Consider the following 115343-nt stretch of genomic DNA (forward strand, 5'->3'; position numbering starts at 1 on the left):
AAGAGGCATTGGAATTCTCGATTTTTCCAACACTGTTATTGCTCACTACTTTGTTCAGATTAGGATTGAATGTATCGACGACCCGGTCAATCTTATCAAACCGGACTGGCGGCGAAGTTGTTGAGACATTCGGCCAGTTCGTAGTCGGCGGCAGCCCGGTTATCGGAATTCTTGTCTTCTTGATTTTGGTCATTATTCAGTTTTTGGTCATTACAAAAGGGTCTGAACGTGTTGCTGAAGTAGCGGCGCGCTTTACACTCGACTCAATGCCAGGGAAACAGATGAGCATTGACGCCGATCTCGGGGCAGGCATGATTTCCGATCAAGAGGCGAAAAAACGCCGGGAGAAAGTTGGCCAGGAAGCAGACTTCTACGGTGCCATGGATGGCGCCAGCAAATTCGTCAAAGGGGATGCGATAGCCGGAATCATTATCGTCCTTATTAATATCATTGGTGGTTTGATCATCGGTATGGTTGTCCACGGCATGTCCTTTGCAGAAGCAGGGCAGCTCTTTACGTTAATGTCGATCGGCGATGGCTTAGTAAGCCAGATTCCGGCGCTGTTGATTTCAACAGCTGCAGGAATTGTGGTCACGCGCGCGGCATCCGAAGGAAACTTGGGATCGGATATTACAAGACAACTCTTTGCCCATCCAAAACTGCTTTATATTGTTGCTGGAACCCTGACGCTATTCGCAGTTTTTACGCCTCTGAGCCCGTTCTTGGTTTTGCCGGTTGCCGGCATTGTCGCATTTGGCGGATTCAAGATGCAACAGAACTTGAAAGCGGAAGAAAAAGAAGACAAAGAGGTTTCGATAGAAGGAAAAGAGCTGGAAGAAATGAAAAGTCCGGAAAGCGTCATTGATCTATTGCACGTAGACGCTATCGAGTTTGAATTCGGCTATGGATTAATCCCGATTGCCGACAAAAACCAAGGCGGAGACTTGCTGGACCGGGTCATTATGATCCGACGGCAATGCGCCATTGAACTGGGTATCGTCGTTCCAGTTATCCGGATTCGCGATAATATCCAACTACAGCCAAATGAGTATGTAATCAAAATAAAAGGCAACCGTGTTGCTTCAGGAGAAATCTTGTTGGATCATTATTTGGCAATGAGCCCTGGATTCGATGATGAAACGATTGAAGGCATTGAGACCGTGGAACCGGCATTCGGCATGCCCGCTCTTTGGGTCAATGAAGAAATGAAGGAAGAAGCGGAAATGTCAGGTTATGCCATCGTAGACCCGCCATCAGTTGTTTCGACTCACTTGACGGAAGTCATCAAGCGCCATGCACATGAACTGATCGGACGACAAGAAGTGAAAGCCCTAATTGAAAATATCCGGGAAAATTCTCCAGCAGTTGTTGAAGAATTGATTCCGAATATGATGGCTATCGGTGAAGTGCAAAAAGTGCTGATGAAGTTGTTGAAGGAAAAGGTTTCCATTCGGAATATGCTAGTGATTTTAGAAACTTTGGCCGATTATTCAGTCCATACGAAAGATCCGGATGTTCTAACGGAATATGTACGCCAGGCGCTGTCAAGGCAGATTACGCTGCAATACGCGACAGCGAAAGAGCCGTTGCAAGTGATTACCGCGGGGGCAAGTCTTGAGAAAAAAATTGCGGATTCCGTGAACCGGACAGAACAAGGCAGTTACTTGTCGATTGATCCGGAATCGTCGCAACAAATATTCCAGCGCATTTCCGAGCAGGCCGCGCAGCTTCAGCAAACCGGCATTCAGCCGATCCTGTTGACGTCGCCAGCTATTCGCATGTATATGCGGCAGTTTATCGAGCGCTTTGCACCAGATCTTCCGGTGCTGTCTTACAATGAATTGGAGCCGGAAGTTGAGATTCAAAGCGTCGGGGTGGTTAATATTGGCGGGGTGGTTAGTACGTAATGAGATTAAAAACTTATATTGTCCAAAATATGACTGAAGCGATTCCTATGATTAAGCGTGATCTTGGATCTGATGCCTTGATCTTGAATACGAAAAAAATCAAGACAGGCGGTTTTCTCGGTTTTTTTAAAAAAGAAAAATTGGAAGTGATCGCGGCTGTCGAGACCAAACAGTTGGAGCAGAAAAAACAGGCGAAAGAAAGAAAATCGGAAATTCCGCCTTTGAAGAAACAAAAACCGGCAGAGGAAGCTGGACTGGCCGAAAAAGCAGGAAAGCATAGTAAAGAAGAGCCAAATGTGGACATGATGAATGAACTGAAGAACATCAAGCATGTCATGATGCAAGTAATAGGAGAGAATCGCTTGCCTGAAACATTAAAACCGCTCAACCGCCGTTTAACCCAGCAAGAAATCGCACCGGAAATCCAATCGGAACTTTACGCTAAATTAATGCTTGCACTGGATCGGCAGCCAGATCTTGCTGAGAAAGGCTTAAAAGGCCTTGCACGCAATGAAATCATGGCACTAGTAAAGAAACACCAAAAAAAGCTGGTCGACAAAGATCCGGATATCATTTGCTTTATTGGCCCAACAGGGGTTGGAAAGACCACAACAATTGCGAAAATAGCGGCAGACCTCATGCTGCGGGCAGATAAAAAAGTTGGATTGATCACTTCGGATACATACCGAATCGCGGCAGTGGAGCAGTTGAAAACATATGCCAGCATTTTGAACATTCCGGTTCAAGTTGCTGAATCGTCAGCCGATGTTCTCAAAGCAATTGACGAACTTGATGGGTGCGACATTATTTTGATGGACACAGCCGGACGCAACTACCAACAGAAGCAGTATATTGATGATTTGGAAGCGATGCTTCCGGATAAAAACAAAATTCAGATCAATTTAGTGTTAAGCCTTACTTCTAAATACGAGGATATGAGAAAAATCATAGATAATTTTCAAACTATACAAATGGACCAGCTGCTTTTGACAAAAAAAGATGAAACAAGTTCAGCGGGAGCCATTTTGAATTTGATTTATCATTATTCGATTCCGATACACCACATCGCCAACGGACAAAACGTTCCAGACGATATTTTAACAGTAACTCCTGAATTGATCGCAAACTTCGTATTAGGGGAAGATGAGAATGGTTGATCAAGCAAAACAGCTAAGAGATAAAGTCATGCAGAAAAAGGCGAAAAAAGAGCGAAGGCAAACTCGCATATTGGCGGTCACAAGCGGTAAAGGCGGAGTGGGAAAATCAAATTTCGCGTTGAATTTTGCACTAGGTTTAGTCGAACAAAACAAAAAAGTATTGATTTTTGATGTGGATTTAGGTTTTGCCAATATTGATGTATTGCTGGGACGCTCACCTGAAGAATCCATTGCCACAATGCTTGAGAAAGACTTGGCAATTTGGGACATCATCGAAGAAGGGCCGAATGGCCTGTTGTTTATCTCAGGGGGGACTGGATTTAATGATCTGTTCCAAATGGACGAGTCAAAATTGAACAAATTCTTCAAAGAACTCAGCCAAATTCAAGATATGGTGGATTATATTATTCTGGATACGGGCGCCGGGCTGTCATATGAAAATTTGCGTTTCATACTGGCAGCTGATGACGTGATTTTAGTAACAACGCCAGAACCGACATCAATTACCGATGCCTATTCTGTTGTAAAGATGGTCCATGCGAAAAATCGGAACGTCCACATGAAGCTGGTCGTCAATCAATGCACGAACGAAAAAGAAGGAATCCAGACTGCGGAAAACTTCAAAAAAGTGACGGAGCAGTTTTTGGGAAAACAAGTTGAGACATTAGGTTACATTCCAAGCGATGCCAACATTCCCGCGGCAGTAAAAAAACAAACTCCATTTTTGCTGGCATATCCAAGAACTCATGCGTCTAAGGCAATCCAAAAGCTGGCCAGTGAATACCTTGAAATTCCATTGCCTTATAAGTTGGGGCTCAAAGGATTTTTATTGAAAATGCTTTTTAAGTAACGACTGTGCATATTTAACGATTGGTGGTGGAAAAGGGATTGAACAGCAAATTGTTGGCACATGAAAAAAGTTACTGGGAAAGCTGGCAACAGGATCGAGACCCTGTTGCGGGAGATTATTTGGTCCACCGTTATTTGCCCTTGGTCGATTTTTTGATTGAGCGCTTCATGATCAGTCTTCCTAAATCAGTGGACAAAAACGATATACGAAGCTTAGCGTACGAAGGCTTGCTCGATGCGCTTGATAAATTCAACATCCAACGGGATTTGAAATTTGAAACTTACGCAACTTGGCGCATAAAAGGCGCGATTATTGATGGGCTTCGGCATAGCGACTGGCTGCCTCGGTCGGTCCGCGACAAAGTGAAGAAAATCGAAAAAGCGTATGTGGTTCTTGAACAACAAAACAATGCTTCCGTGACTGACGAAGAAGTCAGCGCATATCTTGGCATCACAAAAGCAGAGTTGAACAAAACCGTTTCCGATGCCGCGTTGTCAGCGATGATATCAATTGATGAAAATTCTCATGACGACAATGAACCGGCAGGAAAATACCATATGATAGAAGACACTAAGGCTGCTTCGCCAGAAAAGCATTTAACGGAACAAGCCATGAAGGCAGCGCTGGCGCAAGCGATCAAAGGCCTGCCTGAAAAAGAAAAGCTTGTGGTATCTCTTTGTTATTATGAAGAGCTGAAACTGACTGAAATAGCTGAGGTTTTAAGCGTTAGTGTATCACGGGTCTCGCAGCTGCATTCAAAAGCGATGCTAAGGTTGAACGCCTCATTGCAGGCGGTGAATGAACATAGTATATCCTGAATTAGGATTAGAAAAAGGCACGGGTGATTCTTATGGAATGGCTGTTAGTCACAGTTTTGCTTATACTGGCAATTTTTATCAACGTAAAATCATTTTTAGGGATTTCGGAAATCAGGCAACAGCGTCAGCAGATGATTGAAGAGTCCGAAGCAATTAGCCAAAGCATGGAAGAATTTGTTGATAGATTGGAAAAAGAGAACGACGAGCTCTATCAAAAGCTGGTGGATTATATTAAAGTGAAAGAAAGCGATATTGATGAGAAAATACGAGGACTGGAAGAAAAGTTAGGCGGCGTTTCAGTAGCGGCACCCGTTTTTGAATCGTTGCATGTGCAAAAAGAAGATGAAGGAAATGATCCTTCAATGCAGGAGCAGGAAAAAATTTCCCAGTTATACAAACAAGGATTTTCGGTAATGCAGATTGCCAAAGTTCTAAAGCTGGAACAGGGAAAAGTGGAACTTGCAGTCAACCTATTCAATAGGAAGAAAAGTTATCAAAATTAAAATGAGGTGCGCCTTTTGCGTATTGACAGACCAGTACCCATCCCGAATGATCGGATACAAAAAAATACGGTAGAAAGCAAGACAGCTGATTCATTTGCAAACGTCATTCGGAAATCCCAGGTTAAAATGCAGCATAACGCTTTGAGTCAGTTGATTTCCCGGATAGATATACATGGGGAGAAGTTAGCGAAACAAAAAACACTTGAAAATTTGAGGGATTATAAGAAACTGGTCAAGCAGTTTTTGACGGAAGCACTTAACTCTGGCTTGCAACTATCCGAAAAACAAAGTTTTCATACAGGCGGCATGAAGACCCATCAATTGTTAGAAGTGATAGATAGAAAACTTCTTGAGCTTCAGGACGAAGTCTTGGCTAATGAAAAAGAAGGCATTGAATTGCTTGAATTGATAGGGGAAATTAAAGGGCTGCTCATTAATTTGTATATGTAACTCCAGCGCAAACCAAATGGGGGGGAAGAGAAATGGATACCAATCAACGGGAATTCTTTAGAGTACGATTCAACAAGCCGATAGAAGGCGAACTTCGTATTAGTGAAAAAGACCCGTTTCAGATCGAAATTCATGATGTTAGCGTTAAAGGACTGCGTTTTGTTTCTGATATCGACTTCCCCTTGCATAAAAAACTGATATGCAATTTTTCAATATTGGACAGCTCATTTGAAGTGAAAGGTTCCATTGTCAGAAAGACTAAAGAGCGCAAAAGCATTAACTATGGAGTGATGCTTAACATAGAACCAGCTACTTTCACTGAATTATTTAGGCAATTGAATTACTATCAGATTCGAAAACGGAAAGGCACGTTAGAAGAAGTATAAAAAAGCCTTATTGGGATGTAGGGGGAATTTGAGTGAGTCAGAACCGTCGGGAATTTTTTCGGGTAAATTTTAATAATGCTTTAGAAGGAGAAATTTTAATTCCCGAACATGAATTTTTAATTGTGAAAATCCATGATTTAAGCGCAAAAGGATTAAAGTTTCTTTCTTCTTTTAGTATGCCATTGAAGACGAACTTAGAATGCCGATTCAAGTTTTTGAACAGTTCGTTCTTAGTGGATGGCATTATTGTCAGAAAAGGTGAAAATAATGGAGAAAATGAGTATGGTGTGGAGTTCGATATCGACCAAGATACGTACACAGAGTTGTTCCAAGAGTTGAATCATTACTTGATTCGACAACGGAAATCATATGTGGATTAAAAGAATATAGAGCAATAGTTACCATGCTCAGTTATCTTTTCTTAAAAAATTAAGAATAGAATTTTTTAGATAGCGACACAGCCAGCTTTTTTATATAGTGGGCTGTGTTTTTATTTTACTAGGCGAGATAATATGGAAGTAATAGTGAAAATGTTTAATCCTATAAACAGACGGAAAAGAAATAAAATAGTTTAGTAATTTTTATCGGTATGAAAGACCATTTTGAGTGGAGCTGCTAATTAGCTCAAAAGGCTACACTTCATCTAAAAGGACTTGTAAAGACTGTTGCAAGGGTTTAAAGAACGCAAAAAAAGGAATACACACGTTTACATGTTCTTTTAAGAGGGAAAAATCGAAAAATCAGCAAGAGAAAATATACAAAAGGAAGAAGGTTATCAATTTTGGGCTTGAATCCAATTCTATTAGTTGTAATCATTTTTATGATCAGTATAGTTTACGTAACATTATCGACTGTACGGATGATTCTGATGATGAAAGGCTACCGGTATTTTGCTGCGGCTTTATCGGTGCTGGAAGTTATCATTAACATTCTGGGATTAGGTCTGGTGCTTGAGAACATTTCTGAAATCCAGAACCTGATTTCGTATGCCGCAGGATTTGGGGCAGGAATCATTGTTGGATCGGTGATAGAAGATAAACTGACATTGGGATATGTGACAGCTACTGTTGTTTCCCCGCAAAATTCAGACCGCTTATCAAAGCAGCTGAGAGAAAAAGGTTATGGCGTAACAGATTGGGAAACGAATGGACATGAAGGAAAACGCCGTTCTCTCCAAATCTTGACGCCGAAAAAACATGAATTGAAATTGTATCAGACGATCAAAGAGTTAGAACCCCAAGCCTTTGTGGTAGCGAACGATTCAAAGACCATCCATGGCGGTTTCTGGATTCGGACAGTCAAACGGGGCCGATTGTTCAACTCATAATCATAATAGAAACCCGCAGCTGATTTCAGCGGCGGGTTTCTGTATGCCTTTTTCTTCCAGTAAAAACCATTGCAGCGTCTAACAAAGCAAAGTAATGGAATTTGGATTGGCATTTCTTATAAGAAGCGTATTTGGCGATGTCGAACATGGCTTCTTACTTGATTAATTTGAGCTTGTATTTGATATAATAGATTTACGTTCAAAGCTGTTAAAGGGGATTCAAACAATTGTTATTACCGTTAAATGTAGAAAGAATAAGGAATATGCTTATGTCTAAACGTAAAACACTATCGTGGGCTGCTGCTGTTTCCTGGATGGCTTTAATTTTCTTTTTATCGAGTCAGCCGGCAACCGATTCAAGTGAACTAAGTTCTGGAATAGTGGAAGTCATCTTAACAGCTGCAGAAAAAGTAATGCCTGAAGTGAAGGAGCATATAGATACGCTGCATCATATTGTCAGGAAAAATGCCCACTTCACAATATATTTGGTGCTCGGTATATTAATGATAAACGCATTGAAGCAGAGCTTTGTTTCCACCTGTAAATCCACTATTTATGCTCTTTCAATAAGTGCTGCCTTTGCAAGTTCAGATGAACTCCATCAGTTTTTTGTCCCGGGCAGAGGACCGGCTATGACGGATGTTTTGATTGATAGCGCGGGAGCGGCAGTTGGCATTGCAATATTTTTAACAATCAGGAAAAAAATAATTTAATAGCAATGCCATCAGTAAAAATCAAATCTTTTCCGGTCTCTAAAAAAGAGACCGGATTTATTTTTGAGAAATAAGAAAATCTTATTGTGTTTTTTGGAGGTTTTCACTTAATTTTGCTGGAAAAATAATAACAATTTATAAGTAACTAATTATAAATTGTTATTATATAGGATACCTCTATACGTTTTCTCTTTTCTTAAAGCATCCTATTCTTGAATTATAAGGAATTTTTCGGTTCTTTTAGAAAAGTGGTTATGAGTATGTCAAATGAAAAATACAATGTACATTTGCAAACATTTTTAAACCCTAGTCCGGATACAGTTGTTTTAAAAGATGTTGAAAGCCGTTTTTTCTATCGCTTGCTTTTGAGGAAATTGAATAATATCTATATTTTTCTAAATAGACAAACAAAGGTAAAATGTAAAAGAAACGCCAAACATTCCTGGAATGCTGGGGTTGATGGATGCTTTCAAGGGAGTTTCAAGGAACACAAAGGAGGAGAACTGTGGCTGAGTTAAGAGGTGTTTTGCCGGTATTGCGCAATATGAAAGAATTTGAACGGCTGCTGGACAGCGAGCACGACTATATTATCTTTCTGGAGATTCGGTTGGCTCAGTTGAAAGGATTCGTCAAAGCCGCTAAAAAAGCAAAAAAGAAAGTTATCTTGCATGTTGATTTGATCCAAGGCTTGAAGACTGATGCATATGGTTTTGAATTTTTGGTGCGGGAGATCAAACCAAATGGCATTGTTTCGACACGCAGCAATGTTATTGCACTTGCGAAGAAAAACCGGCTTTTGACGATTCAGCGTTTGTTCCTGCTCGACAGCCAAGCACTTGAGCACAACATCAATTTGATCAACCAGGTGAAGCCGGATTATATTGAGATTCTGCCGGGCATCATCCCGGGCGTCATTGAAGAAGTATATGAAAAGACGGGCATTCCGGTCATCGCTGGCGGCTTGATCCGGACAAAAGAAGACGTACAGCTTGCTTATGACGGTGGAGCTGTGGCTATTTCGACATCACAGCCGGAGTTGTGGATTTTATAGAATGAAACTCCTGGTTGACAGCGTTTTCATGCGCATGTTAAATTGGTTTTACAAGTTAAGAACTGTGCCGGAGAAAAGGAGGCCCACACTGCGATGATCGCTCTAAAGAAGAGGAGCGTGCCATTCAGCGTGGGTTTTTATTGATTTCAGCAAAGGGGCCGAAAACGAAAGCAAGAGAATAAAGTGCTCTGCAGAATTGATGGGGCTGTTTTTTCATTACGCGGTATTTCCTAGAGGCTGTTTCACTTTCCTCTCCAATAGGTATTATTTGGATAGGGAAATATGAAATGAAGAAGAGATAAACCAGTACACAATGGATCAGGAGGAAGCCAAGTGAGCAAAAAATACATTTTATCTATCGACCAAGGGACAACAAGTTCACGCGCTATGTTGTTCAATCACGGAGGGGAAATTGTGGAGACGGCGCAGCGGGAATTCCAGCAGTTTTTCCCGCATCCGGGCTGGGTGGAGCATGACGCGAATGAAATTTGGACATCGGTTCTTGCTTGTATCGCGGATGTGCTTCGGAAAGCCGATGTGGATCCCGATGAGATTGCCGGAATCGGCATCACGAATCAGCGGGAAACGGCGGTCGTTTGGGATCGGACAACCGGCAAGCCGGTGTATAAAGCCATCGTTTGGCAATCGCGCCAAACGGATGATATTTGCAGGGAATTGAAAGAGCAAGGGCACGAAGCAACGTTCAGGAGCAAGACCGGGTTGCTGATCGATGCTTATTTTTCAGGCACGAAAGTGAAGTGGATTCTGGACAACGTCGAAGGCGTGCGCGAAAAAGCGGACAACGGCGATTTGATGTTTGGAACCATCGATTCCTGGCTCGTCTATAAATTGTCAGGCGGCCAAAAACATATCACCGATTACAGCAACGCCTCCCGGACATTGATGTACAATATTTATGATTTGGCATGGGATGATGAATTGCTCGAAATTTTGACCGTGCCGAAAAGCATGCTGCCGGAAGTGAAACAGTCATCGGAAATCTATGCCCATACAATCAATTATCATTTCTTCGGCCATGAAGTGCCGATTTCCGGCATTGCGGGCGATCAGCAAGCTGCACTTTTCGGCCAAGCCTGCTTTGAGAAAGGCATGGCGAAAAACACGTACGGCACAGGCTGTTTTATGTTGATGAACACTGGCGAACAAAGCGTCCAGTCTGAACATGGCTTGCTGACGACGCTTGCTTGGGGAGTCGATGGCAAAGTGGAATATGCGCTTGAAGGCAGTATTTTTGTGGCTGGGTCTGCCATCCAATGGCTGCGCGACGGTCTACAGATCATCGGCAGTGCATCCGAGAGCGAAGCCTACGCCGCTTCTGTCGATTCAACGGAAGGAGTTTACATGGTGCCGGCGTTTGTCGGTCTTGGCACGCCGTACTGGGATACCGATGCAAGAGGCGCAGTATTCGGGCTGACGCGCGGGACGACAAAAGCGCATTTCGTCCGGGCGACGCTTGAATCGCTCGCTTACCAAACGAAAGATGTCGTCGATGTGATGATCGAAGATGCAGGAATCGAATTGAAGACGCTGCGTGTTGATGGCGGTGTGGTAGCGAACAACCTGCTTATGCAGTTCCAAAGCGATATTTTGGATGTTCCGGTGGAGCGCCCAAGCGTCCAGGAAACTACAGCGCTTGGGGCCGCATATTTAGCAGGGCTTGCAGTCGGCTTCTGGAAAGACAAAGAAGAAATTGCCCAGCAATGGAAAGTCGAAAAAACGTTCAACCGCCAAATGGAAACTGAAGCGAGCGAAGAGCTTTACGAAGGCTGGCAGCGTGCGGTACAATCAACAAGAAGCTTTAAAAAAGCAAAACCCAATCTATAAACTTAAAAGTCAATATTTGATGGCCGGAGAATTCGAGAGACCAAGCCAGTTTAGCAGAGAAATTCTGCAACTGTGCCTTGGTCTCTTTTGGTTTGTAAAAAAACAACAAGGGAGAGGTTGAATGATGAAATTTTCCAGTTTGAAACGCAAAGAAACCTATGGACAGATGAAGGAAAAGCAGCTTGATTTGTTGGTGGTCGGCGGCGGAATAACAGGGGCTGGTATTGCACTTGATGCAGCCACGCGCGGAATGCACACGGCTGTCATTGAAATGCAGGATTTTGCGGCGGGGACAAGCAGCCGCTCGACAAAGCTTATACATGGCGGCCTTCGATACTTGAAGCAGTTCGAAGTGAAAATTGTGGCCGAAGTCGGAAAAGAACGCGAAATTGTCTATGAAAACGGGCCGCATGTCACGACGCCGGAATGGATGCTGCTGCCTTTCTATAAAGGAGGCACATTCGGACCGTTCAGCACGAACATCGGGCTTCGCGTTTATGACTTTTTAGCGGGCGTAAAGCGAGAAGAACGCCGGAAAATGCTGAATAAAGAAGAAGCGTTAAAAAGGGAGCCTCTGCTGAAAAAAGAGGGCATCAAAGGCGCCGGTTATTACGTCGAGTATAAAACTGATGATGCACGACTGACAATTGAGGTAATGAAAAAGGCAGTGGAAAAAGGGGCGCTTGCACTGAATTATGCTAAAGTGCGTGAATTCATATATGACGGCGGAAATGTTGCAGGCATCCGTGCAGAAGACCAGATCGACGGCTCGATCCATGAAATTTACGCCAAAAAAATTGTCAATGCGGCAGGGCCGTGGGTCGATACACTTCGCGACAAGGACCATTCAAAACAAGGGAAAACGCTGCAGCTGACAAAAGGCATCCATTTGGTATTCGATGGCAAGCGATTCCCGCTGAAGCAGGCGATTTACTTTGACATGCCGGATGGCCGCATGGCTTTTGCCATCCCGCGCGCCAATAAGGTTTATGTCGGTACAACGGATACAGTGTACAAACAAGACATCGCCCATCCGACAATTACGAAAGAAGACCGTGACTATGTCTTAGGAGCGATCGATTTCATGTTCCCGGAAGTGCGGATTGCGGAACAAGATATTGAATCGAGCTGGGCAGGACTCCGCCCGCTTATTCACGAAGAAGGCAAGGATCCATCTGAAATTTCCCGGAAAGACGAAATTTTCGTATCGGATTCCGGGCTGATATCCATTGCTGGCGGGAAATTGACCGGCTACCGCAAAATGGGTGAAAACATCACTGATTTAGTGGCGGAGCAGCTGACGAATGAGGAAGGGCGCAAAGTTCCTGAAAGCTCGACGAAGAATATGCCAATTTCCGGAGGGGAAGTCGGAGGATCAAAAGGTTTCCGGAAGTTCCGAGCAGACCGGGAAAAACAAGCCCTTGCCCTCGGCTTGAATAAAGCGGCGGCTAGTATGCTGACAGGCCGTTACGGAGCGAACATAGACCATGTCCTGCACTTTTATGCGGCGGCAAAAGAAGCGGCAAAAGAAGCCGGGCTCGATCCGCTAGTGTACGCAATGCTCCGCTATGCCATCGAAAATGAAGCGGCATGCAAGCCTGCCGACTTTTTTGTACGCCGTACAGGCGCTGTATTATTTGAAATCGATTGGGTATACGCACAGAAAGATGCAGTAATCGCGCATATGGCGAATGTGTTTGGGTGGTCAAATGCTCAAATTTCCGCATATTCCGGAGAACTGGATAGCTTATTGTATGAAGCGACCCATCCGGTAGAGGTGGGCGGGCAATTGAAAACCATGAAAAAGGAGAAGAAGTTAGGGTAACTTCAGCAGATTGAATGGAAATATCAAGAAAAGGTGAATTTTCCCGCCTAAGCTGGGCCTGTTTGAATCGAAGTTGTAAAGTCCAGCTAGAATTCAATGGAAAAGGCATCGAATTCAACCTTTTTTCAGAGTTAAACGCAAAAAAAATCTTGAAAAGAGGAGTTTTCTGGGAAGCAGCGAATTCAACCATTTGAACAAAAGTATTTGGACAGCGAAGCTGTTACGACGAGTAAAGAAAGTGAGTGGGGACATGGGCGGCAAAGAGGAGCTAGTATTGGTGCTGGAGGAATATGAAAGTGCTTTTAGCGTGCGCCTGCTGGACGGGAACGGCACCGTCTATAGCCACAACCATTTTAGGGAAACACCGGATGTCGCGAAAGTTCGCTCTTTAGTCGGAACATTAACGCATATTTTCGGCAACTTCAATCGCGTGGCTTACAGCAAAAACTTCACAACAGTATGGGACCATGAAGCAAGGCCGGATGCATTCGGCAAATTCATGGCGGAGTTGTTCGCTTCCACAGAAACTATGGAGCCGCACGATGCCCCTGGATACAAATATCGCATGTGGGACCATTTCAGCGAATTTTTGGAAGAGCAGGAAAAGTTGGCGCATCAGGACCACACAAAAGATTTGCCTTTTTGAAATTCATGAATTAGATAGGATATTAAGTTCTTGTTACATATGATGATTTTAAGATTTCCTGTGTTATTCTTTTCCTTTAGGATAGATCAGTTTCAAACTGGAGGAGTGGGAAAGATGAAAAACAGAAAATGGATGGCTGCCTTATTGTTTGGCCTGCTATTAACGGTTCAATTGGCAGGTGGACAGACTTTGGCAGGTGCGGATACGATTCCGCCTGCTATGCCGGTTGTCGATGCAGTATCTGATACCGCTCTGTTCATTACGGGAAAAGCGGAATCAAAAGCGAAAGTTTACGCATTCTCTGGAAACAAAAAACTAGGAGAAGCCGAGGCACGAAATGGTCGATTCTCAATAGACATTTTGAAACAAAAAATTGGCACCAGCATAAAAGTCTATGCGGTGGATGCGGCAAAAAATAAGGGCAAAAGCAAAACGGTAAAAGTCTTGGCAACACCGTCTGCAGTAAAATTTGCGGCAACTGGAAACGTCAATATGCGCTCTGGGGCTTCCGTATCAACTCGAATCTTAACCGTCCTTCCGAAAGGGACAATCGTTAGCTATATTAACAAAACTGGAACTTGGTACAAGGTGAAAGCGGGCAAACATACTGGTTTTGTCAGCTCTGCATACTTGAAAAAATTTTCTTCCGGCAAACCAGTAAGCTTTCCGGCTCCATCTAAAAAAACACCAGGAACTTATGTCAATGGAGTATTGCTTGTTAATAAGGATTACGGGATTCCGTCCAGCTATAACCCAGGGGTCAGTGCAAGAGCACAAAAAGGCGCGGATGCATTAGTTGCTGCTGCGAAGCGGCAAGGAATTTCTTTGACTCCTTTCAGCGCTTTCCGCAGCTACTCACGTCAAGCGGCGCTTTATACCAATTATGCTTCACAGTATGGAGAAATGGAGGCGGATAAATTCAGTGCGCGTCCGGGCCATAGCGAACACCAGACAGGGCTCGCCTTTGACTTCGGCGGCTCTGATCAGTCCCATTGGCTTAAAGAATCGTTCGGCAAAACAAAAGAAGGGAAATGGCTTGCTGCCAACGCCCATAAGTATGGATTTGTCCTTCGCTATCCAAAGGGTAAAGAAGGTGTAACCGGGTATCAATACGAGCCTTGGCATTACCGCTATCTCGGATCTGAGCTTGCTGCTAAAGTGAAAGCGAGCGGGAAAACGTTAGAGGAATTTCTTAGGGTGAAAGCGAAATGAATTTTGTGGAGTAAATTTATTACATTCTAAACTTATGTTTTTAGCATATGCATTTTAGTTATATTTTGGTATGGCTGCAATTTCATTTGTTGTCCTGACTTTAAAAAAGCTGCAAGTGGATTCTCACTTGCAGCTTTTCCGTTTTTTAATATCAGAAAATCAAGCTTAAGTAGAAGGACAGCATGTATAGCCAGGTTTTTATAGAAGATTAACTGATCGTAGGATAGTATATGGAAATTAGCGCTATCTAGAAAAAAGTTATTCATATTAGTCAAAGATGAAAGATTGGGTGTCTTCAAAGAGATAAAAGATGGGAAATTTTTATTAAAAAAAGAATCCATATATATTTAAAATTATTTGAAAGCGAAAGACCGTATGTTATGGAATTCTGTTTCCGCCATGACGATGCTCGCATTCGGGATTGTTTTTTGACGGCGGTAAAACCAGGGTTTGCTGGAGCGCTAATTGTAATTGCCGCTTCAATACTTACAAGTTAATGATGGCTAAAGGTTTTCGAGGCGGGATGGATAGCCCTGGTTCTTCCAAATATGAAATATCTTAAATTTTTTGTGGAATTAGGTAGGAAAAGAAATCATCATTAATCGTGCTGTTAAAATGAAAGCGCCTAGAAAAGCGCTGGAAGAGCCCAAAGAATATAAAAAGAATATTGGTTGTAAATGACCCCTAAACTTTGAATAGATAAAGTTTAGGGGTTTGCTAGTGAAAATATTTTCCTATAAAGCAAAAGGTAGATCAGTAAAAATAATGTCATTAATTATTTTATTTTTCAATATAATAGGTAAAATTTACTTTTTTAATAGACATTTTATATAACTTTATATATATTATAAGTAATTATACTTTTATTCTTAATAATAAGAATATTTAGTTAGTTCATAGAAAAGGGGACTGCTATGAAACATGAGATTAAGGTTACTGTTGCCATACCTGTATATAATGCTGAAAAGTATTTGAGAGAGTGCCTAGATTCAGTAGTAAACCAAACAATGCCAAGCGAAGACTTTGAAATCATATGTGTAAATGATAAATCCAAAGATGATAGTTTAGCAGTTTTGCTGGAATATGAAAAAGCTCATTCGAATATGGTAGTCATTGATCGTGAAAAAAATTCCGGGGGCGCAAGCGCACCTCGCAATGATGCCATAGAAGCTGCACAAGGCGCTTATATCTTTTTCTTGGATTCGGATGATTATCTAGGTTTGGAGGCATTGGAACGGCTCTATAACTTTGCTTGTGAGCACGATTCAGATATAGCCTTTGGGAAGTATAAGGGAGTAAACGGGCGTGGTGTTCCTGTCTCTATGTTCAAAGGCAATGTTGCTGATGCGGATATTATCCGGAATAATCTTGTGTATACTCTATCTCCACAGAAATTATTCCGGACATCTTTGATTAAAAACAACAATCTTAAATTTATGACAGAAGCCAAAACGGCAGAAGACCAAGTATTTGTTATGGAATGTTATTGTTTAAGCAATCGGATTTCCATCTTATCAGACTATGATTACTACTACTTGACAAATAGGGAGGAAGGCCATCTATCGGCCAGTGTTGTCCCTCCAGAAGAGTATTTTAAGGTTATCGGCCGAGTTATCGATGGAATTGAAAATGGTGCCATCAAAAACGAAGTATATAAGGTGAAAGTGAAGGGGGCATTCCTCAACCGCTTTTTACGCCATGGAAGAAATTCAAGGTTCTATGAACTGAATCATTTAACGGAACAAGAAAAAAGAGAATGGATGTATTACTTTAGCAAGTTTATAAATGAGAAAATTGAAAAATCAGCAGATGCTTATGTAAATATTGAATTCAAAGACCGCTTACAGTGTATCCGGGAAAATAACTTTGAAAAAATTATTTTAATTGAAGAATTCAAGAAAAATGTGAATGCGGGCCATGTTAAAGCGGTTGAGAATGGGCATATCATAGCGGAAATAAACGTATCGAATAAAGAATATGAGCTGCATGAAATGGTGACGGTAAATGCCCATAATATTGCTGAATGTATATTGATCGATGCATACGTTATCGAAGACATGTTATATATTAGCGGTGAATTCTATAACAGCTTGTTGACGAACTTTGAATCAGAGCATTGTTTGATTTTCATTAATAGACAAACAAAAGCAAAGAGAGAGTTTGCTGAAATCAGTTTTGATAAAAAAGCCAAATCAGATTTCCAGTTTAGAGTTCATTTGAAGGATCTTGTCTTTGATCTAACGGACGAAGGCGTCTGGGATATTTCGGTTGTATCGAAAACGAAAGATGTTGTTTTCACTAAACGAATTGGATCAAATCGGCTTAAGAAACCCGAAATAGTCGATAAAAACTTCAAGTTCAGAAGCGGCAAACAGAAGTTTTCTATAAAGCCCTATATCACAAAGGGGGACAACAATTTCTCCTTGAATGTGAAGGCACTTTCATGATCGGATGGAAAGCACTGAGTGAAATTTCACTTAGTGCTTTATTTTTTGTGAAGTATGTAAAGGTATTGCTTTATCCGAAAGGTGGATGTGTTAGTTGCCTTATACAGTAAATGTAAAAGTATTATTAAAAGGGGAAGTGTTACATTGACTTTGTCATCACAATTAATTAACCTTGATTTATACATGTATTCTGTATATTCTATACATTTTTTAATTTGAAGACGGGAAGGAAAGGGTACAATGACCAATATTTTAATAAGAGCGGGTATGTCGCCGCTGGATACATTTGATGCATCACATATGATCGTCAACAATTCAATCGGCGGCAATGTCGGCAATCTGGTTTATCAATACAGCGTTTTCCGAACCTTAATGACAAAAGATACAACAATAACACCTGATTATTATGATTTTGATCCAAAATATGCTGATGAGATCAATGAAAAATACGATTATTTTGTTATTCCGTTAGCTGATGCGTTTCGTGAACAATTTGTCCCCTCTTTACGTAAGTACACAAAACTGATCAAAAAGCTAAAAATTCCTGTAATAGTAATCGGTGTAGGTTTGCGGGCCCCGTTTGAACCTAAGCTTAATGAGGGCTTTCCATTTGATGAAGATGTTAAAGCTTTTGTGAAAGCGGTGTTAGAAAAATCGAGTATCATTGGACTGCGCGGAGAAATTACGTCGGAATACTTGACAAAACTAGGTTTTCGAGAAGGTACGGACCACACTGTCATCGGATGCCCTTCTATGTATGCTTTTGGAAGAGATCTGCATATTCGAGATACCGTGATTACGAAAGATTCTTTAATCAGCGTAAATTCCTCGAGGCATTCTCCTAAAAATGTCTTGGACTTTATCACAAGAAGCATGGAAGAGTACCCGAACCATTATTTTATTCCGCAATGGCTAAAAGAGTTGAAATTGACCTATACAGGTACGCCATCTATCGCTAAATCGAGTACTAATTATCCGGTGAAGATGTCAGATCCTACGTACATGGATAACCGAGTACGTTATTTCTTAAACGTTCCGACTTGGCTTGATTTCTTACAGAAAGCGGATTTGAGTTTCGGTGCGAGGCTGCATGGCAATATCACCGCCACTATCGCCGGTACGCCGAGTATTCTAATACCGAAGGATGCACGTATGCGCGAACTGGCTGAGTACCATCAATTGACCCATGTAATGGCTGATAAAATCACTGCTAAAACAAAGTTGAGCGACTTGGTAAAAAAAGCTGATTTTCAACAGCCGGTCAAACCTCATGGCAAAAATTTTGATCACTATATCGACTTTTTGAATAAGAATGGCCTTGATCATATCTACAAAGAAACTCTTTATCCTGCCATCGTACCATTAGAAGAAAAGATAGCGAAAATCCGTCTTCAAGAACCGGTTTCACCAATCACTGGTGTCACTACGGAAGAAATTGTCAGGCGCTTGGAAACGTTTTATCCGCTAGAAGAAAAATATAAAAAACTGAGCAAAACTCCAAAAGAGAGAACGGTTTCAGATTACCAACAGGCGCTGAAAAAAAGAGCGGCCAATATTGCCACTAAAACCGCCAGCATCTTCAATTTGCGGTAAATTTAAAGAAAAAAAGAACTCGTCCCTTTGAGGACTGAGTTCTTTCGTGTCTTATGTGATGAAGCTAACTTCAGTTCTGAAATTCTTCACGAGTAGATCAAATCTAATATAGAAAAGGCATTTGTATAAATCGGGCTTTTCTATTTTTTAATGATGAAGTTATGTTTTTTTAGTTGTTTCAAATCAAATAGTCTTAAGGAAAAGAAAAGGATAAAACTTAGCCGTTATTTGATTTTTGCAGAAAACAAAGGGGAAACTTTTTGTAAATAAAAAAATGTCTATTGTTTTACGAGAAACTTGTTAGAATTTAACAAGAAAAATTGACTTTGAACACTTTTTTCTCTATGCTATTTTAGTATGTGTATTTAATAACAAATCTTTTTGTTTATAAGGTAACCTAAAAGGTCTTTAATGGCGGATTCAGCCCGTCAATTTTTTTGAAGATCAATGTATAGTGAATGCAAGTGTTTTAGTATTGTGAATTAAATCCAAAAGTTCAATTTATATAAATTGACATATAATCGAAAGGGGCAAACTTTTTAAAATGAAAAATATTTTAATGAGAGCGGGCATGACTCCGTTCGAAAAATTTGATGCACCACACATCATGATGAACAACTCAATCGGAGGCAATGTCGGCAACTTGGTCTATCAATATAGTGTATACCGTACATTGATGACTGAAAATACGACTATCACTCCAGATTACTATGATTACGATCCAAAGTATGCAGATGAAATCAATGAAAAATACGATGCTTACGTTATTCCATTGGCGGATGCTTTCCGTGAAGAGTTTGTACCGTCACTTCGTAAATATACAAAATTGATCAAAAAGCTTAAGATTCCGGTCTTTGTTATCGGTGTAGGCTTACGTGCACCGTTCGAGCCGAAGTTGAATGAAGGCTTCTCTTTTGATGAAGACGTAAAAGAATTTGTCAAAGCTGTGCTAGAAAAATCAAGCATCATTGGCTTACGAGGCGAAATCACTTCTAAATATTTAACACGCCTTGGCTTCCGTGAAGGGATTGACCATACGGTTATTGGATGTCCTTCAATGTACGCTTTTGGCAGGGAGTTGAACATTCGCGAAACCAATATCACAAAAGATTCCATTGTAAGCGTCAACTCATCACGGTTGTCTCCAAAAAATGTATTGGATTTCATTACAAGAGGCATGGAAGAATACCCGAATCATTATTTCATTCCACAATGGATGAAAGAAATGAAATTGGTTTATGCTGGAGCTCCGGCTATTGCACCATCGAGCTCAAATTATCCAGTTAAAATGTCAGACCCGACATATATGAACGATAGAGTTCGTTACTTCTTGAATGTTCCGACATGGTTGGATTTCCTTCGCACTGCTGATTTGAGCTTTGGGGCCCGCTTGCATGGTAATATCACTGCTACAATTGCAGGAACACCAAGCATCCTGATTCCGAAAGATGCCCGTATGCGCGAGTTGGCTGAATACCATCAATTGACACATGTTATGGCTCACGATATCACAGATCAGACTCGATTGAGTGATTTGGTGGAAACGGTCGATTTCCAAGCTCCGACCAAACGCCAAGGGAAAAATTTCGATCACTTTATCGATTTCTTAAACAAGAACGATATCGATCATATTTATAAAAACACTTTAACGCCATCGATCGTTCCAATGGATGAGAAATTATCCAAGATTGAACTGTTGGAGCCAATCAAAACAATCAGCGGCATCAGCTTAGCGGAAGCAGTAGAACGTTGGGAAACTCTTTATCCATTAGAAGAAGAGAAAGCTGCAAAGTCACAAAAAGAACTGAAAAATAAGCTGGCGGAAAAAGATAAATTGATTAAAAAGTATAAAGGCACGTTAAATAGAAAATCTGTCCGTATGGCATTAAAAACTGCTGATTTGTTCAGCACTTCTAAGTAATTAACAAAATCATAAAAAAAGCTGGGCCACCTGTTTAGGCGGTCCAGCTTTTTTTAATGTTCATTCAACAATACATCTTGCAAAGAAACCGCAAATGTAGCATAGATTACGGCATTCAATTCATGCAGGCGTTTTGCATGTCTCGGATGGATGCCCGTAATGGAAATAGTAATACCCATTATCGATAACGATTGGATCAAAGCATTCAATTGGGTTAAACCCTCATTATCAATATCGTCCATAGCGGTCAAATCAAAAATTACAATTTGGCCATCTTGGCGATAGACATTCTCTAAAATACGAGGCCTGACAGTTTCCATTTTTTGTTGATCAATCAAGCCGAATAAAGGAATGAGAAGCCGTTTCTGATCCAGTTTAATGCAGGGTGCCGATAATTCCCTGACATTTTGGAGCAATTCGTCAGCCCGTTCTTTTTCAAGCAGCAGATCGTAATTCGTCTCGTTCAAACGTTTTCTCAAGTGTGTCAATTGGTCAAACACCCGATTATAATGGCGGTCTTTCGGTACTGCAATGACATTTGCGATTCCATCACTTTCCCATTTGGTATGGACATCCATCACCGTTGGTTCGTCCAATGGCGATAAAAAAGTCAATTCAATAGGTTGGAAAGAACGTGCCGGATTCAAGAATTCCACGGCTTTCTGACGGCTTCCTTCTTCTAGAAGGCCGGTGAAAACAGCCGATTCCTTGAAAAGGCTGCTTGCTAGTTTGGAACTTGCTAGGATAGTGAGCTCCCGATCTAATTGGAAAATCGGCAATGGCCAATCTTCAAAGTGATGCGCTTGTTTCATGGTTCCGCTCCTTCCTAGACCGAATCCAGTTCTGAAGTGTTTCCAGACTTTCCAGCACGACAGCGCCTTCTGCTTTAGCGTCCGATAAATCAGCCAATGTGACAGCACGGCCCCCTATGAGGACAGCCGGCTTTGGATCGAGTATCCCAAAGGCATCCATATAACTTTTGACTAGAGGCAGGCGGGACACGAGGGCAGCGGACAATCCGATAACATCAGGTTTAAGTTGTTCCGCGGCATCCATAGCATGTACAAGCGGCAAATTAGGACCCATGTCGTAGACAACCCAGCCATGTTCACGGAAAACACACGCCACCATCTTTAACCCAAGATAATGGTCTTCGCCTTCAAACCCCATAATCATCACTTTACCGGCTGCCTCTTTTTCCGCCTGGCTTCGGTTATCGGTTGCAGAAATAACAAAATCGCAAATTGCAGTCGCCAAATGTTCATCAGCCACACTGATGACATTTTCTTGCCATAATTGTCCAATCCGGTACATGGCAGGCGTGAGCAATTCTTGAAAGAGTTCCTTCCTTGTATGTGTCTTCAAATAGTACCGGACTTTTCGCAAGGCATAGTAATCATCACCTGAAAGGAATATATCGGCGAGCTCGTCTGAAGTCATGGGGCGTCCTCCTTTCTAATTATCCAAAAGATTGATGGCGTCCCTAAGAGTAAGGATCATAAACTCTTCTTCGTCAGGTTCAACTTTTCCGGGAAGAATTGCGATCAAACGCTCAAAGTTGTCGACGATCAAGTGTGTCCCGACATTCCGGCTCGTTAAGACAGTCTGCAGCCATTTTGTGTAATCGAGAAACAGGGCTGGCTGGCTAAGTGAAAAAGCTGTTTCCAAATGGTCAAGATGGTGCATATTATCTTTTTCGGTATGGATAATGCCGTTCTCGCCAAACCGTTCAATAAGCTCAGGGTGGGCGGCATATATGCTTTCCCTCGCTTCTTTGGCGATTTGTTGTTTTGTTATGGTGTTCATTCAGCTACAACCTCATATTGCCGGACTTTCGGCACGATTCCTGCCAATTCTTGGTCCGGATAATTTTTTTCCATATCATGTATTTCCTTGAATTCTGCACTTTTCACCCAGGCTAGATAAGCGGCTTTGGTTTGCCACTCCAGGTGGACCGTCAATTCATTCGGTTTTTTTGTGTTTTGGAACAGCCGGAACGAATGGAACCCTTCTGCCGAATCTACACGTCTGGAACGTTTCCGGTAAATGCCAATGACTTCATCCACTTTTTCAGGCGGAACAATCACAGTTGACGTTACAATATACATGCCATTTCCCCTTCGCCTCTAAATTTCTGTGTTAATTATAACACTTCGGTCTTAGAAATAAAAAGAAAGCAGGAGGGCAAAGGGTAAGAGCTGCCCATCAAACGGATAGCCCTTAATATTTTTCCCGAGCTTTAACAGCCCAAGCTTGAATTTTACGATCGATTTTAATAATATACTTTTTCCCCAGCGTGATGCCAAAAAGGAACATCGATAACAGGAATATCGTAAAAGGGTCAAAGCTCTTGAATTCCAGAAAATTTAGGGCGCCTAGAATGATATGGGGCACATAGCCAAGCCCGGTACTTATCGAAAAGGATAGCAAAATCCGGATTTTCGACCTGAGCCAATAACGTGCATAAAACATATAGAAAGTTGCAGACCAAGCTATAAGGTCACATGTTATTAATATTGGCCATTTATGCAATAAAAGTATGTCAGCGATAGAGCATCACGCCTTAATTTTTTAAAATCCCATTTCCCTGCAACAAGACTATACCCGGTTTTTAAAAAAGCATTCAGTTTGGAAACGACGCTATTGGCTCACTTTCAAGTTCGTCCTGCTCTTTCCATAACCTTATAAAAAAATGGAAAGCAAATTAAAAATTGAAAAAATCAAATATCCAGTGTAATATGAGCGGAAATACTTGATAGCTGGAACCGTGAACTATAATTATACTTAAAAAACAACAACTAATTAGGATACCCATATCCTAAAATGTTATGAATCATTGGATAGACTAATAAAATGGCTATCACTGTATAGCCGGCGATATAGCTGAACAAAAGTGATTTCTCGGACTGTACAAAACAACACTACAGAATAGTAACGAATAACACAAAATATACTAACAGAAGAAGAGGGGGAGACAGAAGAATGTTGTTAAACATTAAATTTTTAGGGGTTATCTCATGGATTGCTTTAATAGTAATAGCCACTTGCACAACCGATGCCCGAGCTTTTTTGTTTGATCAGACTATAAATTATGATTTTGAACCCCATCCTGTTTTTTCAGAACTTCTCATAACGAATGATATAGACTTTTATGATGATTTCTATCTGCTTCAAAAAATTGGCCATTTCACTTCATTTGGAATCCTGTATGTCTTCATTCTTGTATGGTTAAAGAGAAAGCAGCCGGCTTTTATACTATGCGCAATTTTTGGTTTTTTTACTGAGGTTTTGCAACTGTATTTCAATCGAAATGGAAGGTTGTTTGATGCTTTTATAGATTTGTTAGGGGTTAGTTTTGCATTTGCTATTTGTCATCTCATAAAAAGCTTAAAAAGAACTGCTCCTTCAGTTGGGAATAATTAATTTTATAAAAGTTTTGAATCGGCTTGTCATCAAAGTCTTCATTGAAAGCATGATATCACACAATGGAACTTGTATAGGCCCAACCCCAACCGAATCATAATTCAAGACTGGTATCGATTGTTAACAGGCAACCGGCCTATCCGGATTGTAAGGAGGCTGACTACATGGCCTATTACAACGAAATGCGTAAGGAATGAAAGCAACAGAAAATGACCCCGGTATTAAATCGGAGTCATCTGTCCTCAGCTTAACTGCAAAACGCTTTTTTATGAATAGTCCATTAAATGTGATTGGATCATTTTGTAATGAACTTATTTTTTCTATATGCGAATACTTTAATTTCCCCTCAAAATTTTTTGATGATCTCGCCAAGAGCTACTCATATATGCTCTTCTTTCTTTATGTTTCCATAAAAGCTTTCCCCGCTAGAATTTCCTTCCACTTCCACTCCATCTCTTTGAAGCACCCTTAGAATTGTAATGAATATAATTTTCAAATCAATAAAAAAGTTATGGTTATCCACATACCAAACATCTAACTTGAAGCGATTTTCCCAAGCCAATTCATTTCGTCCATTCACTTGTGCCCAGCCTGTAATTCCCGGTTTGACATCGTGCCTTCTCATTTGTTCCGGTGAATACCGTTCCAAATACTCTACTTCTAGAGGTCTTGGCCCCACCAAACTCATATCCCCCTTTAATACGTTGATTAATTCAGGGAGCTCGTCTAAACTAGTGCTTCTTAAAAATCTTCCTAATTTAGTTAAACGAATATGATCAGGCAAAAGCTGGCCATTTTCATCTTTTTCATCTGTCATAGTTCTGAATTTATACATTACGAAAAGCTTTCCTTTTAATCCCGGGCGCTCATGTTTAAAAATAAAAGGGCTGCCCATATTTAGAAATACAATCAATGAAAGCACAATTAATAATGGAGAAAAAATAATCAGAGCTATCAAAGAACTGCTTATGTCAAATAGTTTTTTAATGAAAAATTTCATCAAGCACCTCCAAAAATACTTTTTTTATTGTCTTCCACTGGATCGAAGACTATTAGCTCTTCATCTTTTCCATATTTGCTATAGAAAGCTTTTATGACTTTCACAATTCTTTCCATGTCCTTTTCCGAATATCGTTGATCACAAGGAATCGTAAGAATCTTGCTGGATATGCTCAATGGGTTTACCATATTCAATTTTTTAACAACATTTGGAACTGGCCAGTGAATGGGAGGATATATCTTGTTTTTTATCAGTTCTTTTTTTAATTGATCTCTGTTTTCAACATAAATAACAAAGCCTAGAGGAGTATCCGCGGGTGTTAATTTTCCGCTAACAATATTACTGGGACCAAAGACGGTAGAAAGCGATTGATAGAGGAAATTATAGTTATCACGCCTTTTCTTCTTCATATCGGTAATATCATAAGTTTCAATGATTATTTTAGAAAGTGCATCAATGCTCTCCAACTCAATAGTTCGATTGCTCACTGCTTCGTCCGCTTCTTCAAACAAATTCAGATAGATTTCTTTCAGTGGTTCATTATTAGGTTCTTGAAGATATTTTTCTTTGAGAATAAAACCGTACAGACGCTTTCCTATAAGCGAATAGGAAGTAAATGGAACCGTAAGTTCTTCCAGTTTGGCTCTTTCCTTTTCATCTTCCACTTTGACGACTGCTCCTGACGGAATCCCCATCCATTTCCTTATGCTTGCTAACTTATAATGGCCTATTCCAGCGTCTTCGTTAAAGAAAGTATGTGTTCTATCTTCGATTAGCACTTTTTCACTTTTTAAGTTTCGTAAAAATTCTATTGTGGATTCCGGTTCTCTCACATTGAAAAAATCAACTAAATAGATAGCCTGGCAGCGTCTTAATTTCTTTTTTAAATCAATCAAATTGATTCTTAAATCTTTATCCACTTCGTAAAATTCCACCTTCAAGTCCAGCTCTGAAAAAGGTTTATAAATACTTCCGCATAAGTAATTCGGCAAGAGGAAAGAGTCTATTTCTTTTTCTTCAAGCAACGAAGTTAAAATTGCTTTTATTGCAGCTTGGCCCGAAGAAAAAAAGAGGTGATCTAAATAGGATGTTTTCCCCCTTTCCTTACCAGCAAGACTTATTTTCAATTCTCCGCCAATTTCCATTTGTCTTTTCCTCTCCTTAATACTAAAAAGTTTGTTTTACCCAATTGAGGTTTTTTATAGCTCAATCATAGGCAAAGAATATATTCATCATTTCGAGTACAACATTAAAGTTTTCAGGTTAAAAGGAGGTTAAATTCATAATTTTTAAAAAACTAAAAAGGACTTTTCTGTCTTAAGTGGATTCAGCCTGTAATAATGGTTCTTTTAATACAAGAATCCCATTTGAGATTTTTCTGTTTTAAGGCCCAAGTACATTGTATTTATCTCATTGAATAGGGAAAGTCATATGAGTCAGATCATTTTTAAGTATTGGGGGATGATTGGATCAGCTTTTGGAGAAGCCTTGTTGAGTGATGGAAACTGAATGGATCCTGTTATTCCGCAACTAGTTGCACTTTCCAATATTTTGTTCAATAGCCAAAGGTGAAATTGTTTGGAGAAAATAGGAAGCAAGCTCTGATTGGTTCGAGCCTCTCTGCCTTTCTTGTTAAAACCAAAACACCGAGTCTAGCCAGGTTAAATGGAGCGAACGCTGGAGTCTTTAAAGAAAAAGCAGGGCAGTTGAGGCCTGAAATGGAGCAGAAGGCGGCGACTCCAGCGAGAGCAGCGAAGCGACGCGAGCTGAAGCCCCTGGACAGAGCGAAGCGAATGTCTTGGTATTTGCGACCAGTAATCGCAGGAGCAAAGGAAGCGGCTGAGGCTGTGCCCGCGGAAATCGTCCGCCTGGAGCGAAATGAAAAAGCTGCCGAGAGTTTCTTGACAGTCTGAAATGACTCCGGTATTTTATCGGAGTCATCTGCGTGCAGCCTAGTTGCTCAGTACTTTTTTAACCACTAAAACTATTTAACCTACTCTTAACCTGACGACTTTAGCATAGGTTTCAGACAAAAATCTTTAGGAGGTGAAAAAGAAAATGCTTTAAAAAGGGGGAAGAGTTTGAACTTCTTATTTGTTCATTAATGATGCTTTAGAAGGAGAGATGGGAAAGCAGGCAAATGGAGTCGATTCCAATTATGGCAATTTCCCAATGGCTTATTCCGATAAGTGGAATTAGAAGTTTATAATGGCGGAGAGATTTTCATAATGTCCATATTCTTTTACTTAGTTTTCATTTATTGATACGGACACAATGAAAATTTATCTGTTAGTGGAATTTATGCAATTTTTTCTTCTTTCAATAAGCGGTGCTCTCTATTCGTATCGCTTGCTTGATGAAGGATGCCTAGTGCTGATCTTTGCGGGACTAGCAGTATAATTTCTTCTGCTTTTTTATGTGCTTTACATTATGGTGTTTCCAATTCTTAAAGTGGTACAGATATCGAATATTTTCATGGATTCTTATCAGCTATTCGGAGCGGGATGATTCCGCTGCTCATCGTAAATTTAGCTGCCGTGGATAGCAAGCAGGTGCTTAATCTAAATACTCAGCGTTGGAGGCCGGAAGAAAGGAAGAAATTCACATGATGATCGACAAGTTGAAAATAGCAGTAGTAGGAATGGGAGACGCCGGATTGCCAGTAGCTATTGAATTTGGCAAGAAATATTCGGTTATCGGTTTTGACTCGGAAGCGGACCGGATTGAATCATTGATTGATAGGTTTAGCTATATACCGGAAATGATGGCAGAGGATTTAAAGAAAGCGGAGATTGAATTTACCGACGATCCCTTAAAACTCAACGATGCCGGTTTTATCATCATTGCTGTTCCCACAATAGTAAATTCAAGTAACCACCCGGATTTCACTCAAGTTATGAAAGCCAGTAAAACCGTAGGCAAGTATATGAAAAAAGGGGCAGTTGTTGTTTACGAATCTACGTTTTATCCGGGGTTGACAGAAGAAAAATGCATCCCGGTCCTTGAAAAATATTCGGGGTTGGAAGCTGGAGAAGAGTTTTTTGTCGGGTACTCACAAGAGCAAATCACACCTTATGAAAATAAAGAGGTTTTTTCAAAAACCAAGAAAGTAGTAGCAGGCCAGAGTAAAGAAGTGGGCGATTTTATTGCTGAAGTATATGGACAGATAGCTGAAGCTGGTGTGTATAAGGCGAAATCGATTCGGGTTGCGGAAACTGCAAAAATTTTCGAATCAACACATCGTGATGTCAACTTTGCGCTGATGAACGAACTGGCTCTGATTTGCAACAAGCTTGAAATCGATACACAGGATGTTCTTGAAACAGTTTCGATTAAAAGGAAATTCCAGAAATTCTCGCCCAGTTTGGTTGGCGGTTTTTCAACAAGCAATGATCCTTACTTTTTAGCCTATAAAGGAATTGCAGCTGGCCATTATCCTATTCTCACTCTATCTGCCAGACGCTTCAACGAGCAAATGGGCGCTGCACTTGCACAGATAGTTGTAAAAAAAATAGTTGAGCGGAATTACTCTGTTGAAAAATCAAGGGTGACCGTGCTTGGCTTCACTGATAAAGAAGATGAACCAAACGTATACAATATACAGATTGTTGATATGATCCGGGAGCTCCAGGAGTTTGGTCTTGATGTACAGGTGGCAGATCCGTTGGCGCATCCTGAAAAAGCTGAAAGTTTATTCGGCATCGAACTTACACCACACAGTGATTTACTCCCTGCTTCAGCTGTTATCCTTGCAGTGCCCCATACGAATTTCAAAAAAGCAGGATGGCAAAAGATTGAACAGCTGCTAACAAATAAAGAAGGAATAGTTTTTGATATCAAAAGTATGCTTGATCAAAAAGAAAAACCGGCAAAGATTGAATTATGGCGACTATGAGGAGAAAATCAGATGGCTTTAAGAAAGGTCGCATCAAATAAAAACCAATAAAGCATCCAGCTCTTCCAACATTCAACCGGCTTAGTTTTGCACTGCTGTTGTAAGGTCCATTTGCTCCGTTTTTTAAAGCGGCTGATATTGCAATAAAATGGAGTCGATATGAATTCTAGGTAGGGAGGGATAATATGCCGCTGCAAGAAGGGAAGAAATTTTTTGCCGTTCTTTTGCCGATGCTTGATAGAGAGAAGAGCCAGCATTTCAGGGCAGACCATTTATCATTTTTGGAAATGATGAGAAACGATGGCCATGTTTGCGGCAATGGACGATTTGTTGACGGATCTGGCGGACTGGTCATATATCAAGCAGTCTCGTTTAGTGAATGCGAAGCCTATGTGAATCAAGACCCTTATGTCAAAAACGGAGCTAGGAGCTATGAAATTCATGAGTGGGAAGCTGTCTGGGCTTGAAAATGAAAACCCAGCCGCAATATTGACAAATGCGCTGGGTTTATCAATTAAGAATCGGCTACATCTTTTAATAGTTTGTTGCGAAGGCTATCTTTTCGCTTTTCATACTCTTTTACGTAGGGATCTGTAATGGAATTAGGCAAGTTGTTTGCTTTCAACTCTTTTTCCATATCGTTTATCAAGGCATAAAAGAATTGGTCAGTCTGTTTTTCCAATTCAGAGGCTGCAGCTGTGTATTTATTATAAAAGTAAGGGTAACTTATGGATTGGCCGGTTGCTTTTTTCTCAAGATATTCATTTTTTGCTATACCAACCAATTTATAAAGCCGGTCTGTTGACTGTTTTTCCAGATTTTCAAATGCCGCTTCATATTCCGCCTTGATTTGGCCGACCTTTACTTTTTTATCAGGAGAGTTTCTTTTTTCAGCAGAAGCTGCTTTTTCATTGGCAACGGGAGTTACTTTAGTCTTTTCTCTTAAAATTTTTCCGTTGCTGGCTGTATCAGCTGCAAACTTATCTGTACCAAAAATAGGGATCCTTTCATCTGGCTCATCTGTTGCGTTAGAAACAGGCTGCTCCCGGCGCATCAAATTCCCTTTTTCGTCCAAAATGATTTTAGAGCCGTCCGAAAGTGCAATGACATACTCTTCCTCAGCTACAATTTCAACTTTAGCATCGGCTACATCATACGCTTTGAATTCAAACAAATAGACCAGGTAGCCAGCAATACAAAAAAGAGCGACACTTAAAAATAACCCTACTTTTTTCATACTTTCATCCTCTCTGCTTCAAAATTATTAACAAATAAACGGTAATCTAGAACACTTTATTTTACTGAATACAAGATGATGTCAGTGAAGAAGGGCAAGTAACAAAGAAACTAGTTTTTAGTGCGGTTAGAAAAAGAGGAAAGGTTTTCTTTGAGGATAAGTTTGCCCATTAACTATTATGTAAATTTGTTATATTTAATTGAATTTTAACATAATAGTAAATAATAATCTATTTTATTAGAAATTTCTTATATTTCTATTACCATAGGAATCGTTTTCTTCATTCGGATGATATCAAATCTGCTATAAGTATATAGCGTTCTAGTGCATAGCCGACAAAATCAAAAGGATAGCAGGTGGAAACAGTCAACGTAGCTTTTGGTCTTGGCACGATGACTGTACGGTCATCTTCATCAACAATCCGGACTTGGCGGACTTTGTACGTGAATTTGCCGGCAACTGTTTCAACAATCAGCAAGTCGCCTTTGCCAACTTCACTAAGCCTGTGGAAAACAGTATTACGGTGGCGAGATAAAACGGAATTATCTTGCATTCCTGGCAAAACGCTTTCTGCAAAATGACCGAAGCCTTTTTCCAACTCTTCTTCATCAGTACCATGTATAATCGGCAGCGTTGCTTCAAGTTTCAGTATGATTAACTTTCCGATATTCTCGCCTTGTTCCGGCTGTTCTAAATAGAGAGCTTCTTTTTTTACGGGTTCTGCTGATTCAGTTGCTTGCTGTTGCTCTTCTTTTTCAGATACCACTAGTTTAGGCGTTGCCTCTGCATCCGCTTGGCTAGTTTTGAAGAGCATATATCCTTTTAAGAAGGTCGCCGCATTTGTACTGCTAAACCAAACTCTAAATCCAATAAAAGCGATTGATAAGGAAAGAAGAAGCAAGCGTCTAACCCGGCGGCTTCTCCCTTTTATTCCGGTTCTTTTCATTCTTATATGCCTGCGACTTTAAAACGGCGGTGCAATGCAATGCCGATCAATACAAGAGTTAGTCCAGCCATGATGTTTGCTAAATAATTACCTGCAGTCTTCGGCAATTTTCCGCCTTTGACAGTAGAAGCAACTCCCAGTTTTTTAACATCATTATGGATTTTCGGCTTTGCAGGCTTTTTAGCAGGAGCCTTTGAGACCACATCTGAAACTATGTCTTCAACTTCTTTCAATCTTATCCAATTCTTCCTCAGTTAAACCGAAAGCGAAAAAAAGACCATCCAGAATAAACTCAGCATCTTCTCCAAATGATAGATAGATGGAGATTGCTCCTTCCAGTGCTTTGATAGACTGATAGTATTCAATGGAATCATCAAAACCATTCAAGAACTCTTCCATTTCTTCAACAGAACCGAAATCGTAGTACTTGGCAAGTGCTTGAAGATTTTCAACAGAAATCGAAGTCAATCCTGAACGATATTCAACAAAGTCCTCTAAATCATCCATAAAGATCAGGTGTGTGCCTTCGAGAACATCTTCTCCTTATTCTATGTAACCGCATTCTGCAAGAATCTTATTCAATCCATCACGCGTTAAATCATAATCAGCCAGAAGGGTTTGAACCGCCTCTTCTGTCATAGGGGTTCCAACCTCTTGCATATGTTCAAAGTCTCCAAGCGACCAATCTTTGCTCTTTGAATAATCAAGATAAGCTTGCTTCTCCCAACTAATTTCAATTAAAAATCGGTCGAAGTTCTGATCGTTTTTTTAGATTGCAAATACTGAAATCGGCATAACGCTAAAAATTAGTATTGCAGCCATAAGCATTGCTACTAAACATTTTATCCCATATCCTCCCATGCCTTCTTTTTTCAAAAATCTAAACCAGTATACTGGAAAAATAGAAGAAATTACACAGGTTCAAATATATATACGTTTGAAATATGTAAGTTATTTACGACGTTTAAAAGGCTCGCTATAAATTGGTTTGTGAATATAGAGTTGAAATTTTAAGAGATTTTATTGGGAGAAGATGGAGGAAAAAAATATAATAATTGCTATTTAAACCAGTTACTTTTAATAATTATTAATATATTTACAATAAAGGTAGTTAAAATCTTGAATTATTGATGAAATTAGAAAGTTAAGAATATATTTATCCGAGAATAAGTGTATACTAATTATAATAATAATTTATCAATTTAAGGTTTAATTATCCAATTAATTAGCTAGTTTAATTCTTCTTTCTAAGGGAAATTTAAGCTTATGTTTCAAAAACGTGTTTATTCTTTACAAATCAATAACAAATTATTTTTTTAATAAAACATTGATATAAAATTTTTGCTGGTAAAGTATAATTTGATAGGGATTTTATTATATTTTTGAAAAGATAAAATTAATATTTAGAGATTAAAGGCGAAATTTAATTTTATGAAGAGAAATTTCGTTAAATTCAAATAGTCAGATTCATAAGGAGAATGGAAAATGAAAAAAACATTTATTGCCCTTTTAAGTTTACTAGCAATTATGCCTACTTTTCTTGGAGTCAACATATATGCAGAAGAAAATAGACCAAATCTTCCTGAAATTCCAGAAACGGATCAAGTAATTGTCACGTTGGAAGAAGATGCTGTGAATAAATTGGCGGAATCGGAAACTCTTGCAACAACTGGAGGAGAGGCTGATCAATTGGTGACTATTGAAGTTCCGGAAAACGAGTCGATTGATGCGTTTATTGAAGATTTGGAAAAGCAGAAAGATGTGAAAAGTGTTGAACCGGATTTTTTTGTGAAATTGGATTACGTGGCGGATGATCCGGATCTCATTGATTTCCAATATCACCATAAATCAATTGGAACTGCCAGGGCGTGGGATATTACACTAGGATCGCCGGAAGTCATAGTTGCCATCATTGATGATGGTATCGATCTCAACCACATCGATTTGAAGAACCAGATTGTTTCCCATCACAATATGGTTGAAGGCAAAACATTCACTAAAGGTGAACATGGAACACATGTTGCTGGCATTATAGCTGGCGTAGTGAATAATAAAGCAGGTGGAGCAGGAGTTGCTCCAAAAACAAAAATCATGGCCATTGATGTCTTTGACAGAGACTACGCATTGATTTCAGATATTGTTGAAGGAATATATAAAGCTGTAGATGGCGGTGCAGATGTCATTAATATGAGCCTTGGCAGTTATGCTCCAAGCACCGCTTTAGAAACAGCAGTGCAATATGCCTATAATAAAGGAGTGGTTGTCGTAGCGGCTGCGGGGAATGATGCTTTAAGTGATTCACATTATCCTTCTTCCTACAAAAATGTCATTTCTGTAGCATCCACTACTTCTGAAGATAAACAGTCCGATTTTTCGAATTATGGGCCAACTGTCGATTTAGCGGCCCCTGGTACGGATATTTTTTCCACTCTGCCAAACAATGCGTATGGCTGGATGAGCGGTACATCAATGGCTTCACCGGTGATAGCAGGAGTGGCGGCTCTTTTGAAAGCCAAGGAACCACTATTGACAAATAAAGAAATCGCAAATCGATTGTTTCTTACTGCAAAAGATCTAGGTGTGGCAGGGAAAGATGTCAAGTATGGCTATGGCCGTGTAAATACATTTAATGCTCTGAAAAACATAGATAACACTGTACCAGTTGTTCCAACAGCCGGTACCATAACGAATTCGACCACTTCGATTATTGGGAAAACTGAATTGAACGCGAGAGTATTCGCTTATGCTGGGAAAACAAAACTCGGTGAAGCGGTGGCGAAGAATGGAAAGTACACAATGAAGATAGCGAAGCAAAAAACAGGAACTCGTATTTCTCTCTATGCTATTGATGCCGCGAAAAATAAAAGTGTTGTGAAAATGCTGACGGTTTTAGATAAAACAGCTCCTGGTGTTCCGTCGGTGAATTCAGTCTCAAACAAAAGTACCACTGTAACCGGAAAAGCGGAATCGAATGCCAAAGTATATGCATACACTGGAAAGACAAAAATTGGCGAAGCGACAGCTAAAAGTGGAGCTTTTTCCATTAAAATCGCCAAGCAAAAAGCAGGAACAACCATCTCAGTATATGCTGTAGACACTGCTAAAAACAGAGGTGGTACGAAGAACGTTAAAGTGGCTGATAAAATTGCACCAAGCGCTCCAAGCGTTAATACGATAACAAGCAAAACGACGACTGTTTCTGGAAAAGGGGAAAAAGGAGCTGTTATTACTGTTTATAATGGGAGCAACAAGCTTGGCCTAGGTACAGTAAGCAGCACTGGATCTTTCAGTGTGAAAATCAGTGTCCAGAAAAAAGGCAAGTTGGTAAGTGTCTATGCTACTGATAAAGCAGGCAATAAGAGCAGCAGTAAGACAGTTGTAGTAAAATAACTTTTATTTGTTAGAAAACAGAATGTATTTCGAGGCAGTTCTTAGCAAGGATTTGCCTTCTGTAGGAAAAGCAGGTTCTTTTTAGCGATTGTAAAATTTGATGAATTGAGCAACAGATATTAATGCGGAGGGGGTTTAGAAAAAGTGCTTCGAGGGACTTAAATGACTGGGATTTTAAAGGGCCATGAGAAATTTTTATTGGTTAATATTAAACTGTATAGCACTTCGGACCGATAAAGTGTATATTATTAATATGTAAGAAAATTAAGTAAATAATGACTTGAGCTTGTTTAGCTCCATGGAGAAGGCTAAATCCAAGTCTAAAAACTAAAAGGTAGGTGGAAGAAATGCAAGTAAGAAAAGCCATTATTCCGGCTGCAGGGCTGGGTACTCGTTTTTTGCCTGCCACGAAAGCAATGCCAAAGGAAATGCTTCCAATCGTTGATAAACCGACAATTCAGTACATAGTAGAAGAAGCGATCGCATCGGGCATTGAAGATATCATTATTGTGACAGGAAAAGGGAAACGGGCCATTGAAGATCATTTTGATCATGCCTATGAGCTGGAAGAAACCCTATTGAAAAAAGGGAAAATGGATATGTTGGATTCTGTGGTGGAAACATCCAAAGTAGAAATCCATTATATTCGTCAAAAACAACCGCTTGGCCTTGGACATGCCATTTGGTCCGCGCGTAAGTTTATCGGCAACGAACCGTTTGCAGTGCTGCTTGGGGATGACATTGTAGAAAATGATGACCCTTGTTTAGCGCAGTTAATGAGACAATATGACAAAACAGGCAATAGCGTAATTGGAGTCAAGGAAGTGCCAGATAGCGAAACCAAACGTTATGGCATCATTGATCCGCTGACTACAGATGGAAAATTGATGGAAGTAAAGCGTTTTGTTGAAAAACCTGCAGAAGGAACAGCGCCATCCAATTACGCCATTATGGGCCGCTATGTGTTGACTCCGGAAATTTTCGAATTTTTAGGAGAGCATCAATTTGGGGCAGGCGGGGAAATTCAATTGACGGATGCAATTGAAAAATTGAATGGAATCCAGTCGGTTTATGCGTATGAGTTTGATGGGCGTCGGTTTGATGTGGGAGAAAAATTCGGCTTTATCGAAACGACCATTGAATTTGCGCTGCAGCGTCCGGACCTTCGGGAGCCTTTGCTCGCGTTGTTCGAAAGTAAACTAAAAGAATTGAATATGGAAAGAAAGTAAACCGAAACCGCAAATCAGCAATAACTGATTTGCGGTTTTTGGTTCGTATAAAAAGGTTTTTCAATCTCCAAGGCGAAAGGTAATTGAAAGTGGATAAAGAAGACTAACATTTAAAGGATGGCAAGGTGATGGTATGCTGGAACAATTTGATCTAATTTTCTATAGGGGCGAAACACCGATAGCCCGCATTATTCAAAGACTTACTGAAAGCCAATACAGCCATGTTGCTATGGTCATTGACCCACTTCATCTTATCCAGCTGGACTGGAAAACGCCAGTCTCAATTCAGCATTTGGCATATCCGATTAGCCAATACGACATTTATCGTTTGAAGATTGCTTTAACAGCGGAAGAAAGAGGAAGGGTCATTTTATTTATAAGGGAATGGATTTCTACCGGTTATGATTGGAAATTGATTTTCAGCCGTTTGTTTAATATTTTATTCGGAACACCAATCATCTCATCAGCGAATCGCTATAATTGCGATGAACTGATAGTCGACGCATTCAGACATGTAGGAATCAACCTGATCGAGCGCGATATCAAACTCAATCCAGATACATTGTCAAAAAGCAAATTACTGTATAAAGTGGACGAAAACAACAATAGTTTTTTTGCGTATAAAAAAGATAACAAAAACCGGGCAAGAAGTTAACCTCTTCGCCCGGTTTTTGTTATCTTGGTATGGTCAGTACTTGTCCGATACGGATTAAATTATAATTGGTAATTTTGTTTGCAGCGGCCAATTTAGCTACGGTAATTTTGTGTTTTTTTGCAATGCTGTAAAGCGTATCTCCAGCTTTAACGGTGTATTCCACAGAGGCTGCCGGAGGAGAGGAGGTAATTTTTGCTGGAATGATGAGCACTTGCCCTACTCGGATCAAATTATAATTGGAGATGTTGTTGGCTTTTGCAAGTGCAGCTACGGTAACACCATGTTTTTTTGCAATGCTATAAAGTGTGTCTCCGGCTTTTACAGTATATTTTGTGCCTGATGCAGGAGGCTGTTTCAACTTAAGGATTTCCGAAACAGTGACAAATGAATAGCCTTTTGCTTTCAGTTTGGAAATCATGCCAGGAAGCGCTCCTGGAGTGCCGGATGCCCCTGCTCCTGTATGCATTAGCACGATTGTGCCGGGTACAACGTTGTTGACCACCTTATTGGTAATGGAAGCGGCAGAAACGCCCTTCCAGTCCACTGTGTCAATGTTCCAATGGACTGTGTGTGTGTAACCGGCATTGCCGACAGCTGCTAGGACTGCAGAGTTTGTAGAGCCGAACGGAGCCCTGAAAAGCGGCTTTGTCGACTTTCCGGTAATTCTCTTGATAGTGGCTTCCGTCTTATCCAGTTCGCCTTTTATTTTTGAGGCTGACAGTTTGGTGAAATCAGGGTGCGAATAGGAATGGTTTGCAATTTGGTGGCCTTTAGCGACGATATTCTTAATGGCCTGAGGGTGTTTTTCTGCTCCAGAACCGGTCAAGAAAAATGTTGCCTTCACATTACTGGCTGACAAGGCATCTAAAATTTTTTGAATGTTGGTGCCATCCGATCCGTCATCAAATGTGAGTGCTATGGCTTTGCTTGCAGTATTGCCTTTTGTGACCCATTTTGAGGTAGCCGCTTCACTTTGGTTGGAAAAGGAAAAGAAAGTAAATAGAATCAATGTGATTACGACAACTGACTTTACAAGTTTTGCCCCCATTTTAAACATCCTTTCTTATAATTACACCGGAAGAAAATGGCGTATGTATGAGAAAAAAGGTGGGTAAAAGGATGTGTGAAAAACATTTTAAATCAAAAATATGAATTTTTACTAGTATATTTATATTATATCATACGAATCACTGGCTGCGATATATAATTTGCTTATTCTGAAAACTATGGTCGGATAGGTTTTGTCCAAACATTGAAAGTACCCAAACATAACGTTTTTTACTTATTTCATATATAATAAAGCCTTTCTATAAGGGGGAACTAGATAATAAAAAACCCAGCAGCTAAGGCCGCTTAGGTTTTCAACTTTGCTTAGAAATTTTGAAGCCAAGATTCGAATTAATGGTCGTGTAAAAATTGAATAGTCGCCTTTCAAATTCAACTTGCTCTTGTTTGAGGAGGCTAAGTTTTCGGTAGCCATTGTATCGAATGAACATTTCATAACTGCCTGTCGACAAAGAGTCCAACTGATCAATACTAATGGTAGCATTTGTCTCCCCAGCAATATTATTTACGCGAAAATTGAATGTGTACTCCTCATTAATGTTTCTGCGGCTTCTGAAAACCAATTCACTAACGCTATCGTTATAATCGCCGAAAACTTGGGCTTCTAATTTGTATTCATCACCCTCAAATTTGCCGTTTCTGAAGAGAGCGAGCATAGGGACGCGAATATGCCTAAACTCGCCATGAAAAATAGGGACCACCATATAAGGCAAGTTATCTTTGATAATGTATTGCTTATATTTCTCGTTTCTATTCCATTGCACGAGCGACTCTAAATCGGCATAATCTTTTTGTATGAACAATTGATAAATGACTTTGTTGATAGGGTAAAAGAAATTATCAGTGAAATCGTACCGCAGATCATGGGCGATATCCAAAACCTGATGAAATTTCTCATAATACTTTTTTTTGTTTTTACTTTTTAAAAAATGCTGCCTTTCAAAAAGCCGGGTGATGGAGTCAAATTCAATCAGGCGGTTCATTACGATTTTTTCTTGTTCAACCGGCAGGTTTTTTTGTTTTACGTATTCTATCACTTTAATATTGGAATCCATTTTTTCGAAAATGTCGGTTTGTTTTGTTAACGATTCAGCGTTTTCATCCAATCGATTCAAGTAGGAAACCACTTGTTTGGTCGTGGAAACCGCTTTACAGTTGGTCAACACATCAATAAAAAACTGTTTGTCCTCCGCAAATTTCATTTCGGGAAAGCGGATGTTGTAATCCAATAAAAGCTGTCGGCGCATCATTCGTGCATTTGGCGCCAAGTGCTGGAACATGTTAGGTACGTCGTATGGGGAGATGCTCCTTCTTTCCGCTACAGATTGGTGCTCGCCGATGATTTTTTGTTCTTTGGATGTTTCTTTCATCGTTTTGCCGACTGCATAATCATCACCAGTTTCTTTTAAAATGGTATATAAAGCTTCTAGCCCTTCGCTATGAAGCCGATCGTCAGCATCCAAAAAAGTGATGTATTCAGAACTCGCCAGTTCAATACCCAAATTTCTTGGTTTAGATGGAGATCCGCTGTTTTCTTTCAAGAAAACAAGAACAATGTTTTTATATTTCTTTGCATAGGTCCATAAGATTTCCCTTGAAGAGTCGCTGGACCGGTCATCCACTAAGATATATTCAATGTTGTCAAAGTGGAGGGATTGACTGATGACCGATTCAATTGTATTGGCTAAAAATGGAGCGGCGTTATAAACCGGCGTAACGACAGTCACTTGGGTTTTTTTTGAGAAAATCCCTTTATTTTTTACGAAATAGCCTTCGTTGTTATATACTACGTCTTTTTCTTCATTGAATTTTCTGGATCCGAATCCGAACATCATATCACTCCTTTGAAAGGACTATTTAGTTATAATATACCATGTTATTGACTGAATATTAAAACAAATAAAGTGATAATGTTTTAAACTAAAGACAACAAAAGACATTTTGATTTGCAAAATGTCTTTTGTTTAAATGAATTATGAGAGTATCGAGTCCGCTTGCGCAGGAGCGGGAGCAGATATGCTATAAATCTCTTGAGTAAAGCGGACTTGATTTGGCTGAACAAACCGTAATTTGCGGAAACTGTCGTATTGTATGAACTTCTCAAAATTAGAAGAGGAAAATGTTTTCAAAGGAATCGAAGCTGTATAATAAACTTCCCCACCATCATCTTCCACTTTGAAATCGAACACATATTCTTCATTTGCATTTTTTCTGCTCCGGAAGATCAAGCCGTTTACATGTTGAGTATAGTCACCAAAAACTTTGAATTTCAAACTGTCCCTCTTGCCGGAAAGATGCTCATTTATATAAATTGCAAGCATCGGCACACGAATATACCGATAAGTTCCTTTTAAGAAAGGTACAACCATGTAAGGCATATTATCTTTGATAATAAACTGCTTGTTTTTTTCTTCGTTATTCCATTTTATTAAAGCTTCAAGGCTGGAATACTTCCTTTGCTTGTACAGCTGGTAAATGATTTTGCTGATCGGGTAAAAAAAGTTGTCCGATATGTCATACCCAAGTCCTTCAGCGGTATCAAGCGCTTCTTTGAATTTGGAGTAATATGCCTGTTTGTTGCAACTGTCGAGAAAATGGGCAGGGTCAAAAAGTTGGATGATAAAATCGAATTCATAAAGGCGATTTAGCACCATCTTTTCCTGCTCAATAGGCAGTTTCTTTTTCTTGATATGCTCAATAACTTTTAGGTTTGTATCCATCTTTTCAAAAACATCTGTCTGTTTTGTCAGAGAAGAGCCGTTTTCATCCAAACGATTCAGGTAGGAAGTGGCATGTTTTGTTGTGGATACAGTTTTGCTATGAATTATGACATCCATATAAAACTGTTTGTCTTCGGCATACTTCATGTCAGGAAAACGAATATTGCAATCCATCAATAATTGTCTTTTCATTATTTTTGCATTTGATCCCATATGGTGGAACATATCTGAAATGGAAAAAGGAGAAACGCTTCGTCTTTCCATGCATGATTGATGCTCGCCGACAATTTTGCTTCCAGTGGACGTTTCTTTGATGGTTTTGCCCACTGCATAGTCGTCACCTGTTTGATCCAAAATAGCCACCAGTTTTTCAAGGCAATCTTCTTTCAGCCAGTCATCAGCATCTAAAAAGCAAATCCATTCAGAGGTGGCTAATTCAATTCCTATATTTCTTGGAGTGGAGGGAGATCCTGTATTCTTTTCTAAAAAAACGGCAACAATATTTGCGTATTGCTGGGCGTATTTCCATATAATAGAACGAGAGGAATCAGTGGAACAGTCATCCACCAAAATAAATTCGATGTTTTTAAATTGGAGAGATTGCTTGATTACAGAATCGATGGTCTTTCTTAAAAACTTTTCGGCATTATAGACTGGGGTGACGACGGTCACTTGGCTTGGCTTCAAAAGGGTATCTCTGTTTTTTATAAACATACCCTGTTGATTGTAAGAAATTTCTTTTTCATTAAAAATTTTAGTGTACAGTTTTTTCATTCAATCATCCTCCTTCGTATTGCTAAATATATCACAAAATTTTCCGAAAAATATGAAAACAGAATAAATAGTTATAAAGTGCTGAAAAAAACAATTTTTATAAGCACGAAAAAAGGAATCCAGCACTATAGGATTCCCTTGTTTTCATACTATTAAACTAAAATGTTAATCACGATATATCGTTGAAATCAAATTATCTGTAGATTGTCCGGTAGAAAATGTGTTCCAATGGAAACGGAACTTTTCGATTTTCTCATAATCAATTGCAGGATTCCTAATTTCTTCAAGGATTTCTTTTGTATTTTTGACTATAGGCCCGGGGAAGTAAAGGCTAGTTTGAGCCCATAAACCTTGGCTTTGGCCATAGGATTCCAGATCATATGTAAAGAATATCATTTTTCTATTGAGCAACGAATACTCAAATGGAATGGAAGAATAGTCTGTTATCAAAATATCACTTGCAACCAATAACTCATTGATATGTGGATAATCATTAACAACTAGAATTCGAGGGTGATCCGGTATATGCGTTGCTTCTCGAACAGACGGGTGCAGCCGAATCAATAGTATATGGTCGTTAGCAAGTGTTTCGGTAAATTCTTTCATATCCAACTGAAGATCCATTTGGTGAAGTGCTCCTTTTCTGAAAGTTGGAGCGTAAAGGATAACTTTTTTCCCTTGAATGGAGGGATAAGTTTTCGCCACATTTTGAAGGCTTCGTGCTTTTGCCGCAGCATCAAAATAAAAATCGGTTTGGGGGACGCCGGTATAAAGAAAACGGCCTGCATCAAGGTGGAAAGCTTCCGAAAAGATGTCAGCCATCTGTTGTGAAGCGACAGGAATAAATTGAAAGCGATTATAGACCTGCTGAAACCGGAGTTTGGCCTGATCACTCCTGGTATGTGTTTCAGGTTCGCTCCAGCCGAATTTTTTGATAGCGCCTGCTGCATGCCATAGCTGAATGCATTTTACTTCCGGGCGAAAATGTATAGCTGCTAAAAAACCCATGTAATTATCGATAAACACGTATTTGGATGTGGCCAAATGGTAGATGGACTTTACAAAATGCAGCAAATTGAGGAATTCAAACGAATAGATTTTTTTGTTATCCGTTGGAATATCGGAAAAATCAATTTTGCATTTTTTTTGATTGAGAAAAATGAGGGGATGGGTTTTCTTATGGGCCAATTTTTGAGCAATGTAAAAAGCATTGTCGCCAAACGATGAAACAAAAACTGTTTTATCCCGCAGCGGAAACTGCTTGAAAAAAGAGAAGACGATGCGGAATAAAGATAGATATAGTGTGATGAAAGCTTCTTTTATCATTGGTTATTCAATAAGTCCATCTTGATCTTCGTTGTAGAAATTCCATCAGTTCTTGGCAAGTACAATACTTCGCAATACTCTTTCAGCTCGTCAAATTTACCTTCCCAATCAGAACCCATTACAAAAAGGTCGATATTGTATTTTTGGATATCTTTTACTTTTTGCTCCCAATTATGTTCTGGAATTACTTCATCGACGTAACGGATTGATTGAAGAATCATTTTCCGTTCTTCGTATGCATGATAAGCCGCTTTTCCTTTAAGCTCATTAAACTCATCTGAAGATAGTCCTACAATCAGATAATCTCCTTGCTCTTTAGCTCTTCTTAAAATATTGATATGCCCATGATGGATCAAATCAAATGTTCCGTAAGTAATCACTTTTTTCATATATGCCTTCACTCCACAAAAGGTATTTTCTTTAACTTATTAAAATGTTGCGATTGTTTATTATATGGTATCATCTTTTATAACTAATTAAAATAATAAGCAGAAAAGGAGAAATTTATGATTGTATATTCCGATCATGTTCAACTACTTGCTCATTCCACGGATGAAATAAACTTTTTTCTGTCAGGAAGTACTCAGGTGTTTAATATTGATTTGAATCAAATTACAATCAACAAACCTTTGGTCATAGGAGAGGATTCGTTAGAAGATCAAGTATTAATCAAGTTGGAGGCCGACCGCTATGATTTCATTGTTTATATGAAAAATGGAAAGGTCATCATAGTAAGAGCCAACCATGAACCTGACCTTGATTTTCAGCCGGGCTCAAATGCATTCGAAATGATTTTCGAACATTTTTCTGAGGTTGTCTCCTTAAAGCAAACAAGTGAAACTTCTTTTTCCCTGTTCACACAAAAAGGTGTATATTTATTTAGTATACACGATATTGTAACACAACAGGCTCCGGAATACATACATCCCGTAGACCTCGGATTAACTACAATAGAATACCGCTATTTATTGGTAGGGAAAGTTGAATACAACAAGTATCGTACTTTTATCGTATATGATTTATTTAGAAAAGAGCTGTCAACTAAAAATCTTATATTTGAAGTAGAGTCAAATGAAGCAACATTAGGGTATCGATTGCTAAGTCCCGAACTGATGGAAATTTTTACGGAAACTGCAAAAGCAGTTTTCGATTTTAGGAAGATAACCACAAAGGGAAGCAAACTCTTTGAGTTTTACGAGATGGAAGTTCACCGAGATAAGCACTTGCTTGGTATTTTTCGTGTGAATGGAGCTAGATTCTTTTTGCATAACAGACAAAGTGGCGTTTACCTGACACGTGATAATGCGGCAAAAGTTACAGGATATCATTCAAAGATGAAAGTGAAATTTTGGGGGCGGCATCTTTATATTTTTGGAAGAAGCACACATTACGCTTATAAGGCGAGTGAAAAATATGAGTCTCTCTATATCGGGGAAGAGGAAGATCCGATTGCGACATTTCATCGGCCCTTCAAAGTCAGATTGTTTAGAAGATATGGGTATTTTAAAGTTCCGCTTGCTTTGTTGAAGACAGAATTAGGGGAGCCAGTAAGGTTTTTTTTAGGCAATCAAACTACACCGATGCATACTTTAAAAATGGCTCAAGGACGGAGAAAAGCGAAATTAGTGGCTTTCAGGAAATTTGATGGTCAAGCTGCGGTTATAGCTACAAGTTCTTACAATACAATATCTTTTGTAATTACTTCGGAAACAGAAGAACTTTCCTTTGTAAATAGAATGAAAAAAAAGGCCGGGAATTTCAAGAATGGCAAACTGGTGATGCGGCTGATTCGAGTATTTTTTATGACAATGGGACGCATGCCGAGAAAAGAAAGATTGGTCATGTTTGAAAGTTTCCACGCCAAGCAATATAGCGACAATCCGCGTGCCATTTATGAATACATGAAAGAATATTATCCGGATTATCGCTTGCTTTGGAGTATTGATAAACAAGCAGAGCCATTATTTAAAAGTTTTGGGATTCCTTATGTTAAGCGTTTTACGCTCCGGTGGTTTTTAACGTTTCCGCGAGCGAAATATTGGGTAAACAATGTTCGGCTACCTGCATGGATGCCAAAACCACTGGAAACGATCTTCGTCCAAACTTGGCACGGAACTCCTCTCAAAAAGCTCGGAATTGATATTGAAGAAATCCACATGCCGGGCACTAAAACAAGCACTTACAAAAAGAATTTTGTAATCGAATCTTCCAAATGGAATTATCTTGTTTCACCAAACGCTTATTCAACGGAAATTTTCAGAAGGGCTTTCCATTTCAAAGGAAAGGTGATTGAATCTGGATATCCTCGAAATGATTTGTTAGCCAATCCTTCCGCAGCTAACATCAAGCTGATCAAGAAAAAGTTAGGGATTCCAGATAAAAAGAAAATCATGCTGTATGCGCCGACATGGCGGGACAATGAGTTTTACCAAAAAGGAAAGTACAAATTCCATTTCCAGTTCAACTTGGACAATTGGAAAAGAGAGTTTGGAGAAGAATGGGTCTTATTGTCGCGTATGCATTATCTGGTGGCTGAGAATTTCAATTTTACCGCTCATGCCGGAACTGTATACGATGTCTCGGCATACCCGGACATACGGGATCTATACCTTGTTTCCGATATGATGATTACGGATTATTCATCTGTTTTCTTTGATTATGCTATTTTAGATCGGCCGATTGTTTTCTTTATGTACGATTTGGAAAAATACCGAAACGAACTGAGAGGATTTTATATTAATATTGAAGAAGACGCACCAGGGCCTATTGTACAAACTGAAGAAGAGTTATTTCGAGCAATGCGCGAACTCATGCATACAAATGTCCAATTGAATCCAAAATTCGTTTCTTTCAAAAACAAGTTTGCTTCTCTTGAAGATGGCAATGCTTCAGAACGTGTGGTCAAGAGTTTTCTGGAGTAATGCCGTAAACAGATTCATATTATGTTACGATTTTTTAGAATGCATTTTGTAAAAATACTTTTGTTAAAAAGAACTTGCTATGATGCAGAAATGAGGCCGCGCAGTGATAAAGAATTTAATTGAAAAAGTAAACAAACAAAACAGACGGAGAATGTTATTTGCCGTGATGGGGCAGTTGCCGCGCAAACCCAAATTGGTGATGTTTGAAAGTTTCCATGCAAAGCAATATAGTGACAATCCTCGAGCTATTTATGAATACATGAAAGAAAATCACAAGGATTATGAATTGCTATGGAGCATTGATCCGTCGGCTGAACAGATGTTTATCGACTTGAAAGTTCCGTATGTAATCCGGTATACATGGGACTGGTTCAAAACATTTCCGCGGGCGAAGTATTGGGTAAATAATGTTCGGTTGCCAGGCTGGATGCCAAAACCTAAAGATACGGTTTATGTCCAGACCTGGCATGGAACTCCTTTGAAAAAGCTTGGCGTCGATATTGAGGAAGTCCACATGCCGGGAACGCAGACCGATACTTACAAAAAGAATTTCATTGCTGAAACCCGGAAATGGGACTATCTTGTGTCACCGAATCCGTATGCCACAGAAATTTTAACCCGGGCGTTTGCCTTTCGCGGAAAAGTCATTGAATCGGGATACCCGCGAAATGACGTGTTGGCTCTTCCTTCTGAAAGCCTCATTCGCAGTTTGAAAGGGAAATTGGGTATTCCTGCAGAGAAGAAAGTCATGCTTTATGCACCAACATGGCGGGATGATGAGTTCTATCAACGCGGAAAATACAAATTCAAATTCCAATTCGATATGGAAAAATGGCAAAAAGAATTTGGTGATGAGTGGGTATTGTTATCGCGTATGCATTACTTGGTTGTCGAAAACTTTGACTTTTCAGCCTATGAAGGAATGGTCTACGATGTTTCTGCCTATCCCGACATTCGGGACCTTTATCTGATATCAGATTTGATGATCACAGATTATTCTTCTGTTTTCTTCGATTATGCAATCTTGAATCGGCCAGTAATATTCTTTATGTACGATCTGGAAAAGTACCGTGATACGCTTCGAGGATTTTATATAGACATTGAACATGAGGCGCCAGGGCCGATTGCGCAGACGGAAGAGGAATTGTTCCATGCAATTCGCCAATTGATTCAGTCGCCTTCGCGATCCAACGCATTCAAAGAAAAATTCTCTTCTCTTGAGGATGGCCATGCAACGAAACGGGTCGTCGAAGCCTTTTTAAGGTCTTAAAGTTTGCTGTAGAAAAAAATCCCGGAAGCATTGGACTTATGCTTTCAGGATTTTTTGGCTATAGACTGCAATCAAAGGGAGTTGCTTGTTGATTCAGATCTTAACAAGGCCAGGATAAGATGGAAAATACGAATCCATTGGTGGAGTTCTTTGTTTTATCCCTACTTTCGGGATGTCCATTTCTGTTTGTATACTTCCGCTACAAAAATAGGTAATTTTAACATTCGTTTCCCACGCGTTGGCTGCGTGATCAAGCGATGAAACCACTCTAAATTCCGGTCAAGCCAAAATTGTGGAGCTCTTTTCACATTGCCGGATAATACATCAAAACTGCCTCCAACACCCATCAGCACTGAATGCGGAAATAAATGGCGGTAAGAAGCAATCCATTTTTCCTGCATCGGGGCTCCAAGGCCAACAAAAACAAAATCAGGTTTTGCGGATGCAATTTCTTCAGCAATATCCTGTGTCAATCCTGAATAGCCGTGTTTTGAACCAGCAACTATTAAATTCGGATAAAGCTCTTTTGCTCGATTGATCGCTTCAAGAGCGATTCCTTCTTTCGCGCCAAAAAAATAAACTGATTTCCGTTTTTCGCTCGCATATGCCAAGAACGTATGGACGAGGTCATATCCCGTAATTTTTTCCTGCAACGGTTTGCCTAATATGTTAGAAGCTTTTATAACTCCAAAACCGTCTGGGATAATATAATCTGCTTGCAAAAGGGCTTCCCTGTAAGAAGGAGAGTTTTTTGCATTCATAATGATTTCAGGATTTGCGGTAACGATGAAGACATTCTTCTGTTTCCGGTCAAGTTCTTGGTAAACAAGTTTGAGGAACATATCTCTTTCAAGATTATCGATCGGTATGCCGACAATGTTCAATTTTTCGTGAGCCAAAAAAAACTCACCTCCTTAAAGACTGGTATGAACCAAAATTATAGCTTTCCGGCATTGCTTTATCAAGGAACAATAAAAAAATTGAGATAAACCAACTGTCCCTTCTAAAAGGTGGGACAAATAATAGATGATTTGGTAGCTTCTATTGCGGATTTTAAGAAGGGGATGAAAGTGAAAATGGTTACTGAAAACAAGATGAATTATGTAGTTACATCCATTTTGCGTTTGGAATTTGGAGGAAGGACTAAAGCGTTGATTCAGCGGACCAAAAATTTAAGTGAACATTTTAATTTGGAATTCACTCTTGTCACCACCAATTACAATGCCAATTACAATAAAGTCTATAGACATTATTACGATAAAGGTTATGCAAATGAAAAAATAGGATTTGAAAACGTCTATGATTATTTTTCTGGAAGGGACTATAAAAATGGTGAAACTGTAGAATATCCGATTGAAATTCCAGGCTACACAGTCAAGCCGAACGAAAAAAACCATACATACAAATATTATAAGAATGGGCAATATGTTCGCATGAGAACTTACGATCAAGCAACAGGGAAATTGAAGTTCGATGACGTCATGTTCCCTGGTACAAACCATCGCAAGATTCGATACGAATACAACGATTTTGGGATATGCCATAGAAAAATTGTCTATAAACCAAACACTTCCAATAAACTCGAAGAAGTGTTTTATGATGACCAAGGAAAAATTTATCTTTCATTCAGCCATACTGGGGAAGATGAAAATTCCATTTGGCATGGAGATCTTCTGCATAACAACAAAATTATTGCCTTAAAAGATGAAAAAGATTTTTTCCGCTATGCTTTTGAACATATTTTACAGGCTGGGGGAGTGACATTCTGTGATGCAAGGATTTTGGATCAGTCCTTATTGACCTGCAATGTAGAAACTGAAAAATATTTCATCTTGCATAATTCTCATAATGTTACAGGCGAAATTTCGAAAACTTACCGTTATTTGATTGAGCACGCTAACAAAGCGGACAAAATCATCGTTCTAACGCAGGAACAATTGAATGATTTGCTGGATTTAGGCATTGATTCCGCAAGAATGACAGTCATTCCGCATAGTATGGATACCGTAGAAACTATAGATTCCGCTTCCCGCAAACTTGAAAAAAAGTTTGTTTTTATCGGCAGGATCGTTCCGCAAAAACAAGTCCATCATATTGTCCATGCCTTTAGCAAAGTGGCTGAGAAGTATCCGGACTACTGGCTTGAAATTTATGGAGACGGAAAAGAGGCGGAAGATGTTTCCCAGCTTATCCAGGAACTGAAAGCCGAGGAACATGTGAAGATGATGGGGCGGACCGATAATATCCGAAGCGTTTTCCAGAATGCTATCGCTTCTTTGATATCAAGCCATTACGAAGGATTTGGACTGGTCATTATGGAAAGCCTCCACTATGGATGTCCTGTCATATCCTATAATTTCAAATATGGTCCGAAAGATCTTTTGACAGATGGTGAAAACGGTTATATTATCGAAAAAGACAATATTGAGTTGTTGGCGGATACGATAATCAGAATGATTGAAAATCCAATCACTGACGTAAAATTATCAGATGAATATTATCTATCCAGCACCATAGAAAAATGGGGAAGATTGCTTGGCCAGCAGTGATTTTGAAAAACCGCTCTTTGGGAGCGGTTTTTTCATTTGTCCTCATTGCATTATTTTTAGGGTTTGGGCAAAAATTACTGTAAGATGTTCCCTAAGATGGACCTATACTCTGATGAGAAGGCTTTCTCATGGCAGGCAACAGAGCCATCAGTATTCTGTAGATCTAACCATGGCTCAAAATCCAAAGCAGTGAAGAATGCAAAAAAACGAACCCGACAAGTGAGGGCAGTTCTGCACCATGAAGATGGGCAGATTGATATACAGGAAAATTTTCAGGACGAATAAGACTCGTAAAGCCGAGACGGGAAATTTTCTTTTCCGGTTTTTCATTTTCCAAAAGTTATTTTGTAACTAGGTTTTGTTTATGCTATCATTTTTCTAGGATATGGAAAAAGAAAGTGATACGGGGGAGAATGGAACGATGGGAGAACGGGTTGAAGGAATCGATGAATTGGATTTGAAAATATTATCGTTCCTGCAAGATGATGGACGGATGACATTCAAAGAAATAGCCACTAGGATCGGTGTTGCGGAAAGGACTGTCAGGCTGCGTGTGGCAAGTCTGAAGGAAGATGGCGTATTGTCCATCGTCGGTGTGGTAAGTCCTATGAAAGTTGGGCTGAAGACAGTCGCGGTCATTCAAATAGCAGCAGAACAACAAAGAATCCGGCAATGCATCAGCGACTTAATGGAGCTGGATGAAGTGCGTTTTGTATCATTGACCACTGGAGATTACCAGATCTTGTCGGAAGTTTGTGTCGGCTCCCAAGAAGAACTCGGCGAATTTATCGAAGGCAAGCTTAACAATATAAACGGAATTTTACGGATGAATACTATTGTAGAGCTAAAAATCTTCAAAAACAAATTCAACTTTATCCGCGATTGAAAATCTATACATACTCTTTGCGCGTTAATGGTCATTAACGCGTTTCTTTATACATATAATAGATTGTATATTTTGAAAACTGAATTGATTTCTGAAAACTCTTTCGGTATAGTTTATAAAGAAGCGTGCTTTAAAAAGTAAAATGTTTTTCAGTTTCTACTTTAAAAAATAAAATACAGTATTTTTTATTACTTTAATAGGAGTGGTTTTGTGGAAGAGTTATTGAAAGAATTGACGGCGATACATGGGCCGTGCGGATACGAAGATGAAGTGGCCATCTACATCGCCAATCGTCTGAAAGGGAAAGTGGATGCAATTGAAATCGACAACGCGGGAAACTTGATCGCTATTAAGAAAGGGCATAAACCGGGTCCGAAAATCATTGTCGCTGCACATATGGATGAGGTCGGTTTCATTGTGAAAAAAATTGAGGAAAATGGATTGATCCGTTTTGAGAAATTGGGAGGCCATGATGACCGGATTTTATTGTCTCAGCGCGTGCAGATCAAAACAGCGACAGAGCTGCGGGCGGGAGTGATTGGGACGATTTCCGCCCATATGGTTAAATTCGATGATCCGGCAAAAGTGCGGATCCACCGGAATTTATACATAGATGTAGGGGCTAAAAACAAAGAAGAGGTGAAGAACTTGGGCATTGAAATCGGAGACTCTGTTTCTTGGTTCCCGCATTTCGATTTCCTGACAGAAAGGCGCGTTGCCGGAAAAGCTTTTGACGACCGGGCAGGCTGCGCGATTTTGGTGAAAGCCCTTGAAGACTTGGATGCAGCTGATTTTGCTGGAGAAGTTATCGGAGTTTTCACGGTGCAAGAGGAAGTGGGCTTGCGCGGAGCTCGGGTAGCTGCCCACCAATTTGATGCCGATGTGGCGATTGCGCTGGATACGACTGCAGTCAGCGATACACCTGAAGAAATGATGGACCAGACATTGGAACTTGGCGCAGGAGTCGGCATCAAAGTGATCGATTTCAGTTTGATTGCCAATAAAAAAGTGAAAAACCATTTGGTGAATGTGGCGCAAGAGCAAGGGATTCCTTACCAAATGGAAGTGTTTCCGGGCATCGGGACAGATGCGGGCGAATTGAGCGTGGGCCGAAGCGGAGTGCCGGCAGGTGTCTTATCGATTCCATCACGCTATGCGCACTCGTCGATTGAAGTAGTGGACTTGGACGATGTGGAAGCAACTAGGCAATTACTGGTGGCATTCATCAAAGAAATGAAGCATGCAGCGGATTACCGGGTAAAACTGAATCTGGAGGAAACAGAATGACACAACCAATAAAACAAGATCAATTGGTAGCGACGTTCTCCATAATCGGTGCAGATCCGGAAACAGGAGAAGTAGGCGTTGCTGTCCAGTCGAAATTCCTGGCAGTCGGTTCTGTTGTGCCTTGGGCAAAAGCGAATGTAGGAGCAGTAGCGACTCAGTCGTGGGCAAATACAAGCTTTGGCCCGCGAGGTTTGGAACTGCTGGAAAAAGGGCTGTCACCCGAAGAAGTGATTGAAAAACTTGTCAGTGACGATCCCGGCAAGAACTTGCGCCAAGTGGCCATCATCAACCATAAAGGGGAGGCGAGCGCCTTTACCGGTAAGGAATGTTTCGACTGGGCCGGCCATAAAGTCGGCAAGCACCATTCAAGCCAAGGGAATATCCTCGTTAGCGAAGAGACGGTAACAGCCATGAGTGAAATGTTCGAACAAACAGAAGGGGCGCTCACAGACCGTTTGCTGGCTGCGCTATCGGCTGCCCAAAATGCTGGAGGCGACAGCCGGGGCAAGCAATCGGCGGCAATATACGTTTTGCAGGAAGGTGCGGGCTACGGCGGTTATAACGATGTTAAAGTTGACTTGCGCGTTGATGACCACCCTGAGCCGATCGAAGAGCTTCACCGGTTATATGAACTGCACAAGATTTACAATACTCCCACGGAAGTGCTTATTCCCATTGACGGTGAGGTGTTTGAAGAAATCAAGCGCAAACTTGTGGAACTTGGCTTTTTGAAAACAGCGGACCAGCCCTCCTATGAAGGAGAAGTAAAAGAAGCGCTAAAAGCATTTGTGCTTGGAGAAAACTTTGATGATCGCTGGACAGAAGAACCTCAGGTCGATAAATTGGTACTGGAGTTTTTAAGAAAGAAATAATAGTTTAAAAATAAAAAACCGCTCAATGCAGCGGTTTTTTATTTATTAATGCGCCTCTTCTGAATTTATCAGACAGGCATAATGCCAACTGTTTCAGGGTATTGCCTTTGTAAAGCAACTATGTCCGTCAATAAGCAGAGGAAGGATGATGTAGCTTGTCGATAAAGTATATCAATGAGCCTGCTATAGAACATTTGCCTGAAACGCCTTACGTGGGCATTGCTGTTAAGGCGACACGGCTGGAATGGGAAAAAGTCATTGAACTTGCCGAAGCACTAGTCGACTGGCTTGAGAAAAAGAAAATTGAGCCGGCAGGGCCGTTATTCTACCGGTATTGGGTCATAGGCAGTGAAGTGGAGGCGTTTCATGTAGAAGTCGGCGTTCCGCTGGACCAGATGGTCAAAGGGGATGAACAGGTCCTTTCAAGCATGATTCCCGGCGGATCATATGCTACGGCAGTCCATCAAGGGCATCCAGACCATTTGGCGAAATCGCTTAATGAATTGGAGATTTGGGCGAAAAAAGAGGGATTGGAATTTGACAAGCGTTGGGAAGATGAAATTGAGATTTGGAGCGGACGGTTTGAATGCTATTTGACGGACCCGGAAATAGAACCCGACCCGGAAAAATGGGAAATACGGATCTCCTATCTTCTGCTGCGTGATGATGCAGCATGAAAGCAAAGACACCTCTCTATAGGCTGGCGCTTGGCCCAGTCTATAGAGAGGTGTCTTTTATTTTCAAGAATTATTCTTTCCACGGACTCTCATATAGTAATACAGCATTTCATACATCCGTGTCCGTTGTTTTTGTAAAGTATGCATGGAGACATTCACCTCGGCTGAAACTTGGTATTGATCATAAATGAGACGGGTCCTGGTGGGGGTGATTGATTCCATTCGGTATTCTTGATTGAAAATCCATACGCATTCAGGGTGGGTCGGAGATTTTGTAGGGTATGCCGCCACTCCATCTTCTGAAATCAGGAGGGTGGTTTTTTTATGTTGATGAAGATTGTGCCTGGTAGCTTTAACACGCCCTTCATATGTAGACGCATAAAGCATGCACGCCCTATTTATCAGCGTCAGTGCTGAATAAGGAGAGTAATGCACACCGTCTTTCGTCACGATTTTTGACTTGCAGCCATTTTCAAAAGAAGATACAACAAACAAGACCGACCGATCAATGAGTTTCTCATCAGCTAGCTTCAATAATATACGCCCCTTTCTTTGCTCTAGAAAAGTGTATCATTCAGACTATTTTTAATCAATAAATTATTTCGAAAAAAGGATATTAATTTACAAATACATAGTTTTTAATGCCTGTTTATTCTTTCCATTCTATACGTTTAATGAATCAAATGACATGAAAATCGATTACCTTATTACTTCAGGATAATTTATATTGAAATGGACCCGGGAATACAGCGAACGTTCAGAAGGAAGGAAAAGTGGAACGATTTGAAATGGTAATTGAACAGTATACACCTATGATTTCAGCCCTTATTCGAAAACTTCATATCTATCGAGATTTTGAAGTGTACCGCCAAGCGGGGAAAGTGGCTCTATGGCAAGCTTATAAAAGATACGATAAAACAAAAGGGAATTTCACGCCTTTTGCTTATCGCAGTATCCATGGGGCTTTACTTGATGAATTAAAACATGAAGCCCGTTTCGCCTCTCAAGTTACTGTGGTTGAGAGCGAAAGTTTTGAAGGGCTGGTGGATTCACGCTTTACGGATGAATTGCCGGAATGGCTCGATCAAGTCCAGTTGACTGAAGAAGAACGCCGATTATTGGAGAATTTGTTTGTGGAGGGCAGGAGTCTGGCTGAGCTTGCCGTTCTCCACCAGCTGTCGCTGGCAGGCATGAAAAAAAGGCGGGAACGTCTTTTGAAAAAGGTGAGAAGCCAGCTGCTGGAAGATAAAGTGGATATTTTAAAATAGTATTGACTTTCATGATAAGAGCCGACATAAAAGAAAGCCCGATCTGTAAACAGACATAGGAAAACAGTATTTTTCTAAAACTTTTCAGCCGCCGGCAGTAATGCCGCTGAATAAAAGGGCCGCCTAATTTGGCAGCCCTTTTATTTATTCAGTAATTTACGGACAAAAGGAAGGACCGCTTGTTCTTTAAGCTTTGCTTCGAACATGATATCCGCATCTGTCCCTTTCAATACCAGGAGCAGCTGCTCGAAATCTTCTGCTGAAACCAAATCATGGTGACGCAAATCGGTAAAGCCTTCTTTACCGGTGCTAATGTGTATCTTGGGTGTACCGAATCCTTTCCATGTTGCTAAAATTTCTTCATAATCGATCGGTTCTCCATCATTTTTGACGTTATGGTGGTGGATATCCAAGCAAATTGGCACGCCGCACATCTTGCTGACATCAAGAACATCCCGCACAGTGAATGTTTTATCGTCATTTTCAAGCCGGATCTTTCTTCGTAAGCTATCGGACAGCTTCAGATAATTTTCGGCAAAACGCTTTTTAGCAGCCTCCTTGTCACCATAGGCGCCGCCAGTATGCACGATGATGTCGCTTCCTCCGAGCAAGCCGATCAATTTATCATGGTACTCAAGATCTTCAATCGATTTTACCAAAACGTCCGGCTTTTGGGCATTTAACACCGTATACTGGCCAGGATGGACAGAAACTCTCATTTGATGCGCTTCTACCAGCGTCCGGATTTTGCTTGCCAGCTCCAAAAAATCTGGATCTTTCCACCACACCCAATCGTTCACCGGGTGGGTCGACAGTGGAACAATCGTGCTTGAAGCGCGGTAAAATAATATGTCATGTTCTATGTTCCACTTGATGACTTCAAATGTGGTCTCCATATTTTTCAAGGTCAACTCTTTTATTTTTCCTGTTCCTTCGGCTTGCACTGTTGCAAGCCGCAAAGTTTTAAAGACAGTTTTCAGTTCTGTATTCATGCAAGCATAGCCAAGTCTCATAAAGTTCAACTCCTTCATTATGCTATACCCACCTCAGGCGGACTGCATTCCTCCGCAGCAGATGTTTCCTGTATAATATGAAAAAGTACGACACATTAAGGAGGAATGGATGCGATGAGAGCGGAAATCATCCAAGTAGAGTATGGGTACACGGCAACTTTTGAGCGGAAATTTGAACAGAGTACCGAACAAATATGGGCAATGTTGACCGACAATGAAAAATTGCAGCTCTGGTTCCCGGAACTGCGAGTAGAGAAATTGGAAGAAGAGGGATTTCTTTCGTTCCATATGGGCGATGGCACCTTCGATAATATGGCAATCACGGACTTTCAAGAAGGCAAAGTAGTGGCGTTCGAGTGGGCGGAAGACGAAGTTCGTTTTGAACTTCAAGAGGAAAACGGCGGCACGAAATTGCGGTTGATCGAATTTATTAGCAGGCTTACTCCCCGTACTGCACGTGATTTGGCTGGTTGGCACATGTGTCTGGATGTGATCCATGCATTGCTCGATGATAAAGCGATTGAGCGCGAACAGGAATGGGAGCGTCAATATCCAGAATACAAGCGGTTAATAGATAGCATGGGTGTTGAGTTCGATTGAATTATATTAAAAAATCCATCCTTTCATAGCGAAGGGATGGATTTTATTTTATGTGGAAATTGAAAATTTGTTCGCCGTTCAACTCGCCCTTTTCGAATGTCCGTTCTGCAAATGTGGCATTCCCGTTATAGTCAATCAATACAACAGAAGCGGAGCGGGTTCCATAATCCGGCGTTTTGATGAACATTGCCGACAGCTTCCGTTCAAATTCTAGGCCGATTCCTGTTTGAGGCAACTCTGAATCGGAAGCTTGTTCTGAATTCGCCAGAATGGCAAAAAGCGGTTCGAGTTCCACTTCTTCATGAGAAGCAAGATAGTCGCTCAAGTGTTTTTTGCCCTTGACCACTTTTGGCCAAGGAGTATCAAGCAAATGATTGCTGAGGCCATACGTACCCGGTGGGATTTCAAGGAATGATTGCTGCAAATTATTATAATAAAATAATTGATCAGGACTGCCAAGCAATAAATTGAACCCTGTATAATCAGATGGATCAAGCGCCTCTATAAAGTCAGCCGGTGATTGGTTTCCGGCAAGAAAATCCTGCACTAAAGCGCCTCTTGATATTTTACCGGCTTCCGGTTTAGAAGGGTCGCGATAATTTGTTAGTGCCGCAAACCTTCCGGTGCTGGAAATCCCTAGCCATGTACCGCCTTGCTCCAAGTCTCGGCCAGCCAATATGGAGGGCTCATCTTCCCAAAAATGCACAGGTTTTGTCGGACGCCCGTAAAATTCATCCCGGTTCGCCGCAACAATCAATTTGTATTTAGGATGGTTCTGAAATTGGAAATTTATCAAACACATAAAGAGAGCCTCCTTTTCTTCAATTATAAAGGAAGAAAAGGGGTGTGGATAGGAATTAAAAAAGGCAGCTAAGAACAACTTTCGCTTTCCTGAAAAAAATGAGAGCAGAATTACAAACAGGGCAGGCGACCATTGAGGGTTGCCTTCTCTTTGCATAAACGTGTTGGTTCTCCCTATTTTATTTCCAGATGCTCTTTTAATGTTTGCTGGACGTATTTCAATTCTTGAGGATTCATTTGATAGTACCAAATGTTATCAATGGTTAGGTCTGTGCCTTTTTCAAAATAGATTTGATCGATTGACTGAATCGCCCCCCGGTAATTTTTTTGAATCTCCATCAGTTCGCTGAAGCTAAAGCTGGTTTTGATGTTTTCTCCTAAGGCATCAAATATTTTTTTATAATTGTATAAGCTTTTTGCTGAAGCCGTTTTGTTCAAAATGCTTTCAATAACTTGTTTTTGCCGATCTTGCCGTCCAAAATCACCATTCGGATCTTGTTTGCGCATTTTCACATAGCGCAATGCCTGTTCACCATCAATAGTTTGTTCTCCCAATGTAAAATCCTCAAAGGCAAGCGGGCTCTCAATCGTTATCCCGCCCACTGCGTCAACAATGTCTTCGAAGCCCTCCATATTTACTTGGATTGCGTAATCGATCGGAATATCAAGCAGGTTCTCTACCGATTCCATCGACATCATCATTCCGCCAAAAGCATAGGCATGATTGATTTTATCAAATATTCCGTACCCCTTTATTTCTGTGTAGGTATCCCTTGGAATACTGACCATTTTAGTAGATTTATCTGTTGGATTAATAGTTAAGACGATCATGGTATCAGATCGTCCGCGATCATCTTCCCGTTCATCGACTCCCAGAAGCAAGACGGAAATGGGAGCCTGCTTTTCTAAAACAACTTTTTCGGGACGCTTGGCCGAAACTTCCCTAGCGATGGGTTCATAGATCTCATCGAGTGTGATTGTGGCATCCGGAATCAAAAAGAACAGATAGGCGCCAGCTACAGCAAAAATGAAAGCTATAGCCCAACCTGTCCCGCGGAGCAATTTTTTTTTAGGTGAACGTGCTTTTCTTTTTTCCAATATTTTCAGTCCTTTCTGGGTCCAAAAAGATATGCAGAAGGAAATAATGGGTAGTATGAACCCAAAAATGTATTTTCTTTATACTAAATGCTTCGCTTATATAGGTCAATATATTTAATTGAATTTTCAGAAATAAAAATGTTTAAATTTTCTATGATAAATGATATGATTTCAATAAATCTATTAACCCAGTAATAAAACAATAAGTAGGTTTTAGTGCCTAATAGTTTTTGGAATTCAAATATTTTAAAGTCAATTTGATTTAAAACAATATTAAACTATTAAAATGTTTGTATTTTTCCGAATTTTTAAATAGTAGAGGTGTTTGCATATGCCCGTTGTCTATCGAAATTTCCCGACCATAATAAAATTCATCTTCATCTTTTTTGTTTTATTATTTTTTGGGGGAACAGGGGTTCAAACCAGCCAGACCGAAGCGGGAAAAGAATTGCTGAGGCTGCAAGAAACCACAGAGCGATTAAAAATCAACAGCGAAATGAATCTTCTTGAAGATCCCGAAGGTGAATTCACTATTGAAGAAGTCACCCACTTTCCTTTAGACAAGCAGTTTTTGCCAACAGTAAATCAAGTTCACAAGGCGGACAATGCTTCTGCTGCTTATTGGGTAAAACTTGAGGTGCAAAATGAAGCTCCGGGCAAAAGCTGGCTGCTCGAATTGAGTGAACCGTCTATCGAAAGTGCCATCCTTTACTCGCAAAATGAATCTGGTGAATATAACGAAGAAAAAGTCGGGCGCCAAAATCCAGCAAATGATAGTGAGCCTTTTTACAATAATTTTGCCTTCGACCTGAATTCAGAACCAAGTACAAACGAAATATACTACTTGCGCGTCCAATCATCCGGACCGCTTCAACTCCCAATTACAATCTGGGAGCAAACAGCTTTTGAAAAGCATACTCGCAATATGGCTCTATTGATCGGCATATTTAGCGGAATAGGCGCAGCCATCATCCTTTATTACATTCATCAATTTACAAAACATCGTGAAAGCAGCTATTTTTATTTTGTATTTTTTGTTCTATCAATGTTTTTTGCCATCACTTCCATGGCAGGGTTGAATTTTTCCTATATTTGGCCGAAGTGGGATTGGTGGAGCCGGTATTCTACATTATTTTTTGCCGGATGGGGCAGTATTTTCGCCTTGCTTTTGGCAAAAAGTTTTTTAGATGCACGCCGAAGAATGCCGAAAACAAACAAAATCTTCAATATCTTGGTTTCTGCCAATTTCATCCTGATTTTAATTCTGTTTTATTCATATGAAACAGTCCGGCTGCTTTTGCCGCTTGCATTATTCGTGTCGATGATTATGGTTTTGGCTATATCTGCCTTGCTGTGGAAAAGGAGCATACTTTTTGCCCGGTATTTCACAGTTGCTTCGGTTTTGTTTGCAATTGGCATCGGACTTTCGATTTTAATGACATATGGAGTCTTGCCATTAACAATCAGAATGCAGTATGGGTCAAACTTAGCAATGCTTGGCGGCGTGTTTCTTTTTGCATTAGGGATTACTGATAAAGCTTATGTAAGGGAAAAGGAAAAAGTGGAACGTGAACGGAAAGCAACTGAGCGGCAGCGCCTTGCTATGGAATCGTTAGAACGTGCGATTGAACGAAAAGACGAGCTGCTGGCATTTACTTCACACGGTTTACGCACACCTCTGTACGGTATGATCGGCATTGCTGAATCTTTGCAGGAAGTGACAGCTGGGCGTTTGCCTCCGGCAATCAACAGCCAGCTTGGGATGATTGTATCGAGTGGCAAGAAACTGGCTCATATGATCAATGAAATATTGGATTTTTCAAAACTGAAACAAAACACCTTGAATATCCAAGTACAACCGGTCGAACTGAATAAAGTCGTTGAAAATGTTCTGGCTATATGTGCACCTCTTGTGAAAAATAAGGAAGTCCAGCTTTATCAAACTATTCCGGCTGATGTGCCGAAAGTTGTGGCGGATTTGGAACGGGTTGAACAGATTCTTTACAATCTGGTCGGTAATTCAATCGAGCACACATCTACAGGGGAAATAGTCATTTCAGCAAAAAAGGTCGGGAAACAAGTGGAAATATCGGTAAAGGATACGGGTGCTGGGATTCAAGAAGACCAGCTTCTGAATTTGTTTGAACCTTTCCATAAAGAACTAAATGAAAAAGAGGGGGAATTTGAAGGAGTCGGAATCGGCTTGAACATTACAAAACGGCTTGTCGAATTGCAGGGGGGATGGCTCGATGTAGAATCGGAAGTCGGAGTCGGCTCAACCTTTAGTTTTACCTTGCCAGTATATATGGATCAAAATGAAGAAGAGGCAAAGACTGCGGAAGCACCTTTTATAGAGGAAATGACAGCTTCCCAGTTGGCCAGCACGTTGGTGAACCGGAAAATCGGGAAAAGGAATATCCGTATTTTGGTCGTAGAACACAATGAAATAAACAGGAAAATGCTGACTTACCAACTGCTGCAAGCTGGCTATAAAGTCACAGGGATAGCAGAAGGAAAAGAAGCGATTCAGATATTGGAAGACAAGCCGATGGATATGCTTATCCTGGATTGGTCTTTGGAAGATATGGCTGGCGATGAACTTTGCAGGCAAGTACGTGCAAAATTCACATTAACGGAACTGCCTATTCTCATGTTGTCGGATAAAACGGGGCTCCAAGAAAAGACCAATGCGTTTACGGCTGGAGCAAATGACTATCTAATCAAACCTTGTGATAAAGAAGAGTTTCTGCTGCGTGTCGAAACTCTTGCAAATTTAAGGAGTTTAACGCAGGAAATCACAAATCTAAATTATTTTCTTGAACGAAATGTAAAAGAGCGGACAATGGCTCTTGAAATCACCAATATGAACCTGGTGACAGTGAATGACGAAATACAGGAAATTGAAAAGGCCCGAAATGAAATGCTTTCCACAATATCGCATGAACTTGGAACGCCGATCACCTTGATCCATAGCTATATTCAAGCCGTCAAAGAAAGTTTAATTGACGAAAAAAATCCGCGCTATTTGGATATGATCCATAATAAACTGCTGCTTTTAGAGCGGTTGACAGAAGATCTTGTAGAGCTTGGAAAATACAAATCCGGAAATATGACGCTGCGTTTCCAGCAAGTCCGCTTAGGAGAATGGTTGGACCGCATCATCAAGGGAATGGAGTCGGATGTGAAACAAAGCGGGCGTTTCTTCGAAAATGTCGAGAAAGAACGCAAAAATTGGGAAAATAATTTGACGATGTCAATAGATGTTGACCGTATTGACCAAGTGTTTTCGAATGTTCTTTGGAATGCTGTGAAACATACCGATTCCCAAGACGGAAAGATCACCATATCAGCTGAAATTTTCTCGCGAGGAAAAGATGGGGCTGTGCTGGAACATGAAGGGTTCGATGCAGAAGTAATTATAAAAGTGGCTGATACAGGCTGCGGCATCGACGAAGATGTACTTCCTCACATTTTTGACCGCTTCTTCAAGAAAGGCGATTCTTCCGACTATAAAGGCAGTGGACTTGGTCTGGCGATAGCGAAAGAAATTATCCTTTCGCACAAAGGGGAAATCTGGGCTGAAAGTGAAAAAGGAAAAGGCAGCATTTTCTACATTGCTTTGCCATTAAGTTTTTAATGCGAGAATTGGAGGAAAGCTTATGAAAACCGCTACTGTTTTGATTATTGAAGATGAAGATGGAATCCGCGAATTGATCCGATTGTTCCTTCTCAAAAAGGGGTACCGGGCAATTGAAGCTGAAGATGGTTATAAAGCGCTGGAAATATTGGCTAAAGAGACACCGGATCTAGTTTTGCTTGATATCGAAATGCCGGGAATGAACGGACTTGAAGTGTGCGAGCAGATTCGCATGCAAACAAAGCTGCCCATTCTTTTCGTCAGCTATAGGAAAGAACTGACATATAAAATCCAAGGACTTGAAGTGGGTGGAGACGATTACATTACAAAGCCCTTCGATTTCAATGAATTGGAAGCTCGCATAAGAGCTATACTTAGGCGGAATGGCTGGTCGAACGGTGAGGAAGAGAAACTTTCCGTGCTGGAATTCAAAGACATGCATATCCATATTGACGCTAGAGAACTTTACATCGCTGGAAAGCCTGTAAGGTTGTATCATAAAGAATTTCAATTGCTGTTGCTTCTTGCCCAAACCCCTAATCGTGTGTGGACAGCAGAACAATTATACGATCGGGTTTGGGGGTATTACTCGGAAGGAGATATGCAAACAGTGAAAGTGCATATAAGCAATTTAAGGCGCAAGGTAGAAAAAGATCCATCAAATCCAGTTTATATACAAACGGTGCGCGGCTTTGGATACAAATTCTCATTCGGTTAACAGCTAAAGGGCTCTTTCATTTCTGTCATTCCTGGCAGAAATGAAAGAGCCTTTTTGTGCCTTCAGAAATAATTTAAATATTTAAATTATTTAACTTCATTTTAACCTCACGGCTATAGCATTAGGTCAAATGATTTATGAAAAGGAGGAAGAAAAATGGTTGGAAATCATATTAAATTACCAGAGAAAAAAAACCTTGGCAGTTTAGAAAAACAAACTGTATTCAAAAGAACCGAAGAGCTGAATGCTGGAAATTCTCTTGGGACGTCATTAGGTTTATCGGAAAACATCACTGGATCTCTAACATATCTGTTCGGGTTCATTACAGGCATCATCATTCTGTTTTTCGAAAAGGAAAATCGCTTTGTCAGATTCCATGCCACACAATCCATTTGCATATCGCTTATCTTTTTTGCATTGTTTACAGTTTCAGGAATGGTGCCGATTGTGGGCTGGTTAGTGGAAGTTACCCTTTTGCCTATCGGTTTAGTGCTTTGGATTATCATGATGTTGAATGCCTATGAAGGAAAATATTCAAAGGTTCTTTACGTCGGAAATTTTGCTGAGAAACAATTTCAAAGAAAAATAAACAAAAAAAAACTTGAGGTGAATTAAATGGAAGGTTCGTTCAATACTAAAGAATTTTTATACAGGTTAAAGAAAAGGCTTCCGCTAATAATAATTATAACTTTGCTGTTCACAGTATTAAGCGGTGTCTTAAGCTACAAGTTCCTTCAGCCCGTTTATCAAGCTTCCACTCAAATCCTTGTGAATCAGACTGCAGGTTCAGCAACAGGAGACCAAGCTTTGGATATAGAGTCCAATATTCAATTGATCAGTACGTACAACGGTATCATTAAAAGTCCCGTGATCCTTGCAGCAGTTATTGAGGAACTAAATCTTAATGATACTGTAGCCACATTGAACGAGCGGATTACAGTCAGCAGTGCAGAAAAATCTCAGATTCTTCAAATTGATGTTGAAGACGGCTCTATGGAAAATGCAGTTCTAACTTCCAATACTATAGCATCTGTTTTTCAAGAAGAAATTAAAAATTTAATGAACATTGATAATGTTAGAATCCTGTCTCCTGCAGAAATGCCTGCTATTTCAAAACCAATCAGACCAGATCCTTTATTGAATATGGCAATCGGTGCAGTTGTCGGGTTTATGTTTAGTTTAGGGCTTGTTATTTTACTGGATCAAATGAATACGACAGTTCGCACAGAGGAAGATATTGAAGAGATTATCGGCCTTCATGTACTTGGGATTGTCAATTCTTCTAAAGCAGAAAAAGCTGTGAAAAAAACTACTGTAAATGATGAAAAGGGGATGAAGGAACATGTTGAAATCGAAAAAAAGCAAGCCATTAGCAACTCGAAAATTGGTGGCTCGTACTAATCCTAATTCGATCGTAACTGAACAATACCGTACAATTCGAAGCAATATCAATTTTTCACTTCCGAGCGTAGATATGAAAACATTGCTTTTCACTTCAGCCTCAAAAGAAGAAGGGAAGTCAACCACTTCCGGGAACATTGCAATTGTTTTTGCGGAATCCGGGAAAAAAGTGCTGCTTGTTGATGCCGATATGAGACGCCCGACTTTGCACCATACGTTCCGGATGAGCAACAAAGTGGGCTTGTCCAACCTGCTTCTGGAAAAAGGGAATCTTCAAGACGCCATAAAGAAGAGCGGAATCCGCGGGTTAGACCTTTTGATGAGTGGCCAAATCCCATCAAATCCAGCAGAGCTTCTTGATTCGGTAGTGATGACTAGGCTGATTGATGAACTCAAAGAGAAGTATGACCTTATTATATTTGACTCCCCGCCAATCTTAGCGGTAACCGACGCTAAAATCTTAGCAAACAAATGCGACGGAACGGTTTTAATCGTTAATACAGGAAAGACAGAGAAAGAAAGCGTCACTAAAGCGCGTGATGCTTTGGCTACAGCAAAAGCCTTTATCCTGGGCGTCGTATTGAACAACTACCCTAAAAACAAAAATAGTGAATACTATCAAAGTTATGAGAGTTGAAATTTTCCAAATTGAAGAATGAGAAGGGGTAATTCAATTGACTATCAGAAAGAGGATTATTTCATTATTTTTCATCGATTCGCTGATCATTCTTTCTTCGATTTATGCTTGTGCGTTATTTTTGTATCCCTTTGAAAATGTGTTAAGGGATCGAATGCTTTTAGTAAGTACTATTACTCTTTTCATTGCCCATCATTCTTTCGCTTGGCATTATGGTTTGTATCGCAAGGTTTGGTCCTATGCTTCAGTTGATGAAGTAAAGTCGATTGCCAAAGCAGTTACTCTTACATTGTTTGTGGCCCTTGTTATGCAATATTTCTACTCTGAGGTTTTATATTTAAGAACTTTGCTATTGACTTGGATGCTGCTTATTTTGCTGCTCGGCGCCTCCAGACTATCATTGAGAGTCTTTAATGAAAGCTCGATCAAACGAAGAAATATCCAGTCTAGCAGAACAATGATCATCGGAGCGGGGCAAGCAGGAAGAATGATTGCACAACAAATGAAGCAAAATCCTCTTTGGGGAAAGAACCCGGTAATTTTTGTAGATGATGATAAGAGAAAATGGCAATTAGAAATCCATGGCATAGAAGTAGTGGGAACGACGGAAAATATTTCGGACCTTGTAATTCAGAATCAAATTGAAGAAATTGTCATTGCAATTCCATCTTTATCCAGAAAAGAAATGGCGGAACTAACTAAAGCGTGTATTGATACCGGCGTTAAAACGCAGACCATACCTCGCCTCGAAGATTTGATATCCGGGAAAATCACCGTTAATGATATTCGGGACGTCAAGATTGAGGATTTACTGGGCCGTGAAGAAGTAAAACTGGATATGGAAAAAATAGAAGAAAAACTATCGAATAAAACAATTATGGTTACTGGTGCCGGAGGATCGATAGGTTCAGAATTATGTCGGCAAATATGTGTGTTAAAACCAGCGAGAATCCTATTGCTTGGGCATGGAGAAAATTCCATATACACCATTGATAAGGAGTTGCGCGGCAAATTTTTGAGCGAGACAGAGATTATCCCTATAATTGCTGACATTCAGGACAGGGAGCGTATTTTTAAAATAATAGAAGAACATAGACCGGATATTATTTATCATGCAGCCGCACACAAACATGTTCCGCTTATGGAAGCTAACCCGATAGAAGCTGTTAAAAACAATATTTTCGGAACAAAAAATGTTGCAGAAGCCGCAGATGAATATGGCGTAGGAAATTTCGTTATGATATCAACTGATAAAGCGGTAAATCCGCCAAATATTATGGGTGCTTCGAAACGCTTTGCTGAAATGATCATTCAAAACCTAGCCATATCAAGTAAAACGACATTTGCAGCCGTTCGATTTGGCAACGTTCTTGGCTCCAGGGGAAGTGTAGTGCCTCTATTTAAAGAACAAATCGCAAAAGGCGGTCCAGTAACAGTAACAGATCCGGAAATGACCCGGTATTTCATGACAATTCCGGAGGCTTCTCGATTAGTGATCCAAGCGGGGCTGCTTGCTAATGGAGGAGAAGTATTTGTATTGGATATGGGTGAGCCAGTCAAAATTGTGGATTTGGCTCGTAATATGATTAAACTTTCCGGTTATGAAGAAAAAGATATCAAAATTCAATTTACCGGTATGCGCCCTGGAGAAAAAATGTACGAAGAACTTCTTGACCCGAGCGAAATTCAATCCGAAAAAATATTTCCAAAGATTTACATCGGAAAATCAACTCCTATTAGTATGGGTGAAATGAATATTGTTCTTAAAAATCTTCCATACATGTCAGAAAAGGAAATTAAAGATAAACTTCTTAGTTTAGCCAATAGAAAATCCCAAAGAACTGAAATGGAAAAAGAAAGATGGAAGAAGAATTGGAAACAAGAAGGGGAGTTGCACAGAATATAAAATATGCGAGGTGCTACTGAAAGAGAGAATAGGGATACCCCTATTTATATTTGCTCGATGCAATAGAAATACAATTAGGAGGATATGTGGATGCATACCTTGCAGAGACGAGTATATGAAAACGCTCCTATTTTTTTGCAAAATATATTACTTAGTCTTGAGGGTTATAGAAAGACAAAAAATATGTATGGAGATGTTTATTATTCTCATTTGATTGAACTGGCCAATAATAAACATTTAGAAGAAGAAGAGGTCCGCAAGTATCAAGAGAAGGAACTGCGCAAACTTATTCAGCATGCTGTAAACAACAGCCCTTTCTATAAAGACTTCTATAAAGGGATAGATATAGCAGAAATACAAACAATTGAAGATCTGAAGAAGTTGCCGGTTCTTGATAAAGAAACATTGGAGGAAAATATTACCCTTATCCATACGAATCACAAAAATTCAATAATAAGAACCTTGGCATCGAATAAAACGGGCAAGCCACTTAAGTTCCTATTTACAAAAGAGGATATACAAAAAAGAATGGCACTACGGGATTTTTTCAGGAAACAGCATGGTGCTATCAATTTGGAAATGAAACGTGCTTCATTCAGTTCCAAGTGGCTGATTTCGAAGAAACAACAGAAAAAAATGTTGTGGAGAAATAATTTTTACATGAAGCAAAGACTGTATTCAGCTCATTATTGTTCAGAACAAAATGCTGAATTGTTTGTTTCGGATCTGGAGGAGTATAAGCCCGACTTTATCGATGGGCTGCCGTCGGCTCTTTTCAAAATCGCTAAATATATCAACGAAAATAAAATCATTCTATCATTCAAGCCAATTGCTATTTTTACTGTTTACGAAAAACTGTATTCACATTACAGGAGGGAAATTGAAGAAGCATTTGGATGTCCCATTCGTGATCAATACTTTTCGTCGGAAGGCATGCCTCTTTTCTCGGAATGTGTCAAAGGAAAACTTCATTACAATCTGTTTTCAGGAGTATTAGAGTCTTCGGTTGAAGGGGAATTGATTGTTACTTGTTTCACTACTCAAGGTACACCACTCATCCGCTACAATATCGGTGACGAATTAAAGCTTACAAAAAATCGAACAAAATGCAAGTGTGGATCAATACATCCAGTTATTGAATCCCTCAATGCCCCCGCCCCTGAATATCTTCAATCAAAAAGTAACGGAAAGTTCACTTCGATATACTTTTCTGGAATTTGGAGTGATTTCCCTGAAGAGATAAACAAAATTCAGTTTATACAAAATACGGAAGAATCAATTGATGTCCTTATAGAAGGAACGGAAAATTACACAAATGCCATCACCGAATCGATACATAATACCATGGAATATCTTTTCGGAAGAGATATGACTTTTAATATTCGTATTGTCGATAAAATTCCAAATCTCACAGAAAAAGATTTTCACTTGGTTATAAACAATTTGGCGGGGAGAAGGTATCTTTTCTAGTGATAGGCCTTTGCTGTTCCAACAATATCTTCAAGAAATTTTAAAACTGATCCTTTATTTTTATAGATTAAAAGCAGGACAAAATGAATTTTCTCCTCTATTGGATTTAACATTTTAAATTTGAAAAAACCTGACCGAATGGATTTTTTGCTCAGTGATGCAAGGTATTCAAATGACTATAAAGGAGAGAATAAGATGAAATATGACTTGGGGGATATATTATGACACTATTGCCGATAGATCAAAAAACAATGTATATATCTAATAGTAAGAACAAGGAATATATCTCCCTATCGATTCCTCATATGACAGGGAAAGAAAAGAAATACATCAACGAAGCTTTCGATACAAATTGGATTGCTCCTATCGGTCCGAATGTCAATCGCTTTGAACAGGAACTTGCAGAATATGTGGGAGTGCAAAGCGGAGCGGCACTTTCTTCCGGTACAGCAGCAATCCACCTTTCTTTGCAGCTGCTTGGCATCGGCAAAGGGGATTTGGTATTCTGTTCGAGTTTAACTTTTGCAGCAAGTGCCAACCCGATCTTTTATGTTGGAGCTGAGCCGGTATTCATCGATTCGGAGGATGAAACATGGAATATGTCGCCGACAGCTTTGCGAAAAGCTTTCGAACAGGTTGCTGAGAAAGGGAAAATTCCAAAAGCCGTTATTGTGGTGAATTTATACGGCCAGAGCGCCAAAATGGATGAATTGCTTGCGATTTGTAATGAGTATGAAGTGCCGATCATTGAAGATGCTGCAGAATCTTTAGGATCGACGTATAAAGGAAAGAAAAGTGGAACCTTAGGAAAGTTTGGAGTGTTTTCCTTCAATGGAAACAAGATTATTACAACATCGGGCGGAGGCATGCTTGTTTCGGATGATGTAAAGGCAATTGAGTACACTCGGTTCTTGGCATCTCAAGCAAAAGATCCTGCCCCATATTACCAGCATAGTAAGATAGGCTTCAATTATCGGATGAGCAATATTCTTGCAGGGATTGGAAGGGCGCAGTTGGAAGTCTTAGAAGACCGGGTTGCTGCAAGAAGAAGCGTCTATAGGAAATACGAAGAAGGGTTAAGCGGCATTGACGCTATAAAGTTCCAGCCTGAACTTGAAGGAACTTATTCCAACAGGTGGTTGTCCGTTCTTACAATAGATCCTCGCCTTTCTTCATTGACTCCAAGCGACATCATGTCTGCATTAAGTACGGAAAATATTGAAACGCGCCATGTTTGGAAACCATTGCATCAGCAGCCGATTTTCAAAGACTGTTTATTTTTCTCCGCTGAAGATGAAAAGCCGATAAGTGATGTGCTGTTTGAGCAAGGACTATGCCTTCCTTCAAGTTCCAGTTTAAGCGAAGTACATCAAAATCGAGTAATAAATAGTCTGAAAAAATTATTCTCCTAAGATAAGTGTATATATTTTGAATATTGGGGGAGGATAAAATGTATGGAATCTCTAAGAGAATATTTGATTTCTGCATATCGTTGATTGCACTGGTTCTTCTCTTTCCGCTTTTCATAGCCATTGCCCTTATCATCAAAGTGGATTCCAAAGGTCCTGTTTTGTTCCGGCAAAAACGTATTGGCAAAGAAGGGGAAATATTCGAGATTTACAAGTTCCGCACCATGATCTTGCATTTGCCAGAAGAATCAATAGAGAAACATTCAAATATTGAAGATTGCGTTACACGGTTTGGCAGGTGGCTGCGCAAAACGAATTTGGACGAATTGCCTCAACTTATGAATATACTATGTGGGGAGATGTCTTTTGTAGGGCCTCGTCCCGCACTCCATAACCAATATGAACTCATTCGTATGCGGGAAGAAATGGGTGTGAACAAACTGAGGCCAGGCCTTACAGGAGTCGCTCAAGTGAAAGGCCACGATTTCATCTCTAATTTCGAGAAAGTGGTTTTTGACTCATATTATGCCAGAAACAGAGATTTTCAATTTGATATGAAAGTTCTTTTTTGGACCGTCAAATGTGTCCTTAAAACAGAAGGAATGCGTGTGGATTTCGAATGAATAGAATGGCCGTGCTTTCAAAGCCGGCTTTTTTATGTTCGTCTAAACTATAGGAAAGCTTTTTCAAGTATGAAATTCCATAAGGTAAAACAAAATTGAAAGGGAAAAATAAAAAAACAGGAAAAATGCTTAAAAAACATTCAAAATAGAGATGAAGCAGAAGGTCTAATTTTATAAGGAAAAGGGTATAAAAGAGAAGAGATGGAAGTAGAAGGAGGAGATTACTGTGGATATTCAGGCGAAAAGGGATTTGTTGAAAGATAAGTTCGGCAATTATTATATTATCTCCAATGCGACTGGCGAGGAATTGACAGTAGTCAATATTGCAGTCTATTATGCATTCAATCAAATGCTGGACGAATCATTAATTGCGAAAGTAAATGAAAGGTACCCGAACAAGGTGGCAATCGGGAAATATTTGGCTGATTTAGCTGAAGAGCATATCGAACAGCTTGAACGCTCAGAGGGCGAAGGCCGCATCTACGATTTCAAAGAAGTGCAGAAACATTATAAGTTGCATGTAAAACCGATTTATGACAAATCGTTGCATATGTAAAAATATAGCGTCAAGGCAAGATCGCCTTGACGCTATATTTTTATTTTGTTATTTGGTTCTGTTGATGAAACTACCGTTATTACTGCACGTCTAATTCGAAAAAGGAGCGGAGAAAAATGAAGCATTTGATGAAGTCAGGCATTTTTATTGTCGTCTTGATTTTGGGTGTTTTCGCCAGTATGCCGCCAAGTACTGCAGCGGCGAAAACGGATGTTTCAAAAGCTGCAGTTCAGCCATTGAGCAATGACGTAGGAATCCAAGCAAAAAAATCACACCGCCTCCAAGCCTATGATTATTTTATGAAAGATGGAACAACAGCTCATTTCGAAGGCAAAGGCAATGAATATGCCGATCTTACAATCCGCACGGAATATTTGAAAGAAAATCACGTGGCGCTGTATGAAGATAATGGAGGGACAGTAGTGCTGCGGGTTTACCGCTTAAGCAAAAACCGGGTTGAACTGGTGAAACAAGAAGCGGAATTTTACAAAGAATACAAGCCGACCGTAAAGCAATTGCGGGCGTTGAAACCGATATCCGTCTATTTGAAATTTCCAATGAAAAAAGGGGATAAAGTAGATGGCCGCAAGATTGTCAGCACACAAGCCACTGTGTCGACTCCTTATAAAAAGTTCAAGAAAGCCGTTGTATTTGAAAGCAAAAGTGAAGACGGTGCCGTTTACAGAACATACTTCGTAAAAGGCTTTGGTGAGGTGAAACGCGAGTTTATCCTGAAAGAAGGAAAAAACACATACAAAGTCACTTCAAGCCTGGAATCCATTAAGTAATTGAATGAAAGAAAAACCTGCTCGGGCTTGTCTCTTTGTGCAGGAAAAAACTCCCTTTTCAATTATATGAAAAGGGAGTTTTCTTTAGCCTGGCAAAATTTCTTTGGAAAGTTCAACGATGTATTTCAATTTGTTCCATTGCTGTTCTTCAGTCAAGATGTTGCCGTGATGGGTAGAAGCAAAACCGCATTGCGGCGATAAACATATTTGGTCAAGCGGCACGTATTGGCTTGCTTCTTCGATGCGGGATTTGATAAGTTCCTTGTCTTCTAATTCACCATGTTTGGAAGTGAAAACGCCAAGCACCACTTTAGCGCCACCTTTAGGGATGTGTTCAAGCGGTTGGAAACTGCCTGACCGTTCATCGTCATACTCCAAGAAGAAGCCGTCCACTTTTTCTTTTGCAAACAACGTCGGTGCGATCAAGGCATAGCTTCCTTCAAAAGCCCAATCAGACTGGTAGTTGCCGCGACAAAGATGAGTAGTCACGCTCAAGTCTTCAGGTTTGCCTTCCAACACCCCATTCGCTACCCGTAATGCCAAATCGATCAAATACTCACGTGGATACTGTTTATCATTGAAAGGGATATCCGGCGATGAAAGCCCAGCAATGTAAACGTCATCCAGCTGGATATAGCGTGCGCCAGCATCATAGAAAGCCTGGAAAGCATCACGGTAAGCCTGGATTACATCTTGTGCGTATACTTCGATATCGGGATACAAGTTGACATCCCGAATGCCTTCGTTGAAGAATTGGTTAGGGCTAGGAATCGTCAGTTTTGCAACAGCGCGGTCTCCAACAATTTCCTTGAACTCGATAAAATCTTTCACAAAAGGATGCTCCGAAGAGAAAGAAATTTTTCCGATATTCCGGACATCATACGCTTCGGTTTCAACATGCTTGAATCTGTATCCATGATCAGGCGTATATCCTTCAAAACCATTGATGTGGGCCATGAAGTCTGTATGCCAGAAAGTGCGGCGGAATTCGCCATCGGTTACGGCTTGAAGACCTACTTCGATTTGCTTGTCCACAATACGCTTGATTTCTCTTGTCTCCACTTCACGCAATTGTTCGGCTGAAATGCTGCCTTCCTTGAAATCCTTCCGGGCTTTATGTATTGAATCTGGGCGGAGCAAACTTCCTACGTGATCTGCTTTAAACGGTGCTTGGGTGGCAATGACAGTCATGAACTATTCCTACTTTCTTTTTTAGGTTTTTACAAAGACAAAACAGGGGCTTTCTCCAATAGAAGAAAGCCCCTGTTACGGTAAGCATCCTTCTCATCTTCTAAGCATATGCATGCCTATTGGAATTAGCACCGTGGCCTATTCAGGCTGGTTGCTGAGACTTCACCGGGCCAAATCCCTCCGTCTCTCTTGATAAGAAATAAGCTATGAAATTGTCTGTGCACTTAATATATCTAAGCTTAAAGTAAAGTTTGCAAAAGTGCAACAGAAAAATTGAAATAGTAGAAAAAATTAATTTATTGAACCAGCCATAAATTTTCGAAATAAAAGGGCTCCGGTTTGAATGGAGTCCTTTATGAGAAACCGATCATATTAACGCCAGTTTTGCTTCAGAACATTTTTTCAAGAAAGCTTCCGTAAAATCCGTACCGCGCATTTCACGATCCGGCATCAATTGCTGGATTTTTTCGACCATGGCATGGCCGATTCCTTCGCCGTGGAAAGAAGGATTCACTGAAATATGATGAAGCGTAAAGTGCGTTTCATCTACTTCTATGCCGACTAGTCCGACAAAAGCTTCTCCTTCTTTCCAAAGGAACAGATGCCAGTTTGGATTCGTCTGATATATATTCATTGTTTCTTTTAGTTTCTTCAGTTCACGCTCTTTGGGCATAAAAGACAACAGTCCCATAGCGATTTTTTCACATGATTTCTTGTATCGAACTAACATAATTGAACTTTCATCTCCGTCTCGAAAAGTATCATCCGCTGCCTTTATAACCAATACAGATTATTCCCGAATTTCAGGGGTCTAAACATAGAATTGAAAATTTTTTTAGTAAAGTGATATAGCATGGCCTTGAAGCGGCTCGATGGTTTCAAAAGCGGCGGAAAGGCGGCTGGCAAAATGTTCAGGAGGTTCCCTTGTTTCAATGTAATAGGAAACAAGCCGGAGGTTTACCGTCAAATGCTGATGGCAATCGGTTGGCAATGGAATGGCATGTTCTTTTAAAGTGAAAGAGAAAGCCGGAAGTTCTTCGGGCAAAAGAAGGATTTCTGCTTTGTTGCAGGCAGAGCCGTTGTCAGTCAGCTGCTCAAAAGAAATGGCCGAGTCCAGCGTAAAAGGTAAGAACATTTGGTCCGCAAAAATAGTGAATTTCCGATTTCTGATGATCTGGCATTTATGGGCTTGTAGCTTGAAATTAGCCTGCATCAATCCAGCGAATTTAATGGCTGTTTGAGTAATCCGCTCTTTTTCGGACATGCCTTTGTTCCCCTTTCCATTATGCTTGAACTTCAGAGTGCCGATTCACTGTCAATTGAAGCGACTGGCAGTAAGGGCATTTTTCATATGCTTCCTGTTTTTCCAGCTGTTCGATATATTTCTCGCAATCAATAAACTCTCTTTTATCCGCTGGAGTTCCTACAAACCCGCAGCGATCCCCAGCGTACTGCTTCTTATGAATCCGCTTCTTTTTATGGTCTACGAAATAATTCAACGAGATCGCTTCCTTTCTTTGAGAAATCAGCTGGATTGGAAAATCGTTAAGGATTCGTTTCAGGGAATCGATAAAACCGTTTATCATCTGAAATACTGGAAAACGGAATAACGGACCAAAAGCATAAAAAGCCGAAAAGATGTCCATGATATTGGATTCTTTCCGGCTTTGCTAACAGCGCTATTGTCTGTAACATTCAACCAATTGATATATGGCGGGAATTTTAATGAAGAGTCTATAAAAACTGGAAATTTAATTTTGTGGCAACTGCAGCCGGAAACGCTATGGTTTCCATTGAACTCTAGCTTAATCGATTTTTATCAAAAAGTATATAAAATTGTCTAAATTTTATAAAACTTTTCTATATATATGTTAGATGATGAAGTATAAGCAGAATACATGTATCAAATTGGAAAAATCGCTACAATGAAAAAGATAGGGAGTGAAGAGCATGCAACCAAAGAAATTTGAAAATATACCTTTATCGGTCCTGGATTTGGCTCCGGTAAATGAAGGAAGCGATGCGGCGCAATCGTTCAAAAACAGCGCAGCACTTGCGCAGCACGTGGAGAAATGGGGCTTTACTCGATATTGGCTCGCTGAACACCACAATATGCCGGGAATAGGAAGCTCCGCGACATCTGTATTGATCGGACATATAGCGGGCGCCACAAAAACCATACGTGTCGGTTCAGGTGGCATCATGCTGCCAAATCACGCGCCATTGGTGATTGCCGAGCAATTCGGTACGCTTGAGACCCTTTATCCTGGGAGAATTGACTTAGGTTTAGGACGGGCTCCAGGGAGCGATCAGGCGACAGCATATGCACTGCGAAGAACATTGCAGAGCAGCGGTGATGATTTTCCGGAACAAGTGGCGGAACTTGAAGAGTACTTTTCCGGCACTGCGTCAGCGCGTGTCAGAGCTTATCCGGGGGCCGGCTTGAAGATTCCGCTTTGGCTGCTGGGATCTAGTGGATTTAGTGCACAACTTGCCGCTTTCAAAGGACTGCCGTTTTCGTTTGCCAGCCATTTTGCACCGGATTACACCATGCAGGCGCTGCAGCTTTATCATCAAAACTTCAAGCCGTCTTCGGTTCTAGAAGAACCATATGCAATGGTGGGGGTCAATGTCATTGCAGCAGACACGCAAGAACGCGCTGAATGGCTGGCAACTTCCCAGCAGCAGCAAATGTTCGCGCTTATGCGTGGCATGCCGACGATGCTGAAAGCGCCAATCGACCGGTTAGAGGACGCTTGGTCAGACCGGGAAATCTCAATATTCCGTGAAAAACTCGATACAGAATCGATGATTGTTGGAACTCCGGATGTCGTTCGTGATAAACTGAGAAATTTCATCCTGAAAACGAGAGCCAATGAAGTGATCGTCAATTCACAAATATTCCATCAGAAAGACCGGCTGCGCTCGTATGAGATTGTGGCAGATTTGATGGACTGACAGTAAAATCCCCGTTCAGAAGAACAGGGGATTTTTTCTTGCCGTGAAAAACACCTTCCATTTCTGGAAGGTGAGCGAGAGATCATTATTGGAGGTCTTTAGCCTTTGCTTCTTCACGTTTAACTTCTTCCAGCAGATCGTCTTCCTCGAAAGCGGCATATTCAGGGCCGCCTTCACCGATCATGTTAAGGGCAGCAATATAATCTTCATCCAATTGGCGGACAACTTCTTTAGGAAATGCACGCGCACGATCCATGATGGATAACCTCCTGTACAAATTGCTTTAAGACCGTGGAGAAGGAAGGCAATCTCTTTCTGATTCCATTATACTGAATTATTAGAAAGTTTAAAAGGAGATAGGCTTGAAGGATTTCTCTGCAAAATGTTGAATCAATCAATTTATGAAAGGAGAAGGGGAGATGGCGTTCAACACCTTGAAACAGAAAATCGAAGAGCGGCTTTTAAAAATTGATGGCATCGGCAGTCTCTTTATCGAAACGGAAGGGCAATCCATAACTATCAATCCAGACAGGAAAATGAAGGCCGCGAGCGTTATAAAATTACCTATTCTGCTTGAAGGTTATCGACAGATCGACAGCGGCATAATCAGCGGGACAGACCGAATCAGCTTGAGCAAAAAAGAATTGGTGGGAGGAAGCGGCATCCTTGCGCATTTAGAGTCGGTCCGCGAGTTATCGGTGCACGACATTCTAATGCTGATGACCATTGTATCGGATAATACCGCTTCCAACTTGGCGATCAAACACTTAGGCATGGAAAATATCAATGGACTCACTGCAATGCTTGGCTGTACTAATACGGTATTGGGGCGCCAGTTCATGGATTTAGAAGCAGCTGAAAAAGGGCTGGACAACTTTACTTCAGCAAGAGACATGGTCCTTTGCTTGAAAGAAGCTGACACGGGAAAAACATTGGCAAAAAAGAGCAGGCAGCAAGTGATCCATACATTAAAGCAGCAGCAATTGACCGCCAATTTGCATGGACGCATTGATGAAGACAGCGAGGTTTCGATTGCCAGCAAATCAGGAAGCTTGAGCGGAGTGGTCAATGACGTTGGGATGATTGAGTTGAGCGGCCAGAAAGTATATGTCGCGGTTTTGCTAGGTGACCTGCCTGACAACCATACAGGCCAGGAAATCATTGCAGATATCGGCTGGTATATACATGAATATTTGCATGAAATGGAAAAGACCCGCTAAAGCTCTCGCTATAGCGGGTCTTTTTATAATACCTTCTCCAAAAAATCCCGGGCACGGTCTGTTTTTGGATTGTTGAAGAATTCAACTGGGTTGCCTTCCTCCACCAAAACACCGTGATCCAAGAACAAGACACGGTCTGCCACTTCACGCGCAAAGCCCATTTCATGGGTGACAACTGCCATCGTCATTCCGGATTTTGCCAAGTCTTTCATAACATCAAGCACTTCTTTAACCATTTCAGGATCGAGTGCTGAAGTCGGTTCATCAAACAGCATCAATTCCGGTTCCATCGCAAGCGCCCGCGCAATGGCGACACGCTGTTTCTGGCCGCCGGACAAGCTGCTCGGATAAGCCTTTTCTTTAGGCGCCAAGCCCACCCGCTTCAACAAAGCCCGCGCTTTTTCTTCCGCAGCCGCTTTTTTTTCGCCTTTTACTTTGATTGGCGCATACGTCAAGTTTTCAAGCACAGTCATGTGTGGGAACAAATGAAAATGCTGGAACACCATGCCGATTTGCTGACGGACTTTCTGGTTTTCTTTAGTTGACTCCATCAAGTTCTGCCCGTCGATCCATATGGTTCCGGATGTCGGTGTTTCAAGCAAGTTCAAGCAGCGAAGAAACGTAGATTTTCCGGATCCGGAAGGACCGATAATCGAAACCACTTGGCCTTTTTTGATTTCAGTCGTGATATCTTTCAAAACCTCGTGATTGCCAAAACTTTTATGCAGTTTTTCTACCTTAATCACTTTTTTTCAGCCTCCGTTCGAACATTCTTCCAATCACTGTTAGTCCCATGACGAGACACCAGTAGATGACGCCGACAAAGAGCAGCGGTTCGAAGTTTCGGAACAAGTCAGCTCCGACCACTTGCGCGCGGCGCATCAAGTCCAAATAGCCGATGGTCGACACGATGGCGGATTCTTTTGTTAGTGTGATGAATTCGTTCATCAATGCAGGCAGTATATTTTTCAATGCTTGCGGCAAGATGATGTCTTTCATCATTGCCCGGTATGGAATCCCAAGAGCATGCGCGGCTTCCATTTGCCCTTTGTCAACCGCTTGGATTCCAGCACGGATAATTTCAGAAATATAGGCTGACGAGTTTAGCCCGAATGCCAAAATGGCGGCTAAAAATGCATCGATATCATAACCTGTCAATTGCGGAACAGCATAATAAATGATCATCAGCTGAAGGATGAGCGGCGTTCCGCGGAATACAGAAGTATACGCGTCAGCAGCCCATCTTAACGGTTTGATATGGCTGATTTTGCAAAGCGCCAAAAGGGTGCCGAAAATGGCTCCCAAAATAATGGCGAAGAAAACAAATTTTAATGTAACCCATATCCCTTCCAGCATGAAGGGGATATAGGGCACCATTTGCGAGAAATCCAGATTCATAGTTTACATCTCTTTTCCAAAATAATAATGATGGTTATTCAGTCAATTCTTCCGACAGCCACTTGTCTTTCAATTCCTGGAGTTTGCCGCTTTCTTCAGCTTCTTTCAGGACCTTATTAACATCATCCACCAACTCGCTTCCTTTAGGGAAAGCTACAGCCATACCCGGTGAACTTGTTGTTGGATCATCAAAATGTGCCAGGTCCTGGGCTTCGGTATAGCCGAATCCGGCTGCTTTGTCCATATAAACTGCATCAACGCGGTTGCTCAAAAGTTCCTGGATCAAAGCGCCCGATTCATCAAGTGCTTTGATTTCGAAGTTGATGCCTTCATCAGCTTTGATTTGGTTGGCCCCTTCTTCTTGAATAGAGCCGAGTTGGACTCCAAGAGTCTTGCCTTCCAAATCTTCCAGGGATTTGATAGAGGAATCTTTTGTAGTAATGAAAATTTCCCCTGAACGGTTGTATTCTGTAGAGAAATCAACGTTTTCTTTGCGTTCATCAGTAGCTGACATTCCAGAAAGTACCATGTCCACACGGTTGTTTTGCAGTGCCCCGATCAAACCGTCGAATTTCATATCAGTAATCTTCAACTCATAGCCGAGTTCATCAGCAATGTGATTGGCAAGATCAATGTCAAAACCGACAAATTCGCCTTCCGGATTGCGTGATTCAAAAGGTGCGAAATCCGCAGAAGTCGCCATTTCCAACACTTTGTCTTCTGATGCGCCCTCTGAACCTGTTTGGCTTTCTTCTGTACTGCCGCAAGCCCCTAACAGTAAAGTGAACGAAGCGGACATTGCGATAAAAGTATTTTTCATTTTCATTAGTTTTTCCCCCAATAAGATATTTATGGATATTTATTCGTTAAAATGAATTTTAACAGATGAGATTTCTTTTGTGAAGGTTAATATAGCGGCAAAATGAATTTTATCTATTTCAATTATTCTGGCTTTCTAGTGGAAAATTATCGTATAATAAGGTTTATATGGAGGGGATAAGGTGAAAAAGTTACTTTTAACTGGATTTGAGCCGTTTTTGGACTTTACGGTAAATCCGACAATGCGCATTGTAGAAGAATTGGACGGAATGGAAATTGGGGGATATACAGTGATTGGCAGAATCATGCCGGTGGATTTTGGGACTTCGGGTTCTAAGCTTTTAAGTTTTATTGAGGAAATAAAGCCTGAAGCCGTCATTTCGCTTGGCTTGGCCGCAGGCCGTTTCAAAATGACGCCAGAACGCATTGCGATCAACTTCAAAGACGGTCCTGTAGACAACGAAGGCAACAAGCCTATTGATGAACCGATTAGGGAAGAAGGGGAACCGGGTTATTTGTCGGCATTGCCTATCCGCAAAATGGTGGACCGGTTGATAGCGGACAACTTGCCGGCAGAAATCTCCAATACAGCTGGTGCATATTTATGTAACAATGTGATGTATGAGGGCTTGCATTACGCAAAAACGCAAAAACCGGAAATGCCATCTGGTTTTATCCATATACCGGCTTCCCATGAGCTGGCGATTCAGCACGGGAAAATTCCAAGCTGGTCGCACGAGGATTTAGCCCATGGGATAAGGATTTGCATAGAAGTATTGGGTGAAGAAAACAAATAGAGCGCTGCAGCTGCAGCGCTCTGTTTTCATATGATTTCCCAATTTCGCTGTTTTGCCACAGTAAGGAGGCGGGGCTCTGGCTGAACAGCCACAGGACGGCCGACTAGTTCCAGTACAGGCAAGTCGGAATGGCTGTCGCCGTAGGCGGCGCTATTCTTCCAATCGATATCCTTTCCTTGCAGGGCTTCTTTTATTTTTTCTGTTTTTAACGCTCCCTGAATATGGGATATCGATGCTTTATGATCCAATATATTATTTTTATATGGGATTTCAGTGCCGATAATCGTCTTGATCGGCATATGCTGCGTGGCCGCATGCAAAAGAGGTACAAAAGCGCCTGACACCAGCATTACATGATCGTTGTTTGCCACATGCTGCCCAAGGCGTTCTACTACACGTTGATTCATGTCCCCATGCATTTTATCGGCAATTTCACGAAAGAAGTTTTCAAGATCTCTTTGGGAAAACGATTCAAGAGCGGACAAGTATGCTTGGACAGATCGGGCCCGCATTTTCTTCTCAGGATAGATTTTCAGCTTGCTTCCAATGTATGGGGGTAAAATGTTCCGGAAAAACTGGCGGTAGCGGGCATTGTGCTCGGGATGGTCTTTCAGATGGGCCATCATCAATTGAAAAGTTTCTTTTGAGTACAGCGTTCCATCAAAATCAAATATGGCGACACGCATTCTTATCACTCCGGTTCATGAGATTTCTCTTCTTTCTATCATATCGAAAAAAGAAGAGTCCATCTAGTGTATTCCGTTCTTGAATCCAGGTTTATCCAGCTTCTTCTTGCGGGTATAGAAAAGAAAATTGGAGAGCACTCGAACTAGGAGGACAAAACATGCATAAGCAGCGAATTACAGTGGGATATGTAGAGTTGACAGAAGAAGAAAGCGACAGACTTTTCCAGGAGGTAAAAAAAGATAAGGAAATTGATAACTATAGCGACCTGCAGATTTTGATGGATGATTTTGATTCCCGTATTGTTGAACCGGAGTTTAAACCGTTGGCAGATGTACTGGCTGAAGAAGCGCCGGAAGAAGTGGACGGGCAGGCGGAACGCTATATCGAGATATTCAATAAACTTGAAAACGACTCCCGTTACCGCATCAAATCATCAAATCAAGATTAATGGTAACCGTTCAAGCCTTCGCTTGAACGGTTTTTGTTTTTAAAAAATGAAAAAAACCGGCTCCAACAGAATAAAAAAGATGGCAAGTAGGAATAATAGAGAACTCGCAATATTTTATAAAGTTAAATTTTTATAATTAACCCATTGACTTTGAAAAGGCTTTCATTTAAGATTTTACTAAATCGATTTACTAAACCGGTTTTGTGAGGAGAGCCCATGAAAAAAACAACTATGCAAGATGTAGCGTTAAAAGCAGGTGTTTCCAAAAGTACGGTCTCACAATATATCAATAACCGGTATGAGTTTATGGGTGTTTCGACCAAACTGAGAGTGGAAGAAGCGATTAAAGAACTCGGCTATATACCAAATCACGTCGCAAAAAGTTTGAAGCAAAAGAGATCCGGTACAATTGGCGTAATCGTAGCGAATATCCTGCACACATTCTCGACGGAAATTATTCGAGCGATTGAAGATGTCTGTGAAAGAAACGGCTGCCATTTGTTCGTATGCAATGCAGACGACCAACCTGAAAAAGAACGCCTCTATATTAATATGCTGCTGGCAAAACAAGTTGATGGACTCATAATTTTTCCTACCAACGGCAATCAAGAATATTACAAGCAGTTGAAAAGAGAAGAGTTTCCTATCGTTTTTGTCGATCGAATGATAGATGAACCGATTTATCCGACGATTTTACTCGACAATGTAAGCGCTTCGAAAACAGCCGTCGAAAAGTTGGTTGAAAAAGGAAGAAAGAAAATTGGTCTTGTATCAACATCCATAGCCCAGAAAGTCACTCCCCGTGTCGAACGCATAAGTGGATACAAGAAAGCGCTGTCAACGAATGGCCTTGTCAATGAAGCAGATTGGATTGTCGCAGAGGAACGGCATTTGATCAAAGAGAAACTGCAAGTTCTATGGGAGAGAGACAATCGTCCGAATGCTTTTTTTGCTACAAACGATTTAGCGTTGATTGAACTGCTGAAATTCGTTAAAAAAAACAATCTTGCTGTGCCAAAAGACATTAGCATAATCACAATAGACGATTCGCCATTTTTGGAAATTGCGACTACGCCTATATCGGTCATAAAGCAGCCAACTTTTGAGATGGGGAAAGACGCGGCTGAATTACTGCTGCAAATGATTGTAAGTAAAAAAATCAACAAAGTTTATGCAGAAAGCAGGTATTCGCCTGTGTTGATCGAAAGAGAGTCAATATAAAGCCACTGGAGGGAAACGACTTGCCTAAGGATTATGGTGTATTAACAATTGGGGATGCCATGATTACAATGAATCCTAAAACGACAGGGCCGTTGCGCTATGTGGACCAATTCGAGCGGAAAGTTGGCGGAGCTGAGATGAACTTCGCAATCGGATGCGCGCGTCTAGGTTTGAAAAGCAGATGGATAAGCCGCCTTGGAAAAGATGAATTTGGAAAAGTAATCTACAACTTCGCGCGTGGAGAAGGGATTGATGTTTCAGCGGTCGAGTTTGTTGAAGGAATTCCAACATCGCTGAATTTCAAGGAAATTCATGCAAACGGGGCTGGAAAAACATACTACTACCGGAATCCTTCACCTATTGTGGAGCTTAGAGCAAATGATATATCCGAGGAAATGTTCGAAGGCATCGACGTGGTCCATTTGACCGGTGTTTACTTGGCCATCGGAGAAGCAAACCTGCTGGTTGCGCAAAAAATAATTGAAATTGCCAAGCGAAAAGGGATCCTTATCTCGTTTGATCCGAATATCCGCCTTAAGCTGTGGAGTATCGAAAAAGCAAGAAAAGCTTATGAAACCGTTCTGCCGGAAGTCGATATTTTACTGACCGGCCTTGATGAAATCCAGCTAATATCCGGAAAACAAACAATCGAAGAATTAGTTGAGTACGTGAAGAAATTTGGGATTCGTGATCTTGTAATCAAAGATGGCGAAAAAGGTTCGAAATTGTTCAGGAATGGAAACTGGACCGAATCACCAGGTTTTTCCGTGACACCGATTGATACGGTTGGTGCAGGTGATGGCTTTGATGCAGGATATATTTACGGAATATTGAATGATTTGACCGAAGCCGATTTGCTCAAGTTCGCCAACGGTGTAGGAGCACTAGTAACTACTGTGACAGGCGATAATGAAGGCCTTCCATACTTGGAAGAAGTCAAGGACTTTGTAAGCAACAAGAGAGTAGTGGAACGGTAGCTGTCTGCAGCAATACTCTAGGGAAGTGTTTTATGAAATCTTGACAAGCAATAGATCAACTTAGAATAGGAGAGAAGCCATGACTACGGTCAAAGTGCCTTTTGAGGAAGTCGAAAGTTTGATTGAAGCGAAACTGATCAGATCAGGAGTAGCATCCGAACATGCTGCAAAAGTAGCTCAAATTCTGATCCATGCCGATTTGCGCGGTGTTAACTCTCATGGTGCCTTGCGGACAGAGCATTATATAAGCAGGTTGGAGGCGGGAGGCATCAATCCTAAACCGGAAATTTCTTTCAGATCAACAGGGCCGGTGACCGGTATTGTTGATGGAAATGATGGTTTTGGCCATGTGATAGCGGATGCTGCAATGGGCCATGCTATTGAAATGGCAAAGGAGAACGGTGTTGGAATGGTGACGGCCATGAACAGCAGCCATTGCGGTGCACTCAGCTATTTTGTCCAAGAGGCGACCAAACACAACTTGATCGGTATCGCGATGACCCATACAGATAAAATCGTTGTACCATTTGGAGGCAGAGAAGCTTTTCTGGGTACCAATCCGATTGCCTATGGGGTGCCGGCAAAATCGGAAAAGCCATTCATTTTGGATATGGCAACATCCAATGTCGCATTAGGGAAGATTTTGCAGCATAAAGCAGAAGGCAAAGAAATTCCTTTAGGCTGGGGGGTGGATGAACAAGGAACTCCCGTTGCCGATCCAGCCAAGGTGGTTTCCTTATCACCGTTCGGAGGCCCTAAAGGCTCGGGGCTGTCCATGATAGTTGATATCTTTTCTGGATTGCTTGCAGGAATGGCCTTTGGACCACACATCAACAAAATGTATGGTGATCTGGATAAGAAAAGAAAATTGGGCCATTACTTCTGTGCCATAAACCCCTCTGCCTTCACGGATTTGGAAAGCTTTTTAACGCAAATGGATGCAATGATCCAGGAAATACGGAAAGTTCCTCCGGCGGAAGGCTTCACAAGCGTCTTGGTTCCCGGAGAAATCGAACAAAGAAACGAAGAACACAATAGGGAAACTGGTGTTCAGATTGCAGCAGCAACGTATGATTACTTGAAAGCATAAGCTTTCGAGTGGTGATAAAGCAATACACTATATTTAAAGGGGAGAATAACATGAAGAAGAAATGGTTGACGGGAATTTTCGCTTCAGTTCTAGTTTTAGGGGCATGCGGTTCTGATAATGCAAGTGAAGGTGAAGGCGGTTCTGGGTCTGGAGAAACTATCAAATGGGAGTTTGGCCATTTGGCTGACGAAAACCATATTTGGCATAAAACAGCTCAAAAATTCGAGGAATTAGTAGAAACAAACTCAGATGGACAAATGGAAATCACCATTTACCCGAACAATTCGCTAGGTGGAGAAACAGATACCATCAACTCAATCCAAGCTGGAAGTGCAGATATGGTAATCTCTGGAGAAACTTTGCAAAACTGGGCTCCAAACGCCGCATTGATGGCAGTTCCTTATGCTTTCCGTGATTTAGAGCATGTTAAATCGGTAGTTGAAGGGGAAATCGGTGAGCAGATCAAACAGGAAATCAGCGATGAAGCGGGATTGACTGCACTCTACTACCATACGCGGGCACCGCGTAACTTAACATCGAATGAGCCGATCACATCTCCAGCTGATTTAAATGGGTTCAGCATGCGTGTACCAAACGTGCCGTTGTTCTTGGATGTTTGGCAAGCTGCTGGCGCATCCCCGCAAGTAATGGATTTCAATGAAGTCTTTACTGGTTTACAGCAAGGGGTTATTGATGGGCAGGAAAACCCGGTCGACTTGATCCAAAGCGGTGGATTGGCTGAAGTCCAAGATTACGTAAACCGTACAGAGCACGTATATTCATGGATTTACATCTTGGTAGGGAACGAACAATACAATGCGCTTTCAGATGAATTAAAGCAAGTTGTCCAAGATGCTGCTGCCGAAGCTCAGACATACGGAGAAGAATTATATGAATCAGAAATTTCAACGATTGAACAGGAATTGCAGGATGAAGGAATGGAATTTGTGGATGTTGACCAAGATGCATTCCGTGAAGCGATGACTCCTGCTGTCGAAGCTGCTTTGACACCTGAACAATTGGAACTGTACAAACAAATTTTAGCTGTTGAATAATATTTGAGTAAGGCACCTTTGGCTGATTAGCCAATCGTGCCTTTCCATTAGGAAAGGGTGAAAAGGAATGTCGCTGTTCCGAAAATTGATAGACCGGACGCTCGCTTTCTTAACGATTGCCAGTTTCTCGGGTGTCATTATTGTTGTTACAATTCAAATCATTTCCCGTTTCGCTCCATTCTCATTTATCTGGACGGAAGAATTGACGCGTTATTTATTTCTTTATGGAATAAGCTTTGGCGCCCCTTTAGCATTAATGCGAAATGAATTTATCAATGTGGACATGCTCCTCAATAAAATGCCTGATAACTTCCGCAGATACTATGAAGTGCTTATTTATTCCACAATTATTTTGTTGAGCTTGGTAATGGCAAGAGAAGCTTATGGCTTCACGTTGCTTGGCAGCAACCAAAGATCCGCAACATTGCCATTCCAGATGTCGGTGGTCCATGCATCATTGCTGATTTTAAGTGTGTTCATACTTTTTTATGCAGTGATAAAAATTATCGACCTGTTGAAAAACAAGCAAGATTACAGCCAGAACTATGGAGGCGATGATTACTAATGGCTACTATGCTGTTTTTATCTTTTATTGTACTAATCTTTTTAGGTGTTCCCGTCGCTTTCAGCTTAGGGCTTGCCTCGTTGCTTTATCTTTTCCTTGCTGACATACCACTCAATATCATCCCGCAGCGCATGTTCGGCGGCTTGAATTCATTTGTACTCCTATGTATACCAGGATTTATCCTGGCAGGAAACTTGATGAATGCGGGCGGCATTACAGAACGCATCATCAAATTTGCGAATGACCTTTTTGGCCATATTCGTGGCGGTCTTGGCCTCGCAAACGTAGGGGCTTCAATGGGGTTTGCAGGAATTTCAGGAACTGCTCTTGCCGATACTGCGAGCATCGGATCAATTTTAATACCTGCAATGAAAAAAGAAGGCTATGGAGCCGGGTTCTCAGCAGCAGTAACGGCGAGTTCTTCCACAGTCGGCCCGATTATCCCGCCTTCTTTGCCGATGATTATTGTCGGGACGCTTGCTTCGTTATCGATTGGCGATTTGTTTTTGGCGGGTGCAGTTCCTGGCATTCTTTTAGGGCTGGGATTGATGATTCCAACCTATTTTATTTCAGTAAAACGAAACTACCCCAAAGGCGAGAGACAATCGCTAAAGACAATCTGGAAAAGTTTCATGGGTGCCTTCTGGGCAATATTGATGACTGTCATCATACTTTATGGGATTTTAGGAGGATTCTTTACACCGACTGAAGCAGCGGTTGTTTCCGTTCTTTACGCTTTTGTTATCGGCATTTTTGTATATAAAGAATTACCCATCAAAAAAATACCTGAGATTATGTTGTCATCTATGACAGCCACTGCTTCCATCATGCTGCTCGTTGGTTTTGCAAACCTATTCGGCTGGATTATGGTGCGTGAACAGATTCCCCAATTGGTGGCAGAGTCGATTTTAGGTATTTCGACAAATGCTATTATCGTCATTCTTTTGATCAATTTGCTCCTGCTGTTTGTCGGAACATTTATGGAAACTATTGCGGCTCTGGTTATTTTGTTCCCGGTTCTTCTGCCAGTCGCAATTACAATCGGAATGGACCCGATCCAGTTCGGAGTCATGATGGTTTTGAATCTAGTTATCGGACTGGTTACACCGCCGGTCGGGGTTTGTCTCTTTGTCGCTTCTCAAATCGGCAAAGTTTCTATTGGGAAAACAGCGAAAGAGCTTCTGCCATTTTTAGGTGTAAGTTTGGCCGTTTTGATGCTGGTTGCATTTATTCCGCAAATTACATTGTTCTTGCCGAGTCTATTTGAATAAGGAGGTCATTTTATGAAAGCTGTCCAAGTTCCCACAGCGCACGAACTGCAAATTATTGAACAGGAACGCCCGACAATCCAAAAAAATGATGAAGTGCTGGTAAAGATTAAGCGTGTAGGAATATGTGGTTCTGATATGCATATTTACCACGGTACTAACCCGCTGGCTACATATCCGAGAATTGTCGGGCATGAAGTAGCCGGTGAAGTTGTGGAAGTCGGAAGCTCGGTGGAGGGTTTGAAAGTAGGAGACCATGTGGTTGTTGAACCGATCAACTACTGCGGCGAATGCTATGCATGCCGCAAGGGCCGTCCGAATGTCTGTGAAAAACTGTCTGTTTTTGGTGTCCATGAAGATGGGGGCATGCGAGAATACGCAGTTCTGCCTGAAAAACAGCTTCATGCAGTGAACAAAGAGTTGAGCTGGGATGAAATAGTTTTGGCGGAACCTTATACAATTGGCGCTCAGGCTGTATGGCGCGGCAATGTAGAAGCTGGAGACACAGTTTTGATACAGGGGTGCGGACCAATAGGCATTTGTATTTTGAAGCTTGCAAAAATTGCCGGGGCAACTGTCTATATGACTGATTTGAGCGAAGAGCGCATGGCTTTTGCGAAAGAAAGCGGCGCGGATGTGGTGATCAATGCCGGCAATGAATCTGTAAAAGAACGAATTCTCGAGTTGACGAATGGAGAAGGCCCGAACGTTGTTATTGATGCAGTCTGCTTGCCGGCAACTGTAGAATTGAGCATCGATCTGGTATCGCCTGCCGGATACGTAGTGGTTTTAGGATTTGATGAACGGCCGTCGGCTATCCCGCAATTGCCGATTACCAAAAAAGAAGTTACGGTTGTGGGGTCAAGGCTCCAAACCAATCAGTTCGGCAAAGTAGTGGAACTGCTGAATAGCGGAAAGCTAAAGTCAGACGGACTCACTACTCACAAGTTTGCGTTGGCTGATGTTCAGGAAGCCTTCTCGTTTGTTGAAAAAAATCCGGACAAAGTGCGTAAAGCACTAGTTGTCTTTGAATAAGGGGCAAATACATGATTCCTAAAATGGAGATTTACCAGCGATTGCTCGGTTCGAAAATCGTTGCAGTTATTCGCGGGAAAGATGCTGAAGAAGCTTTTGAGATTACAGAAGCTGCCATTGCAGGCGGCCTTGAAGCGATCGAGCTGACTTACACTACACCGAATGTTGCGCGCGTGTTTGAAAAGCTGGCCGGTTCAAAAGCGTTGATCGGCGCCGGGACGGTCCTGGATGCAGAGACGGCGCGCCATGCTTTATTGCACGGTGCAAAATTCATAGTCAGCCCTCACTTTGATCCAGCGATAGCAACCTTGTGCAACCGCTACAGCACGCCTTATCTTCCAGGCTGTATGACGATCAAAGAAATGGTTCAGGCAACCGAATGGGGCTGCGACATTTTGAAGTTGTTCCCTGCAAATGGCTTCGAGCCTTCCTTTATCGGTTCGGTCAACGGGCCTCTTCCGAATGTGCGCATTATGCCGACAGGCGGCATCAACATCAACAACATGAATGCATGGCTGGATGCCGGTGCAGTAGCGGTCGGAATCGGCAGCGACTTGACGAAGACATACCGGGCATCTGGAGAGGAAGCAGTGAGCCAATTAGTGAAGGATTATCTAAGCAAATTATCTTAAAAGGAGCGGTTACATGAATATCACGTTTCGTTGGTACGGACGAGGAAATGACAGCGTCCAATTAGAACAGGTCAAACAAATTCCAGGGACAAAAGGAATTGTTTGGGCGCTTCACCATAAACCGGCCGGAGAAGTTTGGTCTAAGGAAGAAATCCGCTCGGAAGTGGAATATATTCAATCATTCGGATTCCATACGGACGTCGTAGAAAGCGTCAACGTTCATGAATCGATAAAATTGGGGAATGCGGAACGGGACCAATATATTGAAAATTACAAGGAAACCATCCGCAATCTTGGAGAAGCGGGAGTCAAAGTAATTTGCTATAACTTCATGCCAATTTTTGACTGGACTCGTACTTCTTTGTATCACCCGCTGCCAGACGGCTCAACAGCGCTGTTTTTCGAAAAGCAGAAGATTGAATCCCTAGATCCTGCCGAACTGATCGAAACCGTTGCTTCCTCTTCTGATTTGACGTTGCCGGGATGGGAGCCGGAAAAAATGGCCCGTATCCAAGAATTGTTTGCAGCCTATGAAGGCATGGACGAAGAGCAGTTATGGGGAAATCTAGCTTATTTCTTGAAAGCGATCTTGCCGACAGCAGAAGCAAGCGGCATCAAAATGGCAATCCATCCGGATGATCCGCCCTGGTCGATCTTTGGATTGCCGCGCATCATGACAGGTGAAAAAAGCTGGGAAAAACTCATATCCATTTCTGATTCCCCTTCAAACGGGATTACGTTCTGTACCGGTTCGATGGGAGCCAATCCGGAAAACGATATGGTGGATCTTGCCTCGAAATATGCCAAGCACTCGCCATTTGCGCATCTCCGCAATGTGAAAATTTTTGATAATGGGGACTTCATCGAGACATCCCATTACACTCAAGACGGATCGATTGATTTGAATGGAGTAGTCAAAGAACTTTCACAGCAGAATTACACCGGCTATGCGCGCCCAGATCATGGACGCCATATTTGGAACGAGGAATGCAGACCGGGATACGGATTATATGACCGTGCACTTGGCATTATGTATCTGCTGGGTCTATGGGATGCACATCAAACAAAATAAAGGGGGATCTTATGTTTTCTTCTCATGAAAATCTCGCCGGGCGAGTGGCTGTCATTACGGGCGGAAGCGGTGTTTTGTGCTCGGAAATGGCGAGGCAGCTTGCAGCTCAAGGCGTAAAAGTTGCAATATTAAACAGGACAGAAGAAAAAGGCCAGGTTGTAGCGGAAGAAATTCAAAAACAGGGCGGGGAAGCTTTAGCGGTCGCCGCTGATGTGTTGGACCGAACGTCTTTAGAACGCGCAAAAGCGCAAATACTGGATGCTTATGGCCGAATCGACATCTTGATCAATGGGGCAGGAGGAAATCATCCTGATGCCATTACGGATACCGAGATCCATGATGATGAAGCTGCCGGCAAATCATTTTTCGATTTGCAAGAAGATGGCTTTTCCAGAGTGTTTGCAAGCAATTTCACTGGATCATTCCTTGCAAGCCAAGTGTTTGGCAAAGAATTGCTGAAGCGGGAAGCTCCTGTGATTCTTAATATCTCTTCCATGAGCGCTTATTCGCCAATGACGAAAGTGCCGGCTTACAGTGCAGCCAAATCGGCCATCAATAATTTTACAATGTGGATGGCAGTTCATTTTGCTGAGCAAAACTTGCGTGTGAATGCAATTGCACCTGGATTTTTCTTGACTTCCCAAAACAAAGACTTGCTGACCAGACCGGACGGGTCATTGACGCCAAGATCTGAAAAAATCATGGCAAGCACACCTATGAAACGGTTTGGTGAACCAGTGGATTTAGTGGGCACTATGCTCTGGTTATTGGATGAAAACTATTCCCGATTTGTAACCGGTGTAACAGTGCCGGTTGACGGAGGATTTCTCGCCTATTCCGGGGTCTAGAAATACAGCATTATTGAACAAATGGCATAGAAAAAGGCTGCTGACCCTGAGAAGAATTGGGATCAGCAGCCTTTTTTGCATTGAAAAATGCGCTTCTGTTTCCTGAAGGGGAGCGGGCGGCGGAGGCTATTGGGGAGAGTCCGTATTAAGAATCTCCACAAAACCGTGAGTTCCATCCACGCGAATCCGGTCGCCGTCCTTTATGGACTGGGTCGCCCCATCAACGCCGACCACAGCCGGAATGCCATACTCCCGCGCTACAACAGAGCCGTGCGTCATCATGCCGCCAACTTCAGTGACCAATCCGACTGCTGATGTGAATAACGGGGTCCACCCGGGATCGGTGAAAGGGGCTACCAGGATTTCTCCGGGGTTAAGATTGGCGTCTTCCGGATGCAAAACAACTCTCGCTGGCCCTTCGACAAGGCCGGCGGAAACACCCGAGCCGATCAAAGCCCCTTTTTGCCCCTCCAACTGAGCCGGCCTGCCATTAAGCATTTCCCCATCGCTTGTCAAGATGCGGGGGGAGTGCAAGTTCTGGTCTAACTGATGCTTTTTTTCCCGAGCTTCGATTGTGCCTTTTTTCAGCATGGCTTTGCTGTTTTCAAGCAGTAAGATAAATTCTTCCAAACTCAAATAAAAAACATCCTCCGGCTTTTGAAGAACGCCTTTTTCTGCAAGAACACCGGCATCTGCCAGCATGGCGCGTTTGTACAGATACATGAGCCGGACAAGCGCAAATTTATGATGCTCGCGCATGCCCATCAAATTTCGATAAACCTTCAGCAGCCTCGCCATCCATCTTTTTTCTATAGAGCTGTATTTCGAAAGAATGTACCGGCCAGTTTCTTCTGCGGCCAGTTCTCCTTGATAAAACTTATTGCGGTGTTCACCGGGAGCGGTGGTATGGATATGGCTGATGATGAAAGGGACGAGCTGGGCGGGTTCTTCTGCCCATCGCGGTTTCGTGACATCAATCTCACCTGCACAGCGTGACCCGTATTTGGCTATAAAACGAGCCAGCTTGGATTGGAATTCATATCCGCCCGGAACATCTTTCAGCGACCTGTAAAAATTTCCTTTATCAATGTTTTCAAGGAAGTAAAGCAGTTCGGGGTGGGTTCTTGCTTCGTCGGCCAAGTCGCCAAGTTCAATCCCCATTTCAGTAGTTACATTGGCAGGCAGCGATTTATACAGTTCACTGAGAAGGGCTGCAGCTTCAACATCTCCGAATTTCTGTTTCAGTTTTTTTTCAAGTCTAGCAGACGCAAGCATTCCAGCGATAATATAGGGCACGATCTTAGTAAGGACATCCGGGAACATGTTGCGCATACTGCGCCGGATAAAACGGATGCGCTCGGTTCCTGACAGCATGGCCAACATGTTTTCGTGTTCTTTCACTTTTCGATTGATGAAGGCAGTAGCTTTCTTATCCGCTTTTGTTGGATCTGTGGCTGCGAGATTATTGGCCGCTTTAAAAATTACTGGAACAACATATGGGGCTGTTCTAAATACCGTTCGGACAATAGCTTTTTTTGGCACAGTTATCTGCTGGAATTCCATCCGGCTGGCAGTTTCAGCCAACGCGGATGCCATGGCCGTGTCCATGCCGCGCAGGAGCTTCAAAATTCGCCGGCGCATAGGGGGGAGGGATAAGGCTTTGCTGAAATCAGCAAAAGCTCTGCCTCCCGCTTCGCGTAATATCCGTTCAGCAGCGTTTGCGGGAGTAGGCACCAAGAAATCTGTTACATTGCTGAGCAGCGAAATCGCCAAAGGTTTCATTGGCGCCGTCATCATCTGGATATAGCCAAAATTGATGAAAACATGAAAATCCGAATCCGAGACTGCTGGCAAAGGAAACAACGACGTAATAGGGCGGCTCTGAAGAATGAAAAATTGATTGTTTGCAAAAGCCCATTCAATATCCTGTTCAGACCCATAGTGATTTTCGATTTGCTTGCCGATAGCAGCGAGTTCCAAAATTTGTCCATCAGTTAATGCTTGTGCTTCCTGTTGTTCAGAGTTGAGAGGCTGTGTGATTGTCCCGCCTCCCGGCAATGAGTAAATCGCCAATTCTTTTTTTGAAATCTGTTTGTTGGTGATCCGTCCGTTGTGTACCTGATAAAAATCAGCGGTGACAAGCCCTGAAACGAGCGCTTCACCAAGGCCGTAGCTCGCGTCAATGGAAAAGGTGTGGCGATGGCCAGTAACAGGATCTGCGGTAAACAGGATACCGGACACGTCAGGAAACACCATTTCCTGTACAACAACCGAAAGAAAGACGGTGCGGTGTCCAAATCCGTTTTTTGTCCGGTAAGAAACGGCTCGGTCGGTGAACAAGGAAGCCCAGCAATTTTGAACCGCTTTTAAAAGCGGTTCTTGCCCTATAACATTCAAGAATGTATCTTGCTGGCCGGCGAACGAAGCGGACGGCAAATCTTCCGCGGTCGCGCTGGAACGGACTGCATAATATTTATGCTCTCCGATTGAGCGCCAAGCAGCCAAAATGGCGTCTTCGATAAGATCGGGCATGGTTAACGAAGAAAGGTGTTCGCGGATTTGCCGGGCCACTTGACTGATTTGCTGCAGGTCGTCATATTGAAGCCGCTCAAGTTGATCGAAAAATCCTTCCATCTCATTGCTGGCCTGAAGGAAGCTGCGGTAAGCTGAGGTCGACACACAAAATCCCCTGGGCACCGGAAAACCTGCTTTTGCCATTTCTCCTAAATTCGCCCCTTTGCCCCCGACGGAAGACAGATGCCTTTTATCAATTTCATTGAAGTCCAGTACATATGGTTCCAAGCTCAGCACCTCCGTGTATGAATCATTCAAAAGGACTCTTCTACTTTTCATCCGGTAATACCTCTTTCTTAATGGAATTTCCAAGTCATTGAGATTTTGCAAAGCTTACAGGTTTGTAGGGATGCCGCTAAGATATTCTTGTTTTATCAGGCATAACCCGGGTAAACCTTCTATATGAAAAGGAGTGAGTTGAAAATGGAAAATGCCAAGTTTCATCATTTTGAAGACGACGGAAACATTCCAAACAACCCGACCCTTCCAGTGATTCTTTATCCGAAAGCTTTTGAAGGAAATCCTGAAGGAATCGAATCGGTATTCAATCAAAATAATTGGACAAACAGCTGGACTAACGGTGTTTTTGATTACCACCATTACCACAGCAATACGCATGAAGTGCTAGGGGTGAAATCGGGGACTGCCGAAATTCAATTAGGCGGGGAGTCTGGCCAGATTTTCCATCTTTCTGTAGGGGATGTTGTCGTGCTGCCCGCCGGCACTGGACATAAAAAGCTCTCAGGCAGCGATGATTTCCAAGTAGTCGGTGCATATCCAAACGGCGCTGAGCCGGATCTTAAGACAGGAGATCGGGAGGACCGTCCCGATGTATTGGAATCCATTTTAGATGCACCATTGCCTGGAAATGATCCGGTTTTCGGAAAAGAAGGCCCAGTTGTAAACAATTGGACGTAAAAAACCCCGGATTTCTTAGAAATCCGGGGTTTTTCCAGTTCAATCAGGTTCAGTAGGGACTCCGTCAAAAGCGGATTGATAAATTTTGCGGATATCGGCTTCAAGCAAAGGAAGAGGGCTTCTGGCCAGAATCCGTTTTTGTTTGACGCCATCAGCAGTCAAGCTGTCCAAAGCGGTTTCCGGGATTTTGAAACCCGCTAAAGTTGAAGGGATGCCAACATCTTGGACGATGCGTTTCAATTCATCGACGCATTTGTATGATGCTTCTGCATCAGAGAGAAAACTGGAATTGCCTCCCAAAGCATCCAGTATGTCCGCCATACGCGTTTCGCAGCTTCTGCGAATATAGCTCATAACATATGGCAAAAGAACGGCATTTGAATCGCCATGCGCTATATGAAATTGCCCGCCGAGCGGGTAGGCGAGCGCATGGACTCCCGCAACTCCAGCGTTGAAAAATGAAAGGCCGGCAAGAAAACTGCCATGGCTCATGTCGGTCCGGGCTTGCTTATCTTCGCCATTTTCAACCGCTTTTCGGAGCGACCGTGCAATCAAGCGGATTGCCTGCAGCGCCAATGCATCAGTAGCAGGGTTTGCATTGACGGAAATATATGCTTCAACTGCATGGGTCAAAGCATCAATGCCGGTGGCTGCCGTAACTTTAGGCGGCACCGAAACAGTCAACTCGGGATCTACGATGGCAACATCAGTCAACAAAAAATCATGCGTCACGACATCTTTTGTCGTTTCCAAAGAAAGCACTGCGATGTTGGTCACTTCTGAACCGGTGCCGGAAGTGGTTGGTATTAAAACTAGCGGCAACCCTTTTTTTTCGACGCTGCGGCTGCCAGTCAAATTCAAATAATCAGCGACTTTACCTTCATGCGTCGCCAATACGGCGGCAAGTTTCGCCAAATCGAGCGCACTGCCCCCGCCAACTCCGATGACCATATCAAATCCGTTATTGCGGGTGAACGTCACTAAATTTTCTCCTGTTTCAAGCGGCGGTTCGGGAACCACTTCGGTATAGACCGTCACTTCGTAGCCCCCGGTCTTTAAAGGGCCAGTCACCCGGTCGGTCAAACCGATCTTGGCAAGCATGGGATCTGTTACCACTAGAATTTTCTTTGGGGCGTATTTTCCAACTTCCGGCAAGAGCTGTTCAAGGGCTCCCCATCCCGTATAACTTAACGGGGCAAAAACCAGTTTAGAGAAACTCATCTATTCCTACCTCCGTTATTCGTAATAGCCTTCTGTCGATTTCCGGAACCCCTTGAACTGTTCGGCATCGTGGCCAAACCAGACATCCGAGTTTGTTTCATTGGCGATTCGGCGGATTTTCTCCACGGTGGAACTGTAACCGACAGAATCGTATAAAATTCCTGGCGGCCGGATTGGAGGACCATAGCTTTCAGCCGTATAAATGGCATCGGATGCCAGGATTATACCGCCAGTTTCAGGCATATTGATCTGAAGGCCGAGCATGCCCCAAGCATGGCCGCTTCCAAAATTCAACAGATGGATGCCTTCTGCCAGCTTCAGCCCGTCTTCAGTCCGTTTGACGGTTTTCCATTGGAGATTGTTTTTAATCCAGGCATCGATATCGCCCCATATGTAAGCGCCTTCCTTCTGGTTGCGGGCGTAAGTCTGCAGAGCTCCATTCAGTTCATCTTCATGAACAATGATTGTTGCGTTGGTGAAAAGTTCGAGACAACCTGCGTGGTCTAGGTGGAGGTGGGAAGCTACGACATATTTGATGTCTTCCGGCCGGACATTCAATTCTTCCAAACGGTGGTGCAAATAGCATTCTTCCGGCATGTCTATTGGAAACAGGGATTGAGTAGCCTTTCCCCAGCGGCCGTTGGGGCCCATTGCTTCTGGATTGCATGCTGTATCAAACAGTATTTTGCCTTCGGGATGATCGATCAGTACCGTATAGACTGGAAAAGTCACCATTTCGCTAGGCGGATTAGGGTTTTCGACGCTTGCCGGATTATGCATGGAAATCAAATAGTTCTTGTCCATGCTCAGTGTGCCATTGTCCATAACATACAATTTTGGATTCGCCTTCAGTATTCCTGTCATTCTTTCTCCTCCTTTCAGAATGATTTCATGATATCATAATTTTCTGATAACCAGAAAGGTTAAAAGGCAGAAAAAAACCGTTTGAGAAAAAACTCAAACGGCTATCAATGGATATAAGCGGGAGAGAAGAATTCCTTATATAATTCTTTAAGAATTTTCTCTTCATCGTGCTTTAAAACACCAAATACAAGGCTGACTTCGGACGATCCCTGATTGATCATTTCAATGTTGGCGCCAGTCCGGGCTATGGCATCAGTGGCACGGGCAGCAAGCCCGACTGTATGATTCATGCCTTCTCCGACAAGCACCACCATGGAGAATCCTCCGCGGATATGGACATCGTCTGCTTCCAATTCGGTTTTCACCCGGTTTATGATCCGTTCTTCTTTATCGGCAGCCAGCTGATGGTTGCGCAAAATGACTGAAAGATTGTCAATTCCTGAAGGGATGTGTTCGTAAGAGATTTCTTCGTCTTCAAGGATCTGCAGCAGCTTTCGCCCGAATCCGATTTCACGGTTCATCAAATATTTACTGACATAAAGAGTCGAAAATCCGTCGGCGGCCGATATGCCAGTAACAGGATTTTGGGAATGGCTTCTTTCGGCAACAATCATTGTGCCAGGAGCATCAGGATTGTTTGTGTTTTTGATGCATACCGGTATGGCTTCTTTGAAAGCCGGCATCAGTGCTTCGTCATGAAAAACAGAAAAACCGGCATAGGAAAGTTCCCTCATTTCCCGGTATGTCATTTGCTGGATCTCGATTGGATTTTCAACGATTTTCGGATTTGCCGCAAAGACGCAATCGACATCTGTAAAGTTTTCATATAATTCGGCTTTCACAGCTGCAGCTAGAATCGACCCAGTAATGTCGGAACCGCCGCGTTCGAATGTCCGCAAGGCTCCAGTTTCTGTGAAACCGAAAAATCCCGGGAAAACGCAGATGCTTTCTTTCTGTCGCAAAGAAGCCAGACGGCCGTAAGATTGAGGCAACACCCGTGCCCGTTCAGGAAAATCGGAAAGCAGAAGCCCGGCTTCCTGTGGATTTATGTACTCCGAGCCCATTCCCATATCATTAAGATAAGCTGCGAGCACTCTTGCTGAATTATCTTCTCCGCCCGCTTTCAAACGGTCGGAAAACAGCACAGGATTGGACGTGTCTGAAGAAAGGCGTTCGAGAAAATCTTGTTTGACCGTAGCCATGACGCCATCTTCAAGTCCCAATTCATCTGTAATCTGCTTGTATCTTTCCAGAACCTTGGCAAGCGGTCCGTCAATATCTGCGCCTGCAAGGGCAGCAGAAGAAAGAGTGATCAACAAATCAGTGACTTTTGTGTCGCCATCGTACCGTTTTCCCGGAGCGGATACGACAACAATTTTTCTGGATTTGTCTTTACGGATGATGTTTGCGACTTTTTCGAGCTGTTGAGCACTTGCAAGAGAAGTTCCGCCAAATTTGCACACTTTCATCATATCAAATCCCATCATGTAAATTCTTTAAGGGTTGTTTTAATTGGAAGACAATACTATAATGTCTCTATGCAACAAACAACTGTATTTACACAGTGTACAAAGTTTAGGAGGAGTCGTCAATGCACAATGAGATTTCAATCGGATTATTAGGTTTGGGAACGGTCGGCAGCGGAGTGGCTACAATTCTGCAACAGCATCAGGAAGATCTGCGCCATAAACTAGGGACCCAAGTCACCATCAAAAAAGTTCTAGTTAAGGATACCACGAAAGAGCGGGTTTCCCCCTTGGATTCAAGCATTTTCACCGATAATATTGAAGAAGTGCTAAATGATCCTTCTTTGGATATTATTGTGGAAGTGATGGGAGGCATGGATGGAGCAAAACAAGCGATTGAAAGTGCGTTGCGTGCAGGCAAGCAAGTAGTCACAGCTAATAAGGACGTCATGGCTGAACACGGCCACGAGTTGCTGAAATTAGCTGATGAACAAAAATGCGATTTGTTCTACGAAGCCAGTGTGGCAGGCGGCATACCGATCATCCGGACTTTAGAGGATGGCTTGGCATCAGATCGGATTGCCGGATTGATGGGCATCGTCAACGGCACCACAAATTTCATCTTAACAAAAATGAAACAGGAAAATATGAGCTATGAAGAAGCGCTGGCGAAAGCTACCGAACTTGGTTTTGCAGAAGCAGACCCTTCCTCCGACGTAGACGGATGGGACGCAGCCCGCAAAATGGTCATTTTATCTTCTCTTGCTTTTTCAACAGAAGTCGGTTTAGAAGATGTGCTGGTCCGGAGCATGAAGGAAATTCAGGCGGGCGACCTTCAAATCGCTGAAGGATTCGGCTATACGATCAAGATGGTCGGATCCTCGAAAAAAGACGAAGATGGCATTGAAGTGGCTGTCGAGCCGATTCTCCTGCCGAATTTGCACCCGCTCGCTTCTGTCAATAATGAGTTTAATGCTGTATACATATACGGTGAAGCGGTAGGGGAGACGATGCTATATGGACCAGGCGCCGGCTCGCTTCCTACAGCTACTTCTGTTGTTTCCGATATCATTGCGGCTTGCCGGAATCTTCTGCTTGAAGTGAATGGCAAACGATTGCATGCGGCCCAGCATGCCCTTATCATAAAAGAAGAGAAGTTCCGTTTCGCCAAATACTTGCATCGTTTGCTCGTCAACGATGAAGTCGGCGTGTTAACACAGCTGACGGCGATATACAGCAAGCACGGAGCAAGCCTTCAATCGGTCATGCAGCATCCTGTGGAAAAAGATGGTCAGGCAGAGATTGTGTTGCTGACTCACAAGATTTCGCGTGAGCAGCATCTAAACGTTATTAACGATATCAAAGGCTTGGCAAGCGTAATCAGCCATTACCGAATCGAAGGGGAGAGTTCTATATGAATTGGCCGGGATTGATTGAACAGTATAAAGAATGGCTTCCGGTAACGGAAAAAACGCCTGCATTGACTTTGCAGGAAGGCAATACGCCGCTGGTGCATCTGGAAAAACTATCCGAAAAATGGGGCATCAATCTCCATGTGAAGTTAGAGGGCGCCAATCCTACCGGATCTTTCAAGGATCGGGGCATGGTCATGGCGGTCGCAAAAGCGAAAGAAGAAGGGAAAACGATTCTGGTTTGTGCGTCAACTGGCAATACTTCCGCTTCCGCGGCAGCTTACGGGGCCAGAGCGGGGATGCGGACAATTGTCGTCATTCCGGAAGGGCGCATCGCCCTCGGGAAATTGGCACAGGCAAAAATGTACGGAGCGGAAATCTTAGCGATCAAAGGCAATTTTGACGAAGCATTGAAAATGGTCCGTGAAGTTGGACAAGAAGCAGGCATCGCCTTAGTCAATTCTGTTAATCCTTACCGTTTGGAAGGTCAGAAAACAATCGCCTTTGAAATCATTGACCAGCTCGGAAGCGTACCGGATGTTCTTGCGCTTCCGGTCGGCAACGCCGGCAATATATCTGCCAACTGGAAAGGCTTTACTGAATACGCCGATAAATACGGCGGGAAACGCCCATCATTGCTGGGTGTCCAAGCCGCTGGAGCAGCTCCGATCGTCAACAATGCGGTTGTGGAAAATCCGGAAACAGTGGCTACAGCCATACGGATCGGAAACCCAGCGAGCTGGCAGCTGGCGCTTGATGCATTGGATCAGTCGGACGGTTCGATTCTGGCTGTTACAGACGAAGAAATCTTGGAGGCCTATCAATTGCTTGCTTCTCACGAAGGGGTCTTCGCGGAGCCTGCATCATGCGCTTCGATTGCGGGGTTGAAAAAGCAAGTGGAAAGCGGCAAGGTGAAAAAAGGGGCTTCCGTAGTCGCCATACTTACAGGCAATGGTTTGAAAGACCCTGAAACCGCCATTTCGGTAAATGAACACAAAGCGCAGCTGGTCCCTGAAGACATGGAGCGTTTTTGGCAATCCTTAAAAGAAGGCGTCAAGCTATGAGCTGGAAAGAGTTTTCAGTAACGGTCCCAGCTTCGACCGCTAACCTCGGGCCAGGGTTTGACTCTATCGGCCTTGCGCTTGATTTGCATTTGACGGTTGATGTTTTGAATGCCGATGAATGGTCCATCGAATATAAGCAAAAAGACTATCAGACGCTATCCGGCATTTCGGATAATTTGATCCTGCAAGCTGCAAAAATGACAGCCCGGCAAGCCGGCCGTCAGCTGCCGGCTGCCAGACTTCTGGTCGATACAGACATTCCGCTCGGCCGGGGGCTTGGAAGCAGCGCGTCAGCTATTGCGGCTGGAATAGAAATAGCAGACCGCTTATTGGACCTTGGTATGCCGATGCAGGAAAAGGTGAAGATCGGCAGTAAAATGGAAGGGCATCCGGATAATATATCCGCATCTTTTCTTGGTGGCCTGACGATTTCTTATTTTGAAGGGGAAGAACTGGAAATAGTGCACATCCCGGAAACGGAAATCGGTGTGATTATCCTTGTGCCGCCAGAGCAGTTCCTGACGGCTGAGGCACGCAGCCTGCTCCCGCTTTCGCTGGAATATCCGGCGGCGGTTCGCGGCAGTGCAGCGAGCAATGTGCTATCAGCTGCACTTGCAAAAGGAGACTGGGAGAAGGCAGGCAAAATGATGCAAAGAGATGAGTTTCATGAGCCATACCGCAAAGGCAGGTTCATCGATTTTGACAAAATCCAAAACGCATGCCAGGCAAACGGGGCATATGGATCGGCCATCAGCGGAGCCGGCCCTTCGTTGTTCATTGCTGTTCCAAAAGGGCAGGAAAAAGAAATAGGGGATAAATTGAAAGAGGAATTTCCTAACTACGAATGCCTTGTAACCCAGCCGGCTTCTTCAGGTATACAAATCAGCGAAAAAGTTATGTAAAGCCATAGAAAAAGGTACAGGAATAGATTTCCTGTACCTTTTTTGTGCAGTTTTTATAATTTGATGGAAACATATTTGGTTTCCAGGAAAGCTTCCAATCCTTCCTGTCCGCCTTCGCGGCCGATGCCGCTTTCTTTCATCCCGCCAAAAGGAGCCTGTGCAGTGGAAGGGGCGCCGTCGTTCCAGCCGACAATGCCGTATTCCAGATTCTCGGCGATATAAGTTCCGCGGGACAGGCTGTCCGTAAAGAAATAAGCTGCGAGTCCAAAGCGCGTGTCATTCGCTAATCGTATCGCTTCTTCATCGGTATCAAATGCCATGATCGGTGCAACCGGCCCGAATGTCTCCTCATTCATGACGAGCATATCCTGAGTGGCGTTGACAAGTACAGTCGGATTGTAGAAAAAAGCGCCATTTTCAGCTTTGCCGTCTCCGCCCACTAGAACTTTTGCGCCTTTTTGGACCGCATCCTGAACATGGCGTTCCGATTTTTCATATCCATCCTGGTCAACAAGCGGACCAATCTGAACGCCTTCGTCCATGCCATTGCCGACTTTCAATTTGGCAGCCGCTTCTTGCAGCCGTTTCGAAAACTCTTCCACAATACTCTTTTGGACATAAATCCGGTTGCCGCAGACACAGGTTTGGCCGGCGTTCCGGAATTTCGACGCCATGACACCTTCAACCGCCAGATCCATGTTGGCGTCATCGCAAACAATGATTGGTGCATGGCCGCCAAGTTCCAAAGAGAGATTAAGCATGGAATCTGCACTTTGTTTCATCAGTTCTTTGCCGATTTCAGTAGAACCTGTAAAAGTCAGTTTGCGGACAGCGGGGTGGCTTGTGAAAACTTTGCCGATTTTGCTGGCACTGCCAGTCACAAGATTGATGACGCCTTTTGGAAAACCGGCTTCTTCTGCAAGTTCATACATGCGAACTGCAGTCAAAGGGGTCAGTTTTGCAGGTTTTGCAACAAATGTGCAGCCAGCAGCTAAAGCAGGCGCCATTTTTCTCGCCATCATGGCTGCAGGGAAGTTCCATGGTGTGATGGATACGACAACACCGACCGGCTGCTTCAAGACTTGAATCCGTTTACCTTCTTTTGTTGCTGGAACAAGACGCCCGTAAGAACGTTTTGCTTCTTCCGCAAACCAGGATATAAAAGAAGCGGAGTATTCGATTTCACCAATCGATTCGGCCAAAGGTTTCCCCATTTCCTTGGTCATGATTTCGGCCACTTCTTGTTTGTGCTCTATCAAAAGATCATGCCATTTCATCAAAAGGGACGCGCGTTCATAGACTGTAGTTTTCGACCAGGCGGTAAAAGCGGTTGAGGCTGCTTCAACGGCAGCGGTCGCTTCTTCCTCGCCGCCATTCGGAATCGTGCCGAATTTTTCCCCGGTTGCCGGATTCGTGACATCAATGACCCCGTTTCCTGAAGTTGACCATTCCCCGTTAATATAGTGTTTTCCTTCCACCTTGCAACTCCTCCTTCAAATAAATTATTATCCTAATTCACGTACCTCTAAGATAGAATCCGTAAACGCTGAAAGAGCCGAATAAAGAAAAGACGAATATTTTTAAAAATATTTCACGGTTTCAAAAAAAATCCTCATCTCATAAATATGCAATATATAGCGTTTGTTAACGGTTTCATAAGTTAGTATAGGATTCATAATATACCATGATTTCTAAATTGTCATTTTATTCTATTTATAAAGAAACTTAACTGTGATATTATTATTCAATCACTTTACCACAATAGAAAAAAGTGAAGAAAATAGAAAACAGTCATGGGAAAGAGGAGGAAGAAAAAATGGCTCCGATGCTAGCTTTTTCGATTTTGGTCTTAATTTTATTTATTGGGGAACTTGTCTCTGTCCGAACGCGGGCATGGATTCCATCCATGTTCATAAGTGCTATTTTGTTCTTGATAGGATATTGGACATTCTTTCCGGCAGACATCGTTTCATTGGCGGGAGTTCCGCCTGCGGTAGCAACGCTCCTAATTTATTTATTGATCACTAATATGGGTACGTTATTATCGCTTAACGAGCTAAAAGCTCAGTGGAGAACCATTCTAATTGCACTGGCAGGGATTGCTGGTATTGTAGCAGCATTATTCAGTATCGGTACACTGCTGTTCGACTTCCAAACGGTTGTAGTTGCGATTCCGCCATTGGTTGGCGGTGTAGTTTCGGCTTTGATCATGTCGGAAGGAGCGGAAGCTGCCGGATTGCCGACTTTGGCGGTCTTTGCAATTGTCATCTACGTTATGCAAGGTTTCGCCGGATATCCGCTGACTTCTATCATGCTGAAAAAAGAAGGCAAAAGCTTGCTGAAAAAATACCGCAACAATGAACTGACGGAGCGGAAGTTGGTTGAAGAACAGCCCGCAACCCCTGAGCAGGAAGTGCGGGAGCCGAAAATGTTCGCAAGGATGCCAGAAAAGTACAACACAGACTTTTTCAAATTTACCCGCTTAGCATTTGTCGGTTATTTAGCCTATCTAGTTTCTACGCTATTAGCGCCTGTGGTTGAAATCAGCCCGTTCGTCCTTTGTTTGTTCTTTGGGGTAATCGGGCGCAGCATCGGATTTTTGGAGCGTCATCCACTGCAAAAGGCGAATGCTTTTGGATTCGCGATTATGGGGTTATTGCTGTTCATCTTCGATGGTTTGAAAAATGCTACACCGAGCATGATGCTTGATATCGTCTATCCGCTTATTGCTTGTATCGTTATCGGCGTTGCAGGCATGTATGTTTTTTCCTTTATCATGGGGAAGATTCTGAAAGTAAGCAAAGAGATGGCATTTGCGGTATCTTTGACGGCCTTGTACGGTTTTCCGGCTGACTATATCATTACCGTAGAAGTCATTAATTCCTTAACAAAAGACGCAAGAGAGCGCGAAGTATTGATGAGCCATATGCTGCCTCCAATGCTAGTTGCCGGATTCATCACCGTTACTATCGTATCTGTCGTTCTTGCAGGTATCTTTGTCGGTTTCTTATAAAACGGGAGGGAATATAACTTGATAAATGAAACAATAAAAAAAGTGGTAAAAGAGAATAGCGAAGAAATGATCAGCATCCGCCAAAAACTCCACAGTGAGCCTGAATTATCATGGGAAGAATACAAAACTTCGCAGTATGTGTATGAGTATTTGCAGAAGCTCGGCATTGAATGCCGTAAAACAGAACCTACAGGTGTCATCGGGGAACTGGCAGGCGGGAAGCCTGGCAAAACTGTAGCGCTCCGTGCAGATATGGATGCTTTGTCAGTGGAAGAGTTGAATGAAGACTTGCCATACAAATCCGGAGAAAAAGGAAAAATGCATGCGTGCGGGCATGATGCACATACAGCCATGCTTCTGGCTGCTGCCAAAGCTTTGGCGGAAGTGAAAGAAGATCTGCCAGGTACTGTACGTTTCATATTCCAGCCGGCGGAAGAAGTCGCAACAGGAGCCAAAGCGATGGTGGAGCAGGGAGCTGTAGAAGGCGCCGATAATGTTTTCGGCATCCATATTTGGTCCCAATCACCAACCCATAGCGTATCTTGCTCACCTGGTCCGTCTTTTGCATCAGCTGATATTTTCAAAGTGAACTTTAAAGGCAGAGGCGGGCACGGAGCGATGCCCCAAGCGTGCATTGATGCAGCAGTCATCGCTTCATCGTTCGTCATGAATATACAGTCTGTAGTTTCCCGGACAATCGACCCGGCACAACCGGCAGTAATAACAGTTGGAAAGATGGTTGTCGGCACACGTTTTAATGTGATTGCTGAAAATGCGGAAATTGAAGGCACTGTGCGATGTTTCGATCCAGAGGTCCGCGACCATATTGAAAAACAGCTGCAAATTTATGCTGACCATACAGCTTCAGTTTACGGGGGAACGGCCGAATTGGAATATATGCGAGGGACGCAGGCAGTCATCAATGGAACCGAAAGCGCTGAACTTGTACAGCAAGTCGCAGTTGAAGCATTTGGCGAAGACCGTTTGTATGATGAAAAGCCAACAATGGGCGGGGAAGATTTTTCCTTTTACTTGGATGAAGTGCCGGGCAGTTTTGCTCTTGTAGGCAGCGGCAATCCGGAAAAAGATACGGAATGGGCGCACCACCATGGCAAATTCAACGTTGACGAGGAAGCACTGGAAACCGGTGCTGAACTTTATGCCCAGTATGCTTGGGCTTACTTGACCAAACAGGAGGGACATGATGGCTTCTAACGAAACAAATCCGGTATATGAAGATTTGATGAAAGAATACAACAGCGGGTTGAGCCATTCAGGAGTCAACGGAGAACGCTTAGCAAAACGCCTTTACGAATTGTCGTTTATCGGCTATACACAAGTGGGCGGAGTAAGGCGGCCCGGTTTATCAGATGAAGAAAAAATGGCGAAAGAACTTGTGAAGACATGGATGGCTGAAGCAGGTTTATCGGTCACGGAAGATGGAGCGGGAAATGTCAAAGGAAGGCTTGCCGGAAAAAGTGGCAGCAAAAAGGCGATCGCTTCTGGTTCGCATGTAGACAGCGTCCCTAACGGCGGAAATTTTGACGGGCCGCTCGGTGTGCTTTCGGCGTTGGAAGTGGCCGAGGCATGGAAAGAGACAGGGTATGTGCCGCCAAAACCGTACGAAGTCATTGTTTTTACTGATGAAGAAGGCTCCCGGTTCAATAGCGGATTGAGTGGAAGCCGTGCAATGACTGGTGCGGTCAGCGAAGAAGAAATGGCCCAGTTGCGTGATTACAATGGAGACACATTGGAACAGGTGCTTTTGCATTACGGCAGTTCTCTGCAAGCGTTTAAAGACGCGAAGCGAGATATCAACGAGCTGGAGCTGTTTGTGGAAGTCCATATAGAACAAGGCAAGAAGTTGGAAAAAGCAGATCAGCCTGTTGGAATTGTCAGTGGGATTGCAGGGCCGGCTTGGCTGGAAGCGGAATTTATTGGAGAAGCCGGGCATGCCGGGAATACTCCGATGATCGGCAGGAGAGACCCTCTAGTAGCGGCGGCAGATTTCATATCAAAAATTCCGGATTTCCCTAAACAAGTAAGCGAAACGGCAGTAGCTACTGTCGGTAAACTTGAAGTGTCACCGAATGGCATCAATGTCATTCCTGAAAAAGTGACACTGCATGTAGATATCCGCGATATATATGAGGAGCCCAGGGACCAATTGCTGGAAATGATTGAAAAGGAAGCACAGGCGACAGCTGCTAAGCATGAAGTCCAATTGAACATCAAGCAAAATACGAAAATCCAACCGGTCCCTATCGACAAAGAGCTGCAAGCAGGACTTGCTGATTCTTTGAAGAAATTTGATATTGTGCCGACTTATATCCCGAGCGGAGCCGGACATGATGCCATGATTCTGGGCCGGCACATACCAGTGGCTATGCTCTTTGTAAGAAGCAAAGACGGCATCAGCCATAATCCGAAAGAATGGTCATCTTTGAATGATTGTGTAGCTGGGGTTCACGTGTTAAAAGACTTCATCGAAAAAGCAATGGAACAATAAAGTTTAGCCGTCCCTTGAAAGGGGCGGTTTTTTAGTGTCTAAAATAAAAAGCAGTAATGAAAGATTATTAGAAATATTAGATTAGTTTCACTTTTTACGTATATTCATAGTATCTGTGGGTATATATGTAAATAAGAATTTCTTTTAAAGTAAAAAAATAGGAGGTATTTGAATGATATCAACTAAGCGGCAGAACGATTACAGCTATTTGCCTTTTTCAGAGACGAAAACCATAGATATATGTAGAGAGTGCTTTTCTGCAGAATCGGAACGAATAGCAGATTTAGGTGAAAAGTTTATGCGATATTTCATGAAAAATGCCACAAGAGAAGGCGTGTTGTTCAAAACCATTAAAGAAATAACAAGTGATCTTAACATGCCTCACCAGACCTTATCAAAAATTTTAAAAACATTGGAAGACCATAAAATTATCTATCGGCGAAACGGCATTATAGGATTATGGAAAGAATAAAAAAGACCCCTTTCTCATTTGAGAAAGGGGTCTTTTTTTGTTAACTATTGAAAAATAAAAATGAAAGAATTCCATTATGAATACAGAATATTTAGAAAATAGTAAAAAAGTATTAATTATAAAGAATTAAATAGCTTTTTCTGTGAAATGGCTACAGAAAAACCAAGCAGATAGCCAACTGCGATTACAGCGAAAAAAAATAATAAAAAGAAAAAAATAGTTATAAGTACTTACCTTAGCTATATGACTTGAAAAAGAAAGTATATTAGCAGACTATATGCTTATTAAAAATGAAAAAACATTAGTTTTTTTTGGGAAAAGAGTAGAACGAACTAAAAATATATGATATAAAGGAACTACAATTATCTGAATTTTTAGAAATGATAACAAACTGAAAGCTTTTCAGAAGGAGGCATCCCAGATGAATGAAGAAGTAGGCATTTTGAATATCTTGAAAAACTTGAAAAAGAGATTGGATTTGATTCTTTCCGTTACTGTTCTTTCAATAATGACGGTTTGGCTTCTCCTAGTTTTTGTCATAACGCCTGATTTTCAAGCTACTACTCAAATTTTGATGGAAGATCCGGCCGCAGAACTAGCAGAAAGAGATGTGATAATTGATCAGGCAAATCCCCAAATCATAAACGCTTATGGAGACCTTTTAAAAAGCGAAGAAGTTCTTTTGCCAACCATCGAAAAGTTGGGTCTCGGTTATACCATGCATGAGCTGAAGGATCTGATTACTATTACGCAAGCATCAGATTCACAGGTATTGAATATTATAGTTAGCAGTAGTGATGGCAAAGAAGCGGTGGAAATCGCCAATTCATTGACCAGCATATTACAGGAAAAGTTAATAGAATGGTTGGGAGTAAACAATTTAATGATTATTGCTAAAGCATCCGAGGAAACTGTTGATTCCTCACTGGACGAAAATCTGATTTTTGGCCTTGGATTAGCAGGGGCCTTCGGACTTATCGTCGGAATATTGATTGCCTTCATCATCGAGATGTTGAATACGACATTGAAAAACAATAAGTATGGGCTAAAAAGAAAAAGAAAAAAGAAAGGCGAAGAAGCAAATTTGCAAACCGTCTTTAAATGATAACGCAGCTGAAATCAGGGGTGAAGAGTATGTACGAGCTAGTGTCCGTACGTGAGCACGTACGGTGGCAAAAAATATTGGATTTGTTCAATTTTTCCGACATTTATTATACAGCCCAGTATTTTTTGAGTGCCATCAAACTGGATCCTGGTGAACCTCTGCTTTTTTATTATGAAGATAAGGATGGGAAAGTTGCTTATCCGTTTATCAAAAGATCAATAGATGAAGAAGATACTACTTACTTTGATATCACTACTCCATATGGTTATGGCGGACCTTTGCTGGATGTTAAAGGAGAAGCTGTCAACCTAATAGGAAATTTCAGAAAGGCTTTCACAAAATTTTGTTTGGAGGAAAAAATTATTGCAGAACTTATCCGATTTCATCCTCTGAACAATAATGCTTCCTTTTTTAAAGACTATTTAACTTTATATCCTATATACACTACATATACCATGAATCTAAAAAAGACCGACAAAAAGGTTGTAAACAAAAACGATTCTTCTAATGCTTTAAACAGCAGCCCGATAGTCATAAAAAAACTTGGAACCGTCAGGCACATGTTTGACTTTCTTGTCCTGTATTATTCAACAGCAAGAAAAAGGGAAGAAGCTGACAGCTATTATTTTTTTACCAATGATTATTTTGAAGCGCTTGTGAGTTCAATAGGACCTAATTTACACTTGTTCGGAGCTTATCATAATGAAAAGCTGGTTTCTGCATGTTATGTACTAGCTTTGGGCGATACGATATATCAGCATTGTGAAGGCGATAATGCTAACCAAGAAGCTGAAGGAGCATGGAAGCTCCTGCTCTCAACAATTGCAGAATGGGGGGGGATAATTGCTTCTCTTCCTTTCACTTAGGCAGCGATTTTCAAGAAGACGATGAATTCAAAAAGCAAATCAAACGAGAATTAAGCAATATGGAACCAAGCCTATTCTATATCGGGCAATGCATCCATAACATCCCAGTTTACAACAGGCTGTCTTCTTCAAAAGAAACAGATTTGGCCAAGCGATATAAATATGGATGAATTCAGAAAATTCAATAGAAAATTCTAATATAATGCCTGGGAGGTACATATATGAGATACTTGCAATATAAAGGATTACTAGAGAGGGAAAATAAAAAATCGTTAAGGAAAATCATGTATGAAACTTGTGTAATCGAGGGATTGGATGCTTCTTCAGGAGCCAAAAAATTAGGGATTGCCAAAGAAATTTTTGTTTATTGGCGTAAACATTACCGGTTCGAAAGAAGACAGATGTTATTTGATCGAACAGTTGAAAATATAGGGAATTACAAGTCTCTTTATGCCGAGGAAGCAAAAAAAAATGAGTCGGACCGACATCCTCGTCAAGGCGAAAAAACGCTTCAAGGTTTAGAAGAAGCGATTGACCAGGCAGTCGATTATTATAAATATCTTCATTATAAAAGTGAAGGGTTGGCACTTGAAACAGCCAAATTGCCATTATACGAATTCAGTAAGAATGTTGTAATCAACTATCGTGATGGCGCATTGATAGATGAATTGAAACCATCAGCTGAGTCTTAAGGATTTAAAGCATTTTAAAAAGTAAGGATTGGAATAATATGCAGCCGTTTACAGAAAAAGCGATACAAATTATACAAAATGTGCCAGTTGGAAAAGTCATGACTTACGGCCAAGTTGCAAAATATGCAGGAAGCCCACGAGGGGCTAGGCAAATTGCGAGGCTATTGCACAGTATGAGTGAGAAACATGGACTTCCTTGGCACCGGATAGTCAATGCACAAGGAACAATAGTGCTCGCTGATGAAGAGGCCCGCTATGCCCAGCGTGCCCTTCTTGAAGAAGAAGGGGTAAAGGTCAATCTGCATGGCCAAGTTGATTTAGGGGTTTATAGGCACGAACCAGCTGGAAACATTTTATAGCAAAATGTTAATATGAATTTTTTCGCCAATTGAATCGTAAATTTACAAAGTCCACAGATTTATGGGCTTTTTTTTATTAATGAACTTTCAAGCTGGGGATGAAGTACTATGGCTTTTTAGAAGGGGGTTGAGAAATAAGATTATTGGCATTTTTAGAGTTGATTATTTATTTTTGCGTCAAAAGCGGGGTGGCCAAAGTTGTGCTAGCTTCTCTTGCCGGTTTAGGTTTTGGAAACTTGCTGCTGGTTTAAGGGCTTACCCTTAGCAGTTGCATATCTCATTGCGGGAATCGGTTTTTATTTTTTATAAGTGGAGTAAATAACTTTCATTGCTTATGGCAACTCATGGTAAAATAAAGTGACTAAAAAAAAGGCGGTGGTCCACATAAAAACGGTAGATTTGAATGATAAGTACGTAAAAGGATTTGTGGAAAAAGAAGAGCTGACAGCATTGCAAGCGTTTGTCGAAGTTGCGCATGAAAGAATGCATAACAAAACAGCTTTAGGGTCGGATTATCTTGGATGGTTGGATTGGCCATCTCAAATGGATGAAGCGGAGCTAACGAGAATTGAAGAGGCAGCTCAAAAAATACGGGAAAAGGCAGATGTTTTAGTAGTGATCGGCATCGGCGGTTCGTATTTAGGGACAAAAGCTGTCAACGAATTGCTTAGTTCCTCGTTCGGTTTTGGCGAAACTGAAATTATTTATGCCGGACAGAACATAAGCGGAAAGTATATGGAAGACCTTTTAACTTATATTAAGGGCAAAAACGTTGCTTTGAATGTTATTTCCAAGTCCGGCACGACTACGGAGCCGGCAATTGCTTTTAGAATGCTGCGCACGTGGATGTATGAAACATATGGCGAAGAGGCAAAAGAGCGAATCTTTGCCACAACGGATAAGACAGGCGGGGCGCTTCGCAAAAACGTTGATGCTAACGGTTATACCTCTTTTGTCATACCTGGCGATGTCGGCGGAAGGTATTCTGTGTTAACTGCAGTAGGCTTGTTGCCATTAGCGGTGGCAGGAGTTGATATCAGAGCGCTGCTGAAAGGCGCGGAACAAGCGGAGCAAGAGATGCAGACAGTTGAGTTGTCTTCAAATGCGGCATATACATATGCTGCTTACCGTCAAATTTTAAACAGCCGCGGATTCTCTGTCGAAGTTCTTGCGAGCTTTGAGCCTTCAATGAGCGCTTTCCATGAATGGTGGAAGCAATTGTTCGGCGAAAGCGAAGGCAAGCAAGGCAAAGGGGTTTTCCCTGCATCGGTAGTTTACTCGACCGATTTGCATTCAATGGGGCAATACATGCAAAATGGACGTCGGATGTTATTTGAAACGATGATCCGTTTTACGGAAGACCAACAACAGACCCAAATTCCTTTCGATGAGAATGATGAAGACGGTTTAAATTATCTAACTGATAAAACATTGCATGAAGTTAATATGCAAGCGTTAGAAGCAACAGCGTTAGCTCATGTTGAAGGCGGCGTTCCAGTTATCACTTTGGACGTAGGGAAAATTGATGCCCATCATGTAGGCTACTTGATTTATTTCTTCATGAAATCATGTGCAATGAGCGCATATTTGTCTGGCGTAAATCCATTTGACCAGCCAGGAGTAGAACTGTACAAACAAAACATGTTCGAACTGCTTGGGAAACCGGGATACGAGAAGAAAGACTAAAAAACCAGTCGCTCCTTTTAAGGAGCGACTGGTTTTTGAATTCTGCATTAAACTGTGAAGTTTTTAGAGGACCAAGGATCGGGAAGGCGTTCAGCAACTTCGTATTTTGAAGCCCAAGGATCGGGAAGGCGTTCAGCAACTTCGTATTTTGAAGCCCAAGGATCAGGAAGGCGTTCAGCAACTTCGTATTTTGAAGCCCAAGGATCGGGAAGGCGTTCAGCAACTTCGTATTTTGAAGCCCAAGGATCAGGAAGGCGTTCAGCAACTTCGTATTTTGAAGCCCAAGGATCAGGAAGGCGTTCAGCAACTTCGTATTTTGAAGCCCAAGGATCAGGAAGGCGTTCAGCAACTTCCGTGCTTTGGGAATAACCCGCTCCAACTAAACCAGAGGCGGTAACCAAGCTAGCTAATGATAAAATTAAAAACTTTTTCATTTCTTTCACTCCTCATTAAATGTCATTAACTTTTTGTAGGCCTTTGTAGCTTCTTTTAAAATTAGTGCAGATTTCTCATACTCACCAAGTTTAATGTAAGTATTACCTAAATGTCCATAATAAAAACCTATTTCAAAATATTTATTATGGTTCTCAAGTATGGGAATCAATTTTCCTAGTAGAAAATCTTCGAAATCGGCAAAATTTTCTTGAACAAAGTAGTACAGGCACATAAATTCAATGTAGACTTCTTTAAATAGACTATTTGAAGGAGTGTCTAAAGTAAGGTTTTTCTCTTTAATAATCTCTTGTCCTTTTATTAGCATTGTATTAGCGGCATCATAATTATTTAATTCAATGTAACATTTTATTAAAATGCAATAGTCTAACAAAACATCTGCAGTATATTCTTTTGGTATAAATTGTAATGCATTTTCAAGATGTTCAATTGCTAACTCGAAGTTTTGAAACTGAAAATAAAAATAACCATAATTATATTCGGTACTAAATTTTAAAACGTCATTATCTAACTTTTGTCCAATTGTAAGTGCATGTTTATAATGTTCTTTTGCAGTTTTAAAGTTACCAACTCTTCTTTCATTAATTGCTATATTCAAGTGGCATTCGGCAATTCGCTTTGGTATAAACTCTTGCTGATAGATTTTTAATGCCAATTCTGAGTATTTGTAAGCTAAGCTAAACTCCCAGCATTGTGTAGCTGTAAGGCCAATAGAATAATATAAATCTCCTGATTCGGAAGAGGCAAGGGAAGGAGGAGCAATTTTTTCAGCCAATAAATAGGTTTTTAAAGCTTGTTCATAATCATTTAAGATATAGTTGTAATTTCCATTGTACTTATGGAACAAATAGAATTGTTCTTGATTCATGAATTCTTTAAATCGTTCCATCTCTTTTATCTTTTCATCAGCGCTATCTAAATCACCAGTAATAATAAAATAACGAATTTGTTGAATGGAGTACTCTAGCTCGATATCTTCATCCACATGAAGAAGAGGATGGTCGTGGATATCAGCATACTGTTCCATAATTTTACCTTTGTTTTGCGGATGCAATAATGAAGACTTGAAATTCTTCACTAATACTTTCCCGATAGGATTGTCTTTCGGAGCTAACGAGATTTCCAACTTTTTACATAAAGCTTCCAAGTCCTTTAAAGAAGGGGCTTTTGCTCCAGCCTCTATTTTTTTCAACTCTCGCACAGGAAGGATATTTGATGACAGTTCTTCTACGCTCATTCTCTTTTTCAACCGATGATATTTAAGCCTTGATCCTATTTCCATTGATTCTCTCCTTTCCATTTGCATGGGCAGTACGTCAATCATCCATGTAGGAGAGTTACTGTCTGAGGATATTTTTTTTTCTGAAAGATAAGAAAAAGTAGGTTTATTGAGTACGATTTTCTTCGCCCCCGTTTTTCATAGTATGCTTTTAATGGGAATCTTTCATTCATAATATCATCAATTTTCGAAATATACTGCCTTTTATATGGTTAAATTTTCAAACTTAGAAAAAAAGTAAAATTTACCTAGTTTAAACGTTTAAAGATTGTTTATAGGTAAGACTTTGAAAATCTGATGAAAGATGAAATCATAAAAGCATTCAAAGAGAAGAATATCGTCCGCTGTTGCAAATGCTCTTTTTTATATTATATGTACGTAATGGTAAATTTAACAAGAGGTTTTTATTATTTCCAATGTACTAATTGTTCGTATGAAATTGAAGGGACTCTGACTTACGTTTAAGTAAACTTCAATTACGGGTATTAAATGGAACATACCGATTCCTAATTGGAGGTTTTACTTATGGAAAAAGAGAAACAAGTAATTGCTGTTGTATATTCAGAACAGGAAGCTATATCTAAAATTAACGAATTAAAATTACAAGGATATGATGAAAAAAAAATTCATGTAATGGCCAAGGATCAAAGCCATTTCGATGTGATAGGACAAAAATCGGATATTGAGGTTGAAAAAGCCGGAGCAATCAAAGATTCGTTCAAAGGCATCTTTTCAGGAGGAAGCAAAGCTCTGGAAGGGGTCAAATCGCTAGGATTGAGCAAATCCGAAACAGAACGTTATTCGGAAAATGTCTCTGAAGGCGGAATCTTGATTTACGTGGAAAATGAAAGCAAAAGGCCGTTGGATGTTTTAGAGGAAGGCGGATTCCGCAATCGGGAAGGACAACGCGTGGAACCGTCTACCAACGAGTTCGTTAATTCAGTTGATAACAAGTACGATGAACAAGAAGACCGTTTCCGAAGAGGAGAGAGTTTCCAGGAAGACCCGAAGCTTGTTAAAGACGAAGAGCACTTGACTTTTTCTTCAATAGAAAAGCCGGATACGGCTATAACTAGGTCGGGGAATGCTAAAAACCATTAATTCCCGTTCAAAAACCTTTTCAGCAGCTGAAAAGGTTTTCTGTTTTCATACCACCTTTATTGAGATGCAAGGCAACCTAGCCGCGTCATTTCTTAATCCATCCATTATGTTTTATCGATCCATTTGTTCGGGTAAAGAAAGAATAAGACAATTCACAGGAGGTTAAATGGATGAATCAATCAAACTATGAATTTCAAATGCTTTACAGCCAAGAGGAATTGATCAACAAAGTTAAAGAACTAAAGGCACGCGGCTACAACGAGAATGATTTGCATGTTCTTGTGAACGATTCTTCTGTTATCAATTTGGTCGATGATGATAGCGGCCTTCATACACATGAAGCGAATACGATGGGCAGCAAATTCAAATCGATGTTCAGCGGGGAAGACGCAGTGCGTACGGAATTGGGGAAACTGGAACTGGATGACTCCACGAAGGACTCATACCAAAGGGATCTTGAAAGCGGTGCGATTCTTCTTTATACGGATCGCCGCATTGAAGGAAGGGAATCTCGTACTTCAGCGGCATATGCTGAAGATACCCGAGTGATCCGGAGTGATGAAGTCGGACGGAATACGGCTATATCGCCGCTTGGAAGAGATCTTGAACGTGATGATTTACAGCATAACGATGAAAAGATAGTAGATAAAGACGTTACCTCAACTGTTTCAAAGGACCGTTATTCTGATGAAATGTACACAAGCGAAGTGCCAAGGGAAGAACAGCACGGCGATGCCGGCGATGGAGATAAGCTGAAAGATTCCCGCTTGAAAGGGGAAAACATCCATCCTACAGGAGGAGCTACCCCTAAAGATGAAGGCGCTCCGGAAGAGAAAGTTATGGACCATGAGCCAGGTCTGCTGTCCAAAGAAGGCCAAGATAACCTGAACCGGGAAGATGGCGTCAACCGCCGGCAGGATGAGCAGTCGCCTGGGGTAGACCCCAATTTAGGGCCAGCTCCTTTTGGCCGCGACTCAGAGGAAGAACACTTGTTGAATGATCAGGGAGATAGTTTTGATCAAGAAAAAAATCCTAGAGATGCGCGCCCTTTGCATGAAGATGCTGAGAAAAAGAGAGGGACGCCTCCGACTCCAAGAATATTTTAACCAAAAGCGGCCTCTAAGATGAGGCTGCTTTTTTATGTGATTCTACTGGCAGGGTACAGCGATATGTTGGAGAAGGGATATTAGCAAAGCCAGGTCAAAATTATATTTTAAAGAAATATCAATGCAACTTGGAGATTCACTCGGAAATGAAGAGAATATTTGATAACAAAAAACCGGTCAAGAGACCGGTTTTTTAATGTTTAGGTTTAGTTGCGTCTTTGAAATCACCGACAGTTTTTTGAAACTCGCCTTTGGCTTTATCCATCTTGCCTTCATTTTGCTTTTGATGGTCGCCAGTCGCA

At 41.6% G+C, this 115343-nt stretch carries 112 protein-coding genes, 1 pseudogene and 1 riboswitch (2 of these 114 cut by a window edge); of the genes and pseudogenes, 75 read left to right on the plus strand and 38 right to left on the minus strand.

Annotation, left to right across the window (positions count from 1 at the left end):
* The 19 genes from flhA to FQV30_RS04940 all read left to right on the plus strand — a co-directional run.
* Positions 1–1907: the 3' portion of a flagellar biosynthesis protein FlhA gene (flhA, locus tag FQV30_RS04850; protein WP_146498988.1), read on the plus strand. Its footprint begins 148 nt before the window's first position; only the last 1907 of its 2055 coding nucleotides appear in the window; the start codon falls outside the window, past its left edge; the stop codon is at positions 1905–1907.
* Positions 1907–3064 (plus strand): flagellar biosynthesis GTPase FlhF, encoded by a 1158-nt coding sequence (gene flhF, locus FQV30_RS04855; RefSeq protein ID WP_146498989.1) that lies wholly within the window; start codon positions 1907–1909, stop codon positions 3062–3064. The genes flhA and flhF overlap by 1 nt, the downstream gene beginning before the upstream one ends.
* A complete protein-coding gene (locus tag FQV30_RS04860; protein ID WP_146498990.1) occupies positions 3057–3914 on the plus strand; it encodes a MinD/ParA family protein in 858 nt (285 codons plus the stop codon). The genes flhF and FQV30_RS04860 overlap by 8 nt, the downstream gene beginning before the upstream one ends.
* A 38-nt stretch (positions 3915–3952) precedes the next feature.
* Complete coding sequence (locus tag FQV30_RS04865; RefSeq protein WP_146498991.1) at positions 3953–4732, plus strand: FliA/WhiG family RNA polymerase sigma factor; 780 nt, start codon at positions 3953–3955, stop codon at positions 4730–4732.
* A gap of 32 nt (positions 4733–4764) precedes the next feature.
* Positions 4765–5235, plus strand: coding sequence for a DUF6115 domain-containing protein (locus FQV30_RS04870; RefSeq protein ID WP_255473311.1), 471 nt, complete (start codon positions 4765–4767; stop codon positions 5233–5235).
* A gap of 6 nt (positions 5236–5241) precedes the next feature.
* Entirely contained in the window at positions 5242–5685 is a 444-nt protein-coding gene (locus tag FQV30_RS04875) for a YaaR family protein (protein WP_255473312.1), read from the plus strand.
* A gap of 32 nt (positions 5686–5717) precedes the next feature.
* Positions 5718–6071 (plus strand): PilZ domain-containing protein, encoded by a 354-nt coding sequence (locus FQV30_RS04880; protein ID WP_146498994.1) that lies wholly within the window; start codon positions 5718–5720, stop codon positions 6069–6071.
* A 32-nt stretch (positions 6072–6103) separates the two neighbouring features.
* A complete protein-coding gene (locus FQV30_RS04885; protein ID WP_146498995.1) occupies positions 6104–6451 on the plus strand; it encodes a PilZ domain-containing protein in 348 nt (115 codons plus the stop codon).
* Between the two features lie 401 nt (positions 6452–6852).
* Complete coding sequence (locus tag FQV30_RS04890) at positions 6853–7398, plus strand: DUF2179 domain-containing protein (protein ID WP_146498996.1); 546 nt, start codon at positions 6853–6855, stop codon at positions 7396–7398.
* A 269-nt stretch (positions 7399–7667) separates the two neighbouring features.
* Complete coding sequence (locus tag FQV30_RS04895) at positions 7668–8111, plus strand: VanZ family protein (protein ID WP_255473313.1); 444 nt, start codon at positions 7668–7670, stop codon at positions 8109–8111.
* 260 nt (positions 8112–8371) lie between these two features.
* Entirely contained in the window at positions 8372–8629 is a 258-nt protein-coding gene (locus FQV30_RS04900) for a hypothetical protein (RefSeq protein WP_146498997.1), read from the plus strand.
* Positions 8617–9162, plus strand: a complete 546-nt coding sequence (locus FQV30_RS04905; protein WP_146498998.1) for a glycerol-3-phosphate responsive antiterminator — start codon at positions 8617–8619, stop codon at positions 9160–9162. Before FQV30_RS04900 ends, FQV30_RS04905 begins: the two co-directional genes overlap by 13 nt.
* 333 nt (positions 9163–9495) lie before the next feature.
* Positions 9496–11007, plus strand: a complete 1512-nt coding sequence (glpK, locus tag FQV30_RS04910) for a glycerol kinase GlpK (RefSeq protein ID WP_146498999.1) — start codon at positions 9496–9498, stop codon at positions 11005–11007.
* 124 nt (positions 11008–11131) lie between these two features.
* On the plus strand, positions 11132–12832 hold the full coding sequence (locus FQV30_RS04915; RefSeq protein WP_146499577.1) for a glycerol-3-phosphate dehydrogenase/oxidase: 1701 nt from the start codon (positions 11132–11134) through the stop codon (positions 12830–12832).
* Between the two features lie 238 nt (positions 12833–13070).
* The gene (locus tag FQV30_RS04920; protein WP_186725526.1) at positions 13071–13478 is read left to right on the plus strand and encodes a hypothetical protein; all 408 of its coding nucleotides are present in this window, start codon (positions 13071–13073) and stop codon (positions 13476–13478) included.
* Positions 13479–13592: 114 nt separating this feature from the next.
* Complete coding sequence (locus FQV30_RS04925; protein WP_186725527.1) at positions 13593–14690, plus strand: D-alanyl-D-alanine carboxypeptidase family protein; 1098 nt, start codon at positions 13593–13595, stop codon at positions 14688–14690.
* Between the two features lie 914 nt (positions 14691–15604).
* Positions 15605–17137 carry a glycosyltransferase gene (locus FQV30_RS04930; RefSeq protein WP_146499001.1) on the plus strand — a complete coding sequence of 511 codons (1533 nt, stop codon included), beginning with the start codon at positions 15605–15607 and terminating at the stop codon, positions 17135–17137.
* Positions 17138–17377: 240 nt separating this feature from the next.
* Positions 17378–18730, plus strand: a complete 1353-nt coding sequence (locus FQV30_RS04935; protein ID WP_146499002.1) for a polysaccharide pyruvyl transferase family protein — start codon at positions 17378–17380, stop codon at positions 18728–18730.
* Positions 18731–19274: 544 nt separating this feature from the next.
* Positions 19275–20651, plus strand: a complete 1377-nt coding sequence (locus tag FQV30_RS04940; protein WP_146499003.1) for a polysaccharide pyruvyl transferase family protein — start codon at positions 19275–19277, stop codon at positions 20649–20651.
* 53 nt (positions 20652–20704) lie between these two features.
* Here the strand turns inward: FQV30_RS04940 and FQV30_RS04945 are convergent, their stop codons facing one another.
* Genes FQV30_RS04945 through FQV30_RS04960 form a run of 4 tightly spaced genes read right to left on the minus strand, consistent with a single transcriptional unit; the run spans position 20705 to position 22759 of the window.
* Positions 20705–21463, minus strand: a complete 759-nt coding sequence (locus tag FQV30_RS04945) for an STAS domain-containing protein (RefSeq protein WP_146499004.1) — start codon at positions 21461–21463, stop codon at positions 20705–20707.
* Complete coding sequence (locus FQV30_RS04950) at positions 21441–22091, minus strand: cobalamin B12-binding domain-containing protein (RefSeq protein ID WP_146499005.1); 651 nt, start codon at positions 22089–22091, stop codon at positions 21441–21443. Before FQV30_RS04950 ends, FQV30_RS04945 begins: the two co-directional genes overlap by 23 nt.
* 15 nt (positions 22092–22106) lie before the next feature.
* Positions 22107–22457, minus strand: coding sequence for a hypothetical protein (locus tag FQV30_RS04955; RefSeq protein WP_146499006.1), 351 nt, complete (start codon positions 22455–22457; stop codon positions 22107–22109).
* Complete coding sequence (locus tag FQV30_RS04960) at positions 22454–22759, minus strand: antibiotic biosynthesis monooxygenase family protein (RefSeq protein WP_146499007.1); 306 nt, start codon at positions 22757–22759, stop codon at positions 22454–22456. Before FQV30_RS04960 ends, FQV30_RS04955 begins: the two co-directional genes overlap by 4 nt.
* Positions 22760–23633: 874 nt before the next feature.
* Here FQV30_RS04960 and FQV30_RS04965 point away from each other — a divergent pair.
* The gene (locus FQV30_RS04965; RefSeq protein ID WP_146499008.1) at positions 23634–24074 is read left to right on the plus strand and encodes a VanZ family protein; all 441 of its coding nucleotides are present in this window, start codon (positions 23634–23636) and stop codon (positions 24072–24074) included.
* Between the two features lie 379 nt (positions 24075–24453).
* On the opposite strand, the gene FQV30_RS04970 is transcribed toward FQV30_RS04965, so the two are convergent.
* Together FQV30_RS04970 and FQV30_RS04975 are read right to left on the minus strand one after the other, a co-directional pair.
* A complete protein-coding gene (locus tag FQV30_RS04970; RefSeq protein WP_146499009.1) occupies positions 24454–25074 on the minus strand; it encodes a sugar transferase in 621 nt (206 codons plus the stop codon).
* Entirely contained in the window at positions 25074–26219 is a 1146-nt protein-coding gene (locus tag FQV30_RS04975; RefSeq protein WP_146499010.1) for a PLP-dependent aminotransferase family protein, read from the minus strand. The genes FQV30_RS04970 and FQV30_RS04975 overlap by 1 nt, the downstream gene beginning before the upstream one ends.
* A 573-nt stretch (positions 26220–26792) precedes the next feature.
* On the opposite strand from FQV30_RS04975, the gene FQV30_RS04980 reads away from it, so the two are divergent.
* The 3 genes from FQV30_RS04980 (at position 26793) to FQV30_RS04990 (ending at position 29436) form a co-directional block, all read left to right on the plus strand.
* Positions 26793–26987 carry a hypothetical protein gene (locus tag FQV30_RS04980; RefSeq protein WP_146499011.1) on the plus strand — a complete coding sequence of 65 codons (195 nt, stop codon included), beginning with the start codon at positions 26793–26795 and terminating at the stop codon, positions 26985–26987.
* A 692-nt stretch (positions 26988–27679) separates the two neighbouring features.
* Positions 27680–28969, plus strand: a complete 1290-nt coding sequence (locus FQV30_RS04985) for a nucleotide sugar dehydrogenase (RefSeq protein ID WP_255473314.1) — start codon at positions 27680–27682, stop codon at positions 28967–28969.
* A 185-nt stretch (positions 28970–29154) separates the two neighbouring features.
* A complete protein-coding gene (locus FQV30_RS04990) occupies positions 29155–29436 on the plus strand; it encodes a YciI family protein (protein ID WP_146499013.1) in 282 nt (93 codons plus the stop codon).
* Between the two features lie 47 nt (positions 29437–29483).
* Here FQV30_RS04990 and FQV30_RS04995 read toward each other — a convergent pair whose 3' ends face one another.
* The 5 genes and pseudogenes from FQV30_RS04995 to FQV30_RS05015 form a co-directional block, all read right to left on the minus strand.
* On the minus strand, positions 29484–30206 hold the full coding sequence (locus FQV30_RS04995) for a hypothetical protein (RefSeq protein ID WP_146499014.1): 723 nt from the start codon (positions 30204–30206) through the stop codon (positions 29484–29486).
* A 280-nt stretch (positions 30207–30486) separates the two neighbouring features.
* Positions 30487–31020, minus strand: coding sequence for a class D sortase (locus tag FQV30_RS05000; RefSeq protein WP_370512360.1), 534 nt, complete (start codon positions 31018–31020; stop codon positions 30487–30489).
* A gap of 134 nt (positions 31021–31154) precedes the next feature.
* Positions 31155–31385: a hypothetical protein gene (locus tag FQV30_RS05005; RefSeq protein ID WP_146499016.1), complete on the minus strand. Its 231-nt coding sequence runs from the start codon at positions 31383–31385 to the stop codon at positions 31155–31157.
* Positions 31372–31659 carry a hypothetical protein gene (locus tag FQV30_RS05010; protein WP_146499017.1) on the minus strand — a complete coding sequence of 96 codons (288 nt, stop codon included), beginning with the start codon at positions 31657–31659 and terminating at the stop codon, positions 31372–31374. Before FQV30_RS05010 ends, FQV30_RS05005 begins: the two co-directional genes overlap by 14 nt.
* Before the next feature lie 36 nt (positions 31660–31695).
* Positions 31696–31902, minus strand: a pseudogene (locus FQV30_RS05015) (processed acidic surface protein); the annotation flags it as partial.
* Between the two features lie 735 nt (positions 31903–32637).
* Between FQV30_RS05015 and FQV30_RS05020 the strand changes: the two are divergent.
* From FQV30_RS05020 to FQV30_RS05030, 3 genes are all read left to right on the plus strand, one after another.
* The gene (locus tag FQV30_RS05020) at positions 32638–34542 is read left to right on the plus strand and encodes a S8 family peptidase (RefSeq protein WP_146499019.1); all 1905 of its coding nucleotides are present in this window, start codon (positions 32638–32640) and stop codon (positions 34540–34542) included.
* A 347-nt stretch (positions 34543–34889) separates the two neighbouring features.
* Complete coding sequence (gene galU, locus FQV30_RS05025) at positions 34890–35771, plus strand: UTP--glucose-1-phosphate uridylyltransferase GalU (protein WP_146499020.1); 882 nt, start codon at positions 34890–34892, stop codon at positions 35769–35771.
* Between the two features lie 133 nt (positions 35772–35904).
* Positions 35905–36426 (plus strand): C40 family peptidase, encoded by a 522-nt coding sequence (locus tag FQV30_RS05030; protein ID WP_146499021.1) that lies wholly within the window; start codon positions 35905–35907, stop codon positions 36424–36426.
* A 19-nt stretch (positions 36427–36445) separates the two neighbouring features.
* Here the strand turns inward: FQV30_RS05030 and FQV30_RS05035 are convergent, their stop codons facing one another.
* The 5 genes from FQV30_RS05035 to tagD form a co-directional block, all read right to left on the minus strand.
* Positions 36446–37474 (minus strand): LysM peptidoglycan-binding domain-containing protein, encoded by a 1029-nt coding sequence (locus tag FQV30_RS05035; protein ID WP_146499022.1) that lies wholly within the window; start codon positions 37472–37474, stop codon positions 36446–36448.
* A 313-nt stretch (positions 37475–37787) separates the two neighbouring features.
* On the minus strand, positions 37788–39323 hold the full coding sequence (locus FQV30_RS05040) for a glycosyltransferase family 2 protein (protein ID WP_146499023.1): 1536 nt from the start codon (positions 39321–39323) through the stop codon (positions 37788–37790).
* Positions 39324–39464: 141 nt separating this feature from the next.
* Positions 39465–40985, minus strand: coding sequence for a glycosyltransferase family 2 protein (locus FQV30_RS05045; RefSeq protein WP_146499024.1), 1521 nt, complete (start codon positions 40983–40985; stop codon positions 39465–39467).
* 165 nt (positions 40986–41150) lie between these two features.
* Positions 41151–42311, minus strand: a complete 1161-nt coding sequence (locus FQV30_RS05050; protein ID WP_146499025.1) for a CDP-glycerol glycerophosphotransferase family protein — start codon at positions 42309–42311, stop codon at positions 41151–41153.
* Positions 42308–42700, minus strand: coding sequence for a glycerol-3-phosphate cytidylyltransferase (gene tagD, locus FQV30_RS05055; RefSeq protein ID WP_146499026.1), 393 nt, complete (start codon positions 42698–42700; stop codon positions 42308–42310). Before tagD ends, FQV30_RS05050 begins: the two co-directional genes overlap by 4 nt.
* Before the next feature lie 117 nt (positions 42701–42817).
* On the opposite strand from tagD, the gene FQV30_RS18155 reads away from it, so the two are divergent.
* Together FQV30_RS18155 and FQV30_RS05065 are read left to right on the plus strand one after the other, a co-directional pair.
* Positions 42818–45232, plus strand: a complete 2415-nt coding sequence (locus tag FQV30_RS18155; protein WP_255473315.1) for a CDP-glycerol glycerophosphotransferase family protein — start codon at positions 42818–42820, stop codon at positions 45230–45232.
* Positions 45233–45383: 151 nt separating this feature from the next.
* Complete coding sequence (locus FQV30_RS05065; protein WP_146499027.1) at positions 45384–46502, plus strand: CDP-glycerol glycerophosphotransferase family protein; 1119 nt, start codon at positions 45384–45386, stop codon at positions 46500–46502.
* Between the two features lie 161 nt (positions 46503–46663).
* Here the strand turns inward: FQV30_RS05065 and FQV30_RS05070 are convergent, their stop codons facing one another.
* Positions 46664–47401, minus strand: a complete 738-nt coding sequence (locus tag FQV30_RS05070) for a WecB/TagA/CpsF family glycosyltransferase (protein WP_146499028.1) — start codon at positions 47399–47401, stop codon at positions 46664–46666.
* A 177-nt stretch (positions 47402–47578) separates the two neighbouring features.
* Here FQV30_RS05070 and FQV30_RS05075 point away from each other — a divergent pair, with 177 nt between their 5' ends.
* From FQV30_RS05075 to FQV30_RS05095, 5 genes are all read left to right on the plus strand, one after another.
* Positions 47579–49051 (plus strand): glycosyltransferase, encoded by a 1473-nt coding sequence (locus FQV30_RS05075; protein WP_255473359.1) that lies wholly within the window; start codon positions 47579–47581, stop codon positions 49049–49051.
* Positions 49052–49472: 421 nt separating this feature from the next.
* The gene (locus FQV30_RS05080) at positions 49473–49937 is read left to right on the plus strand and encodes an Lrp/AsnC family transcriptional regulator (protein WP_186725529.1); all 465 of its coding nucleotides are present in this window, start codon (positions 49473–49475) and stop codon (positions 49935–49937) included.
* Positions 49938–50147: 210 nt separating this feature from the next.
* Positions 50148–51224 carry a M42 family metallopeptidase gene (locus FQV30_RS05085; RefSeq protein WP_146499031.1) on the plus strand — a complete coding sequence of 359 codons (1077 nt, stop codon included), beginning with the start codon at positions 50148–50150 and terminating at the stop codon, positions 51222–51224.
* On the plus strand, positions 51221–52096 hold the full coding sequence (locus tag FQV30_RS05090) for a DUF1028 domain-containing protein (protein ID WP_146499032.1): 876 nt from the start codon (positions 51221–51223) through the stop codon (positions 52094–52096). Before FQV30_RS05085 ends, FQV30_RS05090 begins: the two co-directional genes overlap by 4 nt.
* A 155-nt stretch (positions 52097–52251) precedes the next feature.
* Positions 52252–52773: a GyrI-like domain-containing protein gene (locus tag FQV30_RS05095; RefSeq protein ID WP_146499033.1), complete on the plus strand. Its 522-nt coding sequence runs from the start codon at positions 52252–52254 to the stop codon at positions 52771–52773.
* A gap of 63 nt (positions 52774–52836) precedes the next feature.
* Here the strand turns inward: FQV30_RS05095 and FQV30_RS05100 are convergent, their stop codons facing one another.
* The gene (locus FQV30_RS05100; RefSeq protein WP_146499034.1) at positions 52837–53307 is read right to left on the minus strand and encodes a competence protein ComK; all 471 of its coding nucleotides are present in this window, start codon (positions 53305–53307) and stop codon (positions 52837–52839) included.
* A gap of 239 nt (positions 53308–53546) precedes the next feature.
* Between FQV30_RS05100 and FQV30_RS05105 the strand changes: the two genes are divergently transcribed.
* Positions 53547–54041, plus strand: a complete 495-nt coding sequence (locus FQV30_RS05105; RefSeq protein WP_146499035.1) for a sigma-70 family RNA polymerase sigma factor — start codon at positions 53547–53549, stop codon at positions 54039–54041.
* A 140-nt stretch (positions 54042–54181) separates the two neighbouring features.
* Here the strand turns inward: FQV30_RS05105 and uvsE are convergent, their stop codons facing one another.
* On the minus strand, positions 54182–55054 hold the full coding sequence (gene uvsE, locus FQV30_RS05110) for a UV DNA damage repair endonuclease UvsE (protein ID WP_146499036.1): 873 nt from the start codon (positions 55052–55054) through the stop codon (positions 54182–54184).
* Between the two features lie 114 nt (positions 55055–55168).
* Here uvsE and FQV30_RS05115 point away from each other — a divergent pair, with 114 nt between their 5' ends.
* A complete protein-coding gene (locus FQV30_RS05115) occupies positions 55169–55654 on the plus strand; it encodes an SRPBCC domain-containing protein (RefSeq protein WP_146499037.1) in 486 nt (161 codons plus the stop codon).
* Between the two features lie 43 nt (positions 55655–55697).
* Here FQV30_RS05115 and FQV30_RS05120 read toward each other — a convergent pair whose 3' ends face one another.
* On the minus strand, positions 55698–56456 hold the full coding sequence (locus tag FQV30_RS05120; RefSeq protein WP_146499038.1) for an NRDE family protein: 759 nt from the start codon (positions 56454–56456) through the stop codon (positions 55698–55700).
* Between the two features lie 173 nt (positions 56457–56629).
* Complete coding sequence (locus FQV30_RS05125; RefSeq protein ID WP_146499039.1) at positions 56630–57553, minus strand: LCP family glycopolymer transferase; 924 nt, start codon at positions 57551–57553, stop codon at positions 56630–56632.
* 331 nt (positions 57554–57884) lie between these two features.
* On the opposite strand from FQV30_RS05125, the gene FQV30_RS05130 reads away from it, so the two are divergent.
* The 11 genes from FQV30_RS05130 to FQV30_RS05180 all read left to right on the plus strand — a co-directional run bounded on the left by FQV30_RS05130 (position 57885) and on the right by FQV30_RS05180 (position 70698).
* Positions 57885–61190 (plus strand): ATP-binding protein, encoded by a 3306-nt coding sequence (locus FQV30_RS05130; RefSeq protein ID WP_146499040.1) that lies wholly within the window; start codon positions 57885–57887, stop codon positions 61188–61190.
* Positions 61191–61212: 22 nt separating this feature from the next.
* On the plus strand, positions 61213–61908 hold the full coding sequence (locus FQV30_RS05135; protein WP_146499041.1) for a response regulator transcription factor: 696 nt from the start codon (positions 61213–61215) through the stop codon (positions 61906–61908).
* Between the two features lie 156 nt (positions 61909–62064).
* Entirely contained in the window at positions 62065–62523 is a 459-nt protein-coding gene (locus FQV30_RS05140; protein WP_186725530.1) for a DUF4870 domain-containing protein, read from the plus strand.
* Positions 62524–63309, plus strand: a complete 786-nt coding sequence (locus FQV30_RS05145; RefSeq protein ID WP_146499042.1) for a YveK family protein — start codon at positions 62524–62526, stop codon at positions 63307–63309. It abuts the gene before it with no gap.
* Positions 63251–63946, plus strand: a complete 696-nt coding sequence (locus FQV30_RS05150) for a CpsD/CapB family tyrosine-protein kinase (RefSeq protein ID WP_146499043.1) — start codon at positions 63251–63253, stop codon at positions 63944–63946. Before FQV30_RS05145 ends, FQV30_RS05150 begins: the two co-directional genes overlap by 59 nt.
* A gap of 37 nt (positions 63947–63983) precedes the next feature.
* Positions 63984–65852 carry a polysaccharide biosynthesis protein gene (locus FQV30_RS05155; RefSeq protein ID WP_146499044.1) on the plus strand — a complete coding sequence of 623 codons (1869 nt, stop codon included), beginning with the start codon at positions 63984–63986 and terminating at the stop codon, positions 65850–65852.
* Positions 65853–65942: 90 nt separating this feature from the next.
* A complete protein-coding gene (locus FQV30_RS05160) occupies positions 65943–67322 on the plus strand; it encodes a phenylacetate--CoA ligase family protein (RefSeq protein ID WP_146499045.1) in 1380 nt (459 codons plus the stop codon).
* Positions 67323–67543: 221 nt separating this feature from the next.
* Positions 67544–68734, plus strand: coding sequence for an aminotransferase class I/II-fold pyridoxal phosphate-dependent enzyme (locus FQV30_RS05165; RefSeq protein ID WP_304608830.1), 1191 nt, complete (start codon positions 67544–67546; stop codon positions 68732–68734).
* Between the two features lie 38 nt (positions 68735–68772).
* Positions 68773–69354, plus strand: coding sequence for a sugar transferase (locus FQV30_RS05170; RefSeq protein WP_146499046.1), 582 nt, complete (start codon positions 68773–68775; stop codon positions 69352–69354).
* A gap of 226 nt (positions 69355–69580) precedes the next feature.
* Positions 69581–69910, plus strand: a complete 330-nt coding sequence (locus tag FQV30_RS05175) for a hypothetical protein (protein WP_146499047.1) — start codon at positions 69581–69583, stop codon at positions 69908–69910.
* Between the two features lie 116 nt (positions 69911–70026).
* A complete protein-coding gene (locus FQV30_RS05180) occupies positions 70027–70698 on the plus strand; it encodes a hypothetical protein (protein ID WP_146499048.1) in 672 nt (223 codons plus the stop codon).
* A gap of 84 nt (positions 70699–70782) precedes the next feature.
* On the opposite strand, the gene FQV30_RS05185 is transcribed toward FQV30_RS05180, so the two are convergent.
* The 4 genes from FQV30_RS05185 to FQV30_RS05200 all read right to left on the minus strand — a co-directional run bounded on the left by FQV30_RS05185 (position 70783) and on the right by FQV30_RS05200 (position 73388).
* Entirely contained in the window at positions 70783–71889 is a 1107-nt protein-coding gene (locus tag FQV30_RS05185; RefSeq protein ID WP_146499049.1) for a 5-methyltetrahydropteroyltriglutamate--homocysteine S-methyltransferase, read from the minus strand.
* Between the two features lie 90 nt (positions 71890–71979).
* Positions 71980–72088: riboswitch (SAM riboswitch) on the minus strand.
* Between the two features lie 168 nt (positions 72089–72256).
* Positions 72257–72619, minus strand: a complete 363-nt coding sequence (locus tag FQV30_RS05190) for a GNAT family N-acetyltransferase (protein WP_146499050.1) — start codon at positions 72617–72619, stop codon at positions 72257–72259.
* 105 nt (positions 72620–72724) lie between these two features.
* The gene (locus tag FQV30_RS05195; protein ID WP_146499051.1) at positions 72725–73153 is read right to left on the minus strand and encodes a DUF1259 domain-containing protein; all 429 of its coding nucleotides are present in this window, start codon (positions 73151–73153) and stop codon (positions 72725–72727) included.
* A gap of 19 nt (positions 73154–73172) precedes the next feature.
* Entirely contained in the window at positions 73173–73388 is a 216-nt protein-coding gene (locus FQV30_RS05200) for a hypothetical protein (RefSeq protein WP_146499582.1), read from the minus strand.
* A 451-nt stretch (positions 73389–73839) separates the two neighbouring features.
* Between FQV30_RS05200 and FQV30_RS05205 the strand changes: the two genes are divergently transcribed.
* Positions 73840–74847: an LLM class flavin-dependent oxidoreductase gene (locus tag FQV30_RS05205; RefSeq protein WP_146499052.1), complete on the plus strand. Its 1008-nt coding sequence runs from the start codon at positions 73840–73842 to the stop codon at positions 74845–74847.
* An 85-nt stretch (positions 74848–74932) separates the two neighbouring features.
* Here the strand turns inward: FQV30_RS05205 and FQV30_RS17880 are convergent, their stop codons facing one another.
* On the minus strand, positions 74933–75103 hold the full coding sequence (locus FQV30_RS17880; protein WP_186725531.1) for a hypothetical protein: 171 nt from the start codon (positions 75101–75103) through the stop codon (positions 74933–74935).
* A 163-nt stretch (positions 75104–75266) separates the two neighbouring features.
* Between FQV30_RS17880 and FQV30_RS05210 the strand changes: the two genes are divergently transcribed.
* Complete coding sequence (locus FQV30_RS05210; RefSeq protein WP_186725532.1) at positions 75267–76067, plus strand: serine hydrolase; 801 nt, start codon at positions 75267–75269, stop codon at positions 76065–76067.
* A gap of 23 nt (positions 76068–76090) precedes the next feature.
* On the opposite strand, the gene FQV30_RS05215 is transcribed toward FQV30_RS05210, so the two are convergent.
* The 3 genes from FQV30_RS05215 to FQV30_RS05225 are packed head-to-tail and all read right to left on the minus strand — an operon-like array spanning position 76091 to position 78291.
* Positions 76091–76813 (minus strand): amino acid ABC transporter ATP-binding protein, encoded by a 723-nt coding sequence (locus FQV30_RS05215; protein ID WP_146499054.1) that lies wholly within the window; start codon positions 76811–76813, stop codon positions 76091–76093.
* The gene (locus tag FQV30_RS05220; RefSeq protein ID WP_146496108.1) at positions 76806–77465 is read right to left on the minus strand and encodes an amino acid ABC transporter permease; all 660 of its coding nucleotides are present in this window, start codon (positions 77463–77465) and stop codon (positions 76806–76808) included. The genes FQV30_RS05215 and FQV30_RS05220 overlap by 8 nt, the downstream gene beginning before the upstream one ends.
* A gap of 34 nt (positions 77466–77499) precedes the next feature.
* A complete protein-coding gene (locus tag FQV30_RS05225; RefSeq protein WP_146499055.1) occupies positions 77500–78291 on the minus strand; it encodes an ABC transporter substrate-binding protein in 792 nt (263 codons plus the stop codon).
* 175 nt (positions 78292–78466) lie between these two features.
* Between FQV30_RS05225 and FQV30_RS05230 the strand changes: the two genes are divergently transcribed.
* On the plus strand, positions 78467–79081 hold the full coding sequence (locus FQV30_RS05230) for a pyroglutamyl-peptidase I (RefSeq protein WP_146499056.1): 615 nt from the start codon (positions 78467–78469) through the stop codon (positions 79079–79081).
* Positions 79082–79107: 26 nt separating this feature from the next.
* On the opposite strand, the gene FQV30_RS05235 is transcribed toward FQV30_RS05230, so the two are convergent.
* Positions 79108–79767 (minus strand): HAD family hydrolase, encoded by a 660-nt coding sequence (locus FQV30_RS05235; RefSeq protein ID WP_146499583.1) that lies wholly within the window; start codon positions 79765–79767, stop codon positions 79108–79110.
* Positions 79768–79925: 158 nt separating this feature from the next.
* Here FQV30_RS05235 and FQV30_RS05240 point away from each other — a divergent pair, with 158 nt between their 5' ends.
* From FQV30_RS05240 to FQV30_RS05290, 11 genes are all read left to right on the plus strand, one after another.
* Complete coding sequence (locus FQV30_RS05240; protein WP_146499057.1) at positions 79926–80216, plus strand: hypothetical protein; 291 nt, start codon at positions 79926–79928, stop codon at positions 80214–80216.
* Between the two features lie 216 nt (positions 80217–80432).
* Positions 80433–81437: a LacI family DNA-binding transcriptional regulator gene (locus FQV30_RS05245; RefSeq protein ID WP_146499058.1), complete on the plus strand. Its 1005-nt coding sequence runs from the start codon at positions 80433–80435 to the stop codon at positions 81435–81437.
* A 20-nt stretch (positions 81438–81457) separates the two neighbouring features.
* Positions 81458–82414, plus strand: coding sequence for a sugar kinase (locus FQV30_RS05250; protein ID WP_146499059.1), 957 nt, complete (start codon positions 81458–81460; stop codon positions 82412–82414).
* Positions 82415–82493: 79 nt separating this feature from the next.
* Positions 82494–83504, plus strand: coding sequence for an ureidoglycolate dehydrogenase (allD, locus tag FQV30_RS05255; RefSeq protein WP_146499060.1), 1011 nt, complete (start codon positions 82494–82496; stop codon positions 83502–83504).
* Positions 83505–83554: 50 nt separating this feature from the next.
* On the plus strand, positions 83555–84559 hold the full coding sequence (locus tag FQV30_RS05260) for a TRAP transporter substrate-binding protein (protein ID WP_146499061.1): 1005 nt from the start codon (positions 83555–83557) through the stop codon (positions 84557–84559).
* A gap of 67 nt (positions 84560–84626) precedes the next feature.
* Positions 84627–85124 (plus strand): TRAP transporter small permease, encoded by a 498-nt coding sequence (locus FQV30_RS05265; RefSeq protein WP_146499062.1) that lies wholly within the window; start codon positions 84627–84629, stop codon positions 85122–85124.
* Positions 85124–86395 carry a TRAP transporter large permease gene (locus tag FQV30_RS05270; RefSeq protein WP_146499063.1) on the plus strand — a complete coding sequence of 424 codons (1272 nt, stop codon included), beginning with the start codon at positions 85124–85126 and terminating at the stop codon, positions 86393–86395. The genes FQV30_RS05265 and FQV30_RS05270 overlap by 1 nt, the downstream gene beginning before the upstream one ends.
* Positions 86396–86407: 12 nt before the next feature.
* Positions 86408–87427 (plus strand): zinc-binding alcohol dehydrogenase family protein, encoded by a 1020-nt coding sequence (locus FQV30_RS05275; RefSeq protein WP_146499064.1) that lies wholly within the window; start codon positions 86408–86410, stop codon positions 87425–87427.
* Positions 87428–87438: 11 nt separating this feature from the next.
* Positions 87439–88059: a bifunctional 2-keto-4-hydroxyglutarate aldolase/2-keto-3-deoxy-6-phosphogluconate aldolase gene (locus tag FQV30_RS05280; protein ID WP_146499065.1), complete on the plus strand. Its 621-nt coding sequence runs from the start codon at positions 87439–87441 to the stop codon at positions 88057–88059.
* A 13-nt stretch (positions 88060–88072) separates the two neighbouring features.
* A complete protein-coding gene (uxuA, locus tag FQV30_RS05285; protein ID WP_146499066.1) occupies positions 88073–89131 on the plus strand; it encodes a mannonate dehydratase in 1059 nt (352 codons plus the stop codon).
* 11 nt (positions 89132–89142) lie between these two features.
* Positions 89143–89979, plus strand: a complete 837-nt coding sequence (locus FQV30_RS05290) for an SDR family oxidoreductase (RefSeq protein WP_146499067.1) — start codon at positions 89143–89145, stop codon at positions 89977–89979.
* A gap of 126 nt (positions 89980–90105) precedes the next feature.
* On the opposite strand, the gene FQV30_RS05295 is transcribed toward FQV30_RS05290, so the two are convergent.
* Complete coding sequence (locus FQV30_RS05295; protein ID WP_255473317.1) at positions 90106–92832, minus strand: phosphoenolpyruvate synthase; 2727 nt, start codon at positions 92830–92832, stop codon at positions 90106–90108.
* A 144-nt stretch (positions 92833–92976) separates the two neighbouring features.
* Between FQV30_RS05295 and FQV30_RS05300 the strand changes: the two genes are divergently transcribed.
* Positions 92977–93471 carry a cupin domain-containing protein gene (locus tag FQV30_RS05300; RefSeq protein WP_186725533.1) on the plus strand — a complete coding sequence of 165 codons (495 nt, stop codon included), beginning with the start codon at positions 92977–92979 and terminating at the stop codon, positions 93469–93471.
* A 39-nt stretch (positions 93472–93510) separates the two neighbouring features.
* Here FQV30_RS05300 and FQV30_RS05305 read toward each other — a convergent pair whose 3' ends face one another.
* The 3 genes from FQV30_RS05305 to FQV30_RS05315 all read right to left on the minus strand — a co-directional run bounded on the left by FQV30_RS05305 (position 93511) and on the right by FQV30_RS05315 (position 97025).
* A complete protein-coding gene (locus FQV30_RS05305) occupies positions 93511–94692 on the minus strand; it encodes an iron-containing alcohol dehydrogenase (RefSeq protein WP_146499069.1) in 1182 nt (393 codons plus the stop codon).
* Between the two features lie 15 nt (positions 94693–94707).
* Positions 94708–95556 (minus strand): AhlS family quorum-quenching N-acyl homoserine lactonase, encoded by an 849-nt coding sequence (gene ahlS / locus FQV30_RS05310; RefSeq protein ID WP_146499070.1) that lies wholly within the window; start codon positions 95554–95556, stop codon positions 94708–94710.
* 104 nt (positions 95557–95660) lie between these two features.
* On the minus strand, positions 95661–97025 hold the full coding sequence (locus tag FQV30_RS05315; RefSeq protein WP_146499585.1) for an aspartate kinase: 1365 nt from the start codon (positions 97023–97025) through the stop codon (positions 95661–95663).
* Positions 97026–97147: 122 nt separating this feature from the next.
* On the opposite strand from FQV30_RS05315, the gene FQV30_RS05320 reads away from it, so the two are divergent.
* Genes FQV30_RS05320 through thrB form a run of 3 tightly spaced genes read left to right on the plus strand, consistent with a single transcriptional unit; the run spans position 97148 to position 100400 of the window.
* A complete protein-coding gene (locus FQV30_RS05320) occupies positions 97148–98440 on the plus strand; it encodes a homoserine dehydrogenase (RefSeq protein ID WP_146499071.1) in 1293 nt (430 codons plus the stop codon).
* A complete protein-coding gene (gene thrC, locus FQV30_RS05325) occupies positions 98437–99498 on the plus strand; it encodes a threonine synthase (RefSeq protein ID WP_146499072.1) in 1062 nt (353 codons plus the stop codon). Before FQV30_RS05320 ends, thrC begins: the two co-directional genes overlap by 4 nt.
* The gene (thrB, locus tag FQV30_RS05330) at positions 99495–100400 is read left to right on the plus strand and encodes a homoserine kinase (protein ID WP_146499073.1); all 906 of its coding nucleotides are present in this window, start codon (positions 99495–99497) and stop codon (positions 100398–100400) included. The genes thrC and thrB overlap by 4 nt, the downstream gene beginning before the upstream one ends.
* A 53-nt stretch (positions 100401–100453) precedes the next feature.
* On the opposite strand, the gene FQV30_RS05335 is transcribed toward thrB, so the two are convergent.
* Positions 100454–101878, minus strand: a complete 1425-nt coding sequence (locus FQV30_RS05335) for an NAD-dependent succinate-semialdehyde dehydrogenase (RefSeq protein WP_146499074.1) — start codon at positions 101876–101878, stop codon at positions 100454–100456.
* A gap of 338 nt (positions 101879–102216) precedes the next feature.
* Here FQV30_RS05335 and FQV30_RS05340 point away from each other — a divergent pair, with 338 nt between their 5' ends.
* The 9 genes from FQV30_RS05340 (at position 102217) to FQV30_RS05380 (ending at position 111102) form a co-directional block, all read left to right on the plus strand.
* Positions 102217–103413 (plus strand): hypothetical protein, encoded by a 1197-nt coding sequence (locus tag FQV30_RS05340; RefSeq protein WP_146499075.1) that lies wholly within the window; start codon positions 102217–102219, stop codon positions 103411–103413.
* 66 nt (positions 103414–103479) lie between these two features.
* Positions 103480–104628: an amidohydrolase gene (locus tag FQV30_RS05345; protein WP_370512369.1), complete on the plus strand. Its 1149-nt coding sequence runs from the start codon at positions 103480–103482 to the stop codon at positions 104626–104628.
* A complete protein-coding gene (locus FQV30_RS05350; protein ID WP_146499077.1) occupies positions 104618–105922 on the plus strand; it encodes a M20 family metallo-hydrolase in 1305 nt (434 codons plus the stop codon). The genes FQV30_RS05345 and FQV30_RS05350 overlap by 11 nt, the downstream gene beginning before the upstream one ends.
* A gap of 172 nt (positions 105923–106094) precedes the next feature.
* Positions 106095–106394: a replication/maintenance protein RepL gene (locus tag FQV30_RS05355; protein ID WP_146499078.1), complete on the plus strand. Its 300-nt coding sequence runs from the start codon at positions 106095–106097 to the stop codon at positions 106392–106394.
* Positions 106395–106815: 421 nt separating this feature from the next.
* Positions 106816–107499 (plus strand): YveK family protein, encoded by a 684-nt coding sequence (locus tag FQV30_RS05360; protein ID WP_146499079.1) that lies wholly within the window; start codon positions 106816–106818, stop codon positions 107497–107499.
* A gap of 29 nt (positions 107500–107528) precedes the next feature.
* Positions 107529–108365, plus strand: a complete 837-nt coding sequence (locus FQV30_RS05365; RefSeq protein WP_255473319.1) for a GNAT family N-acetyltransferase — start codon at positions 107529–107531, stop codon at positions 108363–108365.
* Between the two features lie 221 nt (positions 108366–108586).
* Positions 108587–109057 (plus strand): hypothetical protein, encoded by a 471-nt coding sequence (locus FQV30_RS05370; protein ID WP_146499080.1) that lies wholly within the window; start codon positions 108587–108589, stop codon positions 109055–109057.
* Between the two features lie 38 nt (positions 109058–109095).
* Positions 109096–109416, plus strand: coding sequence for an MGMT family protein (locus FQV30_RS05375; protein WP_146499081.1), 321 nt, complete (start codon positions 109096–109098; stop codon positions 109414–109416).
* Between the two features lie 384 nt (positions 109417–109800).
* Positions 109801–111102 (plus strand): glucose-6-phosphate isomerase, encoded by a 1302-nt coding sequence (locus tag FQV30_RS05380; protein ID WP_146499586.1) that lies wholly within the window; start codon positions 109801–109803, stop codon positions 111100–111102.
* Between the two features lie 47 nt (positions 111103–111149).
* Here FQV30_RS05380 and FQV30_RS05385 read toward each other — a convergent pair whose 3' ends face one another.
* Positions 111150–111536, minus strand: coding sequence for a hypothetical protein (locus tag FQV30_RS05385; protein WP_146499082.1), 387 nt, complete (start codon positions 111534–111536; stop codon positions 111150–111152).
* 5 nt (positions 111537–111541) lie between these two features.
* Entirely contained in the window at positions 111542–112837 is a 1296-nt protein-coding gene (locus tag FQV30_RS05390) for a helix-turn-helix transcriptional regulator (RefSeq protein ID WP_146499587.1), read from the minus strand.
* A gap of 522 nt (positions 112838–113359) precedes the next feature.
* Here FQV30_RS05390 and FQV30_RS05395 point away from each other — a divergent pair.
* Together FQV30_RS05395 and FQV30_RS05400 are read left to right on the plus strand one after the other, a co-directional pair.
* Positions 113360–113935, plus strand: coding sequence for a YflT domain-containing protein (locus tag FQV30_RS05395; protein ID WP_146499083.1), 576 nt, complete (start codon positions 113360–113362; stop codon positions 113933–113935).
* A 170-nt stretch (positions 113936–114105) separates the two neighbouring features.
* Complete coding sequence (locus FQV30_RS05400) at positions 114106–115041, plus strand: YflT domain-containing protein (protein WP_146499084.1); 936 nt, start codon at positions 114106–114108, stop codon at positions 115039–115041.
* A gap of 193 nt (positions 115042–115234) precedes the next feature.
* On the opposite strand, the gene FQV30_RS05405 is transcribed toward FQV30_RS05400, so the two are convergent.
* A protein-coding gene (locus tag FQV30_RS05405; RefSeq protein ID WP_146499085.1) for a CsbD family protein crosses the window boundary here: on the minus strand, positions 115235–115343 show its 3' portion. Its footprint extends 83 nt past the window's final position; only the last 109 of its 192 coding nucleotides appear in the window; the start codon falls outside the window, past its right edge; it ends in the stop codon at positions 115235–115237.

The sequence above is a fragment of the Planomicrobium sp. CPCC 101110 genome (genome assembly GCF_007859395.1).
GTDB lineage: Bacteria > Bacillota > Bacilli > Bacillales_A > Planococcaceae > Planococcus.

Bases quoted from the DNA above. Each gene is read 5' to 3' on its own strand.
- flhF (WP_146498989.1), top strand. From the start codon at position 1,907: ATGAGATTAAAAACTTATATTGTCCAAAATATGACTGAAGCGATTCCT.
- FQV30_RS04860 (WP_146498990.1), top strand. From the start codon at position 3,057: ATGGTTGATCAAGCAAAACAGCTAAGAGATAAAGTCATGCAGAAAAAG.
- FQV30_RS04870 (WP_255473311.1), top strand. From the start codon at position 4,765: ATGGAATGGCTGTTAGTCACAGTTTTGCTTATACTGGCAATTTTTATC.
- FQV30_RS04880 (WP_146498994.1), top strand. From the start codon at position 5,718: ATGGATACCAATCAACGGGAATTCTTTAGAGTACGATTCAACAAGCCG.
- FQV30_RS04895 (WP_255473313.1), top strand. From the start codon at position 7,668: ATGTCTAAACGTAAAACACTATCGTGGGCTGCTGCTGTTTCCTGGATG.
- FQV30_RS04900 (WP_146498997.1), top strand. From the start codon at position 8,372: ATGTCAAATGAAAAATACAATGTACATTTGCAAACATTTTTAAACCCT.
- FQV30_RS04915 (WP_146499577.1), top strand. From the start codon at position 11,132: ATGAAATTTTCCAGTTTGAAACGCAAAGAAACCTATGGACAGATGAAG.
- FQV30_RS04925 (WP_186725527.1), top strand. From the start codon at position 13,593: ATGAAAAACAGAAAATGGATGGCTGCCTTATTGTTTGGCCTGCTATTA.
- FQV30_RS04930 (WP_146499001.1), top strand. From the start codon at position 15,605: ATGAAACATGAGATTAAGGTTACTGTTGCCATACCTGTATATAATGCT.
- FQV30_RS04935 (WP_146499002.1), top strand. From the start codon at position 17,378: ATGACCAATATTTTAATAAGAGCGGGTATGTCGCCGCTGGATACATTT.
- FQV30_RS04940 (WP_146499003.1), top strand. From the start codon at position 19,275: ATGAAAAATATTTTAATGAGAGCGGGCATGACTCCGTTCGAAAAATTT.
- FQV30_RS04945 (WP_146499004.1), bottom strand. From the start codon at position 21,463: ATGAAACAAGCGCATCACTTTGAAGATTGGCCATTGCCGATTTTCCAA.
- FQV30_RS04950 (WP_146499005.1), bottom strand. From the start codon at position 22,091: ATGACTTCAGACGAGCTCGCCGATATATTCCTTTCAGGTGATGATTAC.
- FQV30_RS04955 (WP_146499006.1), bottom strand. From the start codon at position 22,457: ATGAACACCATAACAAAACAACAAATCGCCAAAGAAGCGAGGGAAAGC.
- FQV30_RS04960 (WP_146499007.1), bottom strand. From the start codon at position 22,759: ATGTATATTGTAACGTCAACTGTGATTGTTCCGCCTGAAAAAGTGGAT.
- FQV30_RS04965 (WP_146499008.1), top strand. From the start codon at position 23,634: ATGTTGTTAAACATTAAATTTTTAGGGGTTATCTCATGGATTGCTTTA.
- FQV30_RS04970 (WP_146499009.1), bottom strand. From the start codon at position 25,074: ATGAAATTTTTCATTAAAAAACTATTTGACATAAGCAGTTCTTTGATA.
- FQV30_RS04975 (WP_146499010.1), bottom strand. From the start codon at position 26,219: ATGGAAATTGGCGGAGAATTGAAAATAAGTCTTGCTGGTAAGGAAAGG.
- FQV30_RS04980 (WP_146499011.1), top strand. From the start codon at position 26,793: ATGGAGCAGAAGGCGGCGACTCCAGCGAGAGCAGCGAAGCGACGCGAG.
- FQV30_RS04985 (WP_255473314.1), top strand. From the start codon at position 27,680: ATGATGATCGACAAGTTGAAAATAGCAGTAGTAGGAATGGGAGACGCC.
- FQV30_RS04990 (WP_146499013.1), top strand. From the start codon at position 29,155: ATGCCGCTGCAAGAAGGGAAGAAATTTTTTGCCGTTCTTTTGCCGATG.
- FQV30_RS04995 (WP_146499014.1), bottom strand. From the start codon at position 30,206: ATGAAAAAAGTAGGGTTATTTTTAAGTGTCGCTCTTTTTTGTATTGCT.
- FQV30_RS05000 (WP_370512360.1), bottom strand. From the start codon at position 31,020: ATGCTCTTCAAAACTAGCCAAGCGGATGCAGAGGCAACGCCTAAACTA.
- FQV30_RS05010 (WP_146499017.1), bottom strand. From the start codon at position 31,659: ATGGATGATTTAGAGGACTTTGTTGAATATCGTTCAGGATTGACTTCG.
- FQV30_RS05020 (WP_146499019.1), top strand. From the start codon at position 32,638: ATGAAAAAAACATTTATTGCCCTTTTAAGTTTACTAGCAATTATGCCT.
- galU (WP_146499020.1), top strand. From the start codon at position 34,890: ATGCAAGTAAGAAAAGCCATTATTCCGGCTGCAGGGCTGGGTACTCGT.
- FQV30_RS05030 (WP_146499021.1), top strand. From the start codon at position 35,905: ATGCTGGAACAATTTGATCTAATTTTCTATAGGGGCGAAACACCGATA.
- FQV30_RS05035 (WP_146499022.1), bottom strand. From the start codon at position 37,474: ATGGGGGCAAAACTTGTAAAGTCAGTTGTCGTAATCACATTGATTCTA.
- FQV30_RS05040 (WP_146499023.1), bottom strand. From the start codon at position 39,323: ATGTTCGGATTCGGATCCAGAAAATTCAATGAAGAAAAAGACGTAGTA.
- FQV30_RS05045 (WP_146499024.1), bottom strand. From the start codon at position 40,985: ATGAAAAAACTGTACACTAAAATTTTTAATGAAAAAGAAATTTCTTAC.
- FQV30_RS05050 (WP_146499025.1), bottom strand. From the start codon at position 42,311: ATGATAAAAGAAGCTTTCATCACACTATATCTATCTTTATTCCGCATC.
- tagD (WP_146499026.1), bottom strand. From the start codon at position 42,700: ATGAAAAAAGTGATTACTTACGGAACATTTGATTTGATCCATCATGGG.
- FQV30_RS18155 (WP_255473315.1), top strand. From the start codon at position 42,818: ATGATTGTATATTCCGATCATGTTCAACTACTTGCTCATTCCACGGAT.
- FQV30_RS05065 (WP_146499027.1), top strand. From the start codon at position 45,384: ATGTTATTTGCCGTGATGGGGCAGTTGCCGCGCAAACCCAAATTGGTG.
- FQV30_RS05075 (WP_255473359.1), top strand. From the start codon at position 47,579: ATGGTTACTGAAAACAAGATGAATTATGTAGTTACATCCATTTTGCGT.
- FQV30_RS05080 (WP_186725529.1), top strand. From the start codon at position 49,473: ATGGGAGAACGGGTTGAAGGAATCGATGAATTGGATTTGAAAATATTA.
- FQV30_RS05090 (WP_146499032.1), top strand. From the start codon at position 51,221: ATGACACAACCAATAAAACAAGATCAATTGGTAGCGACGTTCTCCATA.
- uvsE (WP_146499036.1), bottom strand. From the start codon at position 55,054: ATGAGACTTGGCTATGCTTGCATGAATACAGAACTGAAAACTGTCTTT.
- FQV30_RS05115 (WP_146499037.1), top strand. From the start codon at position 55,169: ATGAGAGCGGAAATCATCCAAGTAGAGTATGGGTACACGGCAACTTTT.
- FQV30_RS05120 (WP_146499038.1), bottom strand. From the start codon at position 56,456: ATGTGTTTGATAAATTTCCAATTTCAGAACCATCCTAAATACAAATTG.
- FQV30_RS05130 (WP_146499040.1), top strand. From the start codon at position 57,885: ATGCCCGTTGTCTATCGAAATTTCCCGACCATAATAAAATTCATCTTC.
- FQV30_RS05135 (WP_146499041.1), top strand. From the start codon at position 61,213: ATGAAAACCGCTACTGTTTTGATTATTGAAGATGAAGATGGAATCCGC.
- FQV30_RS05140 (WP_186725530.1), top strand. From the start codon at position 62,065: ATGGTTGGAAATCATATTAAATTACCAGAGAAAAAAAACCTTGGCAGT.
- FQV30_RS05145 (WP_146499042.1), top strand. From the start codon at position 62,524: ATGGAAGGTTCGTTCAATACTAAAGAATTTTTATACAGGTTAAAGAAA.
- FQV30_RS05150 (WP_146499043.1), top strand. From the start codon at position 63,251: ATGTTGAAATCGAAAAAAAGCAAGCCATTAGCAACTCGAAAATTGGTG.
- FQV30_RS05160 (WP_146499045.1), top strand. From the start codon at position 65,943: ATGCATACCTTGCAGAGACGAGTATATGAAAACGCTCCTATTTTTTTG.
- FQV30_RS05165 (WP_304608830.1), top strand. From the start codon at position 67,544: ATGACACTATTGCCGATAGATCAAAAAACAATGTATATATCTAATAGT.
- FQV30_RS05170 (WP_146499046.1), top strand. From the start codon at position 68,773: ATGTATGGAATCTCTAAGAGAATATTTGATTTCTGCATATCGTTGATT.
- FQV30_RS05180 (WP_146499048.1), top strand. From the start codon at position 70,027: ATGAAGCATTTGATGAAGTCAGGCATTTTTATTGTCGTCTTGATTTTG.
- FQV30_RS05185 (WP_146499049.1), bottom strand. From the start codon at position 71,889: ATGACTGTCATTGCCACCCAAGCACCGTTTAAAGCAGATCACGTAGGA.
- FQV30_RS05190 (WP_146499050.1), bottom strand. From the start codon at position 72,619: ATGTTAGTTCGATACAAGAAATCATGTGAAAAAATCGCTATGGGACTG.
- FQV30_RS05195 (WP_146499051.1), bottom strand. From the start codon at position 73,153: ATGTCCGAAAAAGAGCGGATTACTCAAACAGCCATTAAATTCGCTGGA.
- FQV30_RS05205 (WP_146499052.1), top strand. From the start codon at position 73,840: ATGCAACCAAAGAAATTTGAAAATATACCTTTATCGGTCCTGGATTTG.
- FQV30_RS17880 (WP_186725531.1), bottom strand. From the start codon at position 75,103: ATGGATCGTGCGCGTGCATTTCCTAAAGAAGTTGTCCGCCAATTGGAT.
- FQV30_RS05210 (WP_186725532.1), top strand. From the start codon at position 75,267: ATGGCGTTCAACACCTTGAAACAGAAAATCGAAGAGCGGCTTTTAAAA.
- FQV30_RS05220 (WP_146496108.1), bottom strand. From the start codon at position 77,465: ATGAATCTGGATTTCTCGCAAATGGTGCCCTATATCCCCTTCATGCTG.
- FQV30_RS05225 (WP_146499055.1), bottom strand. From the start codon at position 78,291: ATGAAAATGAAAAATACTTTTATCGCAATGTCCGCTTCGTTCACTTTA.
- FQV30_RS05235 (WP_146499583.1), bottom strand. From the start codon at position 79,767: ATGCGTGTCGCCATATTTGATTTTGATGGAACGCTGTACTCAAAAGAA.
- FQV30_RS05240 (WP_146499057.1), top strand. From the start codon at position 79,926: ATGCATAAGCAGCGAATTACAGTGGGATATGTAGAGTTGACAGAAGAA.
- FQV30_RS05245 (WP_146499058.1), top strand. From the start codon at position 80,433: ATGAAAAAAACAACTATGCAAGATGTAGCGTTAAAAGCAGGTGTTTCC.
- allD (WP_146499060.1), top strand. From the start codon at position 82,494: ATGACTACGGTCAAAGTGCCTTTTGAGGAAGTCGAAAGTTTGATTGAA.
- FQV30_RS05260 (WP_146499061.1), top strand. From the start codon at position 83,555: ATGAAGAAGAAATGGTTGACGGGAATTTTCGCTTCAGTTCTAGTTTTA.
- FQV30_RS05265 (WP_146499062.1), top strand. From the start codon at position 84,627: ATGTCGCTGTTCCGAAAATTGATAGACCGGACGCTCGCTTTCTTAACG.
- FQV30_RS05270 (WP_146499063.1), top strand. From the start codon at position 85,124: ATGGCTACTATGCTGTTTTTATCTTTTATTGTACTAATCTTTTTAGGT.
- FQV30_RS05275 (WP_146499064.1), top strand. From the start codon at position 86,408: ATGAAAGCTGTCCAAGTTCCCACAGCGCACGAACTGCAAATTATTGAA.
- FQV30_RS05280 (WP_146499065.1), top strand. From the start codon at position 87,439: ATGATTCCTAAAATGGAGATTTACCAGCGATTGCTCGGTTCGAAAATC.
- uxuA (WP_146499066.1), top strand. From the start codon at position 88,073: ATGAATATCACGTTTCGTTGGTACGGACGAGGAAATGACAGCGTCCAA.
- FQV30_RS05290 (WP_146499067.1), top strand. From the start codon at position 89,143: ATGTTTTCTTCTCATGAAAATCTCGCCGGGCGAGTGGCTGTCATTACG.
- FQV30_RS05295 (WP_255473317.1), bottom strand. From the start codon at position 92,832: ATGAAAAGTAGAAGAGTCCTTTTGAATGATTCATACACGGAGGTGCTG.
- FQV30_RS05300 (WP_186725533.1), top strand. From the start codon at position 92,977: ATGGAAAATGCCAAGTTTCATCATTTTGAAGACGACGGAAACATTCCA.
- FQV30_RS05305 (WP_146499069.1), bottom strand. From the start codon at position 94,692: ATGAGTTTCTCTAAACTGGTTTTTGCCCCGTTAAGTTATACGGGATGG.
- ahlS (WP_146499070.1), bottom strand. From the start codon at position 95,556: ATGACAGGAATACTGAAGGCGAATCCAAAATTGTATGTTATGGACAAT.
- FQV30_RS05315 (WP_146499585.1), bottom strand. From the start codon at position 97,025: ATGAAAGTGTGCAAATTTGGCGGAACTTCTCTTGCAAGTGCTCAACAG.
- FQV30_RS05320 (WP_146499071.1), top strand. From the start codon at position 97,148: ATGCACAATGAGATTTCAATCGGATTATTAGGTTTGGGAACGGTCGGC.
- thrC (WP_146499072.1), top strand. From the start codon at position 98,437: ATGAATTGGCCGGGATTGATTGAACAGTATAAAGAATGGCTTCCGGTA.
- thrB (WP_146499073.1), top strand. From the start codon at position 99,495: ATGAGCTGGAAAGAGTTTTCAGTAACGGTCCCAGCTTCGACCGCTAAC.
- FQV30_RS05340 (WP_146499075.1), top strand. From the start codon at position 102,217: ATGGCTCCGATGCTAGCTTTTTCGATTTTGGTCTTAATTTTATTTATT.
- FQV30_RS05345 (WP_370512369.1), top strand. From the start codon at position 103,480: ATGATCAGCATCCGCCAAAAACTCCACAGTGAGCCTGAATTATCATGG.
- FQV30_RS05350 (WP_146499077.1), top strand. From the start codon at position 104,618: ATGGCTTCTAACGAAACAAATCCGGTATATGAAGATTTGATGAAAGAA.
- FQV30_RS05355 (WP_146499078.1), top strand. From the start codon at position 106,095: ATGATATCAACTAAGCGGCAGAACGATTACAGCTATTTGCCTTTTTCA.
- FQV30_RS05360 (WP_146499079.1), top strand. From the start codon at position 106,816: ATGAATGAAGAAGTAGGCATTTTGAATATCTTGAAAAACTTGAAAAAG.
- FQV30_RS05365 (WP_255473319.1), top strand. From the start codon at position 107,529: ATGTACGAGCTAGTGTCCGTACGTGAGCACGTACGGTGGCAAAAAATA.
- FQV30_RS05370 (WP_146499080.1), top strand. From the start codon at position 108,587: ATGAGATACTTGCAATATAAAGGATTACTAGAGAGGGAAAATAAAAAA.
- FQV30_RS05375 (WP_146499081.1), top strand. From the start codon at position 109,096: ATGCAGCCGTTTACAGAAAAAGCGATACAAATTATACAAAATGTGCCA.
- FQV30_RS05385 (WP_146499082.1), bottom strand. From the start codon at position 111,536: ATGAAAAAGTTTTTAATTTTATCATTAGCTAGCTTGGTTACCGCCTCT.
- FQV30_RS05390 (WP_146499587.1), bottom strand. From the start codon at position 112,837: ATGGAAATAGGATCAAGGCTTAAATATCATCGGTTGAAAAAGAGAATG.
- FQV30_RS05395 (WP_146499083.1), top strand. From the start codon at position 113,360: ATGGAAAAAGAGAAACAAGTAATTGCTGTTGTATATTCAGAACAGGAA.
- FQV30_RS05400 (WP_146499084.1), top strand. From the start codon at position 114,106: ATGAATCAATCAAACTATGAATTTCAAATGCTTTACAGCCAAGAGGAA.